The 115,343-nt window shown below is 56.5% G+C and carries 107 protein-coding genes, 3 tRNA genes and 4 pseudogenes (1 of these 114 running past the window's edge); 57 read left to right on the top strand and 57 right to left on the bottom strand.

Translation table 11 applies throughout. From position 1 onward, the window contains the following. The 3 genes in view from smc to scpB are tightly spaced (at most 1 nt apart) and all read left to right on the top strand, a layout consistent with a single transcriptional unit that may run on beyond the window. Positions 1-2,158, top strand: the 3' portion of a protein-coding gene (gene smc, locus GXX95_10945) for a chromosome segregation protein SMC (GenBank protein NLT38651.1). It extends 1,448 nt beyond the left edge of the window; only the last 2,158 of its 3,606 coding nucleotides appear in the window; its start codon lies off the left edge, out of view; its stop codon occupies positions 2,156-2,158. Beyond that, complete coding sequence (locus tag GXX95_10940) at positions 2,155-3,057, top strand: chromosome segregation protein ScpA (GenBank protein ID NLT38650.1); 903 nt, start codon at positions 2,155-2,157, stop codon at positions 3,055-3,057. Before smc ends, GXX95_10940 begins: the two co-directional genes overlap by 4 nt. A 1-nt stretch (position 3,058) precedes the next feature. Then, positions 3,059-3,565, top strand: a complete 507-nt coding sequence (scpB, locus tag GXX95_10935) for an SMC-Scp complex subunit ScpB (GenBank protein NLT38649.1) — start codon at positions 3,059-3,061, stop codon at positions 3,563-3,565. A 193-nt stretch (positions 3,566-3,758) separates the two neighbouring features. On the opposite strand, the gene GXX95_10930 is transcribed toward scpB, so the two are convergent. Continuing rightward, entirely contained in the window at positions 3,759-3,929 is a 171-nt protein-coding gene (locus tag GXX95_10930; protein ID NLT38648.1) for a hypothetical protein, read from the bottom strand. A 327-nt stretch (positions 3,930-4,256) separates the two neighbouring features. Then, the gene (locus tag GXX95_10925; GenBank protein NLT38647.1) at positions 4,257-6,056 is read right to left on the bottom strand and encodes a cation:proton antiporter; all 1,800 of its coding nucleotides are present in this window, start codon (positions 6,054-6,056) and stop codon (positions 4,257-4,259) included. A 158-nt stretch (positions 6,057-6,214) separates the two neighbouring features. Here GXX95_10925 and GXX95_10920 point away from each other — a divergent pair, with 158 nt between their 5' ends. The 7 genes from GXX95_10920 (at position 6,215) to glmM (GXX95_10890) (ending at position 13,381) form a co-directional block, all read left to right on the top strand. Further along, on the top strand, positions 6,215-6,430 hold the full coding sequence (locus GXX95_10920; protein ID NLT38646.1) for an RNA-binding protein: 216 nt from the start codon (positions 6,215-6,217) through the stop codon (positions 6,428-6,430). Positions 6,431-6,457: 27 nt separating this feature from the next. Further along, the gene (locus tag GXX95_10915; protein NLT38645.1) at positions 6,458-7,423 is read left to right on the top strand and encodes an NDP-sugar synthase; all 966 of its coding nucleotides are present in this window, start codon (positions 6,458-6,460) and stop codon (positions 7,421-7,423) included. Positions 7,424-7,499: 76 nt separating this feature from the next. Continuing rightward, on the top strand, positions 7,500-9,161 hold the full coding sequence (locus GXX95_10910; GenBank protein ID NLT38644.1) for an iron ABC transporter permease: 1,662 nt from the start codon (positions 7,500-7,502) through the stop codon (positions 9,159-9,161). Next, positions 9,161-10,258, top strand: coding sequence for an ABC transporter ATP-binding protein (locus GXX95_10905; protein ID NLT38643.1), 1,098 nt, complete (start codon positions 9,161-9,163; stop codon positions 10,256-10,258). The genes GXX95_10910 and GXX95_10905 overlap by 1 nt, the downstream gene beginning before the upstream one ends. Then, positions 10,258-11,343, top strand: coding sequence for an ABC transporter ATP-binding protein (locus tag GXX95_10900; protein NLT38642.1), 1,086 nt, complete (start codon positions 10,258-10,260; stop codon positions 11,341-11,343). The genes GXX95_10905 and GXX95_10900 overlap by 1 nt, the downstream gene beginning before the upstream one ends. Beyond that, entirely contained in the window at positions 11,336-12,022 is a 687-nt protein-coding gene (locus GXX95_10895; GenBank protein NLT38641.1) for a DUF47 family protein, read from the top strand. Before GXX95_10900 ends, GXX95_10895 begins: the two co-directional genes overlap by 8 nt. Positions 12,023-12,028: 6 nt before the next feature. Further along, on the top strand, positions 12,029-13,381 hold the full coding sequence (glmM, locus tag GXX95_10890) for a phosphoglucosamine mutase (protein NLT38640.1): 1,353 nt from the start codon (positions 12,029-12,031) through the stop codon (positions 13,379-13,381). Between the two features lie 141 nt (positions 13,382-13,522). Here the strand turns inward: glmM (GXX95_10890) and speB are convergent, their stop codons facing one another. The 5 genes from speB to mtnA form a co-directional block, all read right to left on the bottom strand. After that, positions 13,523-14,416 (bottom strand): agmatinase, encoded by an 894-nt coding sequence (gene speB, locus GXX95_10885; protein NLT38639.1) that lies wholly within the window; start codon positions 14,414-14,416, stop codon positions 13,523-13,525. Between the two features lie 12 nt (positions 14,417-14,428). Further along, complete coding sequence (locus tag GXX95_10880) at positions 14,429-14,815, bottom strand: translation initiation factor IF-5A (protein ID NLT38638.1); 387 nt, start codon at positions 14,813-14,815, stop codon at positions 14,429-14,431. A gap of 131 nt (positions 14,816-14,946) precedes the next feature. Then, entirely contained in the window at positions 14,947-16,080 is a 1,134-nt protein-coding gene (locus tag GXX95_10875) for a ribosomal biogenesis protein (protein ID NLT38637.1), read from the bottom strand. A gap of 27 nt (positions 16,081-16,107) precedes the next feature. Further along, positions 16,108-16,731: a class II aldolase/adducin family protein gene (locus GXX95_10870; GenBank protein ID NLT38636.1), complete on the bottom strand. Its 624-nt coding sequence runs from the start codon at positions 16,729-16,731 to the stop codon at positions 16,108-16,110. Further along, positions 16,731-17,753 carry an S-methyl-5-thioribose-1-phosphate isomerase gene (mtnA, locus tag GXX95_10865; protein ID NLT38635.1) on the bottom strand — a complete coding sequence of 341 codons (1,023 nt, stop codon included), beginning with the start codon at positions 17,751-17,753 and terminating at the stop codon, positions 16,731-16,733. Before mtnA ends, GXX95_10870 begins: the two co-directional genes overlap by 1 nt. A gap of 113 nt (positions 17,754-17,866) precedes the next feature. Here mtnA and GXX95_10860 point away from each other — a divergent pair, with 113 nt between their 5' ends. Then, complete coding sequence (locus GXX95_10860) at positions 17,867-18,616, top strand: ArsR family transcriptional regulator (GenBank protein NLT38634.1); 750 nt, start codon at positions 17,867-17,869, stop codon at positions 18,614-18,616. On the opposite strand, the gene GXX95_10855 is transcribed toward GXX95_10860, so the two are convergent. After that, the gene (locus GXX95_10855; GenBank protein ID NLT38633.1) at positions 18,613-19,683 is read right to left on the bottom strand and encodes a radical SAM protein; all 1,071 of its coding nucleotides are present in this window, start codon (positions 19,681-19,683) and stop codon (positions 18,613-18,615) included. The two genes, GXX95_10860 and GXX95_10855, sit on opposite strands and share 4 nt — an antisense overlap. Positions 19,684-19,872: 189 nt before the next feature. Further along, entirely contained in the window at positions 19,873-20,127 is a 255-nt protein-coding gene (locus tag GXX95_10850) for a hypothetical protein (GenBank protein ID NLT38632.1), read from the bottom strand. Between the two features lie 174 nt (positions 20,128-20,301). Here GXX95_10850 and thiM point away from each other — a divergent pair, with 174 nt between their 5' ends. Next, a complete protein-coding gene (gene thiM, locus GXX95_10845; GenBank protein NLT38631.1) occupies positions 20,302-21,102 on the top strand; it encodes a hydroxyethylthiazole kinase in 801 nt (266 codons plus the stop codon). Positions 21,103-21,110: 8 nt separating this feature from the next. Further along, positions 21,111-21,746: a thiamine phosphate synthase gene (gene thiE / locus GXX95_10840; protein NLT38630.1), complete on the top strand. Its 636-nt coding sequence runs from the start codon at positions 21,111-21,113 to the stop codon at positions 21,744-21,746. 85 nt (positions 21,747-21,831) lie between these two features. Here thiE and GXX95_10835 read toward each other — a convergent pair. After that, positions 21,832-23,809 (bottom strand): annotated as a pseudogene (locus GXX95_10835) (peptidyl-arginine deiminase). Between the two features lie 121 nt (positions 23,810-23,930). Here GXX95_10835 and GXX95_10830 point away from each other — a divergent pair. The 5 genes and pseudogenes from GXX95_10830 to GXX95_10810 all read left to right on the top strand — a co-directional run bounded on the left by GXX95_10830 (position 23,931) and on the right by GXX95_10810 (position 29,709). After that, positions 23,931-24,980, top strand: coding sequence for a zinc-binding alcohol dehydrogenase (locus GXX95_10830; GenBank protein ID NLT38629.1), 1,050 nt, complete (start codon positions 23,931-23,933; stop codon positions 24,978-24,980). 2 nt (positions 24,981-24,982) lie between these two features. After that, positions 24,983-25,360 carry a 6-carboxytetrahydropterin synthase gene (locus GXX95_10825; protein NLT38628.1) on the top strand — a complete coding sequence of 126 codons (378 nt, stop codon included), beginning with the start codon at positions 24,983-24,985 and terminating at the stop codon, positions 25,358-25,360. A 248-nt stretch (positions 25,361-25,608) separates the two neighbouring features. Then, a complete protein-coding gene (locus GXX95_10820) occupies positions 25,609-27,507 on the top strand; it encodes a hypothetical protein (GenBank protein NLT38627.1) in 1,899 nt (632 codons plus the stop codon). A gap of 124 nt (positions 27,508-27,631) precedes the next feature. After that, complete coding sequence (locus GXX95_10815) at positions 27,632-28,339, top strand: iron-binding protein (protein NLT38626.1); 708 nt, start codon at positions 27,632-27,634, stop codon at positions 28,337-28,339. 263 nt (positions 28,340-28,602) lie between these two features. Continuing rightward, a pseudogene (locus GXX95_10810) lies at positions 28,603-29,709 on the top strand (DUF362 domain-containing protein). Positions 29,710-29,889: 180 nt separating this feature from the next. Here GXX95_10810 and GXX95_10805 read toward each other — a convergent pair. The 4 genes from GXX95_10805 to GXX95_10790 all read right to left on the bottom strand — a co-directional run bounded on the left by GXX95_10805 (position 29,890) and on the right by GXX95_10790 (position 31,666). Further along, the gene (locus GXX95_10805; protein NLT38625.1) at positions 29,890-30,417 is read right to left on the bottom strand and encodes a hypothetical protein; all 528 of its coding nucleotides are present in this window, start codon (positions 30,415-30,417) and stop codon (positions 29,890-29,892) included. A gap of 101 nt (positions 30,418-30,518) precedes the next feature. Next, positions 30,519-30,591: transfer RNA gene (locus GXX95_10800), tRNA-Val, on the bottom strand. A 236-nt stretch (positions 30,592-30,827) separates the two neighbouring features. Beyond that, entirely contained in the window at positions 30,828-31,058 is a 231-nt protein-coding gene (locus GXX95_10795) for a hypothetical protein (protein ID NLT38624.1), read from the bottom strand. A 254-nt stretch (positions 31,059-31,312) separates the two neighbouring features. Next, positions 31,313-31,666, bottom strand: a complete 354-nt coding sequence (locus GXX95_10790) for a hypothetical protein (protein ID NLT38623.1) — start codon at positions 31,664-31,666, stop codon at positions 31,313-31,315. A 112-nt stretch (positions 31,667-31,778) separates the two neighbouring features. On the opposite strand from GXX95_10790, the gene GXX95_10785 reads away from it, so the two are divergent. Both GXX95_10785 and GXX95_10780 read left to right on the top strand, forming a co-directional pair. Further along, positions 31,779-32,027, top strand: coding sequence for a hypothetical protein (locus tag GXX95_10785; protein ID NLT38622.1), 249 nt, complete (start codon positions 31,779-31,781; stop codon positions 32,025-32,027). A 14-nt stretch (positions 32,028-32,041) separates the two neighbouring features. Continuing rightward, the gene (locus GXX95_10780) at positions 32,042-33,022 is read left to right on the top strand and encodes a bifunctional N(6)-L-threonylcarbamoyladenine synthase/serine/threonine protein kinase (GenBank protein NLT38621.1); all 981 of its coding nucleotides are present in this window, start codon (positions 32,042-32,044) and stop codon (positions 33,020-33,022) included. On the opposite strand, the gene GXX95_10775 is transcribed toward GXX95_10780, so the two are convergent. The 4 genes from GXX95_10775 to GXX95_10760 form a co-directional block, all read right to left on the bottom strand. Continuing rightward, positions 33,023-34,381 (bottom strand): DHH family phosphoesterase, encoded by a 1,359-nt coding sequence (locus tag GXX95_10775; protein NLT38620.1) that lies wholly within the window; start codon positions 34,379-34,381, stop codon positions 33,023-33,025. A gap of 6 nt (positions 34,382-34,387) precedes the next feature. Next, entirely contained in the window at positions 34,388-34,843 is a 456-nt protein-coding gene (locus GXX95_10770) for a 30S ribosomal protein S15 (protein ID NLT38619.1), read from the bottom strand. Positions 34,844-34,943: 100 nt separating this feature from the next. Next, a complete protein-coding gene (locus tag GXX95_10765) occupies positions 34,944-35,297 on the bottom strand; it encodes an NUDIX hydrolase (GenBank protein ID NLT38618.1) in 354 nt (117 codons plus the stop codon). Next, positions 35,294-35,950, bottom strand: a complete 657-nt coding sequence (locus GXX95_10760; GenBank protein NLT38617.1) for a fibrillarin-like rRNA/tRNA 2'-O-methyltransferase — start codon at positions 35,948-35,950, stop codon at positions 35,294-35,296. The genes GXX95_10765 and GXX95_10760 overlap by 4 nt, the downstream gene beginning before the upstream one ends. Before the next feature lie 103 nt (positions 35,951-36,053). Here GXX95_10760 and GXX95_10755 point away from each other — a divergent pair, with 103 nt between their 5' ends. The 6 genes from GXX95_10755 (at position 36,054) to GXX95_10730 (ending at position 39,295) form a co-directional block, all read left to right on the top strand. Then, entirely contained in the window at positions 36,054-36,512 is a 459-nt protein-coding gene (locus tag GXX95_10755) for a hypothetical protein (protein ID NLT38616.1), read from the top strand. 80 nt (positions 36,513-36,592) lie between these two features. Then, the gene (locus tag GXX95_10750; protein ID NLT38615.1) at positions 36,593-36,898 is read left to right on the top strand and encodes a hypothetical protein; all 306 of its coding nucleotides are present in this window, start codon (positions 36,593-36,595) and stop codon (positions 36,896-36,898) included. Beyond that, positions 36,865-37,155: a hypothetical protein gene (locus GXX95_10745; protein ID NLT38614.1), complete on the top strand. Its 291-nt coding sequence runs from the start codon at positions 36,865-36,867 to the stop codon at positions 37,153-37,155. Before GXX95_10750 ends, GXX95_10745 begins: the two co-directional genes overlap by 34 nt. A gap of 186 nt (positions 37,156-37,341) precedes the next feature. After that, positions 37,342-38,115, top strand: a complete 774-nt coding sequence (locus tag GXX95_10740) for a hypothetical protein (GenBank protein NLT38613.1) — start codon at positions 37,342-37,344, stop codon at positions 38,113-38,115. Continuing rightward, positions 38,112-38,918 (top strand): NADH kinase, encoded by an 807-nt coding sequence (locus tag GXX95_10735; GenBank protein NLT38612.1) that lies wholly within the window; start codon positions 38,112-38,114, stop codon positions 38,916-38,918. The genes GXX95_10740 and GXX95_10735 overlap by 4 nt, the downstream gene beginning before the upstream one ends. Beyond that, positions 38,915-39,295 (top strand): hypothetical protein, encoded by a 381-nt coding sequence (locus tag GXX95_10730; protein NLT38611.1) that lies wholly within the window; start codon positions 38,915-38,917, stop codon positions 39,293-39,295. Before GXX95_10735 ends, GXX95_10730 begins: the two co-directional genes overlap by 4 nt. A 5-nt stretch (positions 39,296-39,300) precedes the next feature. On the opposite strand, the gene GXX95_10725 is transcribed toward GXX95_10730, so the two are convergent. Both GXX95_10725 and glmM (GXX95_10720) read right to left on the bottom strand, forming a co-directional pair. After that, a complete protein-coding gene (locus GXX95_10725) occupies positions 39,301-40,527 on the bottom strand; it encodes an NTP transferase domain-containing protein (GenBank protein ID NLT38610.1) in 1,227 nt (408 codons plus the stop codon). Further along, a complete protein-coding gene (gene glmM, locus GXX95_10720) occupies positions 40,524-41,825 on the bottom strand; it encodes a phosphoglucosamine mutase (GenBank protein NLT38609.1) in 1,302 nt (433 codons plus the stop codon). The genes GXX95_10725 and glmM (GXX95_10720) overlap by 4 nt, the downstream gene beginning before the upstream one ends. A 262-nt stretch (positions 41,826-42,087) precedes the next feature. Here glmM (GXX95_10720) and GXX95_10715 point away from each other — a divergent pair, with 262 nt between their 5' ends. Then, positions 42,088-42,300 carry a hypothetical protein gene (locus tag GXX95_10715; protein NLT38608.1) on the top strand — a complete coding sequence of 71 codons (213 nt, stop codon included), beginning with the start codon at positions 42,088-42,090 and terminating at the stop codon, positions 42,298-42,300. Between the two features lie 36 nt (positions 42,301-42,336). Here GXX95_10715 and GXX95_10710 read toward each other — a convergent pair whose 3' ends face one another. From GXX95_10710 to ppk1, 4 genes are read right to left on the bottom strand one after another with little or no spacing between them, the layout of a single operon-like run. Continuing rightward, on the bottom strand, positions 42,337-42,780 hold the full coding sequence (locus GXX95_10710; protein ID NLT38607.1) for a 3'-phosphoesterase: 444 nt from the start codon (positions 42,778-42,780) through the stop codon (positions 42,337-42,339). 45 nt (positions 42,781-42,825) lie between these two features. Next, positions 42,826-44,388, bottom strand: a complete 1,563-nt coding sequence (locus tag GXX95_10705) for a Ppx/GppA family phosphatase (protein NLT38606.1) — start codon at positions 44,386-44,388, stop codon at positions 42,826-42,828. Further along, positions 44,385-46,673 (bottom strand): CHAD domain-containing protein, encoded by a 2,289-nt coding sequence (locus GXX95_10700; GenBank protein NLT38605.1) that lies wholly within the window; start codon positions 46,671-46,673, stop codon positions 44,385-44,387. The genes GXX95_10705 and GXX95_10700 overlap by 4 nt, the downstream gene beginning before the upstream one ends. Beyond that, positions 46,660-48,741 (bottom strand): polyphosphate kinase 1, encoded by a 2,082-nt coding sequence (ppk1, locus tag GXX95_10695; protein ID NLT38604.1) that lies wholly within the window; start codon positions 48,739-48,741, stop codon positions 46,660-46,662. The genes GXX95_10700 and ppk1 overlap by 14 nt, the downstream gene beginning before the upstream one ends. 218 nt (positions 48,742-48,959) lie before the next feature. On the opposite strand from ppk1, the gene GXX95_10690 reads away from it, so the two are divergent. The 6 genes from GXX95_10690 to GXX95_10665 all read left to right on the top strand — a co-directional run bounded on the left by GXX95_10690 (position 48,960) and on the right by GXX95_10665 (position 52,951). Beyond that, positions 48,960-49,043 (top strand) — tRNA-Leu (locus GXX95_10690). Between the two features lie 419 nt (positions 49,044-49,462). Continuing rightward, positions 49,463-49,858 carry a hypothetical protein gene (locus tag GXX95_10685; protein ID NLT38603.1) on the top strand — a complete coding sequence of 132 codons (396 nt, stop codon included), beginning with the start codon at positions 49,463-49,465 and terminating at the stop codon, positions 49,856-49,858. 402 nt (positions 49,859-50,260) lie between these two features. After that, entirely contained in the window at positions 50,261-50,497 is a 237-nt protein-coding gene (locus tag GXX95_10680; protein ID NLT38602.1) for an IS110 family transposase, read from the top strand. 40 nt (positions 50,498-50,537) lie between these two features. Then, positions 50,538-50,858: a multidrug efflux SMR transporter gene (locus GXX95_10675; protein ID NLT38601.1), complete on the top strand. Its 321-nt coding sequence runs from the start codon at positions 50,538-50,540 to the stop codon at positions 50,856-50,858. Positions 50,859-50,898: 40 nt separating this feature from the next. Then, positions 50,899-51,243, top strand: a complete 345-nt coding sequence (locus tag GXX95_10670) for a multidrug efflux SMR transporter (GenBank protein NLT38600.1) — start codon at positions 50,899-50,901, stop codon at positions 51,241-51,243. A gap of 229 nt (positions 51,244-51,472) precedes the next feature. After that, a complete protein-coding gene (locus GXX95_10665) occupies positions 51,473-52,951 on the top strand; it encodes a PQQ-like beta-propeller repeat protein (protein NLT38599.1) in 1,479 nt (492 codons plus the stop codon). Positions 52,952-53,046: 95 nt separating this feature from the next. Here GXX95_10665 and GXX95_10660 read toward each other — a convergent pair whose 3' ends face one another. From GXX95_10660 to GXX95_10650, 3 genes are all read right to left on the bottom strand, one after another. Continuing rightward, positions 53,047-54,393 (bottom strand): MFS transporter, encoded by a 1,347-nt coding sequence (locus GXX95_10660; protein NLT38598.1) that lies wholly within the window; start codon positions 54,391-54,393, stop codon positions 53,047-53,049. A gap of 74 nt (positions 54,394-54,467) precedes the next feature. Continuing rightward, positions 54,468-54,761, bottom strand: coding sequence for a DUF1634 domain-containing protein (locus GXX95_10655; protein ID NLT38597.1), 294 nt, complete (start codon positions 54,759-54,761; stop codon positions 54,468-54,470). 51 nt (positions 54,762-54,812) lie between these two features. Beyond that, entirely contained in the window at positions 54,813-55,646 is an 834-nt protein-coding gene (locus GXX95_10650; protein ID NLT38596.1) for a sulfite exporter TauE/SafE family protein, read from the bottom strand. Between the two features lie 32 nt (positions 55,647-55,678). Here GXX95_10650 and GXX95_10645 point away from each other — a divergent pair, with 32 nt between their 5' ends. Together GXX95_10645 and GXX95_10640 are read left to right on the top strand one after the other, a co-directional pair. Then, entirely contained in the window at positions 55,679-56,593 is a 915-nt protein-coding gene (locus tag GXX95_10645) for a hypothetical protein (GenBank protein ID NLT38595.1), read from the top strand. A gap of 64 nt (positions 56,594-56,657) precedes the next feature. Continuing rightward, positions 56,658-59,885 carry a hypothetical protein gene (locus GXX95_10640; GenBank protein NLT38594.1) on the top strand — a complete coding sequence of 1,076 codons (3,228 nt, stop codon included), beginning with the start codon at positions 56,658-56,660 and terminating at the stop codon, positions 59,883-59,885. A 56-nt stretch (positions 59,886-59,941) separates the two neighbouring features. Here the strand turns inward: GXX95_10640 and GXX95_10635 are convergent, their stop codons facing one another. The 5 genes and pseudogenes from GXX95_10635 to GXX95_10615 form a co-directional block, all read right to left on the bottom strand. Further along, a complete protein-coding gene (locus GXX95_10635) occupies positions 59,942-60,520 on the bottom strand; it encodes a 50S ribosomal protein L15e (GenBank protein ID NLT38593.1) in 579 nt (192 codons plus the stop codon). Between the two features lie 230 nt (positions 60,521-60,750). Beyond that, positions 60,751-61,167: a hypothetical protein gene (locus tag GXX95_10630; GenBank protein ID NLT38592.1), complete on the bottom strand. Its 417-nt coding sequence runs from the start codon at positions 61,165-61,167 to the stop codon at positions 60,751-60,753. Positions 61,168-61,283: 116 nt separating this feature from the next. Continuing rightward, positions 61,284-63,263 (bottom strand): hypothetical protein, encoded by a 1,980-nt coding sequence (locus tag GXX95_10625; GenBank protein ID NLT38591.1) that lies wholly within the window; start codon positions 63,261-63,263, stop codon positions 61,284-61,286. Positions 63,264-63,305: 42 nt separating this feature from the next. Next, positions 63,306-64,976, bottom strand: a pseudogene (locus GXX95_10620) (DNA polymerase II). 5 nt (positions 64,977-64,981) lie between these two features. Further along, the gene (locus GXX95_10615; GenBank protein ID NLT38590.1) at positions 64,982-66,172 is read right to left on the bottom strand and encodes a redox-regulated ATPase YchF; all 1,191 of its coding nucleotides are present in this window, start codon (positions 66,170-66,172) and stop codon (positions 64,982-64,984) included. 292 nt (positions 66,173-66,464) lie between these two features. On the opposite strand from GXX95_10615, the gene GXX95_10610 reads away from it, so the two are divergent. Continuing rightward, positions 66,465-66,941, top strand: a complete 477-nt coding sequence (locus GXX95_10610) for a GNAT family N-acetyltransferase (protein ID NLT38589.1) — start codon at positions 66,465-66,467, stop codon at positions 66,939-66,941. 53 nt (positions 66,942-66,994) lie between these two features. Here GXX95_10610 and GXX95_10605 read toward each other — a convergent pair whose 3' ends face one another. The 10 genes from GXX95_10605 to GXX95_10560 all read right to left on the bottom strand — a co-directional run bounded on the left by GXX95_10605 (position 66,995) and on the right by GXX95_10560 (position 73,954). Further along, a complete protein-coding gene (locus GXX95_10605) occupies positions 66,995-67,306 on the bottom strand; it encodes a hypothetical protein (GenBank protein ID NLT38588.1) in 312 nt (103 codons plus the stop codon). Positions 67,307-68,020: 714 nt separating this feature from the next. Next, on the bottom strand, positions 68,021-68,830 hold the full coding sequence (gene rsmA, locus GXX95_10600) for a ribosomal RNA small subunit methyltransferase A (protein NLT38587.1): 810 nt from the start codon (positions 68,828-68,830) through the stop codon (positions 68,021-68,023). Between the two features lie 130 nt (positions 68,831-68,960). Beyond that, the gene (locus GXX95_10595) at positions 68,961-69,509 is read right to left on the bottom strand and encodes a DUF655 domain-containing protein (protein NLT38586.1); all 549 of its coding nucleotides are present in this window, start codon (positions 69,507-69,509) and stop codon (positions 68,961-68,963) included. Between the two features lie 27 nt (positions 69,510-69,536). Beyond that, positions 69,537-69,857, bottom strand: coding sequence for an RNA polymerase (locus GXX95_10590; protein NLT38585.1), 321 nt, complete (start codon positions 69,855-69,857; stop codon positions 69,537-69,539). A gap of 9 nt (positions 69,858-69,866) precedes the next feature. Further along, entirely contained in the window at positions 69,867-70,160 is a 294-nt protein-coding gene (locus GXX95_10585; GenBank protein ID NLT38584.1) for a 50S ribosomal protein L21e, read from the bottom strand. Between the two features lie 2 nt (positions 70,161-70,162). Continuing rightward, positions 70,163-71,404 carry a tRNA pseudouridine(54/55) synthase Pus10 gene (locus GXX95_10580; GenBank protein NLT38583.1) on the bottom strand — a complete coding sequence of 414 codons (1,242 nt, stop codon included), beginning with the start codon at positions 71,402-71,404 and terminating at the stop codon, positions 70,163-70,165. Positions 71,405-71,482: 78 nt separating this feature from the next. Then, positions 71,483-72,019 carry an RNA-processing protein gene (locus tag GXX95_10575; protein NLT38582.1) on the bottom strand — a complete coding sequence of 179 codons (537 nt, stop codon included), beginning with the start codon at positions 72,017-72,019 and terminating at the stop codon, positions 71,483-71,485. After that, positions 72,016-72,792 (bottom strand): serine protein kinase RIO, encoded by a 777-nt coding sequence (locus tag GXX95_10570; GenBank protein ID NLT38581.1) that lies wholly within the window; start codon positions 72,790-72,792, stop codon positions 72,016-72,018. Before GXX95_10570 ends, GXX95_10575 begins: the two co-directional genes overlap by 4 nt. Positions 72,793-72,805: 13 nt before the next feature. Then, the gene (gene eif1A, locus GXX95_10565) at positions 72,806-73,132 is read right to left on the bottom strand and encodes a translation initiation factor eIF-1A (protein ID NLT38580.1); all 327 of its coding nucleotides are present in this window, start codon (positions 73,130-73,132) and stop codon (positions 72,806-72,808) included. A gap of 285 nt (positions 73,133-73,417) precedes the next feature. Further along, positions 73,418-73,954, bottom strand: a complete 537-nt coding sequence (locus tag GXX95_10560) for a hypothetical protein (protein ID NLT38579.1) — start codon at positions 73,952-73,954, stop codon at positions 73,418-73,420. A gap of 119 nt (positions 73,955-74,073) precedes the next feature. Between GXX95_10560 and GXX95_10555 the strand changes: the two genes are divergently transcribed. Together GXX95_10555 and GXX95_10550 are read left to right on the top strand one after the other, a co-directional pair. Next, positions 74,074-75,828, top strand: a complete 1,755-nt coding sequence (locus GXX95_10555; protein NLT38578.1) for a hypothetical protein — start codon at positions 74,074-74,076, stop codon at positions 75,826-75,828. A gap of 117 nt (positions 75,829-75,945) precedes the next feature. Beyond that, positions 75,946-76,020 (top strand) — tRNA-Glu (locus GXX95_10550). Between the two features lie 129 nt (positions 76,021-76,149). On the opposite strand, the gene GXX95_10545 is transcribed toward GXX95_10550, so the two are convergent. After that, positions 76,150-76,434: a YdhR family protein gene (locus GXX95_10545; GenBank protein ID NLT38577.1), complete on the bottom strand. Its 285-nt coding sequence runs from the start codon at positions 76,432-76,434 to the stop codon at positions 76,150-76,152. 455 nt (positions 76,435-76,889) lie between these two features. Here GXX95_10545 and GXX95_10540 point away from each other — a divergent pair, with 455 nt between their 5' ends. Together GXX95_10540 and GXX95_10535 are read left to right on the top strand one after the other, a co-directional pair. Continuing rightward, a complete protein-coding gene (locus GXX95_10540; GenBank protein NLT38576.1) occupies positions 76,890-77,222 on the top strand; it encodes a divalent-cation tolerance protein CutA in 333 nt (110 codons plus the stop codon). A 261-nt stretch (positions 77,223-77,483) separates the two neighbouring features. Further along, on the top strand, positions 77,484-81,602 hold the full coding sequence (locus GXX95_10535) for a hypothetical protein (protein NLT38575.1): 4,119 nt from the start codon (positions 77,484-77,486) through the stop codon (positions 81,600-81,602). A gap of 118 nt (positions 81,603-81,720) precedes the next feature. On the opposite strand, the gene GXX95_10530 is transcribed toward GXX95_10535, so the two are convergent. Beyond that, positions 81,721-82,191 (bottom strand): hypothetical protein, encoded by a 471-nt coding sequence (locus GXX95_10530; GenBank protein ID NLT38574.1) that lies wholly within the window; start codon positions 82,189-82,191, stop codon positions 81,721-81,723. Between the two features lie 220 nt (positions 82,192-82,411). Between GXX95_10530 and GXX95_10525 the strand changes: the two genes are divergently transcribed. After that, the gene (locus GXX95_10525) at positions 82,412-83,932 is read left to right on the top strand and encodes a hypothetical protein (GenBank protein NLT38573.1); all 1,521 of its coding nucleotides are present in this window, start codon (positions 82,412-82,414) and stop codon (positions 83,930-83,932) included. Between the two features lie 92 nt (positions 83,933-84,024). Here the strand turns inward: GXX95_10525 and acsA are convergent, their stop codons facing one another. Both acsA and GXX95_10515 read right to left on the bottom strand, forming a co-directional pair. After that, on the bottom strand, positions 84,025-85,743 hold the full coding sequence (gene acsA, locus GXX95_10520; protein ID NLT38572.1) for an acetate--CoA ligase: 1,719 nt from the start codon (positions 85,741-85,743) through the stop codon (positions 84,025-84,027). A gap of 107 nt (positions 85,744-85,850) precedes the next feature. Beyond that, entirely contained in the window at positions 85,851-86,603 is a 753-nt protein-coding gene (locus GXX95_10515; protein ID NLT38571.1) for a hypothetical protein, read from the bottom strand. 290 nt (positions 86,604-86,893) lie between these two features. Here GXX95_10515 and GXX95_10510 point away from each other — a divergent pair, with 290 nt between their 5' ends. From GXX95_10510 to GXX95_10495, 4 genes are all read left to right on the top strand, one after another. Beyond that, positions 86,894-88,048, top strand: a complete 1,155-nt coding sequence (locus tag GXX95_10510; GenBank protein ID NLT38570.1) for an iron-containing alcohol dehydrogenase — start codon at positions 86,894-86,896, stop codon at positions 88,046-88,048. Continuing rightward, positions 88,035-89,213: a PAS domain S-box protein gene (locus GXX95_10505; protein NLT38569.1), complete on the top strand. Its 1,179-nt coding sequence runs from the start codon at positions 88,035-88,037 to the stop codon at positions 89,211-89,213. The genes GXX95_10510 and GXX95_10505 overlap by 14 nt, the downstream gene beginning before the upstream one ends. An 87-nt stretch (positions 89,214-89,300) precedes the next feature. Beyond that, the gene (locus GXX95_10500; GenBank protein NLT38568.1) at positions 89,301-89,903 is read left to right on the top strand and encodes a histidine phosphatase family protein; all 603 of its coding nucleotides are present in this window, start codon (positions 89,301-89,303) and stop codon (positions 89,901-89,903) included. 145 nt (positions 89,904-90,048) lie between these two features. Further along, positions 90,049-90,849, top strand: a complete 801-nt coding sequence (locus tag GXX95_10495; protein ID NLT38567.1) for a flavodoxin family protein — start codon at positions 90,049-90,051, stop codon at positions 90,847-90,849. Between the two features lie 9 nt (positions 90,850-90,858). On the opposite strand, the gene GXX95_10490 is transcribed toward GXX95_10495, so the two are convergent. Continuing rightward, positions 90,859-91,428, bottom strand: coding sequence for an Lrp/AsnC family transcriptional regulator (locus GXX95_10490; protein NLT38566.1), 570 nt, complete (start codon positions 91,426-91,428; stop codon positions 90,859-90,861). Between the two features lie 111 nt (positions 91,429-91,539). On the opposite strand from GXX95_10490, the gene hcp reads away from it, so the two are divergent. Further along, entirely contained in the window at positions 91,540-92,829 is a 1,290-nt protein-coding gene (gene hcp / locus GXX95_10485; protein NLT38565.1) for a hydroxylamine reductase, read from the top strand. Between the two features lie 323 nt (positions 92,830-93,152). On the opposite strand, the gene GXX95_10480 is transcribed toward hcp, so the two are convergent. Then, the gene (locus GXX95_10480; GenBank protein ID NLT38564.1) at positions 93,153-94,166 is read right to left on the bottom strand and encodes an IS110 family transposase; all 1,014 of its coding nucleotides are present in this window, start codon (positions 94,164-94,166) and stop codon (positions 93,153-93,155) included. Positions 94,167-94,661: 495 nt separating this feature from the next. On the opposite strand from GXX95_10480, the gene GXX95_10475 reads away from it, so the two are divergent. After that, a complete protein-coding gene (locus tag GXX95_10475) occupies positions 94,662-95,948 on the top strand; it encodes a glutamate-5-semialdehyde dehydrogenase (protein ID NLT38563.1) in 1,287 nt (428 codons plus the stop codon). Then, positions 95,945-97,039: a glutamate 5-kinase gene (proB, locus tag GXX95_10470; protein NLT38562.1), complete on the top strand. Its 1,095-nt coding sequence runs from the start codon at positions 95,945-95,947 to the stop codon at positions 97,037-97,039. The genes GXX95_10475 and proB overlap by 4 nt, the downstream gene beginning before the upstream one ends. Positions 97,040-97,047: 8 nt before the next feature. Here proB and GXX95_10465 read toward each other — a convergent pair whose 3' ends face one another. The 3 genes from GXX95_10465 to GXX95_10455 form a co-directional block, all read right to left on the bottom strand. Then, complete coding sequence (locus GXX95_10465) at positions 97,048-97,575, bottom strand: nitric oxide synthase (GenBank protein NLT38561.1); 528 nt, start codon at positions 97,573-97,575, stop codon at positions 97,048-97,050. After that, on the bottom strand, positions 97,575-97,985 hold the full coding sequence (locus tag GXX95_10460; protein ID NLT38560.1) for a hypothetical protein: 411 nt from the start codon (positions 97,983-97,985) through the stop codon (positions 97,575-97,577). The genes GXX95_10465 and GXX95_10460 overlap by 1 nt, the downstream gene beginning before the upstream one ends. 134 nt (positions 97,986-98,119) lie before the next feature. Continuing rightward, positions 98,120-99,031 (bottom strand): AsnC family transcriptional regulator, encoded by a 912-nt coding sequence (locus GXX95_10455; GenBank protein NLT38559.1) that lies wholly within the window; start codon positions 99,029-99,031, stop codon positions 98,120-98,122. A 112-nt stretch (positions 99,032-99,143) separates the two neighbouring features. Between GXX95_10455 and GXX95_10450 the strand changes: the two genes are divergently transcribed. From GXX95_10450 to GXX95_10440, 3 genes are read left to right on the top strand one after another with little or no spacing between them, the layout of a single operon-like run. Continuing rightward, entirely contained in the window at positions 99,144-99,419 is a 276-nt protein-coding gene (locus GXX95_10450) for an AbrB/MazE/SpoVT family DNA-binding domain-containing protein (GenBank protein ID NLT38558.1), read from the top strand. Positions 99,420-99,428: 9 nt separating this feature from the next. Continuing rightward, positions 99,429-100,409, top strand: coding sequence for a carbon monoxide dehydrogenase (locus GXX95_10445; GenBank protein NLT38557.1), 981 nt, complete (start codon positions 99,429-99,431; stop codon positions 100,407-100,409). A 20-nt stretch (positions 100,410-100,429) separates the two neighbouring features. After that, positions 100,430-100,726, top strand: a complete 297-nt coding sequence (locus tag GXX95_10440; GenBank protein ID NLT38556.1) for a 4Fe-4S binding protein — start codon at positions 100,430-100,432, stop codon at positions 100,724-100,726. 19 nt (positions 100,727-100,745) lie between these two features. On the opposite strand, the gene GXX95_10435 is transcribed toward GXX95_10440, so the two are convergent. After that, positions 100,746-101,303: a hypothetical protein gene (locus tag GXX95_10435; protein ID NLT38555.1), complete on the bottom strand. Its 558-nt coding sequence runs from the start codon at positions 101,301-101,303 to the stop codon at positions 100,746-100,748. 77 nt (positions 101,304-101,380) lie between these two features. On the opposite strand from GXX95_10435, the gene GXX95_10430 reads away from it, so the two are divergent. After that, entirely contained in the window at positions 101,381-102,631 is a 1,251-nt protein-coding gene (locus tag GXX95_10430; GenBank protein ID NLT38554.1) for an amino acid permease, read from the top strand. Positions 102,632-102,638: 7 nt separating this feature from the next. Here GXX95_10430 and GXX95_10425 read toward each other — a convergent pair whose 3' ends face one another. After that, complete coding sequence (locus tag GXX95_10425) at positions 102,639-103,118, bottom strand: GNAT family N-acetyltransferase (protein ID NLT38553.1); 480 nt, start codon at positions 103,116-103,118, stop codon at positions 102,639-102,641. Positions 103,119-103,182: 64 nt separating this feature from the next. Between GXX95_10425 and GXX95_10420 the strand changes: the two genes are divergently transcribed. After that, positions 103,183-103,731 carry a hypothetical protein gene (locus tag GXX95_10420; protein ID NLT38552.1) on the top strand — a complete coding sequence of 183 codons (549 nt, stop codon included), beginning with the start codon at positions 103,183-103,185 and terminating at the stop codon, positions 103,729-103,731. A gap of 239 nt (positions 103,732-103,970) precedes the next feature. Here GXX95_10420 and pylD read toward each other — a convergent pair whose 3' ends face one another. The 4 genes from pylD to GXX95_10400 are packed head-to-tail and all read right to left on the bottom strand — an operon-like array spanning position 103,971 to position 108,067. Next, on the bottom strand, positions 103,971-104,981 hold the full coding sequence (gene pylD, locus GXX95_10415; protein NLT38551.1) for a 3-methylornithyl-N6-L-lysine dehydrogenase PylD: 1,011 nt from the start codon (positions 104,979-104,981) through the stop codon (positions 103,971-103,973). Beyond that, positions 104,978-106,183: a 3-methylornithine--L-lysine ligase PylC gene (gene pylC / locus GXX95_10410; GenBank protein ID NLT38550.1), complete on the bottom strand. Its 1,206-nt coding sequence runs from the start codon at positions 106,181-106,183 to the stop codon at positions 104,978-104,980. The genes pylD and pylC overlap by 4 nt, the downstream gene beginning before the upstream one ends. Continuing rightward, positions 106,147-107,226, bottom strand: coding sequence for a methylornithine synthase PylB (pylB, locus tag GXX95_10405; protein NLT38549.1), 1,080 nt, complete (start codon positions 107,224-107,226; stop codon positions 106,147-106,149). The genes pylC and pylB overlap by 37 nt, the downstream gene beginning before the upstream one ends. A 16-nt stretch (positions 107,227-107,242) precedes the next feature. Continuing rightward, positions 107,243-108,067 (bottom strand): hypothetical protein, encoded by an 825-nt coding sequence (locus GXX95_10400; protein ID NLT38548.1) that lies wholly within the window; start codon positions 108,065-108,067, stop codon positions 107,243-107,245. 511 nt (positions 108,068-108,578) lie between these two features. Between GXX95_10400 and mttB the strand changes: the two are divergent. The 4 genes and pseudogenes from mttB to GXX95_10380 form a co-directional block, all read left to right on the top strand. Next, a pseudogene (gene mttB / locus GXX95_10395) lies at positions 108,579-110,069 on the top strand ([trimethylamine--corrinoid protein] Co-methyltransferase). Positions 110,070-110,080: 11 nt separating this feature from the next. Next, the gene (locus tag GXX95_10390) at positions 110,081-110,731 is read left to right on the top strand and encodes a dimethylamine corrinoid protein 3 (GenBank protein NLT38547.1); all 651 of its coding nucleotides are present in this window, start codon (positions 110,081-110,083) and stop codon (positions 110,729-110,731) included. Positions 110,732-110,829: 98 nt separating this feature from the next. Then, positions 110,830-112,281 carry an APC family permease gene (locus GXX95_10385; GenBank protein NLT38546.1) on the top strand — a complete coding sequence of 484 codons (1,452 nt, stop codon included), beginning with the start codon at positions 110,830-110,832 and terminating at the stop codon, positions 112,279-112,281. 2,505 nt (positions 112,282-114,786) lie between these two features. After that, positions 114,787-115,343 (top strand): PAS domain-containing protein (locus GXX95_10380; GenBank protein ID NLT38545.1); only part of this gene is annotated, 557 nt, incomplete at its 3' end.

The raw sequence follows: 115,343 nt of genomic DNA, 5'->3' as shown, positions 1-115,343 counted from the left end.
CGAGTCCGACGAGCTGGAGCAGGCCATAAAGGCCCTTCATCGCGAACTCTCCCGACTGAAGGCTGAGGAGGAGGCCGCAGGGGAGATAGCCCGGGGGTATAATCGGGCGGTGCGCGGGATAATCGAGGCCAGAGATAGCAGGACCATCCGGGGGATCCACGGAACCATCGCGGAGCTCGCGGAGGTAGATCCCCAGTACCAGACCGCCCTCAACGTGGCGGCCGGAAACCGCATGCAGGCCATCGTGGTCGATGACGACGAGGTGGCCTCACAGTGCATCCAGCACCTAAAGAGATACGGTTTCGGCAGGGCTACGTTCCTTCCGCTCACAAAGATGCTTGACGGCCGGCCAAGGGGAAAGGCCATCATGGCCGCCAAGGAGGCTGTGGGGTTCGCCATCGATCTGGTCAAGTTCGATGAGAAGTACCGTGCCGCGTTCTGGTATGTGCTCGGCGACACAGTGGTCGTGGACACGCTGGATAGGGCGCGTCGCCTGATGGGCGGAGTGCGCCTGGTCACCTCTGGGGGAGAGCTCTTGGAGGCATCGGGGGCCATGGTCGGGGGGAACGTGGAGCAGTCCCAGCTGAAGTTCGGAGCGGCTTCCAAAGGACGTCTGGAGGAGGTATCCGCAAAACTGGATGCCGCCATTGAAGCTTCCAACCGATCGCACGAGGAGCTGCGCCAGTTGCGGGCAGACATGCTTGCGCTGGAGGGAAGGATCAGGGAGATCACGGGGGCGGGAGGCGCTTCGTCGGTGACCCTGAAGGCCCTGGAGGGCCAGAGAGAAGAGATACGCTCGAAGCTGGCCATCCTACGCTCCGAGCGGGAGAAGAAACAGGTGGAGATGGCCCAGACCGCTGCGGCGGTAAAGCAGCTCACGGAAAGTATGAGGGAAGGAGAGGAGGAGATCATTACCCGTCGCACCGGGCGTGATGAGGCCCGGGCGAGGATGGAGAAGCTTGCCCCCAAGGAGATGTCCCTCAAGCTCAAAGCATTGCAGGCCGAGGTGGCCGACCTGACCGGGAGCACCTCTGAACTGCGCTCGGAGAGGGACACCTTGGATGCGCGGATCAAGCTCACCCAGAAGCGTGTAGAAGAGTTGGTGGCGGCACAGAGGCAGACCGAGGAGAAGCTGTCCAAACTCAAGCAGGACAGGGAGGAGGCGGTAGCTCTGGCGGCCCGCTCCCGGACGGAGCTGGTGGCCCTTAGGAAGATCGAGGACTCCATGGGTGAGGAGATGAACGGGCTGAGACAGAAGAAGGAGAGCATCTTCCGTGAGAAGACATCCCTTGAGGGGGAGCGCGACAACCTCTCGGGGGCGGTCGAGACCAAAGGGGAGATAATCGTCGGGCTCAACACCCGCATCGCCCAGGGACAGGCGAGGATGAAGGAGCTGGAGGAGGAGCTCAAGCAGCTCAACGTGGAGGTCGTTCTTCCCATACCCTCCATGGAGGTCCTGCGGGACACTATCCGCCAGTGCGATAATGCCATCAACACCATGGGCCCGGTCAACCTCAAGGCGGTCGACGATTACGAGGAACGGAAGAGGAGGTTCGATGAGCTGTCCGGCGAGTCCGCAAGGCTTGAGGCCCAGAGGAAGGACCTGCTCCGCCTGGAGAACGAGCTGAACACCAAGAAGAAGACCTCGCTGAACAAGGTCTTCGAGGCTGTGAACTTCAATTTCAGGAAGGCTTATGCTGAGCTCTCGCAGGGCGGTGAGGCGGAGCTCATCATGGAGAACAAGGAGGAGCCCTTCCAGGGAGGGATGGCCATAAGGGCCAAGCCCAAGCAGGGAAAGGTCCTGAGGCTGGAGGCGCTCAGCGGAGGTGAGAAATCGCTCACCGCGCTGGCGTTCATATTCGCCATCCAGGAGTACCAGCCATCGCCGTTCTACCTTCTCGATGAGGTCGATATGTTCCTGGACGGCATCAACGCGGACATGGTGGCCAGGCGGGTTCAGAAATCATCCAAGACCGCACAGTTCGTTCAGATATCCTTGCGCAAGATCACTCTCACCAAAGCAGACCACATTATCGGAGTAACCAAGCAGGAGGGAGGGATATCGCATGTTCTCATGCGGCCCAACGTCACCGATGTGAGGGAATTCCAGCCCGAGCTCAGGATACCAGATGAAAAGATGGAGGAGGGGACCTTATGATTGCCAACCAAGCTGCAGAGGGGGTGCTGGAGCACCTCTTGTTCCACAAGGCCATGATCGATGAGGAGGCCGGTGCGGAGAAGATCGATCGTTATCTTACGGTGTTGCGCGAGACCGGATCTCAGGTCCTGCAGCGGGACCCCCTTGACCGCTCCATCGAGACGGTGTTCGAGCTGGTCCTGTCCAATGACCTCGATCCCTGGGATGTCGATCTCATCCGCTTTTCAGAGCTGTACGCGGAGAAGGTCCGGGACGAGGAGGTCAATTTCGTGATCGCAGGCAAGCTCATGCTGATGGCGTGGTCCATCCTAAGGATGCAGAGCGAGCAGGTGCTCTCCAACTCTGAGACGCGGAAGGACGAATATGAGGAGATGGACCTGATGGACATGTTCTCGTTCGATGAACCGCGTGCAATCCTGTGCATGCCCGAAGAGGTGGAGCTCAATGAAGTGGTTAGGCACCGGGGGAGCCGGCCGGTGACGCTTGTCGAGCTTCTTGATGCGTTCGAGGAGGCGCAAAGGGAGGAGGAGCGCAACAAGCTCCGGGAAAAGCTGAGGGAGGCCAACCGTGCCAAGCTGGACGCCGCCTTCGACTCCAAGGCCCATAACGATGACATGGAGAGGGACGTAGAGATGGTGTGGCAGCGCATATGCAGATGCGGCACCGGAGCGGTGGACATCACCGACATCTGGGAGGGGGGGAAGGACGATATGATCACGGTCTTCATGTCCCTGCTGTTCCTCGCCCGCTCGGGCAAGATATCGGTCTGGCAGGATGACCTTCCCTTCGGACCCATCTCCCTGGAGGTCAAGATGGACTGGGACATCGGTACTCTGGAGGATGCGACGGACGCCCCTTCACCCCGCGCCTTCCAGGCGAGCACTGAGGTGGTGAGGTGAAGTGGACCTGGACCCCGTCCGCATAATAGAGGCGGTGCTTTTCTCCTCCTCCCAACCGGTAAAGATATCGGAGATGGAGATTCAGACGCAGCTGGGCGGGAGCGTCATCCGCAAGGCCATCAGGAAGCTGCAGGAGGAGTACGACGGTCGGGGTTCGGCCATCGAGCTGTCCAAGACCGGCATGGGCTACTCCTTCATCGTGAGGGAGCAATACCGCCCCTTCGGTCGCCAGTTTGCGCCCAAAGAGGTGCCCGACGACGTCCTGCGCACTGCGGCCATGATCGCATACCATCAGCCCATATTGCAGAGCGATCTAGCGCGGTCCCTGGGTGCCAGGGTCTACGATGATGTCAGAGAGCTTCACCAGCTAGGCCTGGTGACCGCCAAGAAGAAGGGGCAGACGCTACTGCTGACGACCACCAAGAGGTTCTGCGAGTATTTCGGCATCGATGGGACCAGCAAGACGGCGGTCAAAAAGTGGATGGAGAACCGGGCCAAAGGGCCATAATGTGAAACAAGAGCTGATCAGTTCAACCAGGTGGAGGTGTCCAGGTCTTCTCTCAACATGCTTGGGCCGCACAAGGATCTGTCATTGTATCCAGGTCATAACGATCGAAACGATCGAGACCGGCGTTCAAGAAGTGAGGTTTAACAGCGCCTGTCAGGTTCTGAATAAGTAGAAAAAATAATGAGGGGCAGGTTTAGAACCTGTCCTTGGGTTTGTGCTTCTGGAAGCAGTCCCTGCAGTACACAGGCCTGCCTTCCGTCGGCTTGAATGGTACCTGGGTCTGAGCTCCACAATCGGAGCACTTTACGTCATGCATTTCGCGGGGTTCGCGGCTGTAGCCGCCCTGTCTCTTGTTTCCGTACATTACTATACCTGCTTTGTGTCAGAGAATCCCTAGAGATCTCAGATACAGACCTCCCTACGGGCTTTTAGTATTTAAATCAGACTAATTGTCTGGCGAGGTCTCGTTCAACACAAAAATGAGAGAATGTGCAATAGGGCTGCCCTGATATCGTATATGCCGCTCGCTGATATCGGTCATCGCCTCTTGAGCTAGCCCCTTCCTGAGGTAAATCGTCCGGTGTGGCAGCTCCCCATTTCTTCTGACCTAACCAATGGTCGCCAGAGCCTCATGTTTTTGGAGGAGGCTACCCATTTATCCTTGACCATCTGGCCTTCGGGGCGAGGGCGCTCATTCATCGCAGACGATAATTTCCCCTGGCTGCTCGTCCGTCACCTCGTCCATGAGAACAATGCGTGCGACCACCCCCTGTGAGATCTTGCCGAAGGCCGGCCGGAGGACTCCCCAGGACAACACAGACAGCAAAACGATGATCACTGTCAAGGCAAGCAGGGCGGTTTCATCGAAGGTGGACACCTGAGGCAGAAGAGGCAGTATCAACAGCATCAGGACCATTATCACAATGAAACCCCCCACGTTCCTGAACAAACGGTATATGCGCATCCTGCCGGCCACTGTCTGCCTCCCTCCTTCAGAGACGTTCATCATTATTATTAAGGCGATGAGGCGGAGGCGGGTGATGACATTGACCACCACCGGTGAGATGAGCACGATGCTGGTGACGAACAGCAGGAGCGATGGAAGTATGTGCAAATCACCGGCCAGCGGTGTCAACGCCTCTCTGATGGGATCGAGCAGGTTCAGGACCAGGATTATGGTTATGATGAGGACCATATCGACGAACACCATCAGGAGCTGGCCGCGGACCTCCAGGCGTAGCTCGGGGGAAATGGCCATCTTTCTTCGTACCTCACCGCGAACCCTCTCCATCCTCTGTACGACGTTGCGAACGAAAGATGGCGCGTTCCTTGAGCCAAAGTCGAAGATCCTCGGTCCTGAACGGGAGAGAAGAGGGAGTACCACCATGGTGATCAGAGCAGCACCGATGACCGTGGAGTACATGGAGAGGTCCAGGATCCCCCCGTTCAAACCCAGGGTGGCGATTATGAAGCCGAACTCACCCATCACCACCAGGCTGGACGCTAGGTAGAAGCTGGAACGCAGGCCCATGGTCGTGAGGTAGCTGGCGAAGAATATGCTCGACAGTTTACCGATTATGAACACGAAAGCGATGATAAAGCAGAGGAGGATGTTGTCGAGGATCATCCCGATGTCGATCCTCATTCCGATGGCGAAGAAGAAGATCGCTATGAAGACCTCCTTCATGGGCTCGATGCGGCGGCGGACGATATTGTTGCAAGAGGACTCGGATATGATGATCCCCGCCAGGAACGCTCCAATCGCTATTGAGAGGCCGACGTAACCGGAGATGAAGGCCAGGGCGAAGCAGAATGCCAGGGAGATGATGAGAATTGTCTCTTTGTTATAGTTGCGGCGTAGCCAATCCATGGCCCGGGGCATGACCGCCAGGCCGATGAGTATGGTGAGGCCCATGAAGGCCACGATCTCCAGGACCACCCAGTACACATTATCGGAGCTACCCGTTCCTGCGGCCAGGGGCGAGGCGAGGGTAAGGATGATGATCTGGGCGATGTCCTCGAATACCATCAGGGACATGACCATGATGGACAGGTCCCCTCTCATATGCAAGTTCTCCTTGGCCACCATTAGGACCGCGGCGGTGCTGGCACCTGAAATGATAGCCCCGATGAATATGGACTGAACGTCATCGAGGCCGATCAAACGTCCGAGGTAGTAGCCGATGATGACCATCATTGTCATCTCAATGGAGACGATGAGGAACGCCGCAGGTCCTGTCTTCCGGAGACCCTTGAGGTTCAGCTCGATGCCGATGAAGAACATCAGGAGGATGATGCCTATGGTGGAGAACACCTCCAGGGTCGCCTCCTCCATCTGGAAACCAGGGATGATGCTGGAGCCTAGCACCAGTCCACCTGCCAGATAACCTATGATCGCCGGTAGACGCAGTCTTCCAAGAACGAGAGAGAGAAGCCCCGTCGCGCTTAGGAGAAGGGCGATATCGAGGATCAAACGGGTTTCTGCGTCCATTTTAGGATTTGCCATGAAAAAGCTTGGATTTAAGGCTATTCCATTGCTGCCGGGTTACGGGATCCTTCGAGGAGATCGACTTTTTTCTCTGCTCGGCTCGACCGTAAGGACGGAAAGCTTAAATTCGGTCCCCACAATGCCACAGTAAGTGATTATTTATGGTAATGCCACTCGCTCTTCTCGAGAAGTCAATGGACCACCGGATCTCCCTCCTGCTCAAGGACACCAGGATCCTTGAGGGAAAACTGGTCGGCTATGATGACTACATGAACATGGTCCTGGAGGATACCGAGGAGCGGACCTCTGAACAGACCAGGCGATTGGGGGTCGTAGTTTTACGCGGTAATAATGTGGTAAGCATATCTCCGGTATAAGCCGATATATCACACCAGGCGCGACCGATGAAAGCACTGATACTGGCCGGAGGGCTGGGGACCCGTCTCAGGCCCCTGACCCTCAGGATGCCCAAGCCGCTTGTGCCCCTTCTGGGCAAGCCTCTGATATCTCACATCATAGACCCCCTGCCGGCAGAGGTGGACACCGTTATCCTGGCGGTCTCGTATATGAAGGACGCCCTGGAGGAATACTTCCGCGCTCATGATGTCGGCCGCAAGGTCATCCTTGTCAATGAGGACACTCCGTTGGGCACCGGGGGTGCGGTCAAGAACGTGTCCCGATATCTGGACGATACCTTCATCGCCTTCAATGGCGACGTCATATGCTCTATCGACCTCAATGATATGCTGAGGTACCATCGCTCGCATGATGGCATCGGCACCATGTCCCTGTGGGATGTGGAGGACCCCTCCGCCTTTGGCGTGGTGGCGACCGACGCCCGAGGGCGTATAAACGATTTCCAGGAGAAGCCCGAGAGGGATAAGGCCATATCCAACTCCATAAATGCCGGCGTGTACATCTTCGAGAGGGAGATCCTTGACCACATCCCCAACGGCGTCGTATCCCTGGAACGCCAGGTCTTCCCCAATGTGCTGGACCGCGGGCTCTACGGGTATGGGTTCTCGGGATACTGGGTCGACGGCGGGACCAGGGAGAACTTACTGAAGGCCCAGAAGGTCCTTCTGGATCTGGGCGGGGGCAAGGTGGCCCCGGACCTCATCAATGAGGATGCCACGATATGTGGATCCAATATGCTGCAGAGGGCGCACATTCGGGGATGCCGTATAGGTCCCCATGTATACATGGAGGATGACGTCCTAGTGTCCAAGGGGGCGGAGGTCGCGGAGAGCATGCTCCTGAGGGGAGCGCTCATCGAAGAGGGCGCCCGAGTCCGCGGAAGCATCATTGGCCCCGACAGCGTTGTAGAGAAAGGTCGGACGGTCGTCAATGAGATACTGGCAAGGCAATGAATCCAGATGCCGGGGCACCTTTCAATAGATATATATCGCCTCAGGATTTACCGAACGACGGACCAAGGGCTATGAAATGAAGCGAATGGACTGGGTCGTTGATTTCATCAGCAGAAAAGGGTTCAGGAAAGGCTGGACCGTTTTCATCATCGCTTTTTTCCTGTTCTTCGTTGTCCTCCCAACTCTCTATGTCGTTACCTATGCTTTCACTGATTGGTCCGCCATTGAGACCACGGTCCTGAGCAACCCCCAGACCCTGTCGACAATAGTGGACTCGGTGGTTATATCCTTCGAGATCGCTGCCATCGTGACCGTCATAGATTTCTTGGCGGGTCTCCCCGTCGCCTGGATATTGGTCCGCAAGGAGTTCCGGGGAAAGGAGTTCCTGGATACGTTGATAGATATGCCCTTGGCGGTACCCACGGCAGCTCTGGGGTTCTCTGCCGCGGTGTTCTGGGTGATGAGCCCCGACCCGGTCCCGTTCTCCCTTTCCGTCATATCCTCGCCCTTCCTTCTTATCATCCTTCTGCACATCGTTTTCTCCTATCCCTACATGGTCCGCTCCCTGGCGGCCATCCTGGAGGAGATAGACGATACCTATGAGGTTGCAGGGAGGACCCTGGGGGCCAGCCGCCTCACCGCGGCCCGGACCATCACCCTGCCGCTGTTCCGCGCCGGTCTGGCCACTGGCGTGATCCTCTGCTTCTCCCGTAGCATGAGCGAGACCGGCGGCACCATGATCGCGCTCAGTACCATGGCCAACCTGGGAATCGGAGAGGCTGCAAATTTCTTCACAGGGTCCACGCTGATCGGTGAATGGAGGTCCCTGGCGGAGAACGACCCCACCTACGCTCCGTCCCTGGCATTCGTCAGCATACTGCTGATAGCTTTGGCGCTCATCCTCCTGATAATCCTGAAGCTGGTCATAATGAAGTTCCACCTTCCCTTACGGAAGGTATGGCCGATGCAGGAGAAGATGCTAAGTCGGGGCATATTCCCCAAGATGAAGGACGGCGGGGCGTTGGCATTCCTGGCCATCATCGTCCTGATACCTTCTTTCTTCATCTTCACATATGTACTGTTCTCGGACCCCGCATCTTTGGACCTGAGGACCTTCTTATTTGCGCTGGGCTATTCCTTCCTGGTCGCCGGGGTGGTCACGATCATCGACATAGCCTTGGGGATACCCTTTGCCCTGTACATAACAAAACATAGGGACAGGGCATCATCGAACGTCTTGGACGTGCTGGTCAACGTCCCCCTTATCGTTCCCACCGCCGCCCTGGGATACTCCCTGTTCCTCTTCTGGGGCTCTACCGGCGTAACGGGGGGTGCCAACATAATCGTACTTATCCTGGCGCATGTGGCATTCACATACCCGCTGGTGGTCAGGAATGTGGCCGGTGCGGTGGAAGAGATAGACCCATCCTACGAGGAGACCGCCCGGACTCTGGGTGCCAAGCCGATCCAGAGCTTCCGCCGTGTCCTTTACCCCCTCATCAAGAGCTCCATCCTGGCGGGCGCCATAATGGCCTTCACCCGCAGTCTCGGAGAGACCGGGGCCACCCAGGCGGTACTGGGCAGCAACGCCCTCACGGCGCCGGTATACATTGTGAGCCTGGTCAAGGCCGATGCGCTGTATCAGGCTGCTCTTGCCTGCATCATACTCATCATCGTTTCCTACGTATTCATGCTCGTCCTGCGCTACCTGACAAAGAAGAGGAAGGAGGCGATCTGATGCCCAGCATCACCCTCCGGGATATCAGGAAAACCTATGGCGAGGTGATCGCCGCCGACGATCTGGAACTGGAGGTTGAGAACGGTGAGTACCTCTGTCTGCTGGGACCAACAGGAGCGGGCAAGACCACTGCCCTTAGGATAATAGCCGGCCTCACCCAGCCCGATTCCGGCCAGGTGTTCCTGGACGTCAGGGACGTTACTGAGCTGGAACCGGAGGAGCGAAACGCCGTTCTGCTGTCCCAGCGATACTCTCTGTTCCCCACCATGACGGTGGCCGATAACATCCTGTTCGGACCATCCATCCGCAAGGTCCCCGAGCTCGATAGCAAGAAGACACTGGTCGAACTTCTGGACCTCGTGAGACTCACCAAGAGGGCAGACTCGTACCCTCGGGAGCTGTCGGGCGGTATGCAGCAGCGCAACGCCCTGGCACGGGCACTGGCCACCAATCCTGACGTCCTGCTGCTCGACGAGCCACTGAGGGCCTTGGATGCCCGTCTCCGGATCGATCTGCGCCACGAGCTGCGATCCATGGCCAAGGCCCTTGGCCTTACCGTCATCCACGTCACCCACGATCAGGAGGAGGCCCTGGTCATGGCCGATCGTATCGCGGTCATCCGTAACGGGCACATCGTGCAGATCGGCACCCCCCGGGAAGTGTTCGATCATCCCCTATCTCCCTTCGTGGCCAATTTCGTGGGACAGTCGAACTTCTTCGTCGGGAACATCCTGTGCTCGCGTGACGGCCGCATGACCACGGTGGAGGACGACAAGGGTCATGTGGTGTTCGCCCGCTCCTCGGATATCCCAGTGGACTCCAAGGCCGTGGTCGCGATCAAGGTCGGTAACACCAGGGTGGTGAAGAGGAGCGATGCGTTCGTGATGGGGACCGTCGAAAGGACCCTCTTCGAGGGGAGGGTGGTCCACCTGGACGTCAACGTCGGCGATCTGGGGCGGTACTCCGTAAAACTTCCGGCCAGCCGCAGGGACCAGGTGGCGGTAGGTGACGAGGTGGGCCTGAGCTGGGACATACCCAAGGCCTCGGTCTTCCCCTATCCTGAGGGAGGCCTGGAAGAGGAACTGAGGGTGGACTGATGCCTGAGGTGGAGCTGATCAATATTGCCAAGAGGTTCGGCAAGGTCGTCGCTTCCAGTGAGATCAACCTCAAGGTCGCTGACGGAGAGTATGTGACGATCCTAGGGCCATCTGGTTGCGGGAAGACCACCTTGATCCGGATGATCGCTGGCCTGATAGAGCCGAGCGAGGGGAAGGTGCTAATCGCCGGGAAGGATATGACGGGCGTTCCTATAGAGGAGAGGGACATAGGCTATGTGTTCCAGAACATCGCCCTGTTTCCCCATCTCACCGCCCTGGGCAATGTTTCCTATGGACCACTGGTCAAGAATATGTCCGAGGAAGAGGTGAAGGCCGTGCCCCAGCGCTATCTGGAGATGGTGAAGCTGCTGGACCGCATGGGCATGTTCCCCGATGAGCTGTCCGGTGGAGAACAGCAGAAGGTCTCCCTGGCCCGGGCACTGGCATCCGGTGCCAAGCTGTTGCTCCTGGACGAACCCCTGTCGGCGCTGGATGCCCGAGTCCGCATGGACCTGAGGTACGAGCTGAGACGGATCACCAAGGCCCTCGGCCTTACCGTCATCCACGTCACCCACGATCAGGAGGAGGCCATGACCGTTTCCGACCGCATAGTGCTCATGAGGAACGGCCGCATCGTCGAATCGAACACCCCAGAGGCGCTGTACCTCTATCCTCAGAACCTGTTCACCGCTAACTTTATCGGGGAGACCAACTTGCTGGAGGGGGTGGTAAAGGAGGTTCTACCCGACCGCTCCCTGGTGGAGCTGCGCGATGGAACGGTGGTGGAGGCAAAACCTTCCAAGTTCCGAAGGGGGGACGCCGTGGTCCTTTCCATAAGGCCAGAGAGGGTCCATCCCGCGAACGAAGGCCTTAATTCCGCAATTGTTAAAATTACTTACATGGGAACTTATATTCGAATTACCGTGGAAAGCGACAGCGAGGACACGATGCTGTTCGACGTAAGCACCTCGGAGGACCGGGTCTACAGCGTCGGTGATCGTGTGAACCTGATCTGGAGCAAGAGGTCGGGAATCCTTTACCCCAGGCCACCTGAGGGCGTGGAGGAGGCGATTAAGCTTGAATGAACGCAAATCTTTGATGGAATGGTTCGGAAAGCGCCGGGAGTCGTTGGTGATCAGAGGTCTGAAGGACCATGTACGCGCGGTCGGCGACGCCACCGCCGAGCTCAATAAGGCAGTGGCCGCTCTATGCAACTCAGACACTGAGAAGGCCGTCGAGGCTCTGAACCGTATGCTCCTCTCGGAAAAGGAAGCGGACACCATCGAGGAAAGGGTCAGCATGGAGCTTAGCAAGGGGGACATGGAGCCCAAGGAGCGCGAGGACCTCCTGCGCCTGATTCGCCGCATGGACTTCGTCGCTGACTGGTCAAAGGAGTCGGGCATGAACCTGCAGCTCATACTAGAAGCTAAGGTCCAGGTGCCGGTCAGCCTATGGACGCATTATCACGAGATGACGATAGAGCTGGAGAGGGCTGCCAAGGAGCTCCGGGCCAGCATCGAGCAGCTGGGCATCAACGAGGAGCTGGCCGACAAGCACTCCCGGGAGGTGGAGAGGCTGGAGCATGTTCTGGACGAGCTGTACTTTGTCACCAAGAAGGAGATATTGTTCTCCAACATCGACCCCCGGGCGGTGTTCCTGCTTCGGGACATGCTGCACGGGATAGAGAACGCTTCTGACTCCTGCAAGGACGTCGCTGATATTATACACATCCTCCTCACTTCCGAGGCCCACAAAGTTCGGTGATTTGACATGGCAGGCAGGCTGTTCGGAACCAATGGTGTCAGAGGTGTGATCAATAAGGACATGAACGTCCAGCTGGCCATGGACCTGGGTAAGGCGATCGGCACCTTCATGGGCGGCCGCGTGGCCATCGGCAACGATTCCCGGACATCCGCCGCCATGATCAAGAGCGCGGTGGCCTCGGGACTGATGTGCGCCGGAGCCCAAGCATTGGACCTGGGCCTGGTGCCCACCCCAGTGGTGCAGCACTACGTCAAGAACAACGGGCTGGCCGGTGGCATAATGATCACCGCATCCCACAACCCTCCCGAGTTCAATGGCATAAAGTGCATAGACTCTGACGGGACAGAGATGCCTCGCTCCAAAGAGGAGGAGATAGAGAGGCTGTATTTCACCAGGACGTTCCGCAGTATGCCCTGGAACGCCGTAGGCCAGATGCGCCAGGCGTCGGGCGCGGTCCATGATTACCTGGATTCCGTCAAGAAGCTGGTGGATGCCGATGCCATCCGGGGCGCGGGATTGACGGTAGTCCTGGACTGCGCCAACGGCGCGGGTGTGGTGTCCACGCCCATGCTCCTGGACGATCTGAACGTCCGCGCCATAACCATTAATTGCAATCCTCAGGGTACATTCCCGGGCCACCCCTCGGAACCAGTGGAGTCCCACCTCCGTGACCTCATAGCAATGGTCAAGGACACAGGGGCGGACATGGGCATAGCCCATGATGGGGATGCGGACCGCACGATCTTTGTCGACGACAAGGGACGCTACCTCTATGGCGACAAGTCCCTGGCCATAACCGCGGAGGCCATGGTCCGGGAGAACGGAGGGGGCACCGTGGTGACCCCGGTATCGTCATCGATGGCCGTGGAGGACGTCGTCAGAAGGGCGGGAGGAGATATCATCTACACCCGCGTGGGATCGCCGGTCGTGGCCAGGAAGATGATAGAGGTGAGAGCGCTCTTCGGCGGGGAGGAGAACGGTGGCCTTATCTTCCCCAAGCATCAGTACTGCCGCGATGGCGCCATGACCGTGGCCAAGATGCTGGAGATCGTCACACGCAGCGGCCCGCTGTCCAAGCTCGTCGACAGCATCCCCACGTACAGCCAGGACAAGCGCAAACTGATATGCTCGGACGAATGCAAGGAAAGCGTGCTGGCTGCCCTGGTGGAGCACTACAGCTCTCAGCGGGTGGACACCACTGACGGGGTTAAGATATGCTATGATGACGGCTGGACGCTGGTGCGGCCGTCAGGCACCGAGCCCCTGTTCCGCATCTACTCCGAGGCCAGGACCGGCGAGGATGCCAAAAGGCGCTCCGAGGAATGCGAGAAGGTGCTGGTAGACCTCCTGGCACGTTGAACCCCTTTACATTTTCCTTTAATTGGACGCTAATGGCGGAGACATGCTCCCGCCACCATGTGATGGGGCCCTTTGGAACACCACTGGCCTTCAAGAACTAGAATGGATCGATGATTAGGAGACAAACGCCAGGACCAATGGCTAGCGCCGCCAGAACGGTCGTGTTCCGGTCCGCTCCTCGACCTTCTGATACTTCCATGCCACTGCGATGGCCTCCTGCACCATTCTGGCGCCGAGGGCGGCTGTGTTGCCCTTGTCATAGGGAGGGGATATCTCTACCACATCCATCCCCACTAAACGTGGGCCCAGCATGTTGATGCACTTCTTGACGTCCAAAGACGTCAAGCCAAAGGGCTCGGGCATCCCCGTAGCAGGGGCGAAGGCGGGGTCCAGTCCATCCATGTCCAGGCTAAGGTAGATCTTGTCCTTCTTGATGATGTTGAGGGCGCGCTTGAACGCCTTCTCCACCCCTTCCGTGGCGATGGTGTAGGCATCGATGTACTCCGGCAGGTTGCCGCTGACATGCTCCTCATGAGAGATGGAACGCACGCCGAAGACCAGGATGTTGTCCTTGCCCACATGCTCCGCTGCCCTCTTGGCAACGGTGTCATGACAGGAGCGCTGCCCCATTCGGGCATTCTTGTAGTTCAGATGAGCGTTGATGAAGATGATGCCGATGTCATCGAAGGCCTCGATGGCCGGGATGGTTATGGTATGCTCCCCGCCGAGCAGGATAGGGAACTTACCATCACCGACGATGCCCTTGGCCACCTCCTTGGTCTCATCCATCATGTCCTCCACTGACATGAAGTCCCGGAGGTTGCCGAGGTCATGGACCTTGACCTCGCTCAGGTCGAGGCCGTGCTCGAGCATGAACTGCTCAAAATGATATGAAGCCTCCCGGACCGCGTTGGGAGCGGCTCGTGCCCCTGGGCGGAAGGAGGTGGTGAGATCGAAGGGGATCCCGACCACCACGAACTTCGCTTCCGGATAGGAGGCATCAGCCCCCAGGAAGCTAACACCCGTAGCGGGCATGAGGTTACCTTCTCAGACCTTGGTGATCTTTCGCTTGCCCATTGCCACCATATATAGGACCTCGTCCCCGGCGTTGATCTGGCCCCGCAGCTCCTCATCGATGGGCAGCGAGAACTGCTCGAAGGTCTCCAGATCCATCATCTGGGCCTCATCGCCGGATATGTGCAAAATCTGCCCCTTCCTCTTATCGATCATAGGGACCTGGACCTTATGCTTGACCGGATGCACCACGCTGCGCTTCTTCCCATCGTAAAGGCCGACAGCATCGATCCGGCTCTTGGCCTCGCCGTGCTTACCGGGCTTGGAAGTGTCAATGGATAATATCTTGCAGGGTTCATCGTCGATGAGCATATAGCGGCCGACCTTGAGCTCCCTTACCTCAGCCTGAGTCCACATAATATATCATATGAGGGAAATCCCCCCCTGCTTATATATTTTGCTTATGGGCGATGGAGCCATAAAGTACGTTCCAGCTCCCCTGACGTAAAGCTCGTTGCGCTCGGAGAGGGGTTCACCGCCGATGGAAAGCATTACCTTTTCTTACCGCTCCACTGCGGACGGTTTCCCGAGCCTTTCTGCCCACCTCTCTGTGGGGGCCGGGGACCGCGGCGGGGAGGAGCTTCCTGTCGGGGGGCACGGCGCTCCTTCGGAGGCGGCTCGGGGTACTTCCTGATTATCTCCTCCACCCGTCGAGCGATGTCCGCGTTGAGCTGGTCCCCCACGAAGCCGCCCTTGTAGTAGTCCACCCTGGAGGCGATGGCCAGTTTCCCGCCCATGGTGCGGGAGATCTTACCGCGCTGCCAGTAAGGGGCCCGGTGCACCGTAGGGTGCTGGAATATGACCCCATGCTTGGGTGGCCTCTTTCCTTGTCGGAGGTGAGCGAACAGGGCCTTCTCCGCACCCAGCAGCTGCACGGTGCCTGCGGGCATCTGTGATAGCCTCTTAAGCCCCCCGGCGATGGAGATGAGCCGGGCGCCCAAGCTTGCCCCCACCACCGATGTGAGGTTGGGAGCGGCCTCCTGCATACGTTCCGCGATGTATGCTTCCAGGTGCTCCTTCTCCTCGTACAGATACAACAGGGTGGAGGCGAACCTCCGGACAACATCCAGGTCCTTGTCCTCCAGCTCCGATCCCACCGACTCCAGCTGGAGATCGAGCGCGTCGAGTATGGAATCGCGGACCCCCTTCTCGGAGATCAGCTTAGCGTACCTCTCCTCCCTGGCATAGTCGGCCAGCTCCGGGAAGTGTAGACCATACCACTCATGCAGCCTCTCGCTCATGAGGTTGATCATCTCGATGGTATCGTCCAAGGCACGCACGGCCTGGACTATGAAGCGGTCTGCCGGCAGTGGTTCCCTGGTCCTTATCTTTCCGAGCTCCACCATCACCTTCTGCATCAGCTGAGGTGAGAAGCCGTAGTCCACTGGCTTGATGAACGCCGTGTCCACCACCTCTGGCTTCCCCAGGGCAGACAGGCGGGGCTCGGCCACACGCATCCTCTTCTGGGCGAGCTTCCTCTCCTCCGGAAGCACCTCGCCCTTCTGCACGAGCGCCAGTTTGGCGGCAATGGCCTTGGGTTCCTTTTCGAACAGGAGGGAGCGGACGACCTGTTGCTTCTCCTTGTCCACCACGAACACGCCGAACCACTTCGTGACCAGGATCATCGCGCCACCCCACTCCTTACTGGCTCATCAATCTTTGGATGTCATCCTGGCCACTTCCTCGGGGGGAAGGTCAGGAAGTTCTCCCAGCTCTTCGCACCTTAGCTGAAGGAAGGCGATGTACTCCATCGTCTCCATGCGGGCGAAGGCCTCCATGATGTCCTTACCAACTGCCAGCGCCCCATGGCTTTTCAGCAGCGCAGCGTTATCCTTCGTCAGGCCGTTGACGATGTTTTCCGCCAGCTCCGACGATCCCGGAGTGGCGTAGCCGATCATGGGCACCTTCTGCCCCAGAACGAGGACCCCCTCTGGTGTTATGGCCGGCCGCAGCTCACGGCCCAGCAACGCCATCGTGGTGCAGGAGGGGGGGTGCAGGTGCACCACCGCCCCTACGTCCGGACGGGCACGGTATAGGCCAGTATGAAAAGGGGTCTCCATGGACGGCCTTCCGCGCTCGGCCTTGCCCGTTCCCAGGTCCACTTTGATAATCTGTTCCGGGAAGAGGAGACCCTTAATGGTCCCCGATGGCGTTATCAGGATGGTGCTCTCGTCCAAGCGGAGGCTGAGGTTGCCCCCCGATCCGAAGGTGAGGCGTCGTTCATAGGATAAACGCGCTATATCCGCGAGGTCCTTCCTGCCCCTGCCCTCGTCCATCAGATCTCATCCCCAGTGACCTGGGCCTTGCGTACCCGCTCTATTTCTGAAGGACGCAGTATCCCCACCTCGGTGATGAAGCCGGTAACGTACTTCGCGGGGGTCATGTCGAAGGAGGGGTTGAGAGCGGGCGATCCCTCCGGAGCGAGCCGCTCCCTGCCCACGTGGGTGACCTCGTCCTCGGAGCGGTCCTCGATGACTATCTCGTTGCCGGTGGCGATGGAGAAGTCGAAGCTGGAGACGGGCGCGGCCACATAGAATGGGACGGCCAGCTCGCGGCACAGGACCGCCTTGTCGAATGTGCCTATCTTGTTGGCGAAGTCCCCATTGGCGGCTATGCGGTCCGCGCCCACGATCACCAGGTTCACATCTTTTCTAAGGAAATGACCGGCCGCCCCGTCAACGATGATGGAGTGAGGGATCCCCTCGTTGTACAGCTCCCAGGCGGTGAGCTTCATCCCCTGAAGGCGAGGTCGGGTCTCGGAAACGTAGACATATATGCGCCGTCCCCTGTGCCAGGCCGTTCGTATAGGGGCGAGGGCGGTCCCTATGTCCACTGTAGCCAGGGCACCTGCGTTGCAGTGGGTCATGATGTTGTTCTCGTCCTCGATGAGCTCGGCCCCGTGGTTCCCGATGCGGCGGCACCTCTCCACCACCTGATCGGCGTAGCCATCGGCCGCCTGGACAGGATCGTCGCCCCGCTCCAGCATGGTCATCATGTGGTCCACCGCATAGAAGAGGTCGAAGGCCGTGGGCCGCGTTCCCTTGAGCTCCGCCGCGGCCATATCGAGGTTCACTCCATTGCGCGCCGCCAGGGCCATGCCGTAGGCCGCCGCAGCCCCTATGGACGGAGCCCCCCTTACCGTCATGTTCCTGATGGCCTCGGCCACCTCCGTATGGTCCAGGAGATCTAGGACCTGGAATCGCTGGGGTATGAGACGTTGGTCTATCATCCGGACCCTGCCGTCGTCGAACCATACCGCTCTGGTCTCCGTGCTCTGCTCGCCGTTCACCACTCTCATATTCAGACCCAGAAGTCATTCCAATCCGCTATACTAAACCATTGGCTTAACGGCCGTTAACCGAACGTTAGCTAAGACTTAATACGCACGGAGCAATTTAGTCCATTGACCATATGAAGAAAAGCTCCGCCCTAGATGTGTATTCTACCAGCTCCGGGCTGAAGCAGATCTCCAACCCGGTTCGTCAGAAGATCCTCAGTGAGCTCCAGAGGCGGGACCTAAGCTTGTCAGAGATCGCCCAGCTCACTGGAAAGGCCCAGTCCACGCTGTCAGTGCACCTGGACAAGATGGTGAAGGAGGGACTGGTGGCATCGAGGGACGATCCCACCGACAACCGACGGAAGATATTCTACCTGGTGTCCAAGCCCGTGGGCAGTTCGGTGGTCCCCCGAGAGGACCTCACGAAGGCCATCGGCAGCATCATCGACAAGAGCATCGGTTCACCGGCAAAGTTCCTGAAGGGGGAGCTGAGGGCGCTGGTCATCGGGGTCGAGGCCATCGGCCTCAACATGGACCCGGTTCTCAAGGATATAGGCCGGCAGATCGGAACGGCGATGTCCAGGCACATGAGGTCTAACGATGTCAAGGGCCTAATTGACGAAGTGAAGGAATTCTTCTCCCAGCATGACCTGGGAGAGCTGAACGTGTACTCCTTGGTGCCGCTGACCCTCATAGTCAAGGACGACTACGACATGTCCGATGTACCGGACGTGGGAAAGACCCTGTGCATATTGAACGAGGGCATACTGGAAGCGGTGTTCGACAGCCGTACGGGCGTACCCCTAAGGGTGACCCAGTCTGAGTGCTTCGGGATTAAGAGCAACTATTGCAAGTTCGTCCTTGAACCTACCCTCTACGACTAATGCGGCAGGTCCATCCCGATCGGATTAGGATCGCCGTTGCACAATGGATCCCGGGAATCTGACCCTTCACCGAAATAAAAGGCATTGGCCCTGCATCCCCAGCAGACCCTCTTGTCGCAGGACCGGCACACCATCTGTCCCGTACTCTTGCGGAACTCATCGAAAAAGAGGGAGGAGGATTCTTCCAGGATGATGTCACCCAGGTCCCGCTCCCGGACGGATCCCAGTTCACGACGCAGGGAGTAGCAGGAGGAGACCACACCGTCCAGGGAGATGAACACCGTGGTGCCGCAGTACTCCCGGGGGAAGTCCTGACACCCCATGGTGCGTCCAGGAAGGAAGAGCGAGTCTCGGAAGCGATAGGCGGCGCTGACCGTGTCCGGAGAGGGGATGAGAGAACTCATCTCGCCTGACCCGTCTACGGGCTTCAGGGACATGAGGCAGGTCCTCATCCCGTAATCCTCGTATAGGACGGTCATGGTCTCCTTGATGTCCTCAAGCCCCTGCAATGATGTGAGCATGAGGAGGTTCCCTATCTCCGAGGGTGGCTTCCCGATGTCCTGCAGCAGCTCCACTCCTCGTAAAGCGTCACTCATCATCGCAGGATTATATGTGGAGCGGATCGACCTCAAGACCTCGGGATCGAGGGAGTCAAGGTGGACCATGACGTACCCGCCCTCGGTGAGGTCCACCACCCACTTGGCCGTGCCCACATCGTTGAGGCGTGAGCCGCTCGTCCACAGGTTGTTGGTCATCCCGTTGTAGCGCGCGGCCTGGAGGAGCTGGATCCAGTCAGGGTGTTCCAAGGGGTCCCCCCCCATCCAGTCTACCTGCTTGATGCCCAGGGAGGCAGCTCTTCGCAGCAGCTCTTTCAGCTCCCTGACGGTCAGAGGCTCTCCTTTGGAAGACCTCTTGGCATAGCAGTACGAGCAATCAGCGGAACAGGCGGAGGTCACCTCTATCTGCAGCCGGAAGGCAGATGCCTGCTCAAAATAAGAGGCCTGTAGTCTGGCCATCGGAAAATTGCCAGCGAACATGGCGTCCAACCCGGAGGTGCTCTCTTTCATCCCGATCACAGCGTTTTTTCGCCCATGACGGTCAAGCTCTTAATACCCTATGCGTGAACATTAGATAAGGTTCGATGGTTCCCCACTCAGCTGGAGGATGGTCTCATAAGCTCGTCGAAGCAACCCTGCTTGATCGACCACAAGGTACGACCAGGAACGGATGGATGTCAGCCTATGCTGTGAGCATGCTCATTGTCCAGATCGGCGGAGCACGCCCTCGAACACATCCCCCAGCTCCTCGTGGATGAGGATGTCGTCCTCATAGATGACAAGGCCGTAACGGCGGGCGCTTGTGAGGTCCTCTATACGGTGTCCCTCCTCGTCGAGCAGCAGGATGGTGATCTCGGCCCGGGGATGGTCGCTGAACAGCTGTCTAAGGTCGTCCCTCATGCTGTCGAACTCCCCCCTGGTAATCCCTCCACGCAGCACTGTCCTCTTGTCCATGGCGGTGGTACCCGGGGATAGTAATCACATGGAGAAGATTAACCTGTGCGCTCCTGTTGGACGATGTCGCCGAGGCCGCGTCCGCATATCCCTTATATATCGTTCCATCCTACTTCGACTCTGGTCGTGGGCCGGCCGCGAACGGTGTCGGTCCCCGATACTGGTGGAACGATCATGGATATGACAACCCTATCAGGAGCCCTGGTCAGTTTGAAGGAGAAGAGGCCACTGGTCCATCACATCACCAACTATGTCACGGTAAACGACTGTGCCAATATCACCCTCTTTATTGGAGCGGCCCCGGTGATGGCAGAGGCACCAGAGGAGGTCGCGGAGATGGTCTCCATGGCTGGAGCGCTGGTCCTGAACATAGGCACCCTCCGGAGGGAACAGGTTGGGTCCATGCTCCTCGCCGGTCGCCGGGCCAACGAACTGAAGATCCCCGTCGTCCTGGACCCGGTGGGGGCAGGGGCGACAAGGTACCGCACGGAAACCGCCCAGAACCTGCTGAGAGACCTCCACATCGACATCATAAAGGGAAATGCAGGGGAGATCGGAACCCTCGCAGGCGTGGGAGGGAGCGTCAGGGGGGTGGACTCCAATGGCCTGACCGGGGACCCCATCTATGCCTGCAGATCGCTGGCCAGAGGTACCGGAGCGGTGGTGGTCATGAGCGGGCCCACCGACATCATCACCGATGGGCAGGACACCCTCCTGGTGAACAACGGCCATGAGATGATGGGGAGGATCTCTGGAACCGGCTGCATGGCCTCCTCCCTGGTGGGAGCGTTCGCCGCAGCCTTCAAGGACCACGTGCGGTCCTCCGCCGCCGCCCTGGCTGCTTTCGGCATCGCTGGGGAACGCGCCGCGTTAAAGGCCTTGTCACCATATTCCTTCAAGATCGCCATGCTCGATGAGGTCTCGTCCTTGATACCCAAAGATCTGGAGACAGATGCGAAGGTGAGGGAACCTTGACGGCCAGGATGGACCTGTACATAGTCACCGATAGCCAGGCATCCCGGGGCCGTGATCATATGTCCATGGTCAAGGCCGCCCTGGCCGGAGGAGCAGATGTCATTCAGCTGCGTGACAAGTCCTTGTCGGGACGCGACCTGTACGGTTTGGCCCTAGACATGGGCGCTCGGGTCCGCGCTTCCCGGGCCACGTTCATCATCAACGACAGGCTGGACATAGCTCTGGCGGCCGGGGCGGACGGGGTCCACCTGGGTCAGTCTGACCTCCCTGTCGCCGCTGCCCGCTCCCTCACCCTTCCATCCTTCATCGTGGGAGCATCGGTGGGTTCAGTGGAGGAGGCCGTGGCGGCGGAGCGGGACGGTGCCGATTACATCGCCCTCAGCCCGGTCTTCTCCACGCCCACCAAGGACGATGCTGGACCCGGTCATGGCTTGGAGGTGCTCAGCGAGATCAGAGCGGCCGTGGGAATCCCTGTGATCGCCATCGGAGGCGTGAACAGCGCTAACGTCAAGGATGTGGTGGCGGCCGGGGCGGACGGGGTAGCGGTGATATCCGCGGTCCTGGGGGCAGAGGACGTAGAAGCGGCGGCGAGGTCGATCAGGGAACTGGTCCTGCATGCCAAAGCCGAAAGAGGCAGGGCTTAGTATCAGCATCACGGAAAAGATCCACCCTTGCCTCCTGCATCCTACAAGGACGTTCTGAAAGGGCCGCTCAAATGAACCTTTTCGATCATTTTTGCAGTCCCTCGAAGAGCTTCGTATCCACAGCCGGTTCCTGTTGGGTGGCGCAGTGGAACCCGCCATAGCCGTACACCAGGTCGCGGGCCAGTATGGGCACTGTCTTGCGCCCGGGGAAGCACCTCTCTAGAAGTCTGACCGCCTCCTGGTCATGAGAGTCATCGAACACCGGTACGAGCACAACGTCGTTGCCGATGTAGAAGTTGGCATAGCTGGCAGGCAGCACCCTCTCCTCCTCAGGAAGGGGTATGGGCTCGGGCATGGGTAGCGTCAGCACCTCAAGGGGACGGCCGTATTGGTCACGGTACGAGGTGAGGATGTCCAGGTTGGCCTGCAGCACCTGGGGGTTGTGCCCGCCCCCGGTCTCGGAATGGGCGCACACCACTGTATCCGGGCTCACGAATCGTGCGAAGTCATCAACATGCCCGTCAGTATCGTCGCCCTCGATCCCCGACCTCAGCCACACCACCTCATTGATGTTGAGGTACTGCTCCAGGTAGGTTTCTATGTCCTCCTTGGAGAGGTGCGGGTTGCGGTTGGGGTTGAGCAGGCACTGCTCGGTGGTGAGCACCACTCCCCGTCCGTTCACATCAATGGACCCGCCCTCCATGACGATCCCGGGACGGAACACCTTCACCCGGGCGTTTTGGACGATGTCCTCTCCCGTCCGGTCGTCGTACATGAGATCATCGTACTTGCCGCCCCAGGCGTTGAACCGCCACTTCACCCCGGCCTTCCATGGGCGTTTCTGGTTAAGGAGGAAGGTGGGTCCGTAGTCGCGTATCCACACATCGGCGCTGGGGATGCGCAGGAAAAGCACGTTCTCCATGTTGACGTCCCCTCCTCTCAATTTCTTGCGGGCGCGCTCCTCCATCGCCCCATCATTCACGAGGAGCTTCACCTTCTCCCCCGGGCTGAGGGCGGCGATCATCTGGACAAAGGTGTCCTCGACCCCTTCCAGCACATCGCCGGGGAAGGTCAGGGGATTCTTCGGCCAGGAGAGCCAGGTGGCCTCGTGCCTGGCCCATTCAGGTGGCATATAATAGTCCAGGTTCCTAGGGGTCGTCTTTTCCATGATGAATCCTCCTCGTTCACTCCTTCTACAAGGGCTCAGTGAGCTTGGCATAGCATTCGGGGCGGCGGTTGGGGAAGAACCTCCAACCCTGGCGGACGTTCTCACCATGCTCCAGGTCGACGGTGGCGAGCACGATCTCCTCCTCGGAGGAGCCCCGGGAGAGGGTCTTGCCGAAAGCGTCGATGACGAAGCTCCCTCCCCAGAAGTCCATGCCCCCCTCGTTACCCACCCGGTTGCAGGCCGCCACCACCATTCCGTTGGCGATGGCATGGCCACGCATCACGTTCTCCCAGGCTTCCTGCCAATCACCCTCCCACTGCTCTATTCCTCTGACCGTCCCGATGGCTGTGGGGTAGAACACCATGTCCGCGCCTATGAGGGCCACGGAGCGCGCGGCCTCTGGGTACCACTGGTCGTAACAGATGAGAACCCCGATGCGGCCGCGGGAGGTGCCAAACACCTGGAAGCCGGTGTCGCCGGGATCGAAGAAGCTCTGCTCGAAGAAGTTCTCATCGTGGGGTATATGGGTCTTGCGATACTTGCCCAGCAGGTGCCCGTTCCCGTCCAGCACAGGAGCGGTGTTGAAGAGCCTATCGCCCTCCTCCTCGTATATGGAGCCGCCGATCACGATGGCCCCGGACTCCACGGCCGCCTCGGAAAGCGCTGTGGTAGAAGGACCAGGGATGGCCTCATGGGGGGCTAACTCGCGGCCTCGGCCTTCCGAGGTGTCGTACTGAGGGAAGTATGGGGTGGTGAAGAGCTCGGGCAGGCACACGATCTCAGCGCCTCTCCGTGCGGCCTCCTTTATCATACGGCCGGCCTTCCGGATATTGGTATCAGGGTCCTGCGTCATGCTCATCTGTACCAGCCCTATGGTCACATGGCGATCGCTCATTTACCTCCACCTCAACATGCTCAACATCGAAGACGCTAATATAGATAATCCGGGCCCCCGGCCGAGAATATGATGAGGGCGGTTCAAGTACGCCCGGTTGCGATATTATCATGATGGCAGGATGCCCATACCACAATGGGCGAGGAACATGGAGCGATGGTCTTTGTATCACACGGCCCCCCGCAGAGTGGAGGTGAGGCAGGAGGCGGTCCCCTCACCGGGAGCGGGCGAGGTCACCGTTCGCAGCGTCATATCTGCTATCAGCGCGGGAACGGAGATGCTGTTCTACCGGGGCCTAGTGGGAGAGGGCACACCTCTGGACGAGACCATAGCATCGATAAGATCACGGCTGCAATATCCATACAAATACGGTTATGCAACCGTGGGCGTGGTGGAGACGACGGGCGAGGGAGTACCCCTATCATGGGTGGGGAGGGAGGTGTTCTGTTTCCATCCTCACGAGAGCCGCTTCACCTTACCTCTTGGCGAGGTGCGACCCGTCCCCGCAGGGATGAACGTGGAGGACGCCGTCTTCTTCCCTGCGATGGAGACCGCGCTCTCCTTGACAATGGACGCCGCCCCCATCGTGGGTGAGAACGTGGCGGTGCTGGGGCAGGGCATCATCGGCTTACTGACCACAGCCATACTGTCCAGGATGCCCCTGGGGCACCTAGTGGCCGCAGACAGATATTGCCTGAGGCAGGAGCGCTCACGAGGGATAGGTGCAGAAGCGTGCGTCGACCCCACTGGTGGGCCACACCAGTTCCTCGAGGATGTTGGGCTTGCCATGAGGAAGGTCGACCTGGTCATCGAGCTCAGCGGCACCCCCGAGGGCCTGGAGCTTGCCATCGGCATCGCCGCCCTGGAGGGGAGGATAATCGTCGGTTCCTGGTACGGCACATCTCCCCAGGGCTGCCGTCTGGGAGACGAGTTTCACCGACAACGGCTCCGGATCTTCAGCAGCCAGGTGAGCAGGATATCCGGGGACCTCTCCTGCAGATGGTCCAAGGAGAGGAGGGCCGAGATAACTTGGAAGCTCATCCGGCAGGTGTCCCCCTCTCAACTAATCACCCATCGCTTCCCCATCGCAGAAGCCACCTCTGCCTATCGGCTGCTCGATGAGAGCGGTCATAAAGCCCTACAGGTGTTGATTACTTATCCGGAGGCTTGATCTTGTTCGAGACAGGGCTCAGCATGACCATGAGGTCACGACACTACCTTCCACAATCCTCCAATGCTGAGAGGGAGGAGCACTACCATGATTACACGGTGGAGGCCATCGTCCGGGGCTCCCAGGTGGATGACAGCGGTTTCCTGATAGACATCACCGTGCTCAAGGAGATCATGGGTTCGGTGCTGGAGCGCTATCGAGATGTCGTGCTCAACGATCTCCCTGAGTTCTCCTCGTGCTCCCCCACGATGGAGAACCTGGCAGTGGAGATATGGAGGAGGGTGAGGGAAGAGCTCGGTGATGCTGGGGAACGCACCTTGATGATCAGGATATGGGAGGATGAGAACGCTTGGGCCTGCTTCGAGGACCAGCTGCGGTGAGGGATGAGAACACGCTCCCGGATGCTATCAAGATTTGAAGAGAAGAAAACGTCATTGATATTTTATATGATAATATGAATAATTGTTATATGAACGACCTGGAGTAACGATAGTGCTCTAAGGAGAGGATGTAGTTTACTATTATATTTTACAATATTTATTCATAGATTTTAATTTTGGTACTAGGAAAGAAATGTTCAAGTACCCTCCAACCCGGTGAACGTGGTACTCTTCGTGAGGGATTATAGGTGAGCAGGTATAAACATCATTTAGCGGTAACGCTGATCATCGCAGCGATGGTCCTACCTGGATTCTCCATGATAGTTGACACTCCCTCCGCTTCTGCTGAAACAACGACCACGGCCTACGGCCGGATCGGTGTATCAGGAACCAAGATCCTACTCGACGGTGAGGTCACCTCCCAAAAGTTCTTCGGAGTGGTGGAGACCACCGCCCTGCAGAACGCCATACTGGCATACATAGAAGGGGAGACAGGTGCGGCCGGCAGGACGTCCCATCTGAACGGGCCTGACACCAGCAACAAAGGTTACATACCTTATCATGAGACCGCCGAGCAGTTCTGGCATCAGTACTTTGCGATAACCGAGTATTATGATTGCAACATGGTTAGGCTCGGTGCCGGGGATGCCTGGGGCTCCAGGATCCAGTACCAGGCATGGTTGAACCATCACGATGAGTATATCTCCATGCTGAAGCTGATATGTGCGCAGGCCGAGCAGCATGGCGTCTGGCTGTGCTTTGTTATGGCCGGGTCCCAGGAATACCCGACCTATGCTTATGGGGGCTCCGGCTCTGTGTTCAACATATCCAGCACCGCTTACGCTCGTTACATCGCTTATGTCCGGGACACAATGATCGCGTTGGAGGGCGAGGATGCCATCGCCATGTACGACGTTTTCAACGAGCCCGACCATGACAACTGCTATACCAACTACTGGTCGACCAACGGTGGCAAGACCGGGTTCAACAACTGGGCCAAGGCTGTGGCCGCGGCCACCGACGGCTATTCCACCCATCCCCGGACCATGGGCATCGCGGGCCTCGGCAAGATGTTCGGCTGGGGGCTCTCCGACTTCAAGCTGGCCACAGGCAACTGCGGATTCGAGATCCTTCATCGTCATTACTATGCTTCCGCCAGCGGTACCAGTAACGAATATCTTTTCAAAGACCCTGAGGCCTGGGCGGACGCTTGCGGCAGACCTCTCTACTGGGGAGAGCTGGGATACAACGGGGTGTACCCCCTGACCCGATGGGCCTTCGGTGAGCAGACCATCTGGACCGCAGGTGGCCAGATGATAGGCACGATGGTTTTGACCGGAACCCCAAGATATCCCTACACCGGAGGATTACTCCCCGACCCCGAGGTCGAGAGAGACCCGCTCCCGGAGATCGAGTTCACCTCTAACCCATTGACCAATGCCACCGTCAATAACACTTATTCCTATCAAGTGAACACATCCGTGGCCTCGACGCTGACCCTCGCTACAGACGCCGACTTTCTCACCATCTCGTCATCGGGCCTGGTCTCTGGCGTCCCCGAAGCCCCTGGTTCCTACAACGTGAGCATATCGGCCTCGGCGTCGGAAGGGAGGGGGGCGTATCAGAACTTCACGCTGATAGTTACCGAACCGCCAGAACCCATAGTGGTGCCGGTGGAGGATGATGAAGAGGTGCCGGAACCTGAGGCCATCGAGAACGAGACCAAGGAGGTCCCGACCAATGACACTGAAGAGGCCTCTTCCAACAACACTGAGGGGACGCAGTCGAACGATACTGAGGAGCGCTCTCAGAACACCACCGATCCGGTGACCAACGATACCGCTCCTCTCATCATCGATCAGAATGGCCATTTTGGAAACGCCACAACGAACAGCACTGTCGATGTGACCTCCGACCGCTCATCATGGACGGAGGTCTTGAACAGGTTGGAGTCCAGGCTCAACTGGCGCTCTCTGCTCTCCCCGGAAACGGAGGCGAACAGCAGCTCCACTGATAACAACATCACGATATCCGGCTCTGCGAACAAGGAGGTCATTAGGGCCGACGAGACGAACATGGTCCTTGCTGTGACTGCGGCCACGGTGGCCATGACCGTCGCCCTTCTGGCAGTATGGAAGTTCCGGTGAGGGCGTTCTCTGCGAGAATGAACGAGCATTAGGCGTTAGAGGGAACGAGATCCCCGACGTCCATCTCCCTTTGGTGCAAAGGACTTATGCTCGATGTCTCATTACAGCGACTAGGAGTCGGTTCATGGTCGCCAGAGATGAAGCCAGGATCAAGGTATGCAAGAACGGCCCCTATCTCGTAACGGGAAAGGTACCTTTGATCGAAGAGACCACGTTAAGGGATGAGGATGGCATGCCCACAGAGTGGTCGAAGACCCGGAATTTTCCTGAGCAGGAGACCTACACCCTCTGTCGCTGTGGAAGCTCAAAGAAGGCCCCATATTGTGATATGACACATCTTGATATTGGGTTCGAGGGTAAGGAGAAGGCTCCCCGCGACAACTATATCGAGCGGTCCCAGCTTCTCTCCGGCCCTGGACTAGACATGAGGGACAGGACCGAGATATGTGCACGCGCTCAGTTCTGCCAGAGGTCAGGCGGAGTATGGAAGTTGGTGCAGGGGTCCTCTGATCCCTCCAAAAAGGACAAGGCCATCGAGATAATCGGACAGTGTTCGGCCGGACGTTTGGTAGCATACGAAAAGCAAGGCCCCGTGATCGAACCGCAGCTCGAAAGGATTATCAGCGTGACCCAGGACCCCGGCCGCAGGATAAGCGGCCCCCTGTGGGTGAAGGGCGGTATACCTGTCGAGAGCGCAGACGGTTTCACCTATGAGCGCAGGAACCGGGTGACGTTGTGCCGCTGCGGCCGGTCCAAGATACACCCTTTCTGTGACGGGACCCATCTGGGCGACGGGTTCGACGATGGGACATTACAGACTAAGCACCCGTGATCCAAGGCAAGAGGACCTGGCCCGCTGGCGAATAGAGGCTAAGTCATCTTCGACATCCAAACCAACGTAATGTGGTCATCGAGGTCCCCCACGCCGACTTAGCAAAGCATGTAGAGGATGGATCATGAAACCTCCTGCCCCGACAAGATGAGGTCCACCTTGCCTTTTTTCGTATGTTCTACCTGCTCGTTGCATCTGTTTTATATAAATTTCATCCATCGGCGATGCTGGTCAAATCCTAGAACAACGGTCAAGGTGAGATCATGACTAGCAAAGTTTACTTTCAGAACCTGCGGTCGAGGGGCGATAAGAGCAATAAGATCAATAAGGTCGGGACCTTGTTCGACCAGGCACAGTTCGGGCAGTTCATAGGGGATGGTGATCTGACAGCGATCAAGCTCCATTTCGGGGAGAAGGGCAATGACGGCTACATCAGCCCCGTCCTGGTCCGTTCGATCGTGGACCGTGTCAAGGCCAGGGGGGCCAAGCCTTTCCTGACCGATACCAACACCCTGTACTCCGGCAGCCGCCACAACGCGGTCGATCACCTCATCACGGCCCTGGAACATGGTTTCGATCTAACGGTCACGGGTGCGCCGCTGATGATCGCCGATGGCCTGCGAAGCGATAACGTCAAGGAGGTACAGATCGGTAAGAAGCATTTCTCCTCGGTGAAGCTGGCCAGAGATATTGTGAACGTAGATAGCATGATCGTGATGACCCACTTCAAGGCCCACGAGATGGCCGGCTTCGGCGGGGCCATCAAGAACCTGGCCATGGGCGGAGCGACGACCGTGGGCAAGAAGGAGCAGCACGCCTGCAGCATGGAGGTGAAGCATGACTCCTGCATCGGTTGCGGTTCCTGCGAGGAGGTCTGTCCGGAGGGAGCCATATCCCTGAGCCAAGGCAAGGCTACGGTGGCCGGGGATAGGTGCATCGGCTGCGGGGAGTGCATGACCGTCTGTCAGGAGAACGCCATCGAGCTCGACTGAACCTCTTCTATCGTCCCTTTCATGGAGAGGATGACCGAGTACGCCTATGGCGTGGCCAAGGTGCACGAGGGGCGCGTTGGCTACATCAGTTTCTTGACCAATATAACACCCGATTGTGACTGCTGCCCCTGGAGCGACGCACCCATCGTACCGGACATCGGTTTCCTGGCGTCAACCGACCCCGTGGCCATCGACCAGGCTAGCTATGACCTGGTGAACGCTCAGTTCGGTCTTTCCGCTTCGATGCTGGAGAGCAGCATGGAGGTGGGCATGTACAAGTTTCGCGGCCTCAGGGCCTTCACCGACCCCAGCGTCCAGCTCAGTTACGGGGAGGAGATCGGCCTGGGCAGCCGGAAGTATGAACTGGTGACCCGTTAACCATGATCGATGGTCCAACGGTCAAAACAGTTCCAGAAGGATGAGGAGTGAGGGAACCGCCGGGCGGAAGAGGTCATAGTTCGATCAGCTTTGTCGCCCGCAAGTAGCGTGGATCGGGAGGATGATGGTCACGGTAGAGGAGCGTCCCTGAGTCATGATGACTATAGACGGAGCATGCCATTATAGTTCAAATAAGGACCAAAATTTTCTATTGCGCAGCCTCTGGTCATCAAGCACGAGCTCCCTGATCGCTCCCGGCAGTTGAGCACGTTGCCACTGACATTCTAGGCGGCCAGCCTCACTACGTCCTTCTTCTGGGCTTGCCGCACGAACGGCTCTGATCCCGTAGGCGGATGCACCGAGTTCATGATCGGCCATGTGAGCAACCGCCACGGCGTGACCAGCGGCGCGGGCCGCCTCCCGAGCGGCCCCCGAGGTCTCCCTGGCCGCAGCATGTGCGACAGAGGAGGCCAAGCGGGCCTGCGACATCGTGATCTCACCTCGCGACCAGGCACGCGCCCTTTCTATGGCACGCCGTGGACGGTCGTCATCGGGCTTCTCCCCCTCGAATAGGTGTAGCACGTGCTCAGCACAATCGGCTGCCCAAAGAGCAAGAAGCCGATGATCGGTATCCTGCAATACACCGCCCCGTCGCACGGTAACAAACCTAGGGTCACGATCTCCGACATATCGTATCTGTTCGTCCATCCTGCTTCCCTCAGACCACCATGGACTAGGTGGATGAACTTGGTTAGTGTGAGTCTGGAGTTGGAACCTCCGGAATGACAAGATTTGATAGTGAAAATGAGTGGGCTCAGCCGGATTCGAACCGGCGATCTCCTCCGTGTCAGGGAGACGTCATAGCCACTAGACCATGAGCCCTTATATTGCGGGATTTGTCCATATATCGTCCTGGTCTATATCTTTTTCGCTGTTGGCCAGAGGGGAAAATTGATCTTAATATCACACTGGATATGTTTATTATTCATATTGAGAATAAATTGGGATAATCCTCAAAAGAGCGTAGGATAAGAAATGAACGTAGGGAGCCGAGGTCGCCCTACACCCAACATGTACATCGAAAGTTTACCATCAGAATGGCCCAGTATCGAGAACCGTCAATCGAACAGGTCCTCTCCGTAGACCACAAAGAACATACCCGTGGAAATAAGGATGGCTGCCACTGCCAATGTTAGCATGTTCACCATCAATGAGGTCATGGCGGAGGCATCCAGCACGTACATGCCCTCGCGCGGTATCAGGCTATAGATGGACCATGCTAAAGCTACGCAACCGACCTCGAACACACCCATGCCCAATACTTTGGCCATCGGCACGTCTTGCATCATTAGCTGCACCTCTGTCCGTAATAGCTAGGGCTATCTGGAATCAACGTCTGCCCGACCGTCCCCCCCTTAGGTATCATGGTCGAGCAGCGAATTTTGTTCGCTCTCATCTAATTCTCGTTTTCATTGTGAGGATGATATATTTATAGGATGTACCCCGGACCTATCCTCTTCGGGAGAAAAATGATGATGTTTTCAACATCGATGCACGCCTTGAGGACAACGGTGATCTCCGATGATAGAGCTTACTAATTCCATCAGGACCAGTACCCTACGTCCTCGAAGGTGAGCTCCACCTTACCGCAGGACGGACAAACATGGCGGCCAGTCAGGATGTTGGAGGAGGCATCCTCTCCCACGGGCTCCGCCGTGGTTCGGTCAGGATAGTATTTCTGCGAGAAATCCTGAGAGCCGTAGAACACCATCACCGAACGACACCTCCGGCATGTCTGTGGGGGGTGTCGCTGGTCCTTGAGGCCGAAGCTTTGGCACTTCGGGCATATTGCTGGCCACATATAGTGATCCCCTGCGCCCTGGAAACCGAAGCCTGTGTATAGGTCCTCGGACCGAAAGCCACAGGCCTTGCATTGAGCCCTCAATTTGGTCCCCATCGTCCCATCCATTTGGTCATCGTGATATGACAATATAAACCACTACCTCAGGAGGCACAGGCGATTTTATGAAAATGTATTAATCCCACCCCCGTATTGAGGTGGGAATCAGATGCCAGAGATCTTGCTCTTTACTAAGCCTGGATGTCAGAAATGCGACTACATCAAGGACAGAATTCCATCCGCTCTCGACGTCAGCCTGGTGGACACCTCCACTCCTGAGGGCCTCGCTGAAGCTGCATATTATGAGATCTTGGGCAAGCACACTCCTATACTGGTCGTCGATGATGAGGTCACCGAAGGGGCCATAGCTATAATGGCCCGCCTCAATCAGCTGTCCGAGAACGGAAAGAAGGTCTAGACCAACATACCAATATGATCTGCCTGGGGATCGAGGGTACGGCCCACACCTGTGGGGTGGGGATCGTGGACGAGAACGCCAATATCCTGGCGAACGAGCTCGACATGTACCGTCCTGAGAAGGGTGGCATCCACCCTCGGGAGGCGGCCAACCACCATTCTGATGTTGCTGTAACCTTGATACACAAGGCCGTGGGAAGTGCGAACATCTCGCTCCGTGATGTGGACGTGGTGTGCTTCTCCCAGGGTCCGGGTTTGGGGCCGTGCCTTCGCACCGTGGCCACAGCCGCGCGGGCCCTGGCCATATCACTCCACCGCCCCATAGTCGGGGTGAACCATTGCATCGCCCACCTGGAGGTGGGCGTCGCCAAGACCGATTGCACCGATCCCGTCCTATTATACGCCTCCGGCGGCAACACTCAGGTGATATCGTTCACCAACGGTCGCTTCCGCATCTTCGGGGAGACCCTGGACATCGGGATCGGGAACATGTTCGACAAGCTGGGACGGGAGCTGGGCCTGGGTTACTATGCGGGACCGAAGATCGAGAAGCTGGCCTTGGAGGGCGATAAGCTGCTGGACCTCCCGTACTCGGTGAAGGGCATGGACCTCGCCTTCTCAGGGATCATGACCGCGGCCATGGCCCACCGCGCCAAGGGCGAGAGGCTGGAGGACATATGCTTCTCCGTGCAGGAGACCTGCTTCGCCATGCTGTCGGAGGTCACCGAAAGAGCCATGGCGCACATCGAGAAGAGCGAAGTGCTCCTCGGGGGCGGCGTGGTGCAGAACAAGCGTCTCCGAGCTATGGTGGCCCAGATGGCACACGACCGGGGCGGGGAGATGTACGTGCCCGAGCCCAAGCTGTGCATCGACAACGGCGCCATGATCGCCTGGACCGGCATGCTCATGCATAAGGCAGGCGTCCGCATGAATGTAGAGGACACCAAGGTGGACCAGCGCTTCCGTACCGATGAAGTGGAAGTTACCTGGCGCTGATCACGCGGCGTCCTTTTTCTGGGCCTTCTGCTCCCCCACCATCTTGTCGACGAGTTCCAGGAACTCCTTTTCCCGGCCGCGAGGCACGGTCGCGCCTGAAGCGATGCGGTGCCCACCCCCCACTCCCCCTACCTTCTGGGAGCTTTCCCGAAGTGCCGCTGCCAGGTCCACTCCCTGGTCCAGCAGCTCGAACGTTCCCCGGGAGGATACCTTGATCTCCGTCCCTGTGTCCGCCAGCGCGAGCGTGGGCTTGTCGCGGTCCCCGAAATACTGCATGGTCACACCGCTGAGTATGCCTGATAGGCCGAGGTTCTCGTTCACAAAGTATTGGATGTTCTCACCTTTGGTGATGCCCTTCCCGATCACCCGCAGGAGGGACGCCTGCACCTCGTCCACGTACTCTTGTCTCAATGCTTGAGCATGCTTCATGGCCTCCTCGTCCCCCAGGGCCAAGGCTAGTCCCACGCCCTCATTGTTGGAGCGGCCGCAAGCGTTGAGCAGACCAGCGAAGGCATCCGCGCTCATGTCCCAGCGGGGAAAATGATAGCGCTCGTGTACCACCTCATCAAGAGTGATGACAGGTGTCCCCTGTGCTGTGAGCTTCAATGCTAGCAAGGAAGAGAGCTTCATGCGCTGGGCCTCCTCGATCTCCTCTGCTCTCGCCCCCACGGGTATTCCAGCCTCCTCCAGGAGGACCTTGGCACCCTCCGGCGAGCCGGAAACGCCGATGACGTAGGGATCGGTGGACCCCACTAAGCCGGACAGCAGCTCGCCCTCGGGTAGCATCGAACCTGGTCGGACCTCCACCACGTTCCGTTTTAAACCCTCCTCGAACAGCCACTGGTTCAGGCCTGATAGGCCCCGGATGGCCTGGCGGTCCCCGGCTATGCCGGCGAAGGCGATTCCCAGGAGGTCCCAGTTGCGCTCGTCCATCTCTACAGCCAGGAGCATGCATACGGCTGAAGCCGATCCGGAGGTCATTCCGTCGATCCCGACTAGATGGGGGTTGACATGCACCACCTTCTCCGAGTCCCGGGGTGGTGCATGATGGTCGAGAACGATCACCTTGCAGGGCAACCCCTCCAGTGCATCCAGATGCGAGGAGCCCATGTCACTGAGGATTAAAAGGTCGCACCCCTCTGCCATCTCCGAGATAAGGTCCTTGGTGAGGGACTTGGTCATGGTGGTGTGGAAGCGCTTGCCCGCCCTGAGGAGGGCGTTGCATAGCACGCCTGCGGAGGATATGCCGTCCGCATCGTAATGAGAGATGATGCGGACCTCTTGGAAGCGATAAATCTCAGACTTGGCTATAGAAATGCGAGAAAGAAGTTTATCAGGCAACGTGGTGCCTGGTTCCATTCGCCATCACTCAATCAATAGCTCAGCGTTGGCGATAGAGTACTGCCAATCCGCGGGAAGAGTTCCCTCGCGCTTGTAGTACTTCACGATGCGGCGGATCTTGGACTCCACCATTTGGAGGTTCCGCTTATTGGCGACGTCCTTCTTGTTTTCCATAAGGTGGGTCTGAAGGTTGATGGCCTTCCTCATCAGAGCGATCAGGTCGTCGGGGATCGTGGGCTGCAGGTCGTTCTCCTTGAGGATGTCCAGAACAGTCCTTCCAGTGGCCAGCTTTACATCGGGTACGGCGTGCTGGTCACGGAGCAAAAGGCCAATGCGGGCAGCGGGGATGCCGTCCTTGCCCATGGCGATGATCTTTTCCTCTATCTCGTCCTTGTTTAGGGGCACCCATGCAGGGTTCTCGGTGATCAGCGGGCGCTGGGAACCGGACTTGCCCCTTCTCCTGGCGTGCATACGGGCCATAGTGAAGTCTCCAAATGTGAATCGAATGGTGTTTGGGTGGCGAGGATAGAGCCAATTCCCATCCTAGTATTTAATCTTTAACGGCCTCCTTTCTGGCCTGTCAGCGATCGGAAGCATGCTTCTCTTCTCTCGCCCAGGCGATCAAAGGGAGGTACTCCACCAAGGGAAAGGACAGCTTTTCCGGCAGGTCCCGAAACCGTCGCCATGTCATCTCCCCCGCATCGACGCCGGGGCCCATGCGCGCTGCGAAGACCGTAACTTCGGAGGACTCCACCTTGCTGGAGATCTCGACCATCTCGTGCCCTACCTCCTCGCGGAACTCCCTCTTCGCCGCCTCCAGGTCGCTCTCTCCCGCCTCGACCTTACCACCTGGCATCTCCCAGCCATTCCTCTTGGGGTTGAAGACCATGACGAAGTCGTCACCATCGAAGGCGATGCAGTATACGTACCTCATGGGGAACCCACCGCAATCATGGCATGGTCCTTCTCCATAGGATCGAGCCTGACCACCTCCCGAACCTTCAGCCCGGCGCTTTGGAGCTGCCTCTTCGATTCCTCGTAGATGCGATGAGGGTCCTGGGACACGTCCTCGGAACGGGATTTTATCACCAGCAGCCCGCATCGGGCCGAGAACGCCTTGAAGTTCTTGATGAATATCTGTGCCTGCCCCCTCTGGGCGATATCCTGGTAGACGACCTCCACTCCCGCGATCCCGAAGGAGTACTCCTGCGGCTTGGTGGCATCGGCGAGGAACGGGACCATGTTAGGGCGGGACTCGCACACCGGGACCAGGTCGCGAAAGGAGCGCGGGGAGATCTCTACACAGTAGACCGTACCATCGGTCACGATATCGGCGATATGGCTCGCCGTGGTTCCGCTGGCCGCCCCCAGGTACAGGACCGAGGTGGACCGGCGGAAGGGGAAGAACGTGCCCCCTGACCTCACATAGGCGGCCAGCTTGCTGCGCGTGGGCACCCACTCCCGGTACTGGACCTCCTCCGAGATGACCAGGCGCTCCCCGTACACGGCCTTGCCCGGCGCGGAGTTGCGCGTGTACAGCCTTTCCCCATCGGTATAGACGCCCTCGAGATCGGTACCCCTTATCATCAGCCTCAGGCTTCAGGAACGCGCCCTCGATAAATAAATGCGGTGCGGACCCTGCCTCTAGGGAGTCCTATGTATTATTATCGGTCGGTGCGCTTCATACACGGTGCCTGATGCCAAGGACAAGGACCGGAAGATAGAGGAGCTCACTGAGCGCATCGCCAGCCTGGAGTCCTCACTGCGGGAGGTCACGCGACCCTACTCCCAGTTAGTGGAGCAGTTGGGACAGTTCCAGGGTATCGTGCAGAAGTACTTCCGGCTGCTGGACCTGTACCAGAGGCACGGGGTGATCGCAGTGGACGTGATCCTGCCGGAGCTGAAGGACTCTATGTCCCGGGAGATCATGCGCATACTCATGGACCGACCGGGTCTGAACATCTCCCAGATATCCGATGAGCTGAGGAGTCGAACAGGTTCGTCCAGCAGGAGGATCGTGAGGGAGCGCCTGGAGGACATGGTGAGGCAGGACCTGCTGACCGAGGAGAGGGGAAGCAAGGCCAAGACCTTCACGGTTTCGGCGAGAGTGGTCGAAAAGTGGTCAGAAGTGCTCGGATTGAATAAGTGAAGTGAACACTCATAGGACGATGCGAGAACGGCGAGGTCGGTGGCCACGAGCGTTCTCAACGTGACAAGGGGTGAAAGACAATGGCGAACAACGAAATGCCGGATGCAGAGCAGATACGGGACATCATGAAGGTGCTGTCCGAGACCGTACCCGGTCTCCTCGAAGGCCTGGCCAAGATACTGTACGGTGCCAAGGAGAGCGAGGAGTACGGGAAGGCCGTGGCCAATTTCTTCAAGGCTCTGAAGGAATCGGGAATGTCCAACGAGCAGGCGTACCAGCTCACCCGGGACTACATGAGCAACATGTCCCTGGGCAACATCATGAAGGGTGTGGCGCAGAGCGGGGACAGCGAATGGAAGAGGAAGGAGCGGTCACAGGAGGATTGAAGATGGAGCAGCAGGACCGGAGCGCGGTCCTGTACGCCGTGGCGTACGGACCCAGCATCGGCCTCAAGGTGGTCGTATCCTACCTCCGCATGAAGCGGGCGGCCCGTAGGGCGGAGAAGCGCTTCTATCATGAGCTGGTACGCTCTGGCCTACCGGCACCGGAAGCCCGGTCCCTAGCTCTGGAGTACGGCTCTGCGGTCAGCGTCAGGGAGCTTGTCTCCAATCTGGGCGACATGCCCTCCATGGGGCGACAGTAGGATCTGTTCAACGCGAACGGATACTCCCTGACCTTCCAGCGCTGGACGGATGGGCTCCGCTGGACCAGGCCAGTATTTTTCTCGCACTCCGGGGTTACCGGAGGAGTAGGACACCCGTTCACCTTCCAGATGGTCGTAGGTCCCACCTCGCAATAATGTTAAAGGAGGGTGTGCATACCGCAGGCGATGCAGTCCGAGCTGGAAAGGATCGCCATGCTGGTCAGGGAAGAGGTGCAGGCCCTCCCCCGTGATTTCGACCGTGGAAGGGAACTGTATATGGGCGCGGACGGGACGCCCACTGTAAGCATCGACAAGATAGCCGAGGACGTCATCCTCCGTGAGGTCGACGCGCGGGACCTTCCACTTAATGTGCTCAGCGAGGAGGCAGGCTTCGTCGACCGTGGCCATGTGAACACCCTGGTCGTGGACCCTATAGATGGCACCCACAACTCCGTGCACGGTATCCCGCTGTTCAGCGTCTCCCTGGCCGTCGGAAGGAATTCCCTCGACGATATCGAGCACGCCATCCTGCTGGACCTGGTGAACGGGGACCTGTACCGTGCTCAGAGAGGTCATGGGGCCACGCTGAACGGCACTACCCTCCATGTCCGAAGCCTCCCTACACAGGAACCGGCCATGCTTTTCTATCTCGGTCGTTTCGCTCATCCCCGGGCCTTTGAGTTGGTCAAGAGGTCCTCGAGGGTCAGGGCCATGGGGTGCGCTTCATTGGAGATGGCCCTGGTGGCCCAGGGTCGGTTCGATGCATACTATTTCAATACTGAGGTCTATGAGAAAGGTATACGGGTGGTCGACATCGCGGCCAGCGCTCTCATACTGAGGGAAGCGGGTGGCGACATCGTCGACCTGAAGGGTAGACGTCTGGACATGCCCTTCGACCTCTCGGCCAGGAGCAACTTCCTCGCCTACGGGGACCCTAGGGTAAAGGAGCTGATGTTATGAAGCTGGGTATAACGGCGAACGCGGAGATACCTGAGGCCATCAAGATGAGCAGGGAGGTGATGACCAAGCTCGACGGACAGGACGTGGTCCTGGAGTCCGGGATCGCCCGGCTGTTCGGGAGACCGGGGATGCCCATCGAGGACATGGACGTGGACGTCCTGATAACCGTAGGTGGGGACGGCACGATCCTACGCTCCCTGCAGCGGACCAGAGCGCCTATCCTCGGGGTCAACGCAGGCGCCCTGGGATTCCTCACCGAGGTGACCGAACCCTTCCTCGCCGCAGGTATCGATCGCCTTCTTTCTGGGGACTACTTCATAGAGGAACGAATCAAGGTGGCTACCAAGGTGGCCGGGGTCAAGCTGTACGATGCCACCAACGAGTCCGTGGTCCACACCGCCCATGTGGCCAAGATCAGGCATTTCCACGTGTACGTCGACGACCAGCTGGCCATGGACGTCAGGGCCGACGGCATCATCGTATCCACACCCACAGGCTCGACGTGCTACGCCATGTCCGTGGGTGGCCCGGTGATAGACCCCCGCATGGACGCCTTCGTCATCGCCCCTATGGCTCCATTCAAGTTCGCCACCCGGCCCCTGGTGGTGCCCAGCACCTCCCGCGTCCAGCTGGAGCTGTCGCGCCCCAAGCCCTGTCTGTGCGTTATCGACGGGCAGCACGAGCACCCCCTGGAGGGGGACGAACCGACAGAGTTCACCCAGGCCGAGGGCAAGAGCCGCTTCGTCCGCTTCGAACGGGACTTCTACGACCGCCTCCGGGAGAAGCTGGTCTGCTCTCCATGAGCAAGAGGAGGTCGATATGGGGCATCGAGGGGGACGTCCTCGACATGATCAACGAGGCGTCCCGAGAGTCCTTCCCCAATGAGTTCGTGGCCGCTCTAAGGGCGGAGGAGGGCATAATAACCGAGATACTATTGTTCCCTGGAAGCATCTCCAACGAGCATTCCGCGTCCATGCAGCTGCACATGCTGCCTATCGACTTCAGCGTGGTGGGCACGGTCCACTCCCACCCCGGGCCGTCCAACCGCCCCTCGGACGAGGACTTGCACCTGTTCAGTAACTTCGGCAACACCCACATCATCACCTGCCTCCCTTATGACCGGGGGAGCTGGCAGCCCTACGACCGCGCGGGTGCGAAGATCACCTTAGAGATAGTGTAGGCGCCTCACAATATTTTGCTCCCCGGACCCACGTTCCCGCGGGCGATGGCCCCCGGCCCGATGATGGAGTTCTCGAACACGATGGTGCCTGGATCGATCATGGCATTGATGCCGGTCTTGACATCGTCGCCCATGATGACACCCAGCTTTCTCCGGCCGGAGTCGATGAGCTGCCCCTTGAAGGTAACCTTGACGGGCTTGTCGTCGAAGCGCAGGTTGGCCACCTTGGTACCTGCGCCCAGATTGCACCTCTCTCCCAGTATGCTGTCGCCGACATAGTTGTGGTGAGGCACATGGGTCTTGGACATGATGATGGAGTTCTTAACCTCCACCGAGGCGCCCACCTTGACGCCCGGACCAAGGCAGGTGGAGGCGCGAATGTAGCAGTTGGGACCGATGTCGCAGCCTTCGGATATGTACGTGGGTCCCTCAATGTAGGCGCCGCTCCTGATCCGCGCTCCCTGCTCCACTACCACCTCGCCCTGGAGCACCACGCCGGGTTCGACGGTGCCCTCGACCCGCCCCCGGATGCGGGCCATGAGGATCTCGTTCGCCCTCAGGAGGTCCCAGGGAAGGCCCACGTCCATCCACCCATGCTTCAGTTCCTCGATGTGAACGCAGTCACTCTCGGCCAGGGTGTTCAGGGTGTCGGTGATCTCGTACTCGCCCCGTACAGATTTGGGGGTCGCCTTGATGGCGGCGAATATGTCGGGATTGAACACGAAAGCCCCAGCATTGATCATCTTCGTCGGGGGGACCTTGGGCTTCTCGTGGATGCGGACCAGGCGGTCGTCCTTGGCCTCGATGACACCGAAGCGCTCGGGATGCTCCACCGCGACCGTACCCATCACATGAGCCCCTGTTGACGCATGCTTTTCAATCATGCTCTTGATGTCGTCCTGGAAGACGATCACGTCACCATTGATGCAAACGAACGGTTCATCTATTGATCCGTCAGCGCATCCGATAGCGTGCGCGGTGCCCATCCGCTCCCTCTGCTCCAGATATTTGATCCGAAGCCCGAGGCGGGATCCGTCACCGTAGTATTCCTTGATCTTGTTGGCCTTCCAGCCCACTAGGATGTAGATATCCTTGACGTCGAGGGCCGAAAGGGCTTCAAGGACATGGGACATGAACGGCCTGCCCGCCACCAGCAGGAGGGGTTTGGGTGTGTTGGTGGTGAGAGGTCGCAGCCTGGTGCCCTCTCCCGCAGCCAGTACCAGGGCCTTCATCTCAGGCACCTCCCTACCATGTCCGAGGCGATGTTCGAAAGCCTCTCCAGCTCCGCGCGTTCCCGAGCCTCTACGGTCACCCGCAGCTTGGGCTCCGTGCCTGACAAACGCACCAGGAACCACCCATCAGAGTACTCCGCACGGAAGCCGTCCAACGTAAGCACGCGTTCGCAATCCAGTTGTGATGCGGCAGAGGCCAGGCGTTCCTCCACTACCTGCCGATCACGGGCCTCGAACAAGTGGGACGTTCTCTTGGCGGGATAGGAGGGCAGGGCATCGACCACCTCGGATAGCTTCTGTTCCGAGGCCATCTTTGCTAACAGAGCGCCGGCGTACACTCCATCTGGACAGTACGTTTCCTGGGGGAAAATGTAGGTGCCGGACGGCTCCCCTCCGAACTCCAGGGAGTGCTGCTTCAGCGCTTCGGCCACGTACACGTCCCCCACCTTGCACCTCACGACCTTGCCTACCAGGTCGTCCAGGACCATCGAGGCGTCCATGGGCGCGACCACTCCCTTAACCTTGAGGGAGCTGGCGAACAGGGCGATGAGACGGTCACCATCGATGAACCGTCCCCGGTCGTCCACCGCCACCATGCGATCCCCGTCACCATCATGGGCGATTCCCACATCCGCCTTCTTCTTCAGCACCAGCTCCTTCAGGTCCTGCAGCTGGTCCTCGGTGGGTTCGGGGGTCCTCCCTGGGAAGAAGCCGTCGGCCTGACAGTTCAGGGTGGTGAGATGGCAACCAAGAGTTCTAAGAGTCCGGGGACTGACCTCGAAGGTGGCCCCACAACCGCAGTCCAGGACCACCTGGGCGGATGCGGAGCCCAGGGCCTTGGAGATCGCTTCTACGTGCCGCTCCAATGCCCCCTCCAGGTCATATGTCGTACCCACATGCCGCCAGCTCTTTAGCTCGAACGCCTTGTTGATTATCCTGTTCTCCACCTCGGTCATCTGGAGAGTGTCGAAGGCCGAACCGTCCGGATTCCACAGCTTCACACCATTATATTGAGATGGATTATGGGAGGCGGTGACCATGATGCCGCAGTCATACCCCGCGGCCTCCCGGGCCAGTGTGGGGGTGGACACCATTCCGGCATCGTGGACGTTCGACCCCATGGAGGTGGCCCCGGCGATCAGCGCCTGGGACACCATCATGCCGGTGGTCCTCGTGTCCCGACCGATCACGATCTCATGGTTGTTGCTGGCGACCGCCTCGCTGATGCTGATCGCGAGGTCCGGGGTGAAATCCTGACCGATGACCCCTCTTATTCCCGATGATCCGAACAAGGACATGATATCAAGCCGTTCCAGAAGCATACAGAACAGGAATAAAACTATTGATGACCAAATTATCGGTTATAATTTTATAGATAATATGGCCAGGCTTTTTCAACTTTCTACCAAAAAAAGCGTTGATTGCCCCCCTTTCACCAACCTTTTTGGATACTGGCTCGTCAACATTATAGGATAAATATTATATATGCGTCCTAGCCATTACTATCTGGGTCGTATGGCCATCATCGCCCACAACGAACTAGGAGGGAAATCATTGGTCATGGAGCAGATTAACGTCGATAAGGCCAAGGAAATAGCTAAGAAGAAAGGTCTAAAGCCCGGCAGGGTAAAGGGAACGAACGGAATTCAGTTCACCAAGGGATCCAACGACCGCCTGGAGATCATCCCCTGGGATGAGTTCGAGAAGACGCTCAAGTCCAGAGGACTGGGTGTCTTCGAGAGCGGTGGCTGGATGAAGATAATGAAGAAGTGAGCCCCCTTTCTTTCCAAACCATTTTTTCAGTTTTCTTCACTTTGTCCTCATGACCAGCCAGTTCTTTGCCGAGGACTCCTTTCCCTTGAACCTCACCAGAGCATAGGTGCCATTAAGCCTCCTGCCGTTCAGCTTGAAGACTATAGTGTCCTCCCTCCTCTCTAAGAGCTGGAAACCGCCCTTGTCGAATATCTCCACCCTGCCCGCTCCGTACTCGCCCTCTGGTATCTCGCCCTCGAAATCACCATAGGAGACAGGATGGTCCTCGGTCTGAACTGCCAGTCTCTTGACCTTTATCTCCTCCGGCACTCCCTTGGGGACCGCCCAGCTCTTAAGCGTCCCGTCCAGCAGGAGCCGGAGATCGTAATGGTGGCTGGAAGCATGATGATCATGCACTACGAAGAAAGGCTCGTCCGACTCCCCGCCCGACTCTGGTTCAGGGGTACGGGAGAAGTCGCGCTTGTCCTTATACTCCTTCAGCGGAGCGTTCATGATCGTTGTTATGGACCGACAAGGAAATAATCGTTATGCGGCCCCTCGGACCCTGACCTTGAGGCTGCGGTCGAACGCCCTGTGGAATGCCTTCTGGTCATCCTCCAGCCCCCATACCTCCAGAGAGGCGTCGACATCGGAGACGACCTCGAGGACAACCTCGTTCTTGCCCTTCTTCGTGAACCCCACCTTGGACACCAGGCCTGCGTGGCTCCGGTCCAGGGTCTCGGCCAACCGCAGGAACGCGGACATGGTTATGATGTTCTCCTGGGTCCGTCCATCAAGGCCTACCATTCCGGGGTCCTTGCGGCGGGGCGGGCGCTTCCGATGGTACAGTACTAGGTTGGCCATGATGGCGATCTCCCGACCCTCGAAACCTAGCAGGTCTGCGTTCCTCACTATGTAGTAGGAGTGCGAGTGGTGGTTGTCAAAGGAGATGAAGTCCCCCACATCATGTAGGTACGCGGCATACTTCAGGAGCTCCCTTTCCTTAGATCCCAGAGCGTGCAGGCCGATCTCCCTAGCGCTGTCGAAAAGCTCCAAGACCAGCTTCTGGACGGTCTCCGCATGCTGCTCGTCCACATTACACGATCTCCCCAGCTGGAGAACGCTGGTCTCGCGGACCGACATACGCTGGGCGTGCGGGTATCCCTCTATCCCAGAAAGGTAGTCGACCAGCATCCCGTTGAGGACCCCGCGGTCACTGACGTTGAGCTCCTCTATGTGAAGCTCCTCCATGAACGTCTCCAGTATGGCCGCTCCTGCGATTACTATGTCCGCTCGTTCGGGATTGATGCCCGGCACCAGCCTCCGGGAGGCGAGGTCCAGGGACCGCAGCATGGCCGCCAACTTCTTCAGATGGGTGAAGCGTAGCACGTTCGGCCTCCCTCCGTAGGCGCGAGCGGCCATTTCCGCCAGGTTCACAATGGTGCCCGAACTCCCCCAGACCTGGTCGTACTTGACCATGGACGCTGACCTGACCGTGTGGACCATGATCGCTAGGGCATGACGCTTCATCTTATTGTACAGGCCTTCGTCCACAGCCCCCTTGTGCCCGTCAGGGATGAACATCGAGGTCGTCCTGATGGCCCCCAGCCTGAGGCTGTCGAGCATGGAATAGCGCTCCTGGTCGCCGATGATGACCTCAGTGCTTCCGCCCCCGATATCTATGAACAGGGCGTCCCGCGTCCCCAGGTCCACGCATGAGCTAACTCCCAGGTGGATGAGGCGGGCCTCCTCGATCCCTGAGATCACCCCCAGCTCCACTCCTGTTTCCTCTCTCATGCGCTCGACCAATACGTTCTGGTTGGTGGCCTCCCGCGCAGCTGAGGTGGCGATCATGATTATCTCGTCCGCGCCGTATGCCTTGGACAGTTGCACGAACTTCTGACATACCAGGACGGTACGGTCCATGGCCTCCCTGCGGAGGGTGTTGTCCCCGAACTCGCTCTCCCCCAGACGAACCACCTCCTTCTCCTGGCTTATCAAAGTGTATGAGCAATTGGGGTTGAGGCGTACCACCATCATACGTACAGAGTTCGTGCCGAGGTCTATGAACGATACCACGTGGTCGGAGCGGGGGGTCCAGTCGTTCATGCCCACCTCACCTTCCGCCCGAAGGTCGATTCGAACAGGTCGCCCTTCCTGAGGTTCAGCGCCGCTGGGTCGACGGCCCCTGCGGACGGTAGGACCTCCAAGATAACCTCATCAGGAAATATCGTGCATTTCACATCCTTCACTCTGCTGTCATGGAGGTAGTCGAGGCCGTCTGCGATGCGGAGGATGGAGGCGAGAACGAACAGACGGTGGCGACCCTTATCATTTAAGGGTTCGAGCTCGGGATCATCGCTGCGCGGTGAGCGCTTCCGATGGTATCGCGCGAGGCACGCCACGATGTGCCTCTCCTCCTGGCTCAGAGGCAGAAACATCTCCTGGATCATCCGGTAACCGGTGCGGTGATGACCCTTCAGACCTTCGACGGCCCCAACGTCATGCAGCAGGCAACCGACCTCGAGGAGGAACAGGTCCCTGGAACCCAGACCGTGCAGGGGTTTAAGCTGTCGGAAGAGGGAAGATGCCAGGCGGAGGACGCTCTCGGCATGGGGGTGATCTACATTGATCTCCCTCGCGATGCCCCTGATCTTCTCCAGACACCATGCTCTGTCCCCGCCGGGGGCGCACCGTTCACGGTCCAGGTCCCGACCGGACATGCCCCTTCGCAGGGTCTCCCCCACCTCCTCCGGAAGGCCCTTATCGCGTAAGCCCTGGACCGCCGCTTCCACATCGTACTCCACCCTCCTCAGGTCCACGGAGAGATCAACGGTGTTCAATATCGCGTATGAGGCCCGGGGGTCACCGTCGACGGGGCGGCCCACGCTCCCAGGGTTGGCAAAAAGCACGCCGTCCACGCGACGCACGAACGCGCGATGCGAGTGTCCCACCAGTACGATATCGGCCTCGGCGATATGAGCCAGCTCCTTAAGCCGCTCTTCAGGAACGTCCGGGTCCAGGATCTCCCGGGGACCCCCCGGGCTGGCATGGACCAGCAGCAGCCTCTTTCCGCACAGGTCCAGACGCAGCTCCAAGGGCAGGGAGGAGATGAAGTTCAGGCTCTCCTCGGAGAGGTCCTTGACCGCCGCAGCGATGATGGCCTCCTTCACGGAACGGGCCGGCGACTTCTTGGACGAACGGGACCGCTTGAGCACTTTAAGATCGAAGTTACCTGCCACGGAAAGGAAAAGGTCACCGCTGAGGGCTTTCACCACCTCCTCCGGGTAAGCTCCCGAGCCCACCATGTCTCCGAGGTTGATGAACGATCCCACACCCTGCTCGCGGGCATCGTCGAGGACGGCTCTCAAGGCATCCATGTTGCCATGGACGTCGGAGATGATGGCAAGTTTTGCAGGACATCGAGGCCCCACCATGGGGATCCCCGGTGTCTTCTGGGACATGCCCGACCGGAACCTTTCAGGGACGGTCTCGAAGAACCGCCGCTGACGGAGATCTCCCCATTTCTCAGAGAACCTGGCGTAGAGTCTCTCGCGCTCTTGCGAGCGATCTGTCCTGATAGCTTCCAGGCCAGGCATGATGGTGGCAGCGTCGGTGCTTCCAGGGGGCATCAGGTCCTGGGACCAATTGTCAAGGCCATCAAGCCAGACATCACAGTCGTGCATCTCCCCCAGAAGGTCCTGGATGTCCTTAAGGGCCCGGATCTCGCTCTTCAGCTCGTCATCGAACAGGGGCCGGAACGCCTCCAAGGTGTACCGTAGCCTCTTGATGGCGATGCGAAGCTGGTGGTGTTCGGACTTGGCCTGCGGGTCCGCCACGCACCCCTCTAGCCTAATCACCTCGGCCAAGCGGTGAGAGACATGGGCGGACCCCGCAGCATAACTGGGCCGGCCTCGAACGTTCGCCTTAACGACTTCCAGTCGCTCCACCATCCTAGACAGGCGGTCCTCGATGTCCTGCAGTACACCCGAACCGTCCATCTCGTCGAGAGCGGCCACCACGTTTACCTGTTGTTCAATGCGCTGGGCCTGCTTCATCTCCAACAGCAGCGAGATCCCCTTGTCGAGGAGCTCATCGCTCCCTTCCAGCAACCCGCTTAGGTACTCTATCTGGACGTCGGCATCGCGGGCTTCGCCCAGAGCCCTGGTGAGCCCCTTTATATCTCTCCTCCATTGATCGTACTGGCTCTTCTTGAAGCAGGAGCTGAAGATGGGGAGCCCTGAGCGCACCCGGCGTGAGGCCACCCGCATCTGGTGCACTCCCTCGACCTCCATGTTCTTGGCGGCGAGGGACTGGCGCTTCATCTCAGCGACATGCTGCAGCAATAGTGTGGCCCCCAGGAGGCAGAGTCCGGGGTCCTCACCTTTCCCCATGCCACGCTCCCCTATTGACCAACAACCATTCCTGAGAGTCGAACACCTTCTCACCCTCGCGGGGCGAGACCCTCGTCCACTCCCCACTGGGCTGGAGCTCGCGGGCCTTAACGTTGTCGCGAAGATGGGCCTCCAGAATGCACCTCACCAGGACCTTTCGCAGACGCTTCTCCCTTACAGGGAATAATATCTCCACCCTTCGGTTCAGGTTTCGCGGCATCATGTCCGATGAGCCCAGGAGAACCTCGGCGTCGCCGCCGTTCCTGAAGTAGTAGATCCGGGAGTGCTCCAGGAACCTGGATATTATAGAGGTCACCCTGATGTTATCGCTTATCCCGGGCACACCAGGCCGCAGGCTGCACAGCCCCCTGACGTTGAGGTCTATCTTCACCCCTGCCATCGACGCCCTGTACAGAGCCTGGATAATCCCCTTGTCGATGAGCGCGTTGACCTTGAATGCAATGTACCCATCGCCGTGCAGCTGGTGCCTGGCGATTTCCCGATCGATCCGCTCCATGATGCCCTTCCTTATCCCATTGGGCGAGACCAGCATCTTATTGTAATCCTCCCTCTGGCTGTAGCCGGTCAGAGCGTTGAACAGGTCGGCCACGTCCGCTGTTATCTCCGGGTCCGCGGTCAGGTATCCTATGTCACCGTACGTCCGGGCGGTCTTGGAGTTGTAGTTGCCCGAGGACAGATGGCAAATGCGTATGGGCCCGCCTCGACCCCTCTTGACGATGAGGCACATCTTGGCGTGGATCTTGATGTCCACGGGACCGTAGACAACATGCACACCGGCCTGCTCCAGCTGCCTCGCCCAGGATATATTGTTGGTTTCGTCGAACTTCGCCTTGAGTTCCAGGACCGCGGCCACGGCCTTGCCGTTCCTCCGCGCCTCCATCAGCGCCTCCACCAGCGGGGAGTTCTGGTCGATGCGGTAGAAGGTGATCTTAATGGCCATAACGTCTGGGTCCACCGCCGCCTGCTGCAGAAGGCCGACCACCGGCTGGAACGAGTCATAGGGGTGATACAGCACTACATCGCGCTCGGCGACATTGTTGAGGATGGTCTTCTCGTTGGCCAGCAGCTTAGGGGTGAAAGGCAGGAAGGGCGCGTCCTTGAGGTCCGGGCGCTGCACCTCGAGCATCTGCCACAGGTCTACCAGCGCCAGGGGTATGGGCGATCTATAGATGAGCTTGGGGGGAAGCCCCAGCTTGGACGCCAGCAGCTCGGCAACACGCGGAGGCATGTTTGCGTCCACCTCCAGGCGCGAGGAGTCGCCCACCCTGCGCGATTCCACCCCCTCCTCCATGGCCGTCAGGAGGTCATGGGTCTCGTCCAGCTCGATCTCGAACTCCGCGTCACGGGTCACGCGGAAAGGGTACACGGCCTCCACCCTCACCCCGGTGAACAGCATGTCCAGGTTAGAGGCCACCAGGTCCTCTACGAAAACGTACTGAAGCTCTTCCTTGCGGCCCTCACCATCATCTTCAAGCTTTACCAGCCGGGGAAGAAGGCCACCACCCGGGACCTTTACGCGGGCGAACTTCTCGTGCCCCATGGAGTCGCGCACGACCACCGCGAGGTTGATGGCCCCGCCTGATATGAACGGGAACGGATGGTTCAGATCGAAGGCGAGAGGTGTCAGTATGGGGAACAGGTTCTGCTCGAAGTAGGCGCGCAGGGAGGCCCTCCTCTCCGAGGAAAGCTCGCTAATGCGGAGTATGCTTATCCCCGCGGCGCTCAGTTCTGGTAGGAGCTTCTCCTCCCAAACCCGACGGTACTCCTGAAGCAGATAGTCAACACGCTCATTGATGGCATCCATCTGTTCATCGGGGGTCATGCCGTCGGCAGGCGCCTCCAGCGCACCCTTGGCGGACTGGCGGATCAGTCCCGGCACACGGGACATGAAGAACTCATCAAGATTGCTGCCGCAGATGGCGAAGAACTTAGCTCTCTCCAGCAGAGGCTGGGTCATGTCCTCGGCCTCCTCCAGCACCCTGCGGTTGAAGTCGAGCCAACTAAGCTCCCTGTTTATGAACAACCGTGGATCACTAAGGGTATTGATTTCTGTGCTGTCGGCGTTTGGGCCTTTGTTGCTTCCGTATGGGGCTCTTAGCTCCGTCAATCCCTCACCCGATGACACAATATCGAGGGGGGATATAATCGTTCCATTATTTTTCCTGAGATATCTGGCCGGTCTCTAACAGACTTCCGTGAGCACCATTCTGGAGTGGTCACGAATCATAAGATTTATATTCCAAGCCATTATAAGGAGGGCTACAAGCAGGGGTAGCCAAGCTTGGCCAACGGCGTAAGATTCAGGGTCTTATCCTTAGTGGTTCGGGGGTTCAAATCCCTTCCCCTGCACTTCTTTTGAACTATCAAATTACTCATCTGTTTGTCGCTTTAATATTAATTTTATTTATACAAACTACTTCTACCATTTTATCAAGACAGCTTACGAAGGAATAGTCTTTGGAGGCTGGCTCTCACTTCTAAAAAGATGTATTGACTATGAATGAAAATGCTAAGATCGATATACTATTGAGATAAGATTCACGTATAGTCGACCTTGACAACTACCAGAATTGGCTCGTTGATCTCAAGGCTTGAACCCCACCTATCATGCCGCCCATGGGAGCACGGTCGACAGACCTCATGCATTACTAGGGGGGTGTACACATGGTCTCATATACACCCATTATTGCTGGAAATCAATATACCGATAACCGACACTCTGGGTTAGGAGGCCCCATCTGTGGAGATGGACCTGAGGAGGAAGACACATGAACGACCTGGCGCAAACGCACGACATAATGCATCTGACCAACAAGGACATTCCAAAGACGGCCTTCATGCTGTCGTCCTTCGGGGCAATGCTGATCCTCATTGAGGGATTGTTCGCAATTTTCTTCAGATCGATCATATGGGCCATCGCGGTGGACATCTGGGTAGGGATTTGGGTCGTCTGGATAGGAATCATTCTGGTCATGATCGCTGCCATCATCGGCGGTTCGACGACGGCCCTGGTGCTTCGCCCCGGCTTCCATAAGGCTGAAGGGGCCACTATCATGACATTTGGTATCCTCGGCCTGATCTTCGGTGGAGGCTATATCATTGGGTCGATCCTTTGCATCGTCGGCGGGCTCATGGCCATCATGTGGAAGAAGCCAGCGGCCTGATGCCGTCGCGCGATCACGGAAACCTCTTAACTTCTATTTTCAACCATAGGCTAAATATGGGAGTCGGTAGCCTCTCCCTCTTTCGCCGGCTTAGCGAGCTGCGCCACGCCGAGCGTCACCTGTTTGTTGTCCGGACGTTGGTCTTTGGATAAAACGTACCTGGCAATTGAGGTGATGTCTCATTGTACAAGGTGGACGTTAAGTCCATGAGCACGTCCATATCTGGAACGTCCAAAAGCTTCAGGGCCGCGTCCTGAGTCTCACGAAAGATACGTTCCCTATTATATCCTAAGATCCCCTCCGCGCGGTACGGCAACCTGATGGCGTGTCCAAAGAGGTCCTCCGCTGATTTGGGGGTTGGATACAACAATTAAAAAGCGGGAGGACCATGTACTTCAAAGGGTGGATGCACATAAGGAGGACACTCAGGCTTGCATCCTGGATACGAACAGACGACCTGTGTGCAATGACCGCTTACCAAACGATGTCGCGTACATCGGTCGCTTCTTTGAGAGGATAGGGACGAAAGATAACGAGCTCAAGGTGGCCGTGGAGGCCGCTGGGTTCTGCTTCTGGATCTCTGGTTGCATCGTCACAAGGGGAACGAACGCCCTACGCGGAACAACCATCCATCGGTAAGTTTTATGAGAGGTTCGGGCATCAGGCGGGCATGCTCTCTCTGGCCTGGGCCTCCCTCATCTTTGCAGGACTAATGGAACCATGCTGGGTGATCGGTATGAAGATGTCCAAGGGTTTCAGACGCCTCAAGTGGACCTTCACCACGCTGGTCTTCCTGTTAGCCAGTATGTATTTCCTGTCCCTGGCCATCGATCTAGGCCTGCCAGTCGGGACCGCTTATGCGGTCTGGACGGGTATAGGTTCCGCCGGAGCCCTGTTGGCCGGTGCGGTCCTCTTCAAAGAGAAGATCACCCTGATGAGGTCGCTTTTCGTACTGCTCATGGTCATTGGAATAGCCGGAGTACAGCTTACGGCAGGTTGATGACTTGTCCCGAATTGTCTCGGCTAGTAACCTCCCCCCCTTGCTCAGGAACGGTTGGTCCATCCTCCTCGTAGCCGGTGCTTTCGAGCCGCTGTGGCTGATATGTATGAAAATGTCTGAGGGATTCACCCAACCTCTTTGGTCCGCTGCGACCATGGTCCTCCTGTTCATCAGCATGTACCTTCTATCCGTGGCACTGAAAAGTCAGTTGCCCATAGGGGCCGCCTACTCCATCTGGGTGGGCATCGGGGCGATAGGTGCGCTCATTGCTGGAATAATACTGTTCGAGGAATCGTCCGATCCCGTTCGCCTTGGATTCGTGCTGATGATCATCACTGGCGTGGTGGGGGTGCAGATCACCACGAGGAAGGACAATAAAGAATAGTGAGCTGATTCAGGCATGCTTAGGTCTTGAGGCTGTCGGCCGATGATCACTTAATTCCCATAAGGTAGAGCGATCATCAGGCCATATTCAATTGCTCTGTGCGAGAAATATTTCCTCGGAGTGCTGGCACCTACAAAAAATTCAGACAGATCTCAATATCATTTTTGACTATTAGGACGGATAGTTAATAAATGGACTACCGGACTCCCGAGCCCAGGGGAGAACGTTGGTGCAAGGTTCACGGGGACTATCGTCCATCCTTTTCGTGGCCTTCATTCTTTTTATACCGGGCATTGTCCAGGCCAATCCGCTTGGAGAGTCCAGCACTTTGTTAGGGCAAAGCCATTCCTATGCTATCGATAGCGGCTCCTCGGGGATACAATGGAAGAGCGATGACCTTTTCTACGGCACTCCGACCCTGGCCGCCGACGGCACCACATATGTTTTGGTGGCAGAGGTCGATAACAACGATATGAAAAAATCCGTCGCACTACGTGCTTTAGATCCCAGCGGCGGTAAGAAATGGGAAACACCGATCAATGGTGCGAGCACCGATCCAGTGGTGGACAGGGAGGGCAACATCTATCTTGTCCTCCAAGCGTACGACATCTCCAATAAAACCGACTCCAGGTTAGTATCTTTCGATCCCCAGGGGGGGATCAGGTGGATCCTCAACCTATCGGTCCTCATCTCAAGCAGTGAGGCTGCTATGGGGACACCTGTGATACATCCAGATGGGGATGTGCTAGTGCCGCTCTTTAATCCGTATAATTCGATGCAAAGCCTGAGTCAACTTTGGTCCATAGATGATGAGGGAAAACTCCTATGGACCTGCGATATCACGGGCACGATAGACGGCTTGTATGTAGGACCGAGCTCAGACTCTACCATCTACATAACATCGTACAGGGGGGTAGTGCATGGCATCAACCCCAATGGCACATTGGCGTGGAGCGGAAAATACTATCTCAATGAGAGGGCGGTCTTCATCGGCTCCCCATCTGTGGTCGGCCCTGATGGTGCCCTCTACATGCCTGTCGGCCTATTGGATCCTGACACTGAATGGCGCGATTATTCTTTACCCACAGAGATAATGGTCATCGACCCCAGCGGATCTGTATTATTGAGAACCTCCTTGTTCTCCGACTTCGAGATGGTCTCCGACTTCACATTTGGTCTTACCGGAGTCTCAAGCAATGGAACAATCTTGGGTTACAACGGATGGGGATATGGTTATGACCCCTACGCAGTAACCGATCCCTCGGATTATTCCATCCCCTCTAGGGCATTTGCCATCTCCCCGCAGGGAGACATCATTTGGAGCTACGAACTCCCCACTGACGAAGTCTATTACTCTCCACCAATGCTCGCCGAGGCTACCCTGTATCTCTTCACTCAGAACTCAACAGGAGTGGGGAAGATCGTAGCATTGCAGACTAACGATGGAATCCTTCTAGGCACCTATTGGGCACCGAACAAGCTATGGTTGTCAGGGCAAGCTACCGGTTCTAACGACCGCTTCCTCTACCTTGAAGGGACATTCAGGGGTGCGGAGGAAGGCATAATCACCCTCGTCTCTACCATCGGCCTTCCTCAAGCCCCCGTGGAGAGGCCTCTGGACCTCGCCGCCGCTACTCTCGCCTGGGGCTCCATCTTCGGACTCATGGTGGGCGGGGGCTACTACGCCACTCATAAGAAGAGGATTTGAGATCGATCCCTCTCATTGACCGACACGTGTTGTCCTGCCCCTGCCTCCGACCGTGAACTCAGGCACCGCACATTCCGATTGACCGTTCCTCAACATCAGGTGGTGCTTCCATGCTCCTTATCAGGCGCCTTGGGAGCATTCTCATCCGAGTACCCATTGTCGGCATCGATGCGGCTAAGCACTGCCAGGCTAACCACCAGGATGCATGATGCGGCCACGAACACCACTGGATACCCCAGGTATTGGGCGATGAAGCCTCCCATGAGCGCTCCCACCACCGCGGCCACTCCCTGCATGGCGCTGTACAGGCCGCTGGACTCCGCCCGGCAGTTGGGCTTGCAGCAGTTGGAAACGATGTAGTTGTTGGAGACGGAGATAAGAGCCCAGGCGAAGCCGACCATGGCGTGCAGGGCGCAGAACACTGCCACGTAACCGACCATGGGAATATCGACGAGGGTCACAAGGAAGAAGGACGGGAACAGCAGCGTCCGCGCCGTCACTCCCCAGGACTGAACCTTCTTGCCCCCGAACCTGGTCGCCCACTTGCCCACCCGCGTATATGTGAGGGCGGATGCTGTGGAGGAGGCCAGGTAGACGATGAAGACCTCAGTGCTGCTCATCCCCACGTATTGCTTTAGGTAGGTGGGCAAGCCCACGTAGAAGGTCAGGAACCCCATGAACGTCAAAAGAACGTAAACGTAGTACTTCCTCAGGTTCGTCGGGAAGTTCTCTGGGCGCAGGTGCTCGGAGCTCAGCTTGAGGGTGTGTATTACGCGCTGGGGAAGGAATCGCATACGCTCGATGTGGAACATGGGGACGTGGTGCACCCATCCATTGATCTTCGAGCGGTCGATGGTCTCCGACGGCTCAGGGACCCACCTGTAGGCAAGGAACATGGACACCAGCGCCAGACCGGCGGCCAGGAGGAACAGGGCCCTCATCGCCGAGGCCTGGTCCCCATCCGTGAAGGTTCCCAGCCACACGGTCCCCAGCACCAGACCCAGGACCCAGCCTACGCCGCCCACCTTACTGAAGCTGGCAAGCTGCTTGGCCCAATCCTCCTTCCTGAAGGACTCCAGTATGAGCACCGTCCCCACAGGAGAGGCGGCGGTGACCAGCATTCCCATGAGGACGTTGGCTATCACGTACTGGTAGAAGTTGGTGGACAGCCCCATCAGCAGCAGAGAGAGCGCCAGACCGCCGAAGCCGATAAGGACGAAGATCCTCCTCTTTTTCGCGGTGTCGGAGAGGTCCCCCCATATTATATGGGACGGGACCGATGCCAACGAGGTGGCAGCGCTGATAAGTCCCACCTGCGCCACCGAACCCGCCAGTGCCTCCGTCACGAAAAGCGGTATCAGCGTATTGGTGCTGCCGCTGGACATGTTATACGGGAGGAATGAATAGTACCACTTATCACTCCTGCCCTTATCGACCGTCATCCCTGTGCATCCCGGTCAGACATTCTCGGGCTCTTCATGAAGGTTTCCTTCCACACATCAAAAGGAGTAACCACTCATCCCGTGAGGACGGCCAGGAAAAGCATGGCCAGGACGAGCAGGGAGAGGAGGACATAACGGCCCTCGCGGTACACCAGGAAGACGGCGGCGGCGGTGACCACCCTGCTCAGGGGGGTGGCTATCAGGAGCACTATCCCCAGGTCGATTATGGCGATGGGATTGCCCCCCAGGATACCTTCGACTATCTCCCCTAGCGAGAGGTCCATCTCCTCATGGCCGGACGGATCGAGGACGTACATGGTGAGGCCCAGCAGAAGGACCGCTAGGCTGATGATCATCCCATACTTCAACACCGCCCCGATATACCGGTCCAGCCGGGCACGCTCATGCGTGGCCAGGTCTCATCCCCCCACTGTCAGGCCCGATGCCTGCAGGACCATCAGGACCGCTATCGATAGCATTACCACCGCGAAGGCACGGCGTAGGGACGTACCTGCCGTGCGCCGGGAGATTCGCGGCCCCAGGGACGCTCCGGCGAACACCCCTACCGCCACCACCGCCGCCAGGACCGGAGATATGAGACCATTGGCATAAAGCACTGCCGCGCCCGCCAACGCGGTGACACCGATCATGAAGTTGCTGGTGGCCGTCGCTGCCCGCATGGGCACGCCCATCCAGACATTCATGACCGGGACCTTGATGATCCCTCCGCCCACGCCCAGCATCCCCGACATGTTGCCGGCCCCGAAGCTGGCCAGTAGCCCCTTCCCCAGGTTCCTCACCTTGTAGCTAACGCATTCCCCGGTCACTGGGTCCTGGAACGTACAGGAGAGGCTCTCCACGCACTGCTCGGGTTCATCCACGGGCGCCTGAGGGCCCTTGTACATGTAGATCGCAGCGTACACCAGGATGACCGCGAAGGCCGCTGCCAGTATGTGCTGGTCCAGGTACACCGCGAGGAGCGCTCCCACTATAGACCCCAGAGTGGTGGCCGGTTCCAAAACCATGCCCAGGCGCACGTTGACCATGCCCTCGCTGACGTAGCGGGTCGCGGCCCCGGTCGACGCGGCGATGACCCCGATCAGGCTGGCACCGATGACCTCCTTTATGGGAAGACCGAAGACCAGGGTCAGGGCGGGAATGATTATGATGCCCCCGCCCAGGCCGAAGAGGGAACCGACGAGGCCCGCCAGCAGCGATGCTGCCAGGATGCCCAGGGCCATGATCGCGTCCATGCACCAGCGAAGGCCGTCGGTCCCTTATATTCATGGTCCCTAGAAACATCTATAACCGGGGCCTACATCACGCGATTGTGGACGTCATCCTGGTGCGGTACGCGGAGGTAGGGCTGAAGAGCACCGGCGTGCGGCGGTATTTCGAGAGCATCCTGATAGACAACATGCTCACCGCCCTGGCCTCCCATGGTCTGGAGGCATTGGTGACCTCCGAGCAGGGTAGGATATACGTCACCACCGACCGGATCGTGGACGCCCTTCCTATCATCCGAAGGGTGTTCGGCGTGGCCTCGGTATCCCCGGCCCTGGTGGGGGACAGCGCCATGGAGGAGATGCAGCGTCTGGCCGCCGAATACTCCCGGCAGGTGTTGAAGGAGGGCCAATCCTTCGCCGTCAAGGCCCGCAGGGAGGGGAACCACCCCTACAAGAGCATGGACGTGGGGAGGGAGGTCGGTTCTGCCATATTCCTCGCCAACGAGGATAAGGGCGTGAGGGTCGATCTCACCCGGCCTGACGTCACCTTCTACGTGGAGGTAAGGGAGAAGAAGGCGTACCTGTTCAGCGAGTACCTCTCCGGCCCGGGAGGCCTGCCCATGGGCAGCCAAGGAAAGGTAGTGGCCGTGGTAGAGGATGAAAGGGACGCCCTGGCAGCGTGGATGCTGATGAAGCGGGGCTGCCGCGTGATAGTGCACGCTCCCTCCCCGTCCGCGCCCTTTTTCCTGCTCAAGGAATGGGACCCCAAGCTGAAGGTGGTGATAAGCTCCGACCTACCCCGGACGGTGCGGGAGTCCAAGGCCCTGGCGGTGGTCTACGGCTGTACGCTGAAGGAGATGGAGGCCATAAGGGCACTGCCTTCGGAACCCCCCGCCTTCTTCCCCCTCATGGCCATGGAGGAGGATGAGGTCCTCACGCACCTGGAGAAGGTGCGGTCGGGCCCTGGTACTTGAGCCTCCACCACGAATGTTTCTCGATAGGTTGAAATCCGGAGATGTGTTTAGCGCCTGGTCAACCTTGAAGGAACGGCGCTCTCTACGGTCGGTGTCACTGGTGGTGGCCCTGGTAGCAGTGTTATCAACATTAACGATCCCCTTAGGCATGCACCTCTTGGATCAAGGTGAGGACGCTTTTCCTGAGGGGTACCACTTTATCACCCAAAAGGAGGTGGAGAGCCTCAAGGACGTCCTGGGGGTCTACGATCCGAGCGTTGATTATAATGCCGTGATCGGGGGGTACGGGACCGGCTATGCCCCTCCCACGGAGGGGGCCTACGATGCTATGGTAGGAAACCTGGTGGTGAGGGATTTTGCTGCCGGCGGCATCACCGCTGATCCCCGATGGGACCTATCCAGCGACCCATGCTTCCCGGCGGTGGGCGATCAGGGAGCGGTGGGGAGCTGCTCCGCGTGGGCCATGGCCTACTACTGTTACGGATATCTCGAGGCCAAGGACAACGGATGGATCGATGCCAGCGAGGGGAACCCCGAACATCTGATGAGTCCCGCTTGGACCTACAGCAAGGCCAACGGGGGCACGGACCTGGGCTCCTGGATCGGTGACATCGGGCAGGTGCTGTGCACTTGGGGAGGGGCCACATGGAGCGCCATGCCCTATGATGGAGATCGCAGCGTAGCGAACAATTACCTATACTGGGGGTCCGAGGAGGCCTTTCGGGATGCTCCGATGCACCGCGCATCGACCGTCGAGAGCATAGGTTTCGACACCTCCAACTGGAAGGGAACGATCGACCAGATACGCACGGTGGTGAGGTCCGGCACCCCGGTCTGCTTCACCCTTGACGCCAAGGTCCTGGAGGACGAGGGGGCCAACGAGACCGTGGAGGACATGGTGATCACCTCGGAGGAGTACATCTACTCCGAGCTGAACCATGCCCAGACCATCGTGGGCTATGATGATGACATCGAGGTCGAGGGGGAGGTTGGAGCTTTCAAAGTGGTCAACTCCTGGGGCAACTACCTTGACGATGGGTACTACTGGATCACCTATGAGGCCCTCAAGAGGACGGGCGCGGACAACCAGCTCATGTACATGACCGACATCGAGCACTACCAACCTCGACTGCTGGGCGTATGGCATTACTCCTCCTCGCAGCAGCAGAACGGCGGCATAAACATATCTCTTCAAGGAGGTTATAGCTTCGTCGCTCCTTTCTATATCTCCAGCACCAGGAACCTCCCGGACTTCATATGCGCGGACCTGACGGACCTGTGGGGTGAGTTCCAGTCAGGGCTCAACACCTTCGTCCTCACTTCCACCAGCTTCCTCGAGGGCACCTGCTCCTCCTTCCGCACCGAGCTGTACTCGGAGGGCTATGTCCCGGGTAGCCCCAGTCAGGTGAGCGAACCATCCCCGGACGTCCCCGCCTCTCCGATCGAGGGGGTGCGCTCGGTCCTATGGAGCTACTCCATCGTCGGCCTGCCCGCTGCGGCCGATGCTGGGGACCTGTACCTGAGCACAGGCGGCGGCGCCTATTGGGCAGTGACCAACCTGACATCCACCAAGGGCCCGTGGTCCCTCCAGAGCGGGGATGTGGCCCAAGCCTCCACCTCTTGGCTGACCCTGGGGCTCTATGGCTCAGGGAACCTAAGCTTCGATTGGAGGATGGACAGCCAGTACATGTCCGACGTGCTCGTCTTCGAGTCCAACAGCGTGGAGGTGGAGAGGCTGACCGGGGTGACCGATTGGAGGCACGTCGCCTTGGAGATTACGGCTGGGCAGACGGCCCTGCGCTGGTCATTGGAGCGGGGAGGGGACGGGGGCGGTTGCGGTTGGGTGGACAACATAACCTGGTCAGGAACGGGCTCCCAACTGGACAACGTGCCACCGGAGCTAACCATAACTGGCCCGGTGGCAGACAGCTGGATTCCATCTTCCTCGGTGACCGTCACGTGGTCGGCGGTGGACGTTGGCGGTATGTCCCACTTCGAGATAGGGTGGGATGGAGGGCCGCTGCAGAACGTTTCCCTGGAGACATCCGCGAGCACTGACAACCTAGCGGCGGGAGAACATGAGGTTGCCGTTCGGGCATACGACCGCGCCGGGAACATGGTGCAGAGGAACGTGAACTTCAGTGTCGACGTGAGCCGCCCGATCGTAACCCTCTTGCCGCCCCATGGTGCCGTTCTCGGGGAGGAAACGGTCAGCATTGAGGCGCGCATTGTGGAGGTGGGCTCGGGAACGCACAACGACACCATACGTATCGACGGTCGGACGGTCAGGATTTACTCCAATGCGGAGTGGTTCACCTTCTCTACGGCATTGACAGAGGGGATGCACGTGATCAACGTCACCTCCGTGGACGGAGCCGGGAACCGCGCCTACGCTTCCAACGTCATAATCGTGGACAGCACCCCGCCGGAGCTCAGCATCACCGCCCCCGAGGAAGGCTCTGCCCAGCACCAGGGCGATATCTACGTCGCTTGGGAGGTCTCCGACAACGTGAGCGTGATCTCAATGGAAAGGTCCTTCGACGGAGGGCCCTGGGTGAACGTCACGGGTAAGAGCTATGAACTTCTGAACTCGCTGATCGATGGGGAGCACAACCTGACCCTGCGCGCCACTGACCGGTTCGGACATGTCACCACCGTGGTCCGGTATTTCACCATAGACACCACCCTGCCTTACGCTTTCATGCTGGAGAACGAGAACCTGCCCCTAAGCTCCCCCATTTTGGTGAAGTTCTCCAAGGCCATGGACCACAGTTCCCTTAATTGGACCACCACCTTTCCTGCTACTGTCACATGGTCGGGGGATGATCTATTGGTCACTCCCACGGTGAGCTTGCAGGAGGCCACCGAGTACCAGATAAGGCTGAGCGCCAACGATCTCTCCGGCAAAGGTTCCGGCACGATGGTCCTTCCGTTCAGCACCATGGGAATGGGAAGCGTCCACGGGAGGGTGGTGGACCCCTCCGGCAATCCCATCTCAGCTGCTATGGTGACCATCGGCAACGTGAGCGTGACCACGGCCGAGGACGGGACCTTCACCATTGAAGTCATGTCCGGTGTCTACAACTTGACCGTTCATGTGGACGGATCCGAGGATGCGGTGTACCCGGTGGACGTGAAGGCGGGTCAGGACCTCGATGTCGGGGACAAGATCGTCGATCTAAGTTCCAATCAGTTCTCCTGGCTCCCCCCTGCGGTCATCATCGCGGGAGCCATTGCGGCCGTGGGTGTGGTAGCCTACGCCCTGACGCGAAAGAAGGGAAAGACGCTTTGATCGAGGTCAATAATAAAAATATGAAGGGTAAAAGATTGAGAAGAAGGGCCTAGCCCTTACTTTCCGGTGCGGTTGTGAGCCTTTATGGAGGGGCGGACCTTCTCGGCACCCTTACCCTTCCACTTTAGGCCGCGGCCGGCCTTACCAGCGGCGGTCAGGCCACGGAAGACACGCTTCTTCTGCTTGGACGAGCAGATCCAATTGATGGTCTTATCCGCCTTGATGACGGGGTGGTGGGGGTCGACCATTATGATCTCGAACCACTCGTGCTGGCCGTCCATTCCTACCCAGTAGGAGTTGAGGACCTCCATGTTGGGGTACCTCTTGGCGGCACGCTCCTCGGCGATCCTCTGAAGGCTCTTGCCCATAGTGATCTTATTGATACCGCGGCGCTTGGCACGGCGGCCCTTGCGGATCTGGTGGCGCCTTAGGGAGCCCTTGCGGACGCGTCCCCGAACGACGATGATGCCCTGCTTGGCCTTGAAGCCCAGCTTGCGGGCGCGGTCCAACCGGGTGGGGTGGTCCAGCTTGATGAAGTTCTCTTCCCGGCGCCATTCGATGAGCCTCTCCCACTGCAGGTCCTTGACATAGGTGTCAGAGGGGCGGTTCCAGGCCTCGGCGATAAAATGGTACATGTTCTTGCCCTTAACGGTCTTCTTCTCTTCAGCTTCGACCGCGGGCGCTGTCTCCTGATTCGTGGTCATTTGCATCACCATGCCGCGTGAGCGGCGTTTATGGATTCACCCCCTTTAGGGGGGCACATCTCCGACGAGATATGATCTCGTGACTAGGGTCCGACAAAACACCTGTCGTTATTAAACTTATCGGGGACAGCGATTATTGGAGAGGGGACAGGCCCTTATGGTTAATCTGGGGCTACCAAAGCTTCCTCTACGAAGGACAGCTCTCCCTCGAGCTCGCTCAGCAAACCCTCCACGAAGCACTTCACGAAGCCCTCGCGGTGGTTCTCGAGGTAATACCCTCTCTGCTTCAGGGATCTCAGGGCCATAGCCCTTCTCTGGAGCATGTCCAGATCGTACTCGGACTCATCATCCAACATCAGAGGTACGTGCACTTCCAAAGAGAACCTCTTCTCGCCAGCATCTTGATGGATCCCCAGGATAGTGGGTAGACCTGCGAGGAGGAGCTGCATATCGAGCTCATAGACCTTCTGTTTGATCTCTTTCTTCAAGCCCTTAATGTCCATTATCCTGCGCTCTTCGACCTCTTGAAGGAAGCCGTCTGCTCCCCACTCTCCGATGACTTCAAGCTTGCCTATCAATTCGAAACCCGAACGAAAAATTGAGGGCAGGAGTTTAAACGTATCTGCGTGGTTTTCCATCTTGGATATTCAAGTGGGAAAAAGGCCTTTCCGTCGGATGTCTGGCTCTGAGATTATCACATGAAATCCCGTAGATCTAGCTTCTTCTTGGGACGCTTCGCCTCTGGCTCCTTTCTCTTGCGCCCGGGATCGGATCCTCCTGCGAAATTGGTATCAAAAAGGGTAACCTGCTGCGAGCCGGTAAGCAGGTCCTTCTCTCCCCACCCGAAGACCTCCGTCGCCCGCGCCGCGGTCTGCGCTATCCTCTCCGCGTAGTAACGGCAGTCGGGGCGGTGCTCGAACTTCCTTCCGCTCACGTAGGGCTCGACCTCCTGCGGCGTCTTCCGGGAGTCGGTCACGATCCATGACACCTTCATCCCGGGGATGAAATCGTAGCCCAGGGCCATCAGCTTGCGGGCCGCCTGGACGTTGGCCTGGGAGTCGGGGTCCTTGTAGGAGTTGAAGGACTTGCAGGTGCGGGAGATGACCAGGGACTCCACGGGGGCCTTGCAATCCATGGCTAGCTGCACGTTCTCACGGGCTATGCGCACCGCTTCCTCCGTATTTCCGTCCAGTATCTTCTCGAAGACCGTAGTGAGGACAGCACTTTGCAGGTCGAAGGCGTCGGTGCGCCTGGTCTCATACCCGCGGACCAGGAGCTCCTGGTCGGGCCACACCGAACGTCCCACGTAGCGCTTCTTCTTGCCGTGGGAGAACAATGGCTCCAGGACCTTCTGGAACTCCATCTGGGATATCTCCCGGGAGAACCTCTCGGAGATCTCCGTGCCGAACGCCACGGTGCCATCCAGATCGTTGTGGGGGGACTGCACGAAAAGCGAGTCCGTGTTGTGGAGCAGTACCTGACCACAGCTGTCTACAAAGGAATGCGTGCCTTCCACCGAGAGGTCGTACACGTACCCATCGTATTTTTCCTCCACTACACGGCTTCTTAAATTTTTATTATAATTGTTGTGCGTCGTGGTTATGCAGTAAGTGTTCTTGCATTCCCTGAACCTCATTGAGTACTTCTGGTTCAGTTGGTTGAGCAGCAGGCTGATACCGCAGGCCAATTGCAGAGACCTCGTTTCATATTTGAAGAAGGATCCCTTATATTCGTCCGAATAGGGAAGGTTCCTGTTCGTTATCCTGGAACCGTCCCCTTTTATCATTTCATCGAGCAGACCTTTTTTGTATCTGTCTTCAACGTGGAATATGAACTCGGGGAGCTTTTTTCCCTTGCTTTTCTGTCCGCACAGTCCTTTGAAGAACACAGCTGCCATCTGGTTCATCATCTGTAGCTTATGGGTGTGGTCTTCGTACTGGACGGTTACTTTGCCACGGCTATTAGTGTAAGTTAATTTTCTTGTTCCTCGGCTGGATCTGATAATGCTTGCGGTCGTACCTGAGAAGAGCAGGTAGTAGTCCTTCTGTAATTGCTCCAGCCACACTATGTCCGAACTGGATATGCTGGCCCCTTTGCGTGCGGTGGTCTCGATCGTTGAACTACTTCCTTCTGCAATGTATGCTCCAAGGATCCTGCACAACGCCTCAAACTCAGGGGTGCCTATTCCAATGAACCTTCTCAGCTTAACTGGCTCTTTCCTCACGGTCCAGCTGAACCAGACATGGTCATCATCTCTCTTAAGCTCTGACCTCTTTATTGAGCCCTTGTATGTGCTCTCGTACGAGTAGTGCTTGAGAAGCTCATACAGGTCGAGGGTTTCTACTTTCGTGACTGGTGGGATCTTTTCCACCCGTATCATGCTCTTTCCCAGCATGTTCACGGGTTTTGTCTCCACTAGCCTGTCGTCCTGCCAGGTCATGAAGGAATGGTCTTCCGTGGTTACGCTCTCCCCGAACTTCTGGCCGACCCTGAAGATCTTCTTGTCCGTTCTGTGTCTTATGATCTCCTTTATTTCGGACCAAGTGCTCTGCCCCGATGGCAGCATGGAGAGCGCTCTGTACCCTTCGAGCGGTATTACCTCTTTTTCTCCACGAATGATGATATTGTCTTTGTTCTGATCGAACAGCTCCTCGATGTTCTTAACCTGGACCATTCCTTGCGGATCGAGTACGGTCACGAACCTGTCCGCAGTTATGCTATCTCCATAGATGACATTGTGGCCTTCCTCCTCGAGACGGGAGATGAGGGTCTTGACCGTCTCGCGCGCGAAGGCGGTGATGGCGCTCCCGATGTTGCGGTCGGTGAAGCGGTAGAAGGAGGACGCGAAGACGCCGTAGACGGCGTTCATTAGGATCTTAACGGCGTTCTGCAGGCCGTCGTAGTACCTCAGCTCATCAGGGTCGGTGGTGACCTTCATCTTCTTCTTGATGTCATCCCGCTGGGCCATGAGGTCCTTGAGGATCTTGGGCAGCAGGCCCTCCCGCACTTCCTTGGAGAGGAACTTGACCCCCGTCGGTGCCACGATGGTCCCTTCCTCGCTCAAGGTGGTGAAGCAGATGTTCTTGGAAATGATGAGCGACGGGTACATGGACTTGAAGTCCAGGACCACGACCCAGTGGTATAGCCCCGGCTCGATGGTGTGCACGTACCCGCCCTCGATAGCCTCCTCCTCGTCATCGAAGTTGCCCGTGAGAGGGACGCCCACCGGGCCGAACGGTGGAGGGACGCGGTCGGCTTCGCGGATGAGGATGGAGTCGATGAGGGAGGAGTTTCCGGAGGTCTGGACGTCGTCCATGGGAAGCTTGGACACCGCGGCCAGGTCCATGGTCCGGCGCAGGGAGCCCACGTATTCGAGGATGCGCAGAGCCAGCTCGGCATCCTTGAGGCAGTAGCGCATGACCTTGTTGCGGTCGCGCTCCCACTCTTCGTCCATCTTCGACGGCTCCACGTCCAGCTTCTCTTCGCCCAGGGTGAGCTTGGCCACATGGTTGAGCGTCTCTTGCTTAGGACGTAGCTGCATCTTGGCCGCCCACCACGCGTCCACCACAAGTCGCCCTGTGATCCTCCAGCCCCGCAGCCCCACCTTCCTTGGCTCCGACAGGTCCCTGCCCCAGGCGAGCTTCCCGGCCTTGGCCACCTTGGCCCGCTCCATCACCGTGGGGATGTCGTAGTTATCGATGTTGTAGCCCGTTATGACGTCGGGGTCCTCCTCCTGGATGATCCTGGTGAACTCATCGATGATGTTCTTCTCGTCACCGCTGATGGGAGGTCCCCCGCGCAGCTCCCCTCCCTCCCGGATCACATAACATATGGTTAGTATGGTGCCGTCTTTGATGGCGTTCTCCACGTCAAAGGACAGGACCTTGAGGTCGGGGTTGAACGGAGGCAGGTTCTCGAAATGGGGGGCGTTCGTCCCCTCCACCTTTTCCATGTCCACGATGAGGTCGGTTCGCTGCTCACCCACCCCCTCCTTGCCGTACACCCGGATGCAGGCGTTTATGTCGAAGTCATAGAGGAAGCGGTGGTGGAAGGGGATGTCCGCCGCCAGGACATCGAAGTCCCGGCGCAGGCGGGAGCGGAAGTCAGGGACCAGCCAGGGGAAGCGCACGTAGACCTTGGCGGACGGGCGGAGCTTGCCCTTGTAGAATATGGACAGCTCCTCGATCCTGCGCACATCAATGTCCTTGCGCAACTGCTCCAGGACCGCGGGCGTAGGCTCCACCACGTCGAAGTAGGGCTCGAAGCCGGTGTAGCGAACGGTTATGGAGCGCCCATCATCGCAGGTGCCGTACATCTCGATCGACAACTGATCGTTCTCCACCCGGCGGTAGGTGGCAGCGAGGAGGCGGACGTCCCATCGTCCCATGGATATCACTTCCTGGAGATGATGGTGATCACATCGTTGTTCTGTAACAGGTAGTCGTTGCCCACGGTGCGGTGCGTCCTGACGTTGATGGCACGTATGAAGTTGTCCCCCAGATCGGTGTGCACCTTGTATGCCAGGCCCTTGGCGGTGGTGCCTTTGGGCACGAGGAACGCGTCCGGAAGAACCCTCCCGTCGTGATCGGTCAGCCTGCTCTCGTCCTCCACCGGATAGACGACGATGAGGTCTAAGAGTTCGTACGCGGCCTTCTCCAGGCACTGCTGCACACCGGTGCCCTGCAGCCTCTCCACCCCTTCCCTTATCTTCTCTAGGGCCTTGGTCTGCGGTGCGTTGAGCTTCGAGGGGTCCGCGAGATCGAAATGGTCTCCCCCCGGCACGTAGTTGACTAGCTTAGCCTTGGCCGCCCTCTTGAGGGCCAGCTCGGCCTCGGCCATCGTGGGGACGCACAACCCACCCGCAGCCTGGGCGAGACGCTGCAGAGTGGCATCGTCAGCGAGATCGGCCTTGTTAAGGGCGATGATCATAGGCTTGGCATACTTGCGAATGGCATCGGTGAGGCGGTACATCTCCTCCGGCCCCCAGTTCATGGGGTTTTCCGGTAGCTTCGACTCCCGCATCGCTGCCGCCACCTGGGCCTCGGTCACCCCCAGGCCGGTGAGGCGGTCATGCACGATGGGCTCGATGGGCTTGCCCTCCATGTGGGCCTGCCGAGCCGCCTTCTCCCAGCCCTTCTCCAGGATGCCCCTCATCCACAGCGCTATCTCCCTCTCCAAGAAATGGATGTCTTCCACCGGGTCATGGGAGCCCAGGGGCACACTGTTCCCTTCGATGTCGGTGGAGCCGGAGGCATCTATCACATGCACCAGGGCATGCGCCTGCCTCAGGTCGTCCAGGAACTGGTTCCCCAGACCCCGCCCCTTCCACGCGTCCGGAACCAGGCCGGCGACGTCGAGCAGCTCCACAGGTATCATTCTCGTGCCGTTGTCGCACCCCGCGTTGCGGGGAACGCACTGGGTGTTAAAATCGAGATGGGGGCACCTCCCCCGGACGAAGGCCACGCCCTTGTTGGCCTTTATGGTGGTGAACGGGTAACTGGCGATCTCCGCGCTGGCCAAGGTCGCTCCACAGAAGAAGGTGGACTTGCCAACGTTGGGCTTTCCGACGATACCGATCTGCATCTCTCTACCATCCAAATGATATGCCCCCGGGCTAGAAAAACACATTGGTCGAGCGCGGTCTGCTGGTCTGCCAGCAATGCTCTTCGATGGAGATCAGAAACTTAAGGGCGTCCGTGCGAGGAGAGCAGCTCACGGCCGAAGCCCATCTCCGCCCGCTTGGCCACGTGCCAAACCATCGATGGATCCCGGACGGAAAGGTTCTTTCACTTGGAGCCAATCCCGAGATGACCTGAGACCGGCAAACCCTCAGGGCGGGAATGTAGGGGCTGAGAACATCTCCCAGGGCGAGCATATGGTCGTGAGGTGCATCGAGAAGAGCAGGGAGAGCGTCGCTTCCATACTGGAGGTCGAGAGGGATTCCTTCTTGGAGACGCTGCAGAACCGATGGTCGGTCCCCTACCACATACGGCACGGAAGGGTCTTCGGGCTCTTCGTGGACGAGGTCCTGAAGGGCTTCACCATATTCATCCGGTCATGGGACGATCCTGGTACCGCGTACCTGGTGCAGATTGCCGTTCAGAAGGACTACCAAGGAAACGGAGGCGGGACATATCTTCTGCAGGAGTCGCTCAAGACGCTGATCGAGGAAGGCATAACCTCGGTCACCCTGACCGTCGACCCCCGCAACACCCGGGCCCTGCACATATACATGGAGAAGATGGGGTTTCGCATCGCTGAGTACCGTCAGGACGAGTACGGTGAGGGCACAGACAGGTACTACCTCAGGCTGGACTTGGGGGGTTGGTGCGGCCCAGAGACCTTACTCTAAGGACTGCGAGGTGCGTTTCCAGGCATTGGGCTCAGAGGTGGAACCACCTAGCTCTACGGTCCTGCCGTTCTACGGATATCCTGGAGGAAGGAGGCATACTCACTGCCGGAACCGCAGTCATGGGCATTCCGGAGAGGGATCTTCATTCCATTGGGACGGTAGGTATGGAGCACGCCGTTCTCGCTCCTCAGCTCAGGCATGAGGTCGCCGCTCAGCCCCGCCGCGAGTGCGGCCTCATAGGCTACGCGGAACATGCTAAGGCAAGGATCGAAGCATCGTCCGTCCCAGTGACCCCTGGAAGATACGAGGTCATCCACGAGTGCCGATTGCATGGTACGCGCCCTTTGATCTGAGATGACGGTCATGTCTAGATCCGACTCCTTGTTGTGGCCTAGACCATCAGGGGCAGCATCAATATTGGGTCCTTATTCCAAGTACAGTAAGGAGAAACGAGGCCCGCATGCTATACGTGTTCCTGCTGACAACATCGTAGACGTCTTTTGCGGTCCTTGCATACTTGATCGAATTTATGGACGGGACAATGTCGATGGATCGAAGATTCGTCTGCAAACTCCACTGTAAGTATCAGGGGGAAGACCTTGAAACTGGCGGGATCAAGACCATCATCCAACACGCAAAAAAAAGGGAAGGGATTTCGGGGGTCGTTGGTCCTAATCATCAAACACTATTGAAATGGAGGCACCGGTCTGTGTTCGCCGAGAACCTCCTGCCCATCAGGTGGGAGAATAGCAGATCACTTTCGAAGTCAGCCACCCAATCGCTGTCCTTGGGATGGTCGGGATCGTAGAACCTCTCCTCAAACGACCTGGGCTCGCACAGTCTATGATCGGATGCTGCCTCTCTCTGCCTTCCCTTCAGGCCTGACCTGGTAACGCTGTCCTCGACCTTTTTCCTTACATTATCGATCAGAACACCACCTCTCCTCTGTGACCATCACAGGATCCGGAACCCATAGCTTTGACCTAAGGAGACCATTTTCGAGTATGGACTGTATTAATGGATAGTGACCTACCTTGCTCAAATGGGCCAGAAGGGATCAGGATCGCCCTGCAGCTAGCTCACCGATCGTGCTTGAGCTCGCTCACCGCATCGCTGAGCTCGCCGATCTGTTCGGGCGCCAGCGCCTCGATCCTCAGGTCCGCGTAGGGGACACGGGAACGCTGCTCTGCGGTCATCAGTCCTTTCATCCTCAGCACCGTGCCGATCTTCTTGCGCCGCTGCTGGAACAGGACCTCCACCAGGCGGAAGAACAGCCTCTCGTCCTTCACGGGAAAGGGCGCGGGTCGGGGGACAAGCTCCACGAGGGCGGAATCGACCTTGGGGGGCGGCCAGAAGCGGGAGCGCGGCACTTTCTCCAAGACCCTGCACTCTGCCCGATAGTACACGTTGACGGTCAGGCGGGAGTAGTCATCGGTGTCCGGCTTCGCCACCATTCGGTCGGCGAACTCCTTTTGCAGCATAACCACTGCTTTTTGGAATTTATGCTCTAGGACCTTGAAGATGATAGGTGAGGAGATGGAATAAGGAAGGTTGGAGACCATCCTGTCGAACGGGGGGAACGGCACTGTAAGCGCGTCGCCCTCTATAAGCTCGACATTACCGGGAAGCGTAGAACGAAGGTGGTCGGCGAGCCTGCGGTCCATCTCGATGGCGACGACCTTGCCAGCTCTCTCCGCCAGCCGATGCGTCAGGACACCGAGGCCGGGGCCGACCTCCAGCACCGTGTCCTCATCTCCGATCTCGGCGAAGTCTATCTGACGCTCCGCGACCCTTTCATCGATGAGAAAGTTCTGCCCCATCCCCTTGGTCGGGCTCACTCCCAGGCCGGCCAGTTGGTCGATGATGTCACCCGTCCGTATCTGGTTCATGACCATAGCTCCCGAAGCATCCCATCAGCTCCCCGGTCGAAAAGCATCATGTGCGCCACGTATCATCTAGTTAATCCAAACGCAACGATGAGCGATCCATCCCCGGTGATGGTCTGAGGGATATGGACCGTCACCGGGATACGAAGATACGATACTTCTGGGAAGGATCGGACAGTTCGTCCTCGATCCGCTTGGCCAGGAGCTTTTCGGGATGCTTCAGGGCAGGGACCCTCTTTACCAGGTCTTCGTAATCGGTGAACGCCCCTTTCTTGCGCTCCTCTATAACGGCCCACATGGTCTTCTTTCCCAGTCCCGGGATAAGCTCCAGCATGTGGAACCGGGTGGTTATGGCCTGGGCCTCGTTGAAGAACTTTATGAAACGCTCCTGTTGCTGCTTGACTATGTCCTGCAGGACGAAGGGGAGCTCAGCCTGGGCAGCTGCGGTCAGCTCCTCGTAGCCGACCCTCCTCTTGACATGCACGATTATGTCGCGTAGGGAAGGATCCTTGCCGATATAGACCCGGTCACCAATAACGACGACCGCCTCAACCTTGGGAACGAGCTCGAAAAGTTTGAACTCGACCTCTCCGATGGCATAGGCTAGGGGCTCCCTCCTGAAACTCTTGTCAGTAGGTATTCCCTGAGGTAAATAATCCAATATGAGCGCGTAATCCTCCATTTTAATCTCCGCCTCAGCGTTGAGAGCTCAAAGATACTTCTGTACCGTAGATAGTATCTGCTCTATATTCTTCTTCTCTAGCACCATTCTCTCTTTGGTGAACAGGACGCGGACATCCTCGCTGTGCGTGGGTAGGAGATCGGCGATCTTGGTGCATAGTGCTTCGGAAATGAAACCCAGCTGGGAAAGCTCCGCTCTCAGGGCCTCGGCCTTTTCCAGGGTGAGCTTGGCGACCTTCTGAGAATGTTCGAAGGAAAGCTTCTGGTCCGGATTCAGCTCCCTGATCTGGCTGGCGTTCTCCAGAAGCTGCTTGACCTCTGCCAAGGTCACGTAGCGTTCCTCGGACATGGGCCTGCCTCAGTTGCTCTTCCTCAGGTGCTCAGGCCTGGAGACCACGGTCTTCAGCTTGTCACCATCGTATACATCGACGACAAAAGCGCGACCCTGCTTTCCAGTAACGACTCCGGTCTTCCCCTGGAAGCGCATATGAGGCATTCCATAGTGAACGCCGGGGTCAATGACCACGGAGACCTTCTCACCGACCGCGAACTCGCGGAACTCGTGGGTGATGGGGGTCATCCCCTTGGTGCGGGGGGTCTTGCTAAGTATGTTGCGCGTCTTGCGCTTGAGGCCTCTGGAAGCTTGTACCATTTTCATCCCTCGTTAGTGGTATCGATCACCTGTAATACGTCGAGCGCGGTGACCTCGCACGGCACCCCTAGCGCCGCCGAGATGCTGGGAACGGTACGACCGTTGTCCCCGCTCACGAACTCCTTGACGTACGTCCCGGACTCCGTTCTCAGCTGGAGGACGAGATGGTCCTCGGCGAACTCCGATAGTTGGAGGTCGTGGATCTCCCGTTCTCTGGCAAGGTCCGCCCGACGGTGGGCGACCCTCGTTGGCGTCTGCTGAGTGATACGCGCTTGACTTAACGATTGGACTACCTCATCGACTTGGTCCTTATTAACTTTGCCATGCACCTTGATCTCCGCGAGGTACATCTTATCGGGAGTTGCCGCCTTTATCTGGCGCACCTCCTCGCGGGTGGATCGGCGCAGCCCGGAGAAGTCCGCCTCCCCCGCTCCGTTCTCGTTTGCTAAAAGGGTCAATGCCTCTAGGTCCAAGTGCCTTCTTTTAGGCTCTGAGATCTCCAGGACGAACGGCCTCCCGGTCCCCAGCATACGGGCGTCGATGTCCTCCCGGCCCATCCCGTGGAAGAAGTGGTCCGCCCCCTCCGCCTCCTTCAGCACAACGTTCCCGATTATTTCCTGGACGCTGTTCTGGTACATCTTCCCGGTGTTTCCACAGCGCTTGCAGCCCTTGCCCTGGCATACTCGACAGGGCCATCGGGTCTGCGGGATCTCCCTGGAGTGCTTGCGGTAGCGGCCGTATATGAATATCGGGGCTATGTCCAGATCGACATGCCCGAAGCGGGTGTCGATGACCGCAACCACATCAGGCGAGCGGAAATCGACCTCCTTGCCGGTGCTCCTCTCCACGATCTTGCCTATCTCCCTATTCAGCTCGGCCTTTATGGGCTCCGCCTTCTCGCCCCCGACCTCGGACCACAGGCGCTCTTCACGGTCCTGCACCGCCGGATCGACCCTTGTCCCAATGAGAAAAGTATCGTACTCGATCGTTCCCAGCTTCTCGCTGGCCTCCTGAGCGAACCGCTCCAGGTCCTGGAACACGTCCTCGCAAATCCAGCAAAGAGCGGTCTCGGGCATGGCCTCGTTCCTGGCGGCACGCTCCTGGGCCACGGCCTCTCGCACGCTCCGCCCCCTCTCGAGGTCGGTGGTGCCCGTGTCCACGTGCGCGGACAGGCGCCCCAGACAGTGGTCGCAGAGGTACTGGAACTTCAAGGCCTTGTCGGCCCGGTCTATGATGTCGTTCATGGGATCACGCAGCGATACGGTTCCTGGTCCCGTCCTCGCCAACGGCCCAACGGAGATAGGGTATTTCTCCCTTCTCCCTCAGATGAACCCCATCTCCGCGACGCGCAGGGTCGCTCTTGACCTTTCCAGGTAGCGGTACACCGTGGCGTGCTCGCTTCCCCGCAGGATCATCTCCACCGCGGTCTTGGCGATCGGCAGCTGTATGGAATTACCGACGAGGGACACGGTGCTTCCGTAGATGGACATGTTGGCGCCCGTAAGGTCCTCGATGATGCGTCGGGTCTTGCCGTTGGAGCCGATCAACCGGGCGCGAACGCGTGCCAGCTGGTCCCCCTTCTTGCCGACGAAGTCACCCAGCTCGATTACTTCCAGGTATTCGTCCTCGTCCAGCAGGCGGAACGCGCGGTGAGGGGAGAACCCTCTCCCAATGGCCTTCACTAGGTCCATGACCTTCAGCGCCGCCAGGGGGTCCTCGGGGTTGTCCTCGATGTCGACCTCTCCCTCGGTATCTATCCTCATCTTGACCCCGGTCCGCTTTTCGATGAACTCCTTGGTCTCTCCATCGGTGCCTATGAGGGCACCGACCCGCTCCTTCGGTATGCGTACCAGTCTCATTTGGATACCTCTGTAATGGTCCGGAGGGCCTCGTCCCTGCTCAATATATTGACCTCAAGCCCCCTAAAATACCTGTTCACGTTCTCGATGTCCCGGAGGAGGAAATCTTTGGCGTTCACGTGTTCGGTGAGCACAGCCTGCCCCACGTCTATTATCACTGGTTTCTTCCTGTAATAGAGGATGTTGTACTCGCTCAGATCGGCATGCACCAGCTTCGCCTCCTGGTAGGCGAGGCGCATGTACTCGATGAGCGTGGAATAAACCTCCTCGGGATCGTCCAGCGTGACCTGCCTGAGCAGGGGTGCCGGACCTGCCTTGTTGCCGATGTATTGCATCACCAGCATGTTGCGGTAGTATCGGATGGGCGTTGGGACCTTGACCCCGGCGTCCTTCAGCCGCTGGAGGTTCCGAAACTCCTTGCTCGCCCATGCGTAGACGATCTTCCGCCGTGAACCGCTGAGGCCCTTGAACCGCTTGTCTCCCTCAATGTACTTGGCGATTCGGTTGAAGGTGGCATTGGACGTTCGGTAGACCTTGAGGGCGAAGAGCTTGCCATCGGCGTCCGCGGCCGCGAAGACATTGCCCTCCTTTCCGGTGGACACGGGGTACTGGATGGTATCGATGTAACCATCGGTCATCAGCTTATAGATCCCCAAGATGGTGTCGCGGTCGAACACCTCGTCCAGGGTCTTACGCTCATCACCGGTGCGGCTGTTCTCCCGCAGGGCCATGATCTTGTGCTCGAGCGCCTCATAGGCATCCTTCTGGACCATGGCCGATACCGCCTTAGAATACGTCCAGGTTCTTGGGGATGGCCTTGCGGCGATGCAGGTAGCTGGCCTGCGTCTTGGTGTAGCGGTACATGATGTCCGCCTTATCCCCCTGGAACTCCCAGGGCTTGACGATGAGGAGGTCACCCTCACGGATCCACATGCGCTTGCGTATCTTCCCAGGTATGCGTCCCATGCGTGCAGTGCCGTCCTCGCACATCACCTTGATGCGGGAGGCGCCTAACAACTGGTCGGCGACGCCGAACATCTCTCCCTCCTTGCGGTTAGGGAACGGACATCGCGTTATCTCCTCGTTCGTCTCTTCGGAATCAAATTGGGTCAAATGAGGCCTCCGGTGAATATGTGATTTGAAATCGCTTTATATGTCGCGACCTGCTTTGACATATTCGCCCCCCTTATATAGACATTGTCGCCACAGAACCTCCTGTACAAAGGTGGGACGGATGACGACGATCTTTTTTCTTTTTTCTCGTGAGGAAGAAAAGCACTTTCGACTACCCCCCAGAAAGCTGCAAGGAGAGAGATTATTTGATATATCCTTGACGGACCAACACGACTCGTCAGCACTACTACTAAACCTAAGCAGCACAGCCTATAGCCAGGGCGCTCACTTCCTGACCACGCGGTCGAAGAATATGTTCTTCCCGGTCGCCGAGAGGGGTATGCCATGACAGACGTTCGCCTTTGTCAGACCTAGCCTGCGTGCGGACACCCCGATGCGGTACATGATCCTGTTGTCCACGTTGAGCTCGGAGGCCACCTTGGCCGCCGATCCCAGAGCGATGCCCAGGTCCAGAAGGCGCAGGGCGCAATTGGGTCCGTTAAAATCATTATCGACGGTGCGCTCGTTGAACTCCTTGCAGCCCGGGAACCCGCAGGCCCCGCAGTCCAGGCCCGCCCCGGGATGGGGCATGAGGCTGATCAGGACCACCGCGGAACTGTCCAGGACGTTCTGGCCGTCCCGTGTCCAGTTGGGCGAGGAACGTTCTTGGGCTAGTGCGATCATGTCATCGCCCAGGGCTATCCTTTCATCATCATCCAGGACTCGCGCCTCGATAAAGTCCTGACCCGCAGCCTTGGGGGCGGTGCGGGCTGCCAACTCCATCAATCCTCCGACCATTCTCACGGTTTCCGTTAGGGCCATGGAACCCAGATATCCTTATCACGATATATGGCTCCGGTCCATCGTCCTGGATGATATAATAACAATTTATAATAATCACCAAGATATGATTAAATCCTAATTCATATGGTTCCAGCGCAATGGAGGACGTAGCGTTCCTAATAGTCATTGCGGTGCTCCTGACCGTCATTTCGACCGGTCTGGCAGTGATGGCGTGGAGACGAAGCCGACGTGACTTCCGAAGGCCCTTCGCCCTTCTTATGATGGCCGAGACCATAATCGTCTGGGCCTACCTCCTGGACGCCTCCTCTCCGGATCTCTCCACCAAGCTGTGGTGGAACAACATAGAGTACATTGGATATCTGGCCTCCTTGCCGTTGTTCTTCGTTTTCACTTTCCAATTCTCCACGAAGTTGAAGTTGGATCGTAGGCTGCTGGTTGCAATAAGCGTTCCCGCGGTGATCTTCTACCTAGCGTTGATCACCAATCCCTACCATCACCTGTTCTACGTCAGCACCCAGATCTCCGATGACTTCTACCGCTCCTTCGATGCTGTTTACGGCCCCTTCTTCCTTGCCTATGTGGTCTATGCCGTAACTCTCCTGACATCGGGAATGATAGCTCTGATCTGGCACTACATTCATGTCTCCCGAGCCCATCGCTACCGGGTGGGGATCACCTGCATGGCCTGCGGGTTGCAGGTCATCATCGTGGTGCTGAACTACCAGGACGTCTACGTTCTTCCTGGTTGCCTCCTCGTCTCCCTAGGCTTCCTTGTCAGTAATGTCCTGCTGTTCATCGGGGCTTTTGGTTTCGAGCTGTTCTCCATGATCCCCTATGCGTTGGACAAAGCAGTGAGCACGATGAAGGGCATGATCATGATCCTTGACGATAAGAACGTCATCATGTTCCACAACCCATCCGTGGAGACCCTGGTGGAGGACGGGCGTCCCGTCGATGATGAAAGATTAGATGCGGTGTTCCCACGGTTCCCGATGGAGCGGCTGAACAGCGCCTCCGAGCCTGTCCTCAACGAGGGCGGGGTGCACGAGCTGCTACCGGACCGTTTCTTCGTCATCAGGATATTCTCCGTCAGGGATCATGACGGTATCGTGGTGGGCCGAAACATCACCTTGAGAGAGGTCACCCCGCAGGTGCGGGCGGAGGAGGAGGCTCGGAATGCGAATGATATGCTCGAACTCATGAACAGCATAACGCGTCATGATGTCCTCAACCAGCTGACCATCCTCGAGGGCCATGCTTCCCTGGCGGACCTGAAGGTCGATGCTCCGGATGTAAAGAGGCACCTCGCTTCCATCTCTCAGGCCGCCCAGGTGATCAAGGGACAGCTTACGTTCGCCAAGGACTATCAGGAGATGGGTCAGCGCGCTCCCGAGTGGCAGGACTTGGGCAAGGTGTTACAAAGGATCGAGGGGACCGTCAACCTCAAAGGGGCCCGTATGGTCCAGGACGTCAACGGTCTTGAGATGTTGGCCGATGCTCTGCTGGAGAAGGTGCTCTACAATCTCGTGGACAACTCCATGGCACACGGCGGGACGGTGTCACGGATCACCATCACCTCGAAGGAAAGAGAGGGAGGTCTGGACGTCATATATTGTGATGACGGGGAGGGCATACCCGAGGCCTTCAGGCAGAACCTTTTCACCAAAGGCTGTGGAAGAAGGACTGGCCTGGGGCTGTACCTCTCCAAGGCGATCCTAAAACATAGCGGCATGACCATCGCCGAGATGGGTGAACCGGGCAAGGGGGTCACCTTCATCATCGGGGTGCCGACCGGTAAATATCGTCTCACAACGAGGATAAATGGACCTGTCAAGGTCCCGTCCAGTGCGAACTTGAATACGGCGACCGCTCCTTCTGGTGCGAGGCCATAATTTGAGCGAGAGGAAGAGACCGGTCTAGCTCTTCTGCCATAGGGTCTTCCCAAATCGGACAAGCTCGTCCTTTCCCAACAAGGATTAAGTATAACTTCTCTTATCGAACTGCCACTCGCTCCCGTAGTGTAGTCCGGTCAATCATTCGGGCCTTTCGAGTCCGACACCCGGGTTCAAATCCCGGCGGGAGCACTCAACCTTTATCCAATCTACTGTTCTTCAAGGTGAATCTGGCGTTATTTGGCAAAATATGATCTGGACGGCTAAACACCTTTCTTTTGATCCAATTGAGCCTTTCGCATCGCCAGTTGAATGTTGGCCTCAATGAAGGACCAGGTCCACATGAAGGAGTCGAACGGTCGGCGGCTCATGGGATTTTTGTGTACTGCCGATGCTCTTCGCCAGATCCGAGCTCATGAACGCCTCAGCACTCCCAATGGAATCGAAGATATGGATGCCACCAAAATGACCGGTCGCTTCGTCATGGATGTAATACTTCTGCACTAGGCCAGGCACGGCACGATAAAGGTCCGCTCTTGCCTCGAAGTTACTTATGACCTTATCCTTGGGCAGGTCGCTTTTAAACAGGATGAGAACCACTTCCATGGAATAACCTTCAATGACAATGAAATTGAGAGATAATAAGCCTTTAATGCATATTTTTCATCCTCACCGACATATCATAGATCATATCACTTTTTCGTGATCCTAACGCCTGACGGTATGACGGGAGTTGGCGAATATCCTGGACATCTTACTCCCTTGGCATGAATAAGATAGAATGGAGAACATAATTGTCATTCAGTGGAACGTCCTCCCCGACCAAGAGGCAGGATCGGGGGAATTGATCATGACTCTCTCGAGCGGAAAAAAAAGAGGTTTCTGGAAGCCTCGTTATAAGAGTTTTCACGGCTTTGATATGAGGATCAGGTTGTTGTCTGGATAGGAGATGGAGCACTTCTTGACGGAATCCCCTTTTTCGATATCCAGTGGACTTCTTTCATTAAAGGAGACAGGCTTCTTATCGCAATTACTGCCTTTTTAGATACATGAAAAATGAGGTGTCCTCAGTTTTCGTAACTTATCCCGACGAGCGAACCGCTCGTGCCATTTCCAGGTCGTTGATAGAGCTACGCCTCGCGGCCTGCTCCAACATCTTCGCCGTAAGCTCCATCTACCGGTGGAAGGGAGAGATCGAGGAGGCCACGGAGTTCGCCTCTATCCTGAAGATCCGTTCCCAGGACTTCTATAATGTGGTAAAGACGATCAAGCAGCTGCATCCCTACGATGTTCCCTGTATAGTCCGATACGATGTCGCTGAGGGTTCGGTGGACTATCTCAGTTGGGTAATCGGATCGACAGGATCTTCCCCGACTGCTGAGCATCCCAGATAAACCCGTATGCTGGGAGTAGGTGATTTAGAGATATCATAGACGTAGGCCTTTTGCTCAGCTCAGCTGATGCTTCCCTGCCTCACTCGACCTTTTCAACGCAGGTCTCCAGTTTGTATCGATCACCACGATCGACACTGACATGGATCATCACGCCTGAGGGGCCTTATTTCGTTATGACAATATTTCGCTGTTTGATTTATAGAAGTGAAAGTATAAAAACATATTAAATAATTTTATTGAGCCAAAGCAGCGACAGGAACGATGATGCGCCCCATCCCACCGATCTCCGCCATCGGCCTTTGCCTGATGTTCATGGTATCGATGCTATCTGCACCGGTAGAGCTATCGATGGCCGGTGATAGCAGTGATGATGTGGAAGGCCCAGGCGGCAACGATATTGTTGAGATCGGCGACCCCTCCGATGATGCCGATCCACTGATCACCGAATCCCACCTTATGACCCAGAGCGAGATGGAGGAGCTGAGGTCCACCATCGGCGTCTATGATGGTAACTCCGCACCCGCGGTGAAGGCCACCGGCCTCAGGAAACCTACATCAGAGGAGTGGGGGGCGATGGTGGGCAATGTTTCCGTTGTTGACCGTGTGACAGCGCCATCTCTCAGTGGATCCTCCAGCGTGGACCTGTCCACATCCGTATATTTCCCGGCGATCGGGGACCAGAGCAGTCTCGGGTCCTGCGGAGCGTGGGCGGAGATCTACTATGCCCTAGGATACCTGACGGCGAAGGCTAACGGCTGGACGAACGCATCGTTCAACTACCCTTCTGAACTGTTAAGCCCATTGTGGACGTACGATCTTCAGAACGGCGGGTCTGACCTGGGCAGTTATCTGGGGGCCAACACTGAGGTGGCGAAGACCATCGGCGTGGCCACACTGGAGACCATGCCCTATCAGACAAACGCCAATGTATGGGGGGGCGAGAAGGCGTGGAGGGAGGCCGCAGCCTATCAGGCCGATTCTTACCACGCCATATCCTACAACGCTCTGACCGAGATCACCACCATCAAGTCGCTATTGTCTTCGGGGACCCCTGTGGTTTTTTCCATCTATGCCAGCGAGTTCTTGTACAATTTCGCTGACTGGAAGGGGAACAGGAACAACATCATCTCCTCCGGCGAGTACTCCGCCCTGGAGCCCAATCACGCCCAGACCATCGTGGGTTACTACGATGGGATGAGCGATAACGGGGAACAGGGCGTTTTCAAGGTCGCCAACTCCTGGGGTTCGGACTGGGGCGAAGAAGGCTTTTACTACATCACCTACGATGCCTTCCTGGAACTGGTCAGCCACGGGGGAGAAGCGGGGTTCGTCACCCTGGAGGAGGACACGCCCTCGGCCCTGGCGGTGTGGCACTACGATGTGGCCCCTGGAAGGGACGCCAGGATCACGATCTCAGCTGTCAGCGTTTCCAGCGGACAAACCCTGGCCATAGTCGAGCCTTATATCTGCGCGTACACAGGGGGCTCCCCGACGATCTATGGGATGCCCTATTTCATGTGCCTGGACATATCCGCGCTCTCAAGCTATCTAGGCCTGTCCACGGTGGATATCGTCCTGGAGATCGGGAGCTCGGTGATCGCCTATTCCTCTGGGGAGAGTCCCACGCTTTCCTCCTTCCGCGTAGAGGAATATGCAAACGGCTACTGTCATGGAAAGGCGAGCACGATCACCGACATGGCCTCCGGGCTTCCCGCGGTCATCCCATGTCGATCGTATTTGTCGCAGAGGCCTCTGAGCGAGATCTCCACGGGCGATGCCCTCGATTGGGACTATCAGGCTCTGAGCTTCGCTGGAAATGCCCAGTGGGTGGCCGTGGATTCGGGCAACGGAAGCTCGTCCTCGCTGCAAAGCGGTGATGTTGGGGACAGGAACGCATCCATGTTCATCGCCTTCGTGGACGGTCCAGGCACCATTTCCTTCGATTGGAAGGTGTCCTCGGAGACAGGCTACGATTTCCTACGCTTCCATGTGGACGGTTCCCCTATCTACGAGATATCAGGGGAGCAAGGTTGGGCGAGGATGGACCTCGTCCTCCCTTCGGGCCTGCACAATCTGACCTGGAGCTACGAGAAGGACGAGTTTGTCAGTGCCGGCGGGGATTGTGGCCGAATCGACAACGTCCAGTGGACCGGATCAGAGGTCATCGCGTACACAGGTTTCGAGGATTCATCATCTGACATTGGATGCTCCGACGAGAACACCGCATCCGGGACCGACACCTGGGGCATCATTGGTAAAATATCGAGCTCCGGGTCGTCCAGCGCCTGGTGCGCGGCCTCGGGGAGCGGTACGAACGGTTATCCGAACGTGATCAACGGATATTACGACACCAACATGGAAAGTTACTTGCTGATGAACCTACCGGACCTAACAGATCATGGTCTGGTCCACCTCACCTTCCATTATTGGGCCTCGACCGGAGGCAGCAGTCTTCCTGACCGACTGTACATTGAGGCGTATAATGTGCAAGGAGGATGGGTACAGATATGGACACAGCCTCTTACATTCTCTGGAGGCTGGGATCACGCTCAGCTCCACTTATCCAACGGGACGACCATGGTCAGGTTCAGCTTCCATAGCGATGCCTTGAACGACGAATATGAGGGCGTCTACCTCGACGACATAGTTCTGACGGTAGCCGATACCACTGTCCCATCCTCATTCGTGGGCCCACTACCGGCCTTCACGTCATCGAACACCACTGCCCTGGCGTGCCATGTGATAGATGGGTCCGCCCAATGGGATGGGAACTTGCAGATCTACTACAGCTTTGGAGGCTCTGGGACCTACACCCTGTATGCGCCCTCAAACAATCCCTCGGGCGTATGGAGCGGCACCAGTGTCATGTTCTATTTCGATGAGGTTGGTGGCCAGCAGGGGGAGTATAGATTCTACTCCGTGGCCACAGACCTCACAGGCAACATGGAGAACGAGCCCCTGTTCTACGACGCCAGTACTATCTACGATCACACCGCCCCCGTCACCGCAGTGTCCACCGATGGAGCCTCACCCCCGCACTGGAACCCCTACAATGTGACGGTGACGTTAACGCTCAGCGACACATCCAGTGGTGTCTCCTCCATTAGGTACAGGATCGACAGCGGCCCATGGACCGAGTACGGCGACAGCTTCATCGTTAGCGGAGATGGCAGCCACACCGTTCAATACTATTCTATCGACGCGGCCGGTAACACCGAGATCATAAGGTCCATCGTGGTCAGGATCGATATGTCCGCCCCCGTGCTGACCATCACCGCGCCCACCAGCAGTGAGTTTGTAGGGAGCAGCGTCCTTACGTGGTTCGCCTCCGACAACTCGGGCATAATGTTGACGGAGGTCAGCTTTGATGGGAGCACCTGGACCAGCGTGTACGGGACAACCTATGAGTTCCAGGCGGGCGACGGTTTCCACACCGCATATGTCAAGGTGACTGATGCGGCCGGACATGCTACTGTAGCCTCGGTATCCTTCATCCAGGACTCCACCGGTCCAGACCTCGTCCTTTTCCCGCCTGTCGATGGCTCGTATCTCAACACCTCCTCGGTCACTATTACCTGGTCGGCCAGCGATGCTCTGTCGCTGATAGGCCACTATGAGGTAAGCATCGACGGCATCACCTGGATCTCCACAACATCGACAAGCCACTTCTTTACAGACCTGGATGACGGATGTTGTACTCTATACGTGCGTGCATACGACGCGGCGGGAAACCTATGTGAGCGCTCCGTGTCCGTCATAATCGACACCGTGGCCCCCACTGCCGAGGTCACACCCACTGGTGATAGCGTCGATATGACCTCGGACATAGTCATCCAGTTCTCCGAGACGATGAGAACTGCTTCTGTGATCATAACAGTAGACGGTGTCCAAACGCCCATATCCTGGAGCGGAAACGAGGCCAGGTGCACACCCCCCTTCTTGGAGAGGGATCGCCACTATTCCGTGGTCGTGCATGGTCAGGACCTCGCCGGCAATGAAGTGGGAACAACATGGATGTTCAGCTCCGTAGGGACCGGGGATATCAGCGGAACGCTGACGAATGAAGAAGGCACTCCCTTAGCCAATGTGATAGTGGAGCTGAGCAGCGGAATGACCACCAGCACAAATGCCTTCGGCCAGTACACCTTCAGTAACATCACGGCTGGCTCCTATACCATAAATGTGGAGCAGGAAGGGTTCGAGCCCCTGACCATGGACGTGAAGGTGGTAGGTGGAGAGGGCACCTCCATGGGCACCTCCAGGTTGTCGGCCGCCGATGATGGGAATGTGGGCAGCAACGCCTTGCTTCTCGCGCTCATCCTTGCCCTGGCAACCACCATCGTTCTCGGAACGGTGATGGTCAAGAGAAGGTACAGATGACGAATGAGGGCCATCGTGACTCCTAGACGGCGCTGTTGGTCAATCCGGTCATATGCGGACATCTTGAGCCAGACAGCGGCATGCCCCGCACCTTCCTCTCTATGAAGATTTGAACCTTTCAGGACTTCGGGCTCAGAGCATTGGCGAGCTCTTTGCACCACGTCATGACCCGCTGGACCTCACCTTCCCGGAGCTGATACCTCTTATCCTTGGTCTCCACGTAAGCGAGCAGCGCTGGGACGACGATGTTCATGCCCATGTCCCTCAGGTGCTTCTCCATGTGCTTGGTGGCGTCTCCGCTCATGAAAGACTTCAGCTGCGTGTCGAAGGTCGCGGCCAAGTTCCCGGAGATGGGATTTCCCTTTAGGCCATCGAGGAAGCCTTTCATCCTTGTCGAGGGCTTCCAGGCCATGGTCGGTGCGCCCAAGATCATGCAGTCATAGTCCTTGAGGTTGGCCTTGGCAACATCCTCCACGTAGTACGAGTCCACGGATACTCCGTTGGCCTTTAGGCAGCTCACTATGGTCTCGGCCACCTTGCCAGTTACCTTTGCCTCCGATACAGTGTCGTAAATGACAACCGCTTTCACATTAACCCCCTCTGCTGAGGGATACACCATTATCATATCATAAAAATGTCCATTGTAATAAACACCCCTTCCTTCATATCGGGTAAAGTACGAGCGCCTGGTCCGCTGTGTACCAGAGCCCTGTTTTTTGTGGATGGAAGGCTTTAACCCAGTAGTAGGAGGGCCCATGACATCATATGTTGGGGGCAGAACTCCTTAATAGAAAAAAGAGGGATGGGATATGCCAAGATACCAGCTTCCAGGCGTTTATGTTCAGGAGATAGCGACCGCAGTGCCCCCCATCTCTCCCTCCCCGACCTCCCGGGCTTTGTTCATTGGCAGGTCCACTATGGGCCCGGCGGGAGTGCCGGTGAAGGTGAGCAATGTGTCCGAATTCCATGCGAACTTCGGGAATGGAGCATTAGGTACGACCTTAGAGGGGGCGGTGGAGTTGTTCTTCGGAAATGACGGCAAAGAGCTGATCGTAGTCCGCGTGTTCAGGCCCGATCCCCAAAGCTCCGATAATCCTAAGGCCGTGATAGATCTGGGCGCTTTCACACTGGAAGCGGCCAGCGAGGGCCTATGGGGGCGAAGCATAATTGTGTCTGTGGATCTCGCGAGAAGTTCCCGCCCCACAAGGAAGCAAGGACTCCGTGAAGGAGAACCGTTCAACCTTGAGGTAATGGTCTCCGGAACGGGGATGAACGTTCCCGCAGAAGTTCACCGCGAGCTAACTATGGGGGATGGTCCCAGACAGGTGGACAAGGTCCTGAAGGAGGGATCCAGGATCGTGCGCTTCAAGGAGCACGGTGAAGAGGTAAGGACCGTATCGGCAGGCAGGTTCCTGGCGGTCGGCGGCAGCGACGGCCTCCCCCTCGATGCGTCCAGCATCATCGGTGCGGACGGAGGAGGGATGAACGCACTGGACCGGACAGATGGCTTTGATATCCTGTACATCCCCCCATACAGGGAGGACCAGATGATGGAGCCCTCTATACTGGCAGCCGCTGCGGACCGTTGCCGGGCGAACAGGGCCATCCTCCTGCTGGACGCACCTCGGGGATGGTCCACCGTCGATGATGCGAGGAATGGCATAGAAGGGATTCGGACGGCATTGGGGGCTGTGGCCAAGGATGCAGCCCTGTATTTCCCTAACCTGATGGTCCCTGATGGCCCTGGACAGACCCGCTCAGCACCCCCTGCAGGAGCGGTGGCCGGTGTGATCGTCCGCAACGATTCCCTAAGAGGAGTGTGGAAGGTTCCCGCAGGGACCGAGGCCGTGATCAAGGGCGCGGGTGAGACCGCTCTTAGGCTGAGCGACGGCGAGTTGAGTTTCTTGAACACGTTGGCGATCAACTGTCTGCGGAAGCTGCCTGGTGGCAGGGTGGTCATCTGGGGCGGTAGGACCCTCGATGGTGCAGACCTCTCCACCTCAGAGTGGAAGTATCTCCCCGTACGTCGACTTTATCTTTTCATAGAGAAGAGCTTGCAAAAGGGCCTGGAGTGGACGATGTTCGAGGCCAACGACCGGCCCCTGTGGTCCAAGGTCCGCGTCTCGGTGGAGGCGTTCCTTCTCGCCCTGTTCCACAAAGGAGCGTTCCCGGGCACCGTACCTCGTGATGCTTTCTTTGTGAGATGCGGCAACGATACCACGTCAGCCGATGAGTTAAGAAATGGCCTGTTGAACCTGCATGTGGGTTTCGCGGCCTTGAAGCCGGCGGAGTTCATCATCCTCAGGCTGCAGCTTAGAGCAAGAACGTAATGTAGCTCAGTAAAAGTCCCGCCTGCAGCATCGTCCTGGCAAGGAAACCATGGATGACTGACCGAAAGATCGTGCGAGAGCAGCGGGGCCGCTCACTCGTCCAGCATGGTGATATCCCCGGGAGACTGCCCCAATTCCCGGGCCTTGAGCACCCGCCTCATGATCTTGCCAGAGCGGGTCTTAGGGAGACTGTCCACGAACTCTAGCTCCCGCGGGTAGGCGTAATACGCAAGCCGGGTCTTCACGAAGACCGTGATCTCCTCCTTCAGCTTCTCCGATGGCGTGAAACCTGGGCGGAGGATGATGAAAGCCTTCACGATCTCGCCGCGCAGCTCGTCCGGTTTTCCGATGACCCCCGACTCCGCCACGGCCGGATGTTCTATCAGGGCCGACTCCACCTCGAACGGTCCCAGCCTCTCGCCGGAGGTCTTGATGACATCGTCCACGCGGCCCAGGAACCAGATGTACCCGTCCTCGTCCCTGTAGGCCTGGTCACCGGAGATGTACCAGCCAGGGATCTCAAAGTACTCCTTGAACTTGGGAGTGTTCCTCCATATGCCCACCATCATCGCCGGCCACCCCGGGCGCAGCGCCAGGAACCCCTCCTGCCGGGGAGGGAGCTCCATTCCGTTCTCGTCCACCACCGCGGCGACCATCCCCGGGATAGGCTTCCCCATGGAGCCAGGTTTTATGGTCATGGATCGGTAGTTGGATATGCATGGCGCCCCGGTCTCCGTCTGCCACCAGTTGTCATGTATCCGCCTTCCCAGAACCTCCAGGCCCCAGCGGATCACCTCAGGGTTAAGGGGCTCCCCTGCTGAACATATATGGCGGAGCGCGGAGAGGTCATAGCCCTTGACCACCTCATTGCCCGCCCTCATGAGCATCCTCAGGGCGGTGGGAGCGGTGAACCACACGCTGACCTTGAACCGTTCTATAAGAGAGTACCATGCCCGGGCATCGAAACGACCCTCGTAAGAGACGATCGTCGTTCCCAGGAACCATGGTCCGAATATGCCTACCGAAGTACCTGTGACCCAGCCAGGATCGGCGGTGCACCAGTATGTATCCTCCTCCTTGAGATCGACCACATAGCGGCAGGTCATGAGCTGCTGGATCATGGCCTTGTGCCCTAGAAGGACCCCTTTAGGCTTTCCGGTGGAGCCGGAGGTGTAGTGGATGATGTAGGGATCGGTAGGCTCCATGTTGACCGCCCGGTAGCTGGGGCTCCCCGACTCCATGAGATCCTCGATGCTGATGGTGTTCTCCCCCAGACCATCGCTGCCCCCCACGATGATGAACATCTCAACATCCACGAGGTCGTCCATTATGGGCTCCAGACGCTTGTACAAGTAGGGGGAGGTAACGATGAAGCGAGCACCACAGTCGAGGGCCCTGTCCTTAACGGCGTCCGGACCCAGCGCTGAGAACAGAGGTCCCGCTATGCCCCCCATCTTGGTTATCCCCAGTACTGAGATGTAAAGTTCCGCAGTACGGTCCAGGAAAACGAAGATGCGGTCGCCCTTGACTGCACCAAGTCTCTCCAGCCCTGAGGCGAAACGGCTCGACATCTCGGCGATGTCCCCGAACGTGAACTTACGTACCTCTCCCCGGGCCTGCATAGCGTACAGCGCGATCTTGTTGCGCCTCCAGTTGCGGGCATGGCGGTCGATGGCCTCAGCGGCCACATTGTACGCTCCGCCATTGGACCAGTCGAACTCCCTTTCCACGGACGACCAGTTGAACTCACTGTACGTTCGGTCGTAATCCTCCAGATTCCCGTGGTCCCCCGGGGATATAGTAAGCTCCATTCTCGTCTCACCTGAAAATCGGCGTCATGAAACGGAGATAATGTATATAAAGAGGTTTAAAGAGACCATTCCGAGCGACCTTGCTCGGCCTGCGAATCGTGCGCCCCTCACATGCTCCGCTCCAAGGCCTGGCTGACCCTGGCTGAGAGGTCCGAGCATCCCTTTGCTTCAACACCGTCACTATCATGCACCTTGCCTTTCCGGATGGAGACCTCCCCATCCACCAGCATCCTGATGGACTCCATCAGCAACGGGGCCTCCCTCCTCAGTTCCTCGGCGCGGACCTTCCGGGCCTTTTCATCTGCAGATATGGGAGCGTTCACGATAGATTCCGTCGGGAACGAATCGTAGGCCACGATGGCCCCTCGGTCCAGCTCCGGGCTGCAGACGTGGACCGTTGCCCCATAGCAGGGATCGCGGTTCTCCACAACCTTCCCCACGATCTCCTCCCAAGTACCGGTGTAGGTGTCAGGGAGGGCAGGATGGAGGTTTATAATATCGTATCTTTGACACGTTATCGGATCGATGATGAGCATGTATCCTGCGAGCACCCCGAAGTCCATGGGGTGATCGGCGATGTGCTCCCTCAGACCTTCACCATAAGCATCCCTCCATCTCTCCAGGTCCTTAATCTTCAGGTCCGGCCTGAAGCTGTCTGAAGGGAAGAGGATCACCGGTATCCCTTCCTTTGTGGCCATGTCTATCAGGCACTGGCGATAGGCGTTGCCCTTCACATCGCGGTTGATGAACACGAAGGACACCTTGGCGTCGATATCTCCGCTGTGGATCCAATCCATCAACGTACTGAACAGGTTGAGTGATCCCGGACCTCGGGCGGTGGTGAACCATCCGATGCTCATGGCTCTGTCTCTCATCGTACCGGAAATGCATCGAGGCAATATTAGAAGAGCGGCACACAACATCCTCTGCCTTCGGACAGGGCCTTTCGCTCACTCTTTATCTCTCTCCGGCGTATATCTGCAACCTGATCCTCCATCAACAGGGGAAGGCAGAAGGGCCGGAGGGGAAGCTCAATAATTTCCCTCCGAAGGACCGACCTCGTAACGTTCCCGACAGGGTAAAATCATTTGCTGGGATTATGACGGAAATGTTATTAGGGCATGATCGCCTGGAAGAAAAAAGGTCTCAGATGTCTGAACAGTTCCCTGTCCGGAAGTTTGTCGCACCCGAGATAATCCTTGGAAATGGATCTAGAAATCTTGTAGGGCAATATGCGAAGACCCTACACGGTCGCAACGTGTTCTTGGTCAGCGACCCGGGTGTCATCAAGGCGGGATGGACCGGAGAGGTGCGGGATGAGCTTGAAAGTCAGGGGCTACAACTGGTGCTTTTCGACAGCGTATCGTCCAATCCCCGGACATCGGAGGTGGCCAAGGGCTCTCAGAAGTACCAGGAAAACGAGTGCGACCTTCTGGTGGCCGTGGGGGGAGGAAGCCCCATGGACTGTGCCAAGGCTATAGGTGCGGTGGTGACGAACAGCTGCCACGTACTTGATCTGGAGGGGGTAGACGAGGTCGCCGTGCCCGGACCACCGATGATATGCATACCCACCACGGCTGGCTCCTCCGCCGACGTATCGCAGTTCGCCATAATCTCCGATGAGAACAAGATGCGCAAGTTCAGCATCATCAGCAAAGCCATGGTGCCTGACGTCTCGCTCATCGATCCTGAGGTGACGCTCACCATGTCGCCCAACCTCACCGCTGAGACCGGGATCGACGCCTTGTCCCATGCCTTCGAGTCCTATGTGTCCAATGCCTCCTCGTACATGACGGACATGTACGCCCTGGAGGCCACCAAGATGATCGCCCGATACTTGCCGCTGGCCTACGAAGAACCCGGCGAACTAAGGCATAGGGAGAAGGTGATGCTGGGAAGCATGTACGCTGGTCTGGCCTTCTCCAATGCCAGCCTGGGCTTGGTGCACTCCATGGCCCACAGTCTGGGAGGATACCTCGATTACCCTCATGGAGAGTGCAACGCCAAGCTCCTGGAGGTCGTGGTGGCCTTCAATTATTCTGCGGTCCGCGATAGATACTCCGCGCTGGAAGCGGCAATGGACAGGAAAGGATCAGACGGTACCGGTGGACTGGAGAGCATACTCTCCCGGCTCCGGGAGCTCATCGATAGGTTGGACATAGATACGGGGTTGTCAAAGATGGGCGTCAAGGAGGAGAACATCCCTTACTTGACCGAGAATGCATTCAACGATGCCTGTCATGTCACCAACCCCCGTCCCGTCCACAGGGAGGATATAGCGAGATTGTTCCATGGCGCGCTCTGAGGATGAGATCCGGGCGGAAGCGCTCCGCCAGAAGATCATAGGCCTGGGTGAGACCTCTCACCGCAAGAGCTACTATCCCCAACTGCAGGAGCAGATCGACGAGCTGCACGCTACCCTCAAAGCCCTTCAGGACAGCGAGAACAAGTACCGCACCTTGATCGAGAACGTCAACGTGGGGATCTTTCGGAGCGACATTAAGAACATGGGACGGGTGATCCAGGCCAATCCTGCCTTGTGCAGGATACTTGGTTACGAGAGCGAGGAGACGATACTGGAGGCCGATCCGGACGGGTTCTATCAAGATCCACATGACCGTGATGTCATATTGGCAGAGCTTAAAAGGGGGGGAAGGGTCAAGGACAGGAAGGTCCGCATGAAGATCAGGTCGGGAGGCATTATCCTCGGTTCCATGACCCTGACGGCCCTCTTTGATCACGAGGGCGATATCTCCCTTATAGATGGTGTCATCGAGGACATAACCGAGAAGGAGATGAAGGAGGAAGCGTTGAGGCAGGCCAATAGGAAATGGAACCTCCTCAGCTCCATCACCCGGCACGACATCAATAACCAGGCCATGGTCCTAGATGGATATCTAACCCTGGCCATAGAAAGGACGACCGATGCTGAGGTCCGCAAGCTTCTATCCAAGGCGCGGGGCAGCGTGCAATCCATCGAGAGGCACGTAGCCTTCGCCAAGGACTATCAGGATATTGGCATCAATGCACCGAGGTGGTTCGACCTCCGGGAATCCCTCATTAACTCGCTTATCCCCCTGGATAAGGCATCTCTGAGCGTGAAGGTGGAGGTGGATGACTACATGATCTTCGCTGATTCCATGATCGGGAAGGTCTTCTACAATCTAGCTCAGAACGTGGTCCGCCATAGCAAAGGCTCGGTCCTGGTGGTTAGCACCAAAGAGGAGAACGGCCACTTGGTCCTCTCCTTCCAGGATAACGGGGTCGGCATCAGGGACAAGTCCCGCCTCTTCCTGAGGAGAAACTCCACATCGGGGTTCGGCCTCTTCCTGTCCAAAGAGATATTGTCGATAACTGGTGTGGATATCAGGGAGACGGGGGTATCGGGACAGGGAGCACGGTTCGAGATAATATTCGCAGAGGGTCAGCACAGGTTGCTGGCCGCATCTCAGGATCCCCCCAAACAATGAACTAGGTGCTCCCCTTATCTCTTGGCCGGGTGCATGATGAACGGGTGCAGGATCTTAGATCTTCTGAACCAGAACAGGGATGTGACGATGGCCGCGATCGTGCGTCATGCCGATAGGCCCCCCATCGCTACCGTGACCGAGAGCCTGGGAGTGGGGCTCAATGAGAAGGGACGTGAGAATGCCCGGAGGTTCGGCGAGGGAATAGCTGGAGAACGCCAGGTGCGGTTCTTCCACAGTCCCGCGGTGCGCTGCCGGGAGACCGCAGAGGCCATGTCCGTCGGCCTTGCGGGAAATGGCAACAAGGTCCTCAGCTGCACCGAGACCTGGGACCTGTGCGCCCCCTACCTCTTGGACGATAGGACGTTGGAAGTGGCTGACAGGCTCGGGCACGGCTTCATACGCGCATGGTTCAACGGGGAGATCGACAAGGAGTGGATACTGCCGGCGCCGGACGCATCGGACAAGGTCCTCCACCCCATATTGGAGCGCCTGACCGATCCCTGCGGAACCACACGCCTGGATATCCATGTATCCCATGATTGGGAGCTGATACTCCTCCGCGATACACTGTTCGGAACCCAATACGAGCAGGACGGATGGATAGGATATCTGGACGGTATGGTCTTCATGAAGGACGGGGGCAAGCTCACAGCACTGTGGGGCGAGGCCGAGACCGAGATCGATCTCTAGGGATGCTGGATCCCGTGCTCGGTCTAGAATATGACCCTGAAGCATCAAGGATGTGATGTTCTTGGATGAATGTGAAGGTACCCGGCACCAATGGATATCATTTTTTAGCGCTGCTTCGTAATGGTCCTGATACAGAGGCTTGCGGATGAAGGTCCTTGCCATCATGGGAAGTCCTCGAAGGAACGGAACTGGCACGAAGGTCGTAGAGGAGATCGAGCTGGCGTTAAATCGGATGGGGCCGGTGCAGGTGGAGCGCCTTCACCTTGTGGACGCCGACCTCAAGTCCTGTCGGGGATGCTTCACCTGCATCAGGGCAGGGGAAGGATTGTGCCCCATCAAGGATAACAGGACGATGATCGAAGAGAAGATCGATGGTGCAGACGGCATCATCCTTGTATCCCCGGGCTATGTGCAGAACGTCAGCGCCCTGATGAAGAACTTCATGGATCGCATGGCATACACCAACCACCGCCCCCGGTTCTATGGCAAGAAGGTGATGATAGTGGCGAACGGAGGGGCGGGTCTTAAAAAGACCCTGGATGCCCTGCGCATCGCCTTAGGCGGCCCTGAGGTCGTTAGCGAGCTAGCATATCTGCAGCTCCCGTGGCCCATAAGTCCCCGGGCCCTAGCCAAGAGGAGCGCTCGCCTCCAGCGAGAGGCCGCGAGGTTCTACAGAGTGCTCGAAAAGAAGGTCATGCGCCCCTCGTTCTCGGAATACATGCGCTTCCGTTTCTTCAAGAACGCCAGCTTGGAGACCAAGGAATGGTTGCCAGCAGATTACGAGTTCTACAAGGACAAGGGCGACTTCTATTACGATGTCAAGGTCGGGGCCCGGCTCAAGGTCACCTCGGCCCTGCTGATGTCCATCACCAAGCCCCTGATGAGGGAAATGGCCCCATGGCCGGGGGAAATGCCGTCCGAGGAGGACAAAGGGCTGGGACGATAGTTCTGATGCTCAATAGAACGTACCTTGGTACTGGCCTGTGACCGGGCAGCCCATGCATTTTTTACCCTTGAAGGAGGGGCAGTCTGTGCAGTTGAGGTTGATGCCGCACGGTGGCTTGCTGCTCCTCTCTGGCTTGAGCTTCACAGGTATTATGAAATCCTTCTGGGAGGAGATCACGATATCGAAGTCCACATCCGTGACCGAAGGGTCGGACCGTATGTGGCCGTTCACTATGGACTCCAGAGTGGTCACGCTCTCACTGAAGAAGAACAGGCAAAGGTTATGACGGCCGGAGACGCTGAAACCATTGGCAAAATAGGGGCAATCGACGAACCTGTTCAAGATCACCGATGGGTTCGTCGAGGACAGGTCCACCTTGGCCAGGTAGAGGCCCATTCTCAAGGGGCTAACTCCCGCGTTCAGTTCAAGTGCGCCCCTCTCCCTCAGTTTGGCCACCCGGCTAGCGACAGATGGCTGGGATAGGCGGAGCACCTTGGCGATCGACTCCTGGGACACATTGGGGTCGGAAGAATACATGGAAATGATTATCTTGTCCTTTTCATCGAGAGTAAGCACCATTTCAGCACAAGCCTATTTTTTATAACTATTTAATCGTATTATCTTATTTTTCATCATGTGATAGGTTATATATCTCAAGATGGGTAGATACATTGGTGAGATCACATGGCTATGTTCTGTAACCAATGCCAGCAGACCGTGAAGGGTATTGCTTGTACGGTCCGGGGAGTATGCGGGAAGGACGAGGATGTCCAATCCCTGATGGACACTCTGCTTTTCGGCCTCAAGGGGATCGCGGCATATGCCTACCATGCCCGCCTGCTGGGTAAGACGGACCCAGAGGTGGATGAGTTCATCGAGGAAGCTCTGTTCAAGACCTTGACGAACGTTGACTTCTCTCAGGAGGATCTATGGAACACGCTAATGAAGGCGGGGATGATAAACCTCAAGGCCATGCAGATGCTCGATGCCGGTAACACCGAGCATTTCGGACTTCCTGGGCCTACAAAGGTTCGCACGGGCACCGTTAAGGGGCCAGGGATCCTGGTGACTGGGCATGACCTTCTGGACCTGGAGGCCCTGCTGCAGCAGACCCAGGGCACGGGAGTGAACGTTTACACCCATGGGGAGATGCTGCCCGCCAATGCCTATCCTGAGCTGAAGAAGTACAAGAACCTTATCGGCAACTATGGCGGAGCCTGGCAGAAGCAGAAGAAGGAGTTCGATGAGTTCGGCGGACCAGTTCTGGTAACGACTAACTGTGTGCTCATCCCACCCGAGAGCTACAAGGACAGGTTGTACACCACCAGCGTGGCTGCGGTCCCGGGAGTGAAGCACATCGCCGACCGTAAGGACTTCAGCGAGATCATTGAGCATGCCAAGAGGATAGGGGACCTTCCCGAACGCCAAGGCCCCGACATGTTGACCGGCGCTCACCACAAGGCGGTCCTATCCTTGGCACCAGTGATCATAGACGCGGTGAAGACCGGCAAGTTGAAGCACTTCTTCCTAGTGGGAGGATGCGACGGAGCCACCCCTGGGCGTGATTATTACACCCAGCTTGCAGAGAAGATACCCCAGGACAGCGTGATCATGACCCTTGCCTGTGGCAAGTACAGGTTCAATGACCAGGAGTTCGGGGATATCGGCGGCATACCGCGGCTCCTTGACCTAGGCCAGTGCAACGATACATACTCCGCCATCGTACTGGCGGTGGAACTGTCCAAGGCGTTCAATGTGGAGGTCAACGATCTCCCTCTGAGCATCGTGCTGTCCTGGTTCGAGCAAAAGGCAGTGGCCATCGTCCTAACCCTGCTGGCACTGGGGATCCGTGATGTCAGGCTCGGGCCCACCCTTCCGGCTTTCATCACCCCCAACAACTGGAAGCTCATCCAGGATAAGTTCGGATGGAAGGCCGTTGGCGATCCCGATGCCGACCTGAAGGACATGCTGAAAGGTTGAACATCTTACACATCAAGTGGGGAGGAGGTCCCACCCCCCCCTTTCCTTTTACTTTGACTAAAAGCGCGGCTTATCCTGAATTGCGTTGCCCGTTCTTTATGGCTTGCGCTGTCCACCGCTCGTCCGTGCGAGCATCTTCGAGTTCGAGGAACATCCCAATTTACTTAGGCGGCAGCGTCCGCAGAATGACATTTCGAGCCTGGACCTCCGGACGTCTCCGTGATTTTAACAGGCGGCAAGCTCCGCAAAAAGGAAGGACGGCATTGTCCTCGGTCCTCATCCTCTCGTCTCGTAGAGCGCGCATCGAACGTGGAACCGTCCATTCAAGGTGTGAACGGCGTTCCTCTCACTAGGACCGCGTGTATCACGGCCAGCATCTTACGTGCCGCGGACATGAGCGCCTTCTTGACGCCCATCTCCCTGGACTTGCGCTTGAAGTACTCAGTTATCGTCGAATCGCAGAAGCGGATGTGCGAGAGAGTTATGCCTTCGATGATGGAACGCATCATGGGATCCCCGTTCTTGGTCATTCGACCATGATGTTCCTTGCCTCCTGAATCGCGTACTCGAGGTACCATGCCGAAGTACGCGCACAGCTTCTCCGGACCTTGGAACCTGCTCACGTCGATGATCATGGACATCAGCTGGACGGCGGTCTGCCGTCCTATGCCCGGTATCGATTCCAAAAGTTCGACGTTCCTATCGTTCGAACCTCGACGCTCGATCTCCCTGGCCACACGCTCCGACTCCTTGAGCAGAGCTGCGTAGCCATCGACCCTCCTCATCAAGGTGTAATCGTGCCCGTAGCTCGTTAACAAGAACTCTCTAGACTTCTTCGTCGAGATATCCTGGAACTGCGGAGGCAGTTCCAGACAGTTGCGGTGCATGTGCGATCTTATTCGCCTCACTTCATCGCCCAGCTTGTTAGAGAGCTCCTCCTTGTAACGGCAGAGGTCCTTCAGCTCCGCCTCCCGTTCCGTCGGAAAGTAGGACATGGACAGCTCGATCTCGCCGTTCTTCCACAGACGGAGGCAGCGACCGATCCATTCCGCGTCCAGACGGTCGGTCTTCTTGTCCGTGTCCGTTATCATCTTGAGGCTGCGAGCGTGGACGACGTAAGCTTCAACGCCCAGCTTTGAGAAGAAACGGTACACGACGTAGGAGTAGGTGCTCGATTCCATCATCACCGCATACTCCGTTCCGTGCATACGTTCGTGCAGTTCCTGAAGTCCGGAAGCGTTCGTTCTGACCTCGGCGCTCATCACGGCCTTGCCGCCTGCGCTTATCGCGCAGGCGACCGTGCAATCTTTATGTACGTCCAGCCCAATGTATTTCATGCGGCATTCGCTCCTTTTGCTCAACACTACTAGGTAGTGAATGCCGCGCTTTTAGTCCGATGGTCATTTTATTTAAAATGAGGTTAAAACAGGAGATCGTCCTGTTCCCAGTGTAGACCATTTGTTGTAGAAATTACACACGCCTGTGTCGAACACGGATGCAATGAACAAGTTCTGTTACCCAGAGATAGAAACCCATCGGACCCTGGATCATTTCTTCGCTGAAAATATGCCTATTTATTGGACCTCAACAAACCCTTCGTGCGCGTGGTCAATGCGCTGAACGCCGCCGAGACCGTGGCGACCATGGCCATGATGACGATGAAGACCATCATCCTGAGCATTTTTTTCTCACCTCTTCCATTCTAATGTTGTGATTAATATTCCATAATCCTTTGCATGATACTGGCATATTCCTACGAACAATGATGGACTTGCTCTGACCGCCGAATGAAGCGAAATCTATAAACTAGCACGATATCTGTCCTTCCTGCCATGGACCAAGTTCGAGAGGCGGCAATAAAGGCAAAGGAAGCATCGTACCGTCTGGCCACGCTGACGCTGGAAGATCGCAACCTTGCTCTGGATAAGATATCTCTGACCCTCGCCGCTAGGTCCGAGGACATACTCGCCGCCAACTCCCGGGATATGGAGGCCGCTCGTGCCGGAGGCCTATCCCAGGTATTGATCAAGAGGCTCAGGTACGACCGGAGCAAGCTCGAGGAGTCCCTGGAATCCATCAGGTCTCTGCAGTCCCAAGAGGAGGTCGTGGGCAAGCTCATATCGCGCACCGAGCTCGATGGCGGTCTGATCCTCGATAAGGTCTCCTGCCCCATAGGGGTCATCGGCGTGGTCTTCGAGGCCCGACCGGAGGCCTTGGTGCAGATATCCTGCCTGTGCCTACGCTCCGGCAACGCCGTGCTCCTCAAGGGAGGAACTGAGGCCAGGGAGACCAACGAGGCGCTGGCGGACGCCATCGCGGATGCGTTGTCCTCGGATGACCAGCTACGGGACGCGGTGCAACTGCTCTCCACCCGTGAGCAGTTCCGGGAGCTCCTCAAGCATGATGACCTGATAGACCTGATAATCCCGCGCGGCTCCAACGAGCTTGTGCGCTCCATAAAGGAGAGCACCAAGATCCCCGTCCTAGGCCATGCCGCGGGGATATGTCACACCTATGTTGACAAGGAAGCGGACATAGACATGGCGGTCAAGGTCTGTCATGATGCCAAGGTGCAGTATCCGGCAGTGTGCAACGCCATGGAAACGCTCCTCGTTCATAGATCCATAGCCGGTGACTTCCTGCCGCACATGGCCGAGGACTACGCCCACGCTGGGGTGGAGCTCAGGGGCGACGCCGGCGTCCGCGAGATAATCGATGTGAGGGAGGCCAGCAACGAGGACTGGGAAACGGAGTACAACGACCTCATACTGTCCATCAAGATAGTGGACTCCCTAAGAGAGGCCATTGACCATATCAACCGTTACTCCTCCCATCACACTGATGCCATCATAACCTCGGACGAGAGAGCGGCCCAGATGTTCATGGACATGGTCGACTCCTCCTCGGTAATGTGGAACGCCTCCACCCGCTTCTCGGACGGTTACCGTTATGGCCTGGGGGCCGAGGTGGGGATATCCACCAACAAGACCCACGCCCGGGGCCCGGTCGGCCTGGAAGGGCTCATCATATACAAGTACAAGCTGCGGGGTCACGGTCAGACCGTGGCCGAGTACGTGGGTAAGGAAGGCCGCAAGTTCACCCACAGGAAGATCCAATGAGGGACCTCCACCCCCAGCGGATCGTCATCAAGATAGGTACCAACACCATCTGCCAGGATGATGGCACCGTGGACCAGGGATACATCGATGAGGTCGCCCGGCAGGTAGCGGAGCTGGACCGGGACGGCATACAGAGCATCGTGGTGACCTCTGGAGCGATCGGGTCAGGGTCCTCGGAGCTGTCCCTGGACGGGAAGAAGAAGGATGTGGCCATGAAGCAGGCCTGTGCCGCCGTGGGGCAGGCCACCCTGATGCTGGCATGGAGGGACGCCTTCCGCAAGTACGGCAAGAGCGTGGGGCAGGTCCTCTTGACCTACGGAGCGTTCTCCGATCGCGCCCGCTATCTCGATCTCCGCAAGGCACTCGACGAGATGTTCCGCCTGGGGGTCGTGCCCGTGGTCAACGAGAACGATGTGATCGCCACCGATGAGATCGAGGAGATCTTCGGTGACAACGACAAGCTCTCCGCGCTGGTGGCCAGCAAGATGGACGCGGGCCTGCTCATCCTGCTAACGGACGTGGACGGCCTCTACGACCGCAACCCCGAGGCGGACAAGGACGCCAAGCTCATCCCTACGGTGGACGAGATCACCAAGGACCTGGAGAGGATCGCCGGGGAGAAGAGGAAGGAACGGTCCACGGGAGGCATGCGTACCAAGATCAATGCCGCCCGCATAGCCATGCAGTCAGGGTGCAACATGGTCATAGCCAACGGGCGAACCCCCGACGTCATCGTGCGCGTAGCTCGGGGCGAGGAGCTGGGGACCCTCTTCACCGCACAGTCCCATTACAGCAACAGGGAGCGATGGATACTCTTCGCCTGCCCCCGTGGAAAGGTCATGGTGGACGAGGGGGCCGAGCGCGCCCTGCGCGACGGTGGATCCCTGCTCCCATGTGGCATCACTTCCATAGATGGCAAGTTCAAGAAGGGTGATGTCGTCCGCATCGGCTCCTTCGCCAAGGGGCTGGCCAACGTCTCCTCCACGGAGATGCAGTCCAGGATGGTGAAGTGCAGAGAGGAGAAGGCCGCCGGTAAGAACGTCAACGGGAACGCGGTGATCAGCCATGAGAACATCGTGTTCCATGACTGAAGCATGCCCTACAGATCCCTGCTCCAGCTCCTGATCTGCTCCCAGTCGCGATAGTCGTAGGGGCTGTTCACATCGATCCCCCTACCCACCAGCTGCTTCTTGGTCCCTACCCCTGCCAGGAGAGCCTTGGTTAGGGCCCCGTACCTGGAGAAGTCGATGACCCCACCGAACATCCCCAGCGATACTGGCCGGAGACCGGGGACGGATGCGGCGACATCCTCCAGATACATCCTCCTCCCCGCCTCGATCTTCTCAGGGAACAGGACATCGCTGCAGCTTACGAACAGGGCCACCTTCCGCTCGCACAGTTCCTGTCCCTTGACCTCCAGGAATCGCTTCGCCTCCTTGGTCCATTTCCCCACGAACACTGGGCTTCCCAGCACGACCATGTCGTAGTTCGTGACCTCGGGTTCAGGACCGCACCGCAGGTCGACGACATCGACTTCATGCCCCTCGCCTCTCAGCCCCTCTCCGATGACCTCGGCCAGGCGGGTTGTGGAGCCGTACTTGCTACCGTACGCCACCAAGACCCTCATCAGCTCACCACCGTGCGGTGATGCCCGCGCCCCCTGACCCCTACCACATAGATGATGAACGCCGCAGGTATGACCAGACCGAACAGCGCCGAGGGCTGGATGACAAAGGCCGCCCATAGATCATAAGCGATCGTGGCCAGGGACACAAGGACGGTTGCGTATAGGCCCCAGTTCCTGTTCAGGACCAACCCTGCAGCGGCGACAGCCCCCGATATCCCCAGGGCGAAGAAGGGCAGAGCGATGGTCGTCGTCCAATCTGTCAGAGGGCCGTCCACCATATCCATTATCTGTTGCTGGGTCTCCGCGCACAGGTTGCCGGTCAGGCCTACCGCGAAAAAGATCCGCAGGGCCGCCTGCACAAATGACAGGAGGATGAGCGCGCCCATCCCCTTAGTGAGATATGTTCTCATTTCGTTCACCTTATGGCGGTGAGAGCCTGCTCTCCTCTTCTTTCTCCGTCAAGGGGTCATGAGAAAATATTTCCCAGGGGAGCCCACCACGTCCATCTTTTCCCGGAGGTTCGAGAAACTTTGCACCTCCAAACCTATCTCGGACCATACTGGACGTTGGAGGGAATGGTCCCTTTGATGCCCTCATAGTAGCGGGCATCAAGGATCACTCTTGGCACTACTTCCTTGAATACTCCGTCCCTCTCCAGCTCCATGACCAGATCGTTTAGCTCATGGATGCTGGAGCTCCACACCATTGATATGATTGTATCCGGTCGGTCGCTGAAATTGTAGGTTATGATCTCCCGGGTCGACAGCCGTCGGACCAGCGCCACCGCTACCTTCTCGGGGTCCTGCCCTTCCTTGATGTTCAGATGGATGGCGCTCATGATGTCGCCGGACCGCTGCGGGTACCACTCGTAAGCGAAGTGGACGAGCATGCTCTTCATGAGGCGTTGGATATGCCGGTTGACCGTCCGAGGCGCCAGCCCCAGCTCTCTCGCTACTTCGGTCACCGGCCTCCGGGAATCATCCTTCAGGGCCGACACTATCTTGACGTCCAATGGATAGATCGTAACACCCTCGTCGATGTCCATCAGCGATGGGTTATAGACCACGCCCACTTCAGGGCGTACCAATTTCGCCATCTTCGTCACCGCGGTCGTGAACCTGCTGATGCGGCCGGGGTCCAGAACGGTACCGGAGATGTAGATATACTTGCCTGATGACACCATCACCATGTCCATCTCCTTCTCACCGTTCAGCTCCTGAAGGACGCACTCCAACGACGGTGCCTGGGAGACCCCATGGACCAGGACCCAGGTGGAGCGGTATGCCCGGGCCGAGAAGGAAGCGTTGAACTTGGAGATGACCCCCATGGCGACGAGGTCCTGGACGCGGCGATGGGCGGTCTGCACGCTGATTCCCGCGGCCTTGGCCAGCTCGGAATAGGACATCCGGGAGTTGTATATGAGGAGGCGGCAGAGAGTTACATCGATCTCGTCCATGAACGTTCAGCATGGCGAATATGCATGTTATCCTTTACCATTGAGCATGATTTTTCATAGAATTCAGAATATTCAGAAAATTCATATACATTATCGATGTTGTGATAGCCATATGATCAAGGGGCGTAGGAAGGAGAAATGCTGCGAGGCTTCGAGCAGGAGTGAGGTCATGGTCGCAGCCATAGTGACGATAGACGATAGAGGGCAGATGGTGCTCCCCAAGGAGATCAGGAAGAAGGCGGGATTGGCCCCAGGTGATAAGCTCTCGGTGGTGACCCGGGAGAGGGACGGAAAGGTCTGCTGCATATATCTCATCAAGAACGAAGAGGTCTCCAGCGTGGTGAAGGACCGTTTTGGTGACCTGTTCCAGGACTCAGGAGACGAATGAGGTGCTCTCATGAACGAACAGATAATCGGCACTACCTCAAACCTCACCGCCCATGATCGCATCGACCATCTCCAGGCCAGGCTGGGCCTTAACAGGATGGGTCACAAGGTGGTTCCAGGCCTCTACAGCCTGGGCACGCCGGACCAGAGGTCTCCGGTCCTGGTCTCGGCCAATTACACCTTAAGCTTCAATGCTCTCCGTTCCTCGCTCGCAGGAACGGACTGCTACATCCTGGTCCTCGACACCAAGGGCGTGAACGTATGGTGCGCGGCTGGAAAAGGTACATTTGGAACGGAGGAGCTCGTTCACCGTATACAGGTCACAGGCCTGGAGAGGGTGGTGGAGCATCGACAACTGATCCTCCCGCAGCTGGGAGCTCCGGGCGTGGCCGCTCACCAAGTAAAGAAGAGCACTGGCTTCTCGGTGTCCTACGGACCCATCAGGGCGAGCGATCTCCAGGAGTACATGCGTGAGGGGAAGGCAAGCCCGGAGATGAGGAGGGTCACGTTCCCGTGGCGAGACCGGGCGGTGTTAACTCTCGTGGAGGTCAAATTGTCCCTGAAATATCTGATCCCACTATCGATCATTCTATTCTTCATCGCCGGTATCTTGGGGGTCCTGGTAGCGGTGGTTGCGGTGCTGGGAGGGACCGTGCTCTTCCCTCTCCTCCTTCCTCACCTCCCGACGCGGGATCTCTCCTCCAAAGGCCTGATCCTGGGGGCGCTGCTCTCGCTCCCGTTCATCGCCTGGTTGGCGTATGATGGCAGCGTCAACGCCCTGGCCCTGGCCTTACTGATATTGGCCCTTCTGCTGATCATGTCGCCTGTGGTCGGCTACATGGCCCTGAACTTCACGGGATGTACCACCTATACTTCGAGGACGGGAGTGAAGAAGGAGATATTTCGTTGGGTCCCGGTCATGGTGGCAATGCTGATAGTTGGGCTGTCGATGCTTTCGATTTCGGGGGCAATGTACTGGGGTTGGTTATGATGATGGAGATACCGCTGATAATGGGAACAAAGGAGGCCGAGGATAACGCCATAAATACGCTGAGGTTCTATCCCGGCAGGTGCATCAACTGCGGCCGCTGCTACGAGGTATGCCCGCATGGGGTGTTCGCCCCCTCCGAGGCCCGGGCGAAGATGATCGCCCCGGAGAGATGCATGGAGTGCGGGGCCTGTCAGGTCAACTGCCCCGTGGCCGCGATATCCGTCGATTCCGGGGTGGGCTGCGCATCTGCCATGATCAAGGCCGCCCTGACCGGTAGCAAGGAGGTCACCTGCGGACCAGAGTGCTGCGGGCGTTAGATCATGACCTGAACGGCGTTCATGCAGGGGGAGTCATATCCCTCTCTCTCGACCTCAGCTCCCGGCGGACCTTCCAGTACATGATGATGTTGTAAACCGTACTGATGGCGGTAATGACAATGGCTATGGTGAGGAAGATCTTCATCATATCATTGCTTATCCACGACAAGATGGCCTCGAGGGCAGTGGGCAGGTATTCCCATAGGTGAGGGAAGTCAAAGGGGAAGACCGTCAGAAGATAGGAGCCTGCGGTGATGAAGACCACAGAGCTGATGATGTCCATGAGGCGCCCCAGGTTCCTTCTGCCAATGATCGCACGGACCAAGCTAGGCACCATACCGAACAGCAGGGAGCCGTAGAACGCGAGCTGCTCTACGGTTCCGAAACCGGATGTGAAGAAGCCCAGGTCCTTGGCCTGCACGTCCAAGAACATCAGGGCCACAGCCACCGTTATGATGGGGACAAGAACGTTCCCCAGCCTCTCTAGCAGACCCAGCCTATCTCTGTCCGCCTCCTTACTAACATATCTCCCCCATCCGAGCCCCCGATCGGGCATGGGTCGCTGATCTTGGACCATGAGGATCAATAGCGATTAACGGCCGAATAAAACCTACGTAGAACAAATATGCATATCTACCTCGCCCATTACCCATCGTGGCCGATGGACTCAGAAGAGAGGTGGGACTTTGGTGGGCGGTGGCCTACGGAGTGGGCACCATTCTGGGTGCGGGCATATACGCCCTCATCGGTGTGGCCACCGGAAAGGCAGGGAACTTGGTATGGCTGTCCTTCGCCCTGGCCGCAGTGATCGCAGCCTTCAGCGGCCTCAGCTATGCCAAGCTGTCCTCCATCTACCCCTCTAGCGGAGCCGAGTACGTCTATGTGGAGAACGCCTTTCGGTCCAAGTTCTGGGCCTTCGTCGTTGGCTGGTTGGTACTGATATCAAGCATAATCTCGGCGGCGACCGTGGCCCAGGGCTTCGGTGGCTACCTGTCCTCTATATTGGACATACCCGTTGCGTTAGGGGCAAGCGCTCTCATCGTGGTCCTGGCGATCATCAACTATGCCGGCATAAAGGAGTCCTTGATCCTGAACGCCATCATGACCGTCATTGAGACGATCGGCGTCCTCATTGTCATATTCCTGGGCGTCGGCTACCTGGGAACGGTGGACTACACCCAGTCCCCCTTTGGACTGGAAGGGGTGGTGGGCGCTGTGGGGGTCATATTCTTCGCGTTCATAGGGTTCGAGGGCCTTGTCAAGATCGGGGATGAGACCAAGGACGCCGAGAGGACCATACCTCGGGCCCTAATGATCTCCCTGGCGATCACCGCTGTGCTATACGTCCTGGTGGCCATTTCAGTGGTCAGCATCGTCCCCTACGATCAACTGGCGGCATCCTCCTCCCCGCTCGCGGACGTCGCCCTTCAAGCCTCAGGTCAGGAGGCCTACGCACTGTTGACGATCATCGCCCTAGTGGCCACTGCGAACACAGTGCTGATCATCCTGATAGCCTCCTCCCGGATAGCCTATGGGATGTCCACGCGCGCCGCTCTCCCGAAGCTGCTGTCGCGCATACAGCCAAGCACAGGCACACCTCTAATGGCCATCGTCCTGACCACCTTAGCATCGGTGGCCTTCTGCTTCCTGGGCGGTATCGAGCTCACGGCCAATGTGTCCAATTTCACGATATTCATGGTGTTCCTGGCGGTCAACCTGTCGGTGATCCAGCTGTCCCGGGGAAGCAAGAGCATAGGTAGAGCTTACGTCCTGTCGGCAGTAGTGGGGTCATTGACCTCCGTGGCCATGCTCACCCAGTTCAACTGGGAGGTCGCCCTGCTGTCCATACTCCTGACGCTATCAGGGGCGGGACTTTACAGGATAATGGAGATGGACCTGAAGTGATCCGTCCTTAGAGCCCGCGCCTCATGATGAGGTAAGGTAGAAGGTCGTCTTCGCCCAGGTCCAGGGACGTCTCCTTGACCACCTCGTAGCCGAGGTGCTGATAGAATCCCACCGCCACGACCGATGAGTCCAGCACGATCTCTCTCATGCCACATTTCCTGGCCTGTTCCTCAAGCCTCATCATCAGGCCACGCCCTATTCCCATCCTTTTTAGGGAGGGATCCACAAAGACCATTCTTATCTCATTACCCAGCAGCTCGCCTACGCCTGCGATGACGCCATCACAGGCAGCTACGATGCAATGGCCTTCATGCACGTGCCTGTTGATGCTGGCGACATCATGGTGCCTCATGAAGAACTCCACGGCACCGGCCGAATAGGCCTCCTTATAGCTCGACATGATGGTCCTCCGCAACAGGGCGTGGACCATGATGACATCCTCGGGCACCATCTTTCGATATTGAAACTTGTCACTACCAATGACCATTCCGAACTCGCCCCCATCGCGATAGGATTATTTAATTTGGGAACCAATGAAATAAGGGCATTTCATGCAAGACTACAATGTTCTGGTGACCTTCCATCATAATGAGAAGCTTAGGGCGGAGGAGGAGGTGGCGGAGCGGGTGCGGCAAGCCGATCTCATCCTTGAAGATATGATGGAATCCTCCGTGGACGGTCTATTGCTGATCAGGATCAGGGGTGATGGCAAGGAGGCGGTAAGTAGGCTGCGGGCCTTTGCCATGAGATTCCCTGAGGTCTTCCGCCACACCCACCGTTGGATCCCTATCGAAGAGTGGGTGAGGTCCGAGCCGGAGTCCATGATAAGCGCGGCGAGGACGTTCGGAGAACGTATAGGGGATGATGACCGGTGGAGGATCGAGGTCGAAAAGAGACGCTACCAGGGAGGCTCCGGCCAGGACATCGTGAGAATGATGGCCGAGCATGTACACAGGGGAGTGGTGGACCTGGACGGTGCGGAAGTGGTCCTCATGGTACAGATCATAGAGGATCTCGCCGGTTTTAGCCTGGTACACGAGGACGAGGTCCTGGATATCAATGCAGTAAGAAAACACACCGGCCTCGCCAGGATCGGTTGACCTTTCAACAGGTGTCGCATTAACGTAACTTAAAAAAAATCCCCATGCGATTACTCTTAGGGGATAGAATGGAACCCAAGACTCCATCCTAAGGTGTCAATTTGTCTAATCGGTTTACAAAATCCAATTATTATTAATATTGCCTCTGATTCGATAACGGCGGAGGCATGCCAGACCGAGGAGGTAACAATCGATTCTTCAAGGGAGAAAAGAATACAGTCCAGCACGCCTCCCTTTTTTTAGAAGATTGACCTTATTGAATTATCGGGCCCCCTTCCCATATCAACAGGAATTGCGTTAACAGTCACCGGTTTCCTTCCATCATATTTCGTCCTCACCTTAGTCTCAGAAAGGTAGGATGTCCCAATGCAAGTTGTGAAAGTCCTATGCGATAAATCACTTCCATCCACTAGGTCGGCCATGCATGGTTCATTCAAATATCGATCCATTCCAGGGATGCTAGTATAGGCCGCACTCCAAACGGCCATCGTAGAAACACCAATCTGAAGTGGGTCGTGAATGAGGGTCCTGATTCTATTTTCGCCGAGTGGATCGAAAGAATAGGGCATACCCGGAGAGGAGACAATTGAACCTTCATTGATGAACTCCCCAGGAATAAATGACGGAGAGACGTTGAGAATGGCATATGATGAGCGCACACCATCTTCCATTCCTTTTATCACAACTCCAAAATGGTTTTGGGCTTCTTCAGCACGTTTGATGTTAGACTCCACCACGGTGACATTGGCACCTCTCGCCTGAAGTAATTCGATCGAATACCATCCCAGCCGGCCTGCCCCTATGACCAGAACATCCTTACTCTCCAGGCCTCCGAGTGCCACTTCTAGAGCGGTACAATAGCCCAATGCTGTTGCATGCACATTATTAACGATCTTCCTCTCTCTAGTATTGAGGGCAACAAAATTGTTGTCGTCAGCCATGAAGATGATGTCAACCCCGCTCCCTATGGCATCGCATATGCCAGTCACATCAGTATTTGATTCTACATGACAATCCAATCCAATGTGGCGAGCGATCGCACAGACGGAATCACTGAACCCTTTTGTGACTCCCTGGCCACTAGTGATAGGTACGCAAATGGCACTGAAAGCGCTGAGATCGAGTTCGACATCGAACACTCTCATCGCCAATCCCCTTAAGTCTAAGCCGATGGCTTGTCTGAGTTCTTGATCTCTAAGGTCTAAGGTGTTTGGAACATCATAGATCATACCTGGTGTCAGACGGGTCACGCCCTAACCTCCGGCTGAGGATCAAAATAATAAGTAATGTTCTCGCTCTTCATGATATTATTCAGACATCTCTGACGTTTCTGCCAAGCACCTTCTGGCGTGGAGGAATTGCATATGATCGTCGCTCGCCAACTGCTCTTTCCATGCTCGAAATCTGTCACCATCTCATCTGAACCGAATAGACCAGATATCAGCCTTGGTTTACGTACCTCGGAGAAGACCCCCTCTCCGCAAGACCTCATAGTATTGCCATCGATCGCTATGTGCTCATATATGGACGCTCCCCTCCGTTGTGGGATAACCTCATCGAGCTCTCCATCTGTCAGAGCATAGGTTAATAGTTCGATGAGGTTCACACCCGTCGCGTTGTATATGGCCGCAGGGGTTTGACTCGGAATTCTAGCGTCTATCTCCAACACTTTTGCCTCATTATCATTGACGATTGCCTCTACATCCATTATGCCTCGTAGCGAAACACTCTCTGCAAGCCGACGACTGCTTTCCAAGAAATCAAGCTCCACTTCCCTGCTTATTCCTTGCATGGGGCATCGGACCATTTTGCAGTCGTATCTGTCATCAAGAATGACCTCGGTCATAATCGCTGGAACGAACGTTTCCCCATTCCCGATGACTTCGATGGATATGTTAGGCCCATCTACGAATTCCTGGATAATCGGTTCGTCATCGAGCGACTCAATCTTCCTTATACCATCTCCAAGCTGGTTTTCGTTATAGGCTTTTACCACTCCTGTACTGCCGCTCTGGCCTGAAGGTTTAATTACAACGGGAAAACCGGATTTAGGCCATGGCTGAGGGGTTGGTATGCTCAGGGCCTCCATCAGCTTGTTAGAACTCAATTTTGATGATGAGATCTTATACGCATCTAGATCGAAAAGTAGGGGGATATCCATTTTTTTCAGTAACTTACATAGTGCGGTCAGCGTCTCGATGTTCTCGTTCGCTGGCAGGACAGCATCACAAGTGCAAAGAAGGCGTTTTGCCTCCTCTTCATTACTACATACATCAAGGACGTATCCCTCATCTGCCAAGGATAGAGCCGGGGCCTGGTCGTTCATATCGATGACCATCGTATCCATCCCTGATTTCCTTGCTAGGTAAACCGCCTCCATCCCCTGCAACATTCCCCCGACTATGCCAATCTTGGTCAAGCGATCACCTGAGGTACGATGGAATTCTTCCATTCTCCGATAAGACGGTTGTAATCGGCCAAGGGAGCGATATCGACGTCTAAGTTCCCCAACGCCCTCCCCATGCTGCCAGGTGATCTCTCCCCGGTGTCTATTTCCAAAACATGCTGGGCTACACCAGCCAATCCTTTCTCCGGCGGTATTATCGATGTAATCACATTAGCCCCGGCATCTAGTCGAGGTTTGAGTCCACTTACGCCCTGAATGTCCAGTGATGCGGGAATGAGCTTATCCTGATGGACCAGCCTCATGACTGCCATGGTCACGAGCTCATCAAGATATGTTGTAGTAGGGACGGTCTCCATGGGAGTGTTCTTTTGGGGGACGAAGGTCATAGCCCGTACCTGCTGGACCCCCTCTTGAAGCATAACCTCTATTGATGTGGCACGATCATCTATGCTCTCACCAACACCGACCATTATCCCCTCTTCTGTGAGCAGTCCAGACCTTCTTGCCCAAATCTTTTGCATGTACCTCTCATAATAGTCTTGGTCCGGTCGAAGCCTGGTGAAAAGAGCCTGATTATGAGTCTCCTGATAGCATGCGAACCAATCAACACCGGAGTTTCTCATGTCATTAAAGAGGTCCTTGGGGATAACTCCGGGAGAGGCCATGATGGGAGTTCTAACTTCATCGCTCACGCCTTGAATGACATCCAACAATGCCTGCTTCGAACCGGCATGATATCTAGGATCTTCACCCATCGTCAGGTCGATGAGGTGGACCCCCGCATCTTCTAACGCGACAGCCAATGAAATTATCTCTTCCTTGGTCTTTCGATATCGAACGCTGTCGTCGTTGGATTGACGGTAAAAACAAAATGAGCAATTATTGCGGCAGTAGGTGGAGAAGTAAACAAAACCATAGAGGAAAACCTTGTTATCGAAATTCCTCTCCTTGATTTCCCTTGCTGTTTCAAAAAGCATCGAGATATCTCTCTCGTTCCTAACTGAAAGAAGATTGACTATGTCATCATGTGTCAAATGCTCCTGGTCCCAAGCCTTTGCCAGCAGACCATCTACGGTACTCTGTTCCATGATCTATAACCTCCACCTATATATCGATCCGTGCCCCGTTCAAATATATCAGGCTACGAGCAACTGACTTGATGTTGCTCTGATTTTTCATGAGCATGAGGATGCGTTCCAGACCAAAACCAATCCCGGCCCACGGTTCATCGATACCATGCGCCTCATCCATCGGTAAGGGGCCGATCGCTCCAGATGCCACTTCCACCCCGTCTACTTCCACATCGAGTGTTCGTCCATATACCTCGGATTCCTCCACAACCAGCTTATACTGCAAACCAGCAACGTCCATAACCGTCTGGGCGTCGTCTCTTAATGCCTCCATTGCCTCGCGCTCCGGGGCGAGCTCAACTAGGTTCAGCATAGTGAATTCTTCCAGGTGGTTGGAACCCTTGGATTCCTTCCTGAAACATGGCCCTATCTCGAAGAGCTTGACAGTACAGACAGTGCGACTAAGATGTCGCATGATGTAGTAGAGATTAGGCGCTAGCATTGGTCTCATGCATTTCTTTGGCGTTACCCAAAATACCTGGTTTAATAAAGGGTGACCATCCGCGATGCCCATCTTGGTCAAGCTAGATGCAGAGATGATCATGGGAGTCTTCACTTCGGTAAAACCCCTGGTGATTAACACATTGGATAAATCTGATTCGAGAGAGGCGAGAGAGTTCCTTTGAGATCCATCCATAGTCTCTAAGATTCTTTGTCGGTTTCTACTCTGAAGTGATTTCACTTGCTCCTGAAAGTATAAGTCTCTATCATCAATGGTTGAAAAAATAATGGTTTTGTCAATTGTACCACCTAGTTCACGAATCCGTTGATTCTGCGAAGTTGTGAGATCAGTACTCATTCATATCCCTGCTTTGGAACACTTGAAGTGGCGAAGTGCCCGGGAGTTGAACCCGGCTGCCTTGGCTGTAGAGGCCTGGTGGTCGCCGGACCAACACTCCATCCTCAACTTAGAAACACATAATCCTAATCGAGCATTTATTCTTTTTGTTTTTGTTTTCATATTATTACGATTGTATTCAATTATTTATCGTTTGTATCTTTATTGTTTTCATAATTTTCATATTACAAGCCCATTTATTATCTCATGATTTGATCATTAGATACTTTCGATGATCATTTATTGATGTTTAATGGTGATAATTTTTTTTAATCAGCATCATAGAATAATAAATAATGGCCTATTTTGTTTGATACTTAGTACACTTAGATGATATGTGTTTGACACTTATGCTCAATGTAGTATAAGTCTAAGATCGCTTTGTCTTTTCTTGAATATTTTGTATACATATGATTGCAAAACATTACTAATAAATACAAATTAAATCATTACGTAATCTGAGGAATCAAGTATGTCAGAGCACTACTACCCCGGAAGAGGTGTGTTAGAGGGTGTCTCTCTGGGCATTTTTTCGCCAGAGGACATCCGAATGCTCGACTATGCAACCAAGGAGGTTTTACAGAACCCTGGCATCAAGGTTACTCATGCTAGGGCTAGACAAATCTTCAGAGAAGGTGGTTGCGATGTCGATGAAAAGACCCAGATGGTGAAAATACCTGATTATGTCATCAGAAAGGCACTACAAACGGCACCATCCAGGTTCACATGCTATGGTCGAGAGAAGAAGAACAACGTAGTTCAGGAGAGCCATGGTAAGGTGCACTATACCTGCTTTGGAACTGGTATTAAGATGTGCAATTACAAAGGAAGAGGCGCATATGAAACCGTGGACTCCACAGATCAGGACTTGGCAAATACTGCTAAGATAGTGGACTGGGCAGACCAGGTCGATACATATTCCTTGGCCGTATCCGCGAGGGACTGGGCTGGCGTTGGTAAGGAAGATGTTCACGAGATGTATACTGCTTTGGCAAACTCATCAAAGCACTTCCATCACATCGATCCTGTCGGCACTGATGTGCATTATTATTTCGAGCTAGCAAAGGCATATTATGGTGGAGATGAAGAAGCCGCTAGGAGGAAGCCGCTTTTCTCGATCCTTGCTTGCCCTACAAGCCCTCTAGAGCTTGGAGACAATGGATGTGAGACTTTCCTACGTGCTGCGGAATATGGCATACCTGCTTGTGTGATCAGCATGGCTATGTCAGGAGGTTCTGCGCCGATTTTCTTGGCTGGAACAATTCTAACCCACAATGCTGAGGTTCTTGCTGGGATAACCCTTATCCAACTCGCATATCCTGGTGCACCAGTATGGTATGGAAGTTCTACGACTACCATGGATGTCAAGAATGGGACCGCCCCTGTTGGCTCCCCCGAATTGGGGATGATCAGCAGTGCTGTAGCAAAGTTGGGTCAGTTCTACGGTCTGCCCACCTTCGTAGCCGGCATATAGTCTGACGCGAAAATCCCAGATTCCCAAGCAGGTCACGAAAAGACGCTCACCGCTCTGTTGCCTTCGATGGCAGGCGCGAGCATGATCTATGGGGCTGGGGTTCTCGAGCTTGGCATGACATTTTCAATGGAACAATTGGTGATTGACAACGATATCATAAGAATGACCAAAAAGGTCACAAGAGGTATCGATGTGAATGATGAGACCCTTGGTGTCGCAGCAATCCAGAAGGTTGGTGTTGCCAATAATTTCCTTAGCCACAAGACCACAATGAACAACATCGAGTATCCTTCTCAGCCCGAGCTTTTCAACAGACTCATGTACGGTGATTGGGCTCGTGATGGCTCGAGGGACCTAGCGACAGTTGCTCATGAGGTTGTTGTTGATGTAATGAAGAATTACAAGCCCACACCGATTGATTCTGACCTCCTAAAGGATATGAAGGAAGTCCTTGCGAGAGCAGACAAGGAGTTCAAGGGACAGCGATGAAGGTGAATGAAATGGATTCTAAAGATAATATCATAGCAAGGGCTAAGTCTTCCGTATTGTCCTTCGATCAGGACCAGGCTATTGAAGTAGCCCAAGAAGCGATAAAGGCTGGCATTTCTCCCGTTGAAGTGATCCAAAAGGGTTACACAGCGGGAATGAATGAAATAGGTACTAAATACGAAGCTAAGCAGTTGTTCCTACCTCATGTAATGGCCGCAGCTGAAGCCATGACTGCCGGAATAGATATTCTAACCCCAGAGATGGAAAAGTTAGGGAAGGCTGAGGGCAATGGACTAGGAACTATTGTTATCGCCACTATTGAAGGTGATATCCACAGCATCGGTAAGGATATTGTAGCAATCATGCTGAAAATTGCCGGTTTCGATGTCCACAACCTAGGTAGAGACATTCCTTGCCCGGAGTTCATAAGTGCCGCAAAGAAATATGATGCTAAGTTCGTTGGATCGTCTGCTCTGATGACTAGCACTATGGTCAACCAGATGCGCATTGAGGAACTTCTCAAGGAAGAAGGGTTGAAAGGCAAGGTCAAGACTATCGTAGGAGGGGCTCCAGTCACACAAGAATGGGCAACAAAAATTGGAGCAGATCTCTACGGCGAGAGCTCGTCGGATGCGGTATCTCGACTGAAGATTGCTAAGTAAGGCGATACCTGAATTTTTTCTCGGTGCCTATGTCTGGTCCAAGATCGGAATGGGCACCATAAAATTTTTTCCAATGTGTGACAACGGACGTGAAAACGATGACCGAAGTAGTAGACGCTGTTGACGATAGCCCATTCGAGAGAAATCTCAACTGGAAGCAAGGTGTGGCCATAGCCATGGGTGCTCCAGTCCTGATATTGCCTTCGATTGGGTATACTGTAAGCTACTTATGGGGTGCAGCTGTAATTCTGTGGGCCCTGTCTGTGATGCAAACGATATTGCAAAATATTGCTTATGCGGAACTTGCTACAACTTTTCCCAGGGCCTCAGGTTTACCGGGATTTGCTCAGGCAGTTCTTTCTAAGAAGGAGGGCAATGGTAAAAAAAAGTATACCTTGAGTAAATTTATAGGCGGTTTTAGCTCCTGGAGTTATTGGTTTGCTTGGAACCCCGTTCTAGCAGTGATGACGATCACAGCTGCATGGTACATCAAGGGTGTTGTACCAGCTTTTGCTGATATTGATGTTGTTGTCCTTTCCCTCATACTTGGAGCTGTTATCTTTAGCAGCCTAATAATTGTGAACTTAAAAGGCCTAGCAAATGGAGCCAAGCTTGGGCTTGTTCTAGCAATTGTGGCCATCATACCTGTGATGACTATCTCATTAGCTCCTATAGGCACTAGTGTCTTTGATCTCAGCAATGTTACTGATGCGATTCTACCAACGACATGGGCGTGGGATATGGAACACATCCTGATACTTGCTGGATTATTCGCGATTGCGCTTTGGAGCACCGGTGGAAGCGAGGCAGTTGCAATCTACGGGCCTCGATATAAAAATCCTAGAAAAGACCTCCCCAAAGCTTTGCTGGTATGTGTTTCCATAATTATGGTGACATTCGTTTGGATTCAAGCATCAGCAACAGCCACTCTAGGGATTGATGGCATTCTCGCTGAGCCTGTTTCCCCACTGATCGGAATGGCTACGATTGCTTTTGGTAGTGCGATAGCGCCATTTGTTCTATTGGTCTTGATAGCAGCTATTATTCTAATGACCCAAACAGCAATACTGGGTTCCGGTATTGCGATGCAACAGATGGCAGAAGTCGGGAACCTACCAAAGATATTTGCCAAGGTGAATTCATATGGCATCCCTGTTAGGGCTATGATATTCATAGCGATCTTCAACATCCTCTTAATCACACTGAGGACTCCCGTTGCCATCATCGCCGCAGCTAGCTTTGGTTACATATTGGTCAATGGCATCTCCTTGTTCGCCTTTGTGAAGGCAAGAAGAGATCCCGAGTTAAAGAAGCTACCAAGACCATACAAGGCGCCCAAGAGCTGGACCTTTGTTGCGATTCTGGTCGGATTGTTTAACATTCCGATAATCCTGGCTGGTTTAATCTACCTACAAATATATGAGGCAGGTCTCCAGCCAGTGATCGTTGGAGCTGTGGTCCTTCTGCTGTATATACCCATATGGTTCTACTCCCAAAAAGGTTATGAGGAACCAGATAAAAATGTGGAGGCTGTACCAGAGGTCGGGTAGGTCTGATCATTTTCGATCAATAATAAAGAGGGTGGTCTTTCAAAAACGCCATAATTTTTTTCTTTTTTTCTAACTTCGACATCAGTTCTCATATTCTCATCGTATTTTAAGATTTGACATCATATCGAACCTCTGGAAATTTCTAGAGCTTTTTGCCAGAGGCGGAAACGGTCACGTTTCCGCCATATACTCAAGTAAAAACGCTTTATTGAGCGCGCTCAGGTTCGAGTGGCACTGTCATTTTCGACCGCCTACTGTCAGAACCCCCGTCATTGTCATTTTCTAACTAATTAGTGATGAACAACTTTGACACAGTCTCGATTAGAGATTCGAAGAAACATGTCAAGGAGATTGACATCTGGGGGGTAAATCCCATGAGTAATATGCCGCATATGGTGCCATCGGACCATGCTCAGAGATGTCTTACTCCGATCTCCCACTTCGATGAATGAAAGAGCTTTTCGACTGCGTTCTTGCTTCTGTAGGGTCTAGGAGCTTCGGTTGTGGATAAATGCCCGAACGAGGTCAAGTAGAAGCAGCCTTCACGGCCATCAACGACATCGTTGGACAGGAGGTGGAGCATTTCTCGTTCGTTCATGCCACAAGATACGTTTGATAATCATGCGACATGTCCATGTAAGAAAAGTACGTTTAATAATGTAGATCCCTCCCTCCTCAATAAATCAGTTCCTAGACGATGGCGACTAAGGTCTCAAACACCTTATTCTCAGCCAGGTTGATTTACTTCATCGCCTTATGGTCACTATAGTCGAAGACTTTTTTTCTAATACGCTTATAGTAAGCCCCCCCCAATAGAACGCGACCAAAGAAGATTCGATTAGAACGCTCCCGACCTGGTCGCCCATGTGGTGGATGTGTACCTAGCCGTTCACCTTCCTTGGTCCGATGATCATCGCCATTAGTAAATTCCTTGGAGGTTACCAGCTATATCCCTTTATGGACACGTGCTTATCATTCGAACTATCGTCCAGAGGGTTGTCGTACCTAATCAGTGGCGTATTGCGGCGAATATTTGATTTATATTCGGTTCTTAATTATGTCCATATATAGAACGTATAGTGACTTTTTTAGGTAGCGGTCCAGAAGCTCCTGGGCGATGCGTTCACGTTTTCGTCCAAGTATCTCCACCGCTCGGTACAAAGCCTTCTCGTTGAACTTCTGAAATTCTTGCTGCTCACATATGAATAGAATGTGGGGCATTCCCCCGCTCGTTACAAACTGAAGTTATGTCCCAGCTTGTTTGCTAACATCTACCGACCAAGACATCCAATTAACTATCTTCGTCCTTTTGCCAGTATATGAAAATTTATTGTTGTTCGAGCAAACGTTGAACATCAATCCTTTGACTGTAGACTCGTTTTTCTTCATTTTCATGCAGATGATCTAAAAAGTAACGGACAGCCATAGAACTAAATTCCGATCTGTTACGAAACAATTTTTTTTTCTTAATATATTCATCCATCTGTTCTATGACACCTTTTGCTACCCTATATGAGACCGTTATTGACGTGTCATCTGATTCGTCTTCTCTCATGATAATGCATCGATTTTAACCTATATGAAATTACGTATGTAAACATTTTTCACGCTGACGATAAATATTCATCAAGTTTTTTTCCAAGTAGTCATCGACGTTAATTTCATTCGTGTTTCTTTTTCGACCAGGGTGACCTATTGCATCAGAGGCTGCGATGGAGGTCTCGCTTTAGGAGCGTGGCCAGGATGAGCAGGAATAACAGCTCTATCGCAGTTGTCCATCTTTTCACTGATAGTTACCTTTAGAACATCTAATAATACAGAACATGATCTATAACCATTCGAGTAGGTCTGGTCTGCACGACCTCAGTTTTATAGAATCTAAGGCCGAGATTCTGTGTGGGTGAAGAATGAGATGTGGGTGTTTACCCCTTGTAACCTGCTCTTCCGATTCTCCCTTTAATAATGCCTTTATGCGAACGAATCAACCTATTCAATAAAGATACTAGCAATAATCCGAGATCGTTAAAGGGGACATCTGTAAAGTGGTCAATATTGACCGCCAAGCTCTCGAGCGCGGTAGTTGTCAAAGGAAGGCTCCTACGCAACTTGGATGCGCCCCCATGTACTACTGTTTCTGTGGCAACCAACCTTTCTCCAGTTTTCTTAACTGGCAATAGGTGAATTCATACTAATTCATTATCATAGTTATATTGATAATAATACATTACTGAAAGTTGGAAGTTTTCAATCAGCTTTACATCCAGATATCCACAACACAACTTGAGCGGTGAGACATTTGATATGTGCATTAAATTGATGCTTATCTCCTGACTAGGGTGCTTTGTAAAATGAAGACCTTCTTGAAAGATAATTTCTGGGTTAGTGTTTGAATTATTAATTTTATATCTATTGAATGCCTTATTGTATACAATAAGCTAACGAAATGCGAAAAACTTATAATCATGATGATACATGATTATTGGTGCTCAAGGGACGAGGATGTGAATGGATACTTTATTCGACTATGTTCTGAATAACAGCCCTCAGGGCGTATTTTGTATCGATAAAAGAGGTAACTGTTGTTACATGAACTCTGCAGCATCAAATCTCCTCAACATAGATGTCTCTGAGGCAATTGATAGTCACATCGCTGAGCTTGGACTTCCAAAAGAGTATTCTGACGAGATTGAGGCGTCCATATCATCTGCAATGAATTCAAAAAATATTGTTGAAAAAATAATATTTTATAAGACCGATAAGGATATCGAACCTCATAAAATTGTATTCAAACCATATATGCCTGCGGACAGTGGATTTAATGGAGTAATTATATATATGGAAAAAATATCTAGTAAACCAAGCTCTATTAGCGATTTTGATTATACTGACGATCAGACAATTCTCGATTTTTTTGAATCTATATTAGAGATTTTACCAGCTGCGGCATTTATCGCTGATAAAACCGGAAAATTGGTGGCGATAAATAAACTTGGTTTACAGATATACTATGGGGACGCTCCCTATCCCGAATCGATTGACAAATTCGAATACATTGGATATCA

The sequence above is a fragment of the Methanomassiliicoccus sp. genome, assembly GCA_012719175.1.
Classification (GTDB): domain Archaea; phylum Thermoplasmatota; class Thermoplasmata; order Methanomassiliicoccales; family Methanomassiliicoccaceae; genus UBA6.
This window is presented reverse-complemented; position numbering and strand designations above follow the sequence as displayed.

What these genes read in the sequence shown, in the direction of transcription:
- GXX95_10940 (NLT38650.1), top strand. Translation starts at nt 2,155, where the DNA reads ATGATTGCCAACCAAGCTGCAGAGGGGGTGCTGGAGCACCTCTTGTTC.
- GXX95_10930 (NLT38648.1), bottom strand. Translation starts at nt 3,929, where the DNA reads ATGTACGGAAACAAGAGACAGGGCGGCTACAGCCGCGAACCCCGCGAA.
- GXX95_10925 (NLT38647.1), bottom strand. Translation starts at nt 6,056, where the DNA reads ATGGACGCAGAAACCCGTTTGATCCTCGATATCGCCCTTCTCCTAAGC.
- GXX95_10920 (NLT38646.1), top strand. Translation starts at nt 6,215, where the DNA reads ATGGTAATGCCACTCGCTCTTCTCGAGAAGTCAATGGACCACCGGATC.
- GXX95_10915 (NLT38645.1), top strand. Translation starts at nt 6,458, where the DNA reads ATGAAAGCACTGATACTGGCCGGAGGGCTGGGGACCCGTCTCAGGCCC.
- GXX95_10910 (NLT38644.1), top strand. Translation starts at nt 7,500, where the DNA reads ATGAAGCGAATGGACTGGGTCGTTGATTTCATCAGCAGAAAAGGGTTC.
- GXX95_10905 (NLT38643.1), top strand. Translation starts at nt 9,161, where the DNA reads ATGCCCAGCATCACCCTCCGGGATATCAGGAAAACCTATGGCGAGGTG.
- GXX95_10900 (NLT38642.1), top strand. Translation starts at nt 10,258, where the DNA reads ATGCCTGAGGTGGAGCTGATCAATATTGCCAAGAGGTTCGGCAAGGTC.
- glmM (NLT38640.1), top strand. Translation starts at nt 12,029, where the DNA reads ATGGCAGGCAGGCTGTTCGGAACCAATGGTGTCAGAGGTGTGATCAAT.
- speB (NLT38639.1), bottom strand. Translation starts at nt 14,416, where the DNA reads ATGCCCGCTACGGGTGTTAGCTTCCTGGGGGCTGATGCCTCCTATCCG.
- GXX95_10875 (NLT38637.1), bottom strand. Translation starts at nt 16,080, where the DNA reads ATGATCCTGGTCACGAAGTGGTTCGGCGTGTTCGTGGTGGACAAGGAG.
- GXX95_10870 (NLT38636.1), bottom strand. Translation starts at nt 16,731, where the DNA reads ATGGACGAGGGCAGGGGCAGGAAGGACCTCGCGGATATAGCGCGTTTA.
- mtnA (NLT38635.1), bottom strand. Translation starts at nt 17,753, where the DNA reads ATGAGAGTGGTGAACGGCGAGCAGAGCACGGAGACCAGAGCGGTATGG.
- GXX95_10860 (NLT38634.1), top strand. Translation starts at nt 17,867, where the DNA reads ATGAAGAAAAGCTCCGCCCTAGATGTGTATTCTACCAGCTCCGGGCTG.
- GXX95_10855 (NLT38633.1), bottom strand. Translation starts at nt 19,683, where the DNA reads ATGAAAGAGAGCACCTCCGGGTTGGACGCCATGTTCGCTGGCAATTTT.
- GXX95_10850 (NLT38632.1), bottom strand. Translation starts at nt 20,127, where the DNA reads ATGGACAAGAGGACAGTGCTGCGTGGAGGGATTACCAGGGGGGAGTTC.
- thiM (NLT38631.1), top strand. Translation starts at nt 20,302, where the DNA reads ATGGATATGACAACCCTATCAGGAGCCCTGGTCAGTTTGAAGGAGAAG.
- thiE (NLT38630.1), top strand. Translation starts at nt 21,111, where the DNA reads ATGGACCTGTACATAGTCACCGATAGCCAGGCATCCCGGGGCCGTGAT.
- GXX95_10830 (NLT38629.1), top strand. Translation starts at nt 23,931, where the DNA reads ATGCCCATACCACAATGGGCGAGGAACATGGAGCGATGGTCTTTGTAT.
- GXX95_10815 (NLT38626.1), top strand. Translation starts at nt 27,632, where the DNA reads ATGGTCGCCAGAGATGAAGCCAGGATCAAGGTATGCAAGAACGGCCCC.
- GXX95_10805 (NLT38625.1), bottom strand. Translation starts at nt 30,417, where the DNA reads ATGGACGAACAGATACGATATGTCGGAGATCGTGACCCTAGGTTTGTT.
- GXX95_10795 (NLT38624.1), bottom strand. Translation starts at nt 31,058, where the DNA reads ATGATGCAAGACGTGCCGATGGCCAAAGTATTGGGCATGGGTGTGTTC.
- GXX95_10790 (NLT38623.1), bottom strand. Translation starts at nt 31,666, where the DNA reads ATGGGGACCAAATTGAGGGCTCAATGCAAGGCCTGTGGCTTTCGGTCC.
- GXX95_10785 (NLT38622.1), top strand. Translation starts at nt 31,779, where the DNA reads ATGCCAGAGATCTTGCTCTTTACTAAGCCTGGATGTCAGAAATGCGAC.
- GXX95_10780 (NLT38621.1), top strand. Translation starts at nt 32,042, where the DNA reads ATGATCTGCCTGGGGATCGAGGGTACGGCCCACACCTGTGGGGTGGGG.
- GXX95_10775 (NLT38620.1), bottom strand. Translation starts at nt 34,381, where the DNA reads ATGGAACCAGGCACCACGTTGCCTGATAAACTTCTTTCTCGCATTTCT.
- GXX95_10770 (NLT38619.1), bottom strand. Translation starts at nt 34,843, where the DNA reads ATGGCCCGTATGCACGCCAGGAGAAGGGGCAAGTCCGGTTCCCAGCGC.
- GXX95_10765 (NLT38618.1), bottom strand. Translation starts at nt 35,297, where the DNA reads ATGAGGTACGTATACTGCATCGCCTTCGATGGTGACGACTTCGTCATG.
- GXX95_10760 (NLT38617.1), bottom strand. Translation starts at nt 35,950, where the DNA reads ATGATAAGGGGTACCGATCTCGAGGGCGTCTATACCGATGGGGAAAGG.
- GXX95_10750 (NLT38615.1), top strand. Translation starts at nt 36,593, where the DNA reads ATGGCGAACAACGAAATGCCGGATGCAGAGCAGATACGGGACATCATG.
- GXX95_10745 (NLT38614.1), top strand. Translation starts at nt 36,865, where the DNA reads ATGGAAGAGGAAGGAGCGGTCACAGGAGGATTGAAGATGGAGCAGCAG.
- GXX95_10740 (NLT38613.1), top strand. Translation starts at nt 37,342, where the DNA reads ATGCAGTCCGAGCTGGAAAGGATCGCCATGCTGGTCAGGGAAGAGGTG.
- GXX95_10735 (NLT38612.1), top strand. Translation starts at nt 38,112, where the DNA reads ATGAAGCTGGGTATAACGGCGAACGCGGAGATACCTGAGGCCATCAAG.
- GXX95_10730 (NLT38611.1), top strand. Translation starts at nt 38,915, where the DNA reads ATGAGCAAGAGGAGGTCGATATGGGGCATCGAGGGGGACGTCCTCGAC.
- GXX95_10725 (NLT38610.1), bottom strand. Translation starts at nt 40,527, where the DNA reads ATGAAGGCCCTGGTACTGGCTGCGGGAGAGGGCACCAGGCTGCGACCT.
- glmM (NLT38609.1), bottom strand. Translation starts at nt 41,825, where the DNA reads ATGTCCTTGTTCGGATCATCGGGAATAAGAGGGGTCATCGGTCAGGAT.
- GXX95_10715 (NLT38608.1), top strand. Translation starts at nt 42,088, where the DNA reads ATGGAGCAGATTAACGTCGATAAGGCCAAGGAAATAGCTAAGAAGAAA.
- GXX95_10705 (NLT38606.1), bottom strand. Translation starts at nt 44,388, where the DNA reads ATGAACGACTGGACCCCCCGCTCCGACCACGTGGTATCGTTCATAGAC.
- GXX95_10700 (NLT38605.1), bottom strand. Translation starts at nt 46,673, where the DNA reads ATGGGGAAAGGTGAGGACCCCGGACTCTGCCTCCTGGGGGCCACACTA.
- GXX95_10685 (NLT38603.1), top strand. Translation starts at nt 49,463, where the DNA reads ATGAACGACCTGGCGCAAACGCACGACATAATGCATCTGACCAACAAG.
- GXX95_10660 (NLT38598.1), bottom strand. Translation starts at nt 54,393, where the DNA reads ATGACGGTCGATAAGGGCAGGAGTGATAAGTGGTACTATTCATTCCTC.
- GXX95_10650 (NLT38596.1), bottom strand. Translation starts at nt 55,646, where the DNA reads ATGGACGCGATCATGGCCCTGGGCATCCTGGCAGCATCGCTGCTGGCG.
- GXX95_10645 (NLT38595.1), top strand. Translation starts at nt 55,679, where the DNA reads ATGGTCCCTAGAAACATCTATAACCGGGGCCTACATCACGCGATTGTG.
- GXX95_10635 (NLT38593.1), bottom strand. Translation starts at nt 60,520, where the DNA reads ATGTACCATTTTATCGCCGAGGCCTGGAACCGCCCCTCTGACACCTAT.
- GXX95_10625 (NLT38591.1), bottom strand. Translation starts at nt 63,263, where the DNA reads ATGGTCCAGGTTAAGAACATCGAGGAGCTGTTCGATCAGAACAAAGAC.
- GXX95_10615 (NLT38590.1), bottom strand. Translation starts at nt 66,172, where the DNA reads ATGCAGATCGGTATCGTCGGAAAGCCCAACGTTGGCAAGTCCACCTTC.
- GXX95_10610 (NLT38589.1), top strand. Translation starts at nt 66,465, where the DNA reads ATGGTCGTGAGGTGCATCGAGAAGAGCAGGGAGAGCGTCGCTTCCATA.
- GXX95_10605 (NLT38588.1), bottom strand. Translation starts at nt 67,306, where the DNA reads ATGACCGTCATCTCAGATCAAAGGGCGCGTACCATGCAATCGGCACTC.
- rsmA (NLT38587.1), bottom strand. Translation starts at nt 68,830, where the DNA reads ATGAACCAGATACGGACGGGTGACATCATCGACCAACTGGCCGGCCTG.
- GXX95_10595 (NLT38586.1), bottom strand. Translation starts at nt 69,509, where the DNA reads ATGGAGGATTACGCGCTCATATTGGATTATTTACCTCAGGGAATACCT.
- GXX95_10590 (NLT38585.1), bottom strand. Translation starts at nt 69,857, where the DNA reads ATGTCCGAGGAACGCTACGTGACCTTGGCAGAGGTCAAGCAGCTTCTG.
- GXX95_10585 (NLT38584.1), bottom strand. Translation starts at nt 70,160, where the DNA reads ATGGTACAAGCTTCCAGAGGCCTCAAGCGCAAGACGCGCAACATACTT.
- GXX95_10580 (NLT38583.1), bottom strand. Translation starts at nt 71,404, where the DNA reads ATGAACGACATCATAGACCGGGCCGACAAGGCCTTGAAGTTCCAGTAC.
- GXX95_10575 (NLT38582.1), bottom strand. Translation starts at nt 72,019, where the DNA reads ATGAGACTGGTACGCATACCGAAGGAGCGGGTCGGTGCCCTCATAGGC.
- GXX95_10570 (NLT38581.1), bottom strand. Translation starts at nt 72,792, where the DNA reads ATGGTCCAGAAGGATGCCTATGAGGCGCTCGAGCACAAGATCATGGCC.
- GXX95_10560 (NLT38579.1), bottom strand. Translation starts at nt 73,954, where the DNA reads ATGGCCCTAACGGAAACCGTGAGAATGGTCGGAGGATTGATGGAGTTG.
- GXX95_10555 (NLT38578.1), top strand. Translation starts at nt 74,074, where the DNA reads ATGGAGGACGTAGCGTTCCTAATAGTCATTGCGGTGCTCCTGACCGTC.
- GXX95_10545 (NLT38577.1), bottom strand. Translation starts at nt 76,434, where the DNA reads ATGGAAGTGGTTCTCATCCTGTTTAAAAGCGACCTGCCCAAGGATAAG.
- GXX95_10535 (NLT38575.1), top strand. Translation starts at nt 77,484, where the DNA reads ATGATGCGCCCCATCCCACCGATCTCCGCCATCGGCCTTTGCCTGATG.
- GXX95_10525 (NLT38573.1), top strand. Translation starts at nt 82,412, where the DNA reads ATGCCAAGATACCAGCTTCCAGGCGTTTATGTTCAGGAGATAGCGACC.
- acsA (NLT38572.1), bottom strand. Translation starts at nt 85,743, where the DNA reads ATGGAGCTTACTATATCCCCGGGGGACCACGGGAATCTGGAGGATTAC.
- GXX95_10515 (NLT38571.1), bottom strand. Translation starts at nt 86,603, where the DNA reads ATGAGCATCGGATGGTTCACCACCGCCCGAGGTCCGGGATCACTCAAC.
- GXX95_10510 (NLT38570.1), top strand. Translation starts at nt 86,894, where the DNA reads ATGTCTGAACAGTTCCCTGTCCGGAAGTTTGTCGCACCCGAGATAATC.
- GXX95_10505 (NLT38569.1), top strand. Translation starts at nt 88,035, where the DNA reads ATGGCGCGCTCTGAGGATGAGATCCGGGCGGAAGCGCTCCGCCAGAAG.
- GXX95_10500 (NLT38568.1), top strand. Translation starts at nt 89,301, where the DNA reads ATGGCCGCGATCGTGCGTCATGCCGATAGGCCCCCCATCGCTACCGTG.
- GXX95_10495 (NLT38567.1), top strand. Translation starts at nt 90,049, where the DNA reads ATGAAGGTCCTTGCCATCATGGGAAGTCCTCGAAGGAACGGAACTGGC.
- GXX95_10490 (NLT38566.1), bottom strand. Translation starts at nt 91,428, where the DNA reads ATGGTGCTTACTCTCGATGAAAAGGACAAGATAATCATTTCCATGTAT.
- hcp (NLT38565.1), top strand. Translation starts at nt 91,540, where the DNA reads ATGTTCTGTAACCAATGCCAGCAGACCGTGAAGGGTATTGCTTGTACG.
- GXX95_10480 (NLT38564.1), bottom strand. Translation starts at nt 94,166, where the DNA reads ATGAAATACATTGGGCTGGACGTACATAAAGATTGCACGGTCGCCTGC.
- GXX95_10475 (NLT38563.1), top strand. Translation starts at nt 94,662, where the DNA reads ATGGACCAAGTTCGAGAGGCGGCAATAAAGGCAAAGGAAGCATCGTAC.
- proB (NLT38562.1), top strand. Translation starts at nt 95,945, where the DNA reads ATGAGGGACCTCCACCCCCAGCGGATCGTCATCAAGATAGGTACCAAC.
- GXX95_10465 (NLT38561.1), bottom strand. Translation starts at nt 97,575, where the DNA reads ATGAGGGTCTTGGTGGCGTACGGTAGCAAGTACGGCTCCACAACCCGC.
- GXX95_10460 (NLT38560.1), bottom strand. Translation starts at nt 97,985, where the DNA reads ATGAGAACATATCTCACTAAGGGGATGGGCGCGCTCATCCTCCTGTCA.
- GXX95_10455 (NLT38559.1), bottom strand. Translation starts at nt 99,031, where the DNA reads ATGGACGAGATCGATGTAACTCTCTGCCGCCTCCTCATATACAACTCC.
- GXX95_10450 (NLT38558.1), top strand. Translation starts at nt 99,144, where the DNA reads ATGATCAAGGGGCGTAGGAAGGAGAAATGCTGCGAGGCTTCGAGCAGG.
- GXX95_10445 (NLT38557.1), top strand. Translation starts at nt 99,429, where the DNA reads ATGAACGAACAGATAATCGGCACTACCTCAAACCTCACCGCCCATGAT.
- GXX95_10440 (NLT38556.1), top strand. Translation starts at nt 100,430, where the DNA reads ATGGGAACAAAGGAGGCCGAGGATAACGCCATAAATACGCTGAGGTTC.
- GXX95_10435 (NLT38555.1), bottom strand. Translation starts at nt 101,303, where the DNA reads ATGGTCCAAGATCAGCGACCCATGCCCGATCGGGGGCTCGGATGGGGG.
- GXX95_10425 (NLT38553.1), bottom strand. Translation starts at nt 103,118, where the DNA reads ATGGTCATTGGTAGTGACAAGTTTCAATATCGAAAGATGGTGCCCGAG.
- GXX95_10420 (NLT38552.1), top strand. Translation starts at nt 103,183, where the DNA reads ATGCAAGACTACAATGTTCTGGTGACCTTCCATCATAATGAGAAGCTT.
- pylC (NLT38550.1), bottom strand. Translation starts at nt 106,183, where the DNA reads ATGGAAGAATTCCATCGTACCTCAGGTGATCGCTTGACCAAGATTGGC.
- pylB (NLT38549.1), bottom strand. Translation starts at nt 107,226, where the DNA reads ATGGAACAGAGTACCGTAGATGGTCTGCTGGCAAAGGCTTGGGACCAG.
- GXX95_10400 (NLT38548.1), bottom strand. Translation starts at nt 108,067, where the DNA reads ATGAGTACTGATCTCACAACTTCGCAGAATCAACGGATTCGTGAACTA.
- GXX95_10390 (NLT38547.1), top strand. Translation starts at nt 110,081, where the DNA reads ATGGATTCTAAAGATAATATCATAGCAAGGGCTAAGTCTTCCGTATTG.
- GXX95_10385 (NLT38546.1), top strand. Translation starts at nt 110,830, where the DNA reads ATGACCGAAGTAGTAGACGCTGTTGACGATAGCCCATTCGAGAGAAAT.